The sequence below is a fragment of the Pedobacter sp. genome (assembly GCF_965249885.1).
GTDB lineage: Bacteria > Bacteroidota > Bacteroidia > Sphingobacteriales > Sphingobacteriaceae > Pedobacter.
Genome location: NZ_OZ252254.1, coordinates 1672472 through 1787814, shown reverse-complemented (window position 1 = coordinate 1787814; position 115343 = coordinate 1672472). Strand labels below are relative to the sequence as shown.

At 38.3% G+C, this 115343-nt stretch carries 108 protein-coding genes and 1 tRNA gene (2 of these 109 running past the window's edge); 63 read left to right on the top strand and 46 right to left on the bottom strand.

Features of this window, described 5'->3' with window-relative positions; genetic code table 11:
* The 4 genes from radA to ACY2A0_RS07580 all read right to left on the bottom strand — a co-directional run.
* Positions 1 to 197 carry the 5' portion of a DNA repair protein RadA gene (gene radA / locus ACY2A0_RS07595; RefSeq protein ID WP_461788958.1) on the bottom strand. The gene continues 1186 nt to the left of window position 1, outside the view, so only the first 197 of its 1383 coding nucleotides appear in the window; it begins with the start codon at positions 195 to 197; its stop codon lies beyond the left edge, outside the window.
* 339 nt (positions 198 to 536) lie between these two features.
* Positions 537 to 2084: an Rne/Rng family ribonuclease gene (locus ACY2A0_RS07590; protein ID WP_461788957.1), complete on the bottom strand. Its 1548-nt coding sequence runs from the start codon at positions 2082 to 2084 to the stop codon at positions 537 to 539.
* A gap of 247 nt (positions 2085 to 2331) precedes the next feature.
* The gene (locus ACY2A0_RS07585; RefSeq protein WP_461788956.1) at positions 2332 to 3180 is read right to left on the bottom strand and encodes a tetratricopeptide repeat protein; all 849 of its coding nucleotides are present in this window, start codon (positions 3178 to 3180) and stop codon (positions 2332 to 2334) included.
* A 12-nt stretch (positions 3181 to 3192) separates the two neighbouring features.
* The gene (locus tag ACY2A0_RS07580; protein ID WP_113638242.1) at positions 3193 to 3495 is read right to left on the bottom strand and encodes an HU family DNA-binding protein; all 303 of its coding nucleotides are present in this window, start codon (positions 3493 to 3495) and stop codon (positions 3193 to 3195) included.
* Positions 3496 to 3670: 175 nt separating this feature from the next.
* Between ACY2A0_RS07580 and mutY the strand changes: the two genes are divergently transcribed.
* Positions 3671 to 4717 carry an A/G-specific adenine glycosylase gene (gene mutY / locus ACY2A0_RS07575; protein ID WP_461788955.1) on the top strand — a complete coding sequence of 349 codons (1047 nt, stop codon included), beginning with the start codon at positions 3671 to 3673 and terminating at the stop codon, positions 4715 to 4717.
* A 13-nt stretch (positions 4718 to 4730) separates the two neighbouring features.
* Positions 4731 to 5159: a single-stranded DNA-binding protein gene (locus ACY2A0_RS07570; protein WP_461788954.1), complete on the top strand. Its 429-nt coding sequence runs from the start codon at positions 4731 to 4733 to the stop codon at positions 5157 to 5159.
* Positions 5160 to 5330: 171 nt separating this feature from the next.
* On the opposite strand, the gene glmS is transcribed toward ACY2A0_RS07570, so the two are convergent.
* From glmS to ACY2A0_RS07555, 3 genes are all read right to left on the bottom strand, one after another.
* Entirely contained in the window at positions 5331 to 7169 is a 1839-nt protein-coding gene (gene glmS / locus ACY2A0_RS07565; RefSeq protein WP_461788953.1) for a glutamine--fructose-6-phosphate transaminase (isomerizing), read from the bottom strand.
* A gap of 518 nt (positions 7170 to 7687) precedes the next feature.
* Positions 7688 to 9145, bottom strand: coding sequence for a DUF4270 family protein (locus ACY2A0_RS07560; RefSeq protein ID WP_461791312.1), 1458 nt, complete (start codon positions 9143 to 9145; stop codon positions 7688 to 7690).
* A 25-nt stretch (positions 9146 to 9170) separates the two neighbouring features.
* Positions 9171 to 9995 carry a glycogen/starch synthase gene (locus ACY2A0_RS07555; protein ID WP_461788951.1) on the bottom strand — a complete coding sequence of 275 codons (825 nt, stop codon included), beginning with the start codon at positions 9993 to 9995 and terminating at the stop codon, positions 9171 to 9173.
* 146 nt (positions 9996 to 10141) lie between these two features.
* Here ACY2A0_RS07555 and panC point away from each other — a divergent pair, with 146 nt between their 5' ends.
* On the top strand, positions 10142 to 10990 hold the full coding sequence (gene panC, locus ACY2A0_RS07550; RefSeq protein WP_461788950.1) for a pantoate--beta-alanine ligase: 849 nt from the start codon (positions 10142 to 10144) through the stop codon (positions 10988 to 10990).
* Positions 10991 to 11059: 69 nt separating this feature from the next.
* Positions 11060 to 11410, top strand: a complete 351-nt coding sequence (gene panD, locus ACY2A0_RS07545; protein ID WP_461788949.1) for an aspartate 1-decarboxylase — start codon at positions 11060 to 11062, stop codon at positions 11408 to 11410.
* A gap of 1304 nt (positions 11411 to 12714) precedes the next feature.
* Here the strand turns inward: panD and polA are convergent.
* A complete protein-coding gene (gene polA / locus ACY2A0_RS07540) occupies positions 12715 to 15516 on the bottom strand; it encodes a DNA polymerase I (protein ID WP_461788948.1) in 2802 nt (933 codons plus the stop codon).
* Between the two features lie 113 nt (positions 15517 to 15629).
* Positions 15630 to 16325, bottom strand: a complete 696-nt coding sequence (locus ACY2A0_RS07535; RefSeq protein ID WP_461788947.1) for a CPBP family glutamic-type intramembrane protease — start codon at positions 16323 to 16325, stop codon at positions 15630 to 15632.
* A 64-nt stretch (positions 16326 to 16389) separates the two neighbouring features.
* Between ACY2A0_RS07535 and ACY2A0_RS07530 the strand changes: the two genes are divergently transcribed.
* Complete coding sequence (locus tag ACY2A0_RS07530; RefSeq protein ID WP_461788946.1) at positions 16390 to 17067, top strand: hypothetical protein; 678 nt, start codon at positions 16390 to 16392, stop codon at positions 17065 to 17067.
* Positions 17068 to 17135: 68 nt separating this feature from the next.
* On the opposite strand, the gene ACY2A0_RS07525 is transcribed toward ACY2A0_RS07530, so the two are convergent.
* The 4 genes from ACY2A0_RS07525 to trmB all read right to left on the bottom strand — a co-directional run bounded on the left by ACY2A0_RS07525 (position 17136) and on the right by trmB (position 19078).
* Positions 17136 to 17447: a hypothetical protein gene (locus tag ACY2A0_RS07525; protein WP_461788945.1), complete on the bottom strand. Its 312-nt coding sequence runs from the start codon at positions 17445 to 17447 to the stop codon at positions 17136 to 17138.
* A gap of 177 nt (positions 17448 to 17624) precedes the next feature.
* Positions 17625 to 17966, bottom strand: a complete 342-nt coding sequence (locus ACY2A0_RS07520) for a carboxymuconolactone decarboxylase family protein (protein ID WP_461788944.1) — start codon at positions 17964 to 17966, stop codon at positions 17625 to 17627.
* A 56-nt stretch (positions 17967 to 18022) separates the two neighbouring features.
* The gene (locus ACY2A0_RS07515) at positions 18023 to 18349 is read right to left on the bottom strand and encodes an MGMT family protein (RefSeq protein WP_461788943.1); all 327 of its coding nucleotides are present in this window, start codon (positions 18347 to 18349) and stop codon (positions 18023 to 18025) included.
* Between the two features lie 78 nt (positions 18350 to 18427).
* Positions 18428 to 19078 (bottom strand): tRNA (guanosine(46)-N7)-methyltransferase TrmB, encoded by a 651-nt coding sequence (gene trmB, locus ACY2A0_RS07510; protein ID WP_461788942.1) that lies wholly within the window; start codon positions 19076 to 19078, stop codon positions 18428 to 18430.
* Positions 19079 to 19260: 182 nt separating this feature from the next.
* On the opposite strand from trmB, the gene ACY2A0_RS07505 reads away from it, so the two are divergent.
* The 10 genes from ACY2A0_RS07505 (at position 19261) to ACY2A0_RS07460 (ending at position 33922) form a co-directional block, all read left to right on the top strand.
* A complete protein-coding gene (locus tag ACY2A0_RS07505; RefSeq protein ID WP_461788941.1) occupies positions 19261 to 21582 on the top strand; it encodes a TonB-dependent receptor in 2322 nt (773 codons plus the stop codon).
* 7 nt (positions 21583 to 21589) lie between these two features.
* Positions 21590 to 22396: a DUF4249 domain-containing protein gene (locus ACY2A0_RS07500; protein WP_461788940.1), complete on the top strand. Its 807-nt coding sequence runs from the start codon at positions 21590 to 21592 to the stop codon at positions 22394 to 22396.
* Positions 22397 to 22461: 65 nt separating this feature from the next.
* Entirely contained in the window at positions 22462 to 23394 is a 933-nt protein-coding gene (locus ACY2A0_RS07495) for a LysR substrate-binding domain-containing protein (RefSeq protein WP_461788939.1), read from the top strand.
* A gap of 96 nt (positions 23395 to 23490) precedes the next feature.
* Entirely contained in the window at positions 23491 to 26412 is a 2922-nt protein-coding gene (locus ACY2A0_RS07490) for a ligand-binding sensor domain-containing protein (protein ID WP_461791311.1), read from the top strand.
* Positions 26409 to 27035: a response regulator transcription factor gene (locus ACY2A0_RS07485; protein ID WP_461788937.1), complete on the top strand. Its 627-nt coding sequence runs from the start codon at positions 26409 to 26411 to the stop codon at positions 27033 to 27035. Before ACY2A0_RS07490 ends, ACY2A0_RS07485 begins: the two co-directional genes overlap by 4 nt.
* Positions 27036 to 27230: 195 nt before the next feature.
* On the top strand, positions 27231 to 27587 hold the full coding sequence (locus ACY2A0_RS07480) for a hypothetical protein (protein ID WP_461788936.1): 357 nt from the start codon (positions 27231 to 27233) through the stop codon (positions 27585 to 27587).
* A gap of 1 nt (position 27588) precedes the next feature.
* Complete coding sequence (locus ACY2A0_RS07475) at positions 27589 to 28449, top strand: helix-turn-helix domain-containing protein (protein ID WP_461788935.1); 861 nt, start codon at positions 27589 to 27591, stop codon at positions 28447 to 28449.
* Positions 28450 to 28744: 295 nt separating this feature from the next.
* Positions 28745 to 31834, top strand: coding sequence for a SusC/RagA family TonB-linked outer membrane protein (locus ACY2A0_RS07470; RefSeq protein ID WP_461788934.1), 3090 nt, complete (start codon positions 28745 to 28747; stop codon positions 31832 to 31834).
* Positions 31835 to 31844: 10 nt separating this feature from the next.
* The gene (locus tag ACY2A0_RS07465) at positions 31845 to 33296 is read left to right on the top strand and encodes a RagB/SusD family nutrient uptake outer membrane protein (protein ID WP_461788933.1); all 1452 of its coding nucleotides are present in this window, start codon (positions 31845 to 31847) and stop codon (positions 33294 to 33296) included.
* Positions 33297 to 33451: 155 nt separating this feature from the next.
* Entirely contained in the window at positions 33452 to 33922 is a 471-nt protein-coding gene (locus tag ACY2A0_RS07460; RefSeq protein ID WP_461788932.1) for a Cif family virulence factor, read from the top strand.
* Here the strand turns inward: ACY2A0_RS07460 and ACY2A0_RS07455 are convergent.
* The 6 genes from ACY2A0_RS07455 to tnpA all read right to left on the bottom strand — a co-directional run bounded on the left by ACY2A0_RS07455 (position 33919) and on the right by tnpA (position 37713).
* Positions 33919 to 34293 (bottom strand): DUF2784 domain-containing protein, encoded by a 375-nt coding sequence (locus tag ACY2A0_RS07455; RefSeq protein WP_461788931.1) that lies wholly within the window; start codon positions 34291 to 34293, stop codon positions 33919 to 33921. The two genes, ACY2A0_RS07460 and ACY2A0_RS07455, sit on opposite strands and share 4 nt — an antisense overlap.
* Positions 34290 to 34739 (bottom strand): hypothetical protein, encoded by a 450-nt coding sequence (locus tag ACY2A0_RS07450; protein ID WP_461788930.1) that lies wholly within the window; start codon positions 34737 to 34739, stop codon positions 34290 to 34292. Before ACY2A0_RS07450 ends, ACY2A0_RS07455 begins: the two co-directional genes overlap by 4 nt.
* 182 nt (positions 34740 to 34921) lie before the next feature.
* The gene (locus tag ACY2A0_RS07445) at positions 34922 to 35908 is read right to left on the bottom strand and encodes a pyruvate dehydrogenase complex E1 component subunit beta (protein WP_461788929.1); all 987 of its coding nucleotides are present in this window, start codon (positions 35906 to 35908) and stop codon (positions 34922 to 34924) included.
* A 153-nt stretch (positions 35909 to 36061) separates the two neighbouring features.
* Entirely contained in the window at positions 36062 to 36418 is a 357-nt protein-coding gene (locus tag ACY2A0_RS07440; RefSeq protein WP_461788928.1) for a bleomycin resistance protein, read from the bottom strand.
* A 275-nt stretch (positions 36419 to 36693) separates the two neighbouring features.
* Positions 36694 to 37248 carry a GNAT family N-acetyltransferase gene (locus ACY2A0_RS07435; protein ID WP_461788927.1) on the bottom strand — a complete coding sequence of 185 codons (555 nt, stop codon included), beginning with the start codon at positions 37246 to 37248 and terminating at the stop codon, positions 36694 to 36696.
* Between the two features lie 21 nt (positions 37249 to 37269).
* Positions 37270 to 37713, bottom strand: a complete 444-nt coding sequence (tnpA, locus tag ACY2A0_RS07430; RefSeq protein ID WP_461788926.1) for an IS200/IS605 family transposase — start codon at positions 37711 to 37713, stop codon at positions 37270 to 37272.
* Between the two features lie 67 nt (positions 37714 to 37780).
* Between tnpA and ACY2A0_RS07425 the strand changes: the two genes are divergently transcribed.
* Positions 37781 to 37993: a hypothetical protein gene (locus ACY2A0_RS07425; RefSeq protein ID WP_461788925.1), complete on the top strand. Its 213-nt coding sequence runs from the start codon at positions 37781 to 37783 to the stop codon at positions 37991 to 37993.
* Between the two features lie 425 nt (positions 37994 to 38418).
* Here the strand turns inward: ACY2A0_RS07425 and ACY2A0_RS07420 are convergent, their stop codons facing one another.
* From ACY2A0_RS07420 to ACY2A0_RS07400, 5 genes are all read right to left on the bottom strand, one after another.
* Positions 38419 to 41256, bottom strand: coding sequence for a PD-(D/E)XK nuclease family protein (locus ACY2A0_RS07420; protein WP_461788924.1), 2838 nt, complete (start codon positions 41254 to 41256; stop codon positions 38419 to 38421).
* Positions 41257 to 41332: 76 nt separating this feature from the next.
* Positions 41333 to 44581: a UvrD-helicase domain-containing protein gene (locus ACY2A0_RS07415; RefSeq protein WP_461788923.1), complete on the bottom strand. Its 3249-nt coding sequence runs from the start codon at positions 44579 to 44581 to the stop codon at positions 41333 to 41335.
* 318 nt (positions 44582 to 44899) lie between these two features.
* A complete protein-coding gene (locus tag ACY2A0_RS07410; protein WP_461788922.1) occupies positions 44900 to 45370 on the bottom strand; it encodes a 6-pyruvoyl trahydropterin synthase family protein in 471 nt (156 codons plus the stop codon).
* Positions 45371 to 45442: 72 nt separating this feature from the next.
* Positions 45443 to 46249, bottom strand: coding sequence for a tRNA threonylcarbamoyladenosine dehydratase (locus tag ACY2A0_RS07405; protein ID WP_461788921.1), 807 nt, complete (start codon positions 46247 to 46249; stop codon positions 45443 to 45445).
* A gap of 60 nt (positions 46250 to 46309) precedes the next feature.
* The gene (locus tag ACY2A0_RS07400) at positions 46310 to 46966 is read right to left on the bottom strand and encodes a TatD family hydrolase (protein ID WP_461788920.1); all 657 of its coding nucleotides are present in this window, start codon (positions 46964 to 46966) and stop codon (positions 46310 to 46312) included.
* Between the two features lie 106 nt (positions 46967 to 47072).
* Between ACY2A0_RS07400 and ACY2A0_RS07395 the strand changes: the two genes are divergently transcribed.
* A complete protein-coding gene (locus tag ACY2A0_RS07395; protein ID WP_461788919.1) occupies positions 47073 to 47600 on the top strand; it encodes a thioredoxin family protein in 528 nt (175 codons plus the stop codon).
* Positions 47601 to 47603: 3 nt separating this feature from the next.
* On the opposite strand, the gene ACY2A0_RS07390 is transcribed toward ACY2A0_RS07395, so the two are convergent.
* Positions 47604 to 48284, bottom strand: a complete 681-nt coding sequence (locus ACY2A0_RS07390) for a hypothetical protein (RefSeq protein ID WP_461788918.1) — start codon at positions 48282 to 48284, stop codon at positions 47604 to 47606.
* A gap of 20 nt (positions 48285 to 48304) precedes the next feature.
* On the opposite strand from ACY2A0_RS07390, the gene ACY2A0_RS07385 reads away from it, so the two are divergent.
* From ACY2A0_RS07385 to ACY2A0_RS07365, 5 genes are all read left to right on the top strand, one after another.
* Positions 48305 to 48916 (top strand): DUF1543 domain-containing protein, encoded by a 612-nt coding sequence (locus tag ACY2A0_RS07385; RefSeq protein WP_461788917.1) that lies wholly within the window; start codon positions 48305 to 48307, stop codon positions 48914 to 48916.
* Between the two features lie 99 nt (positions 48917 to 49015).
* Positions 49016 to 50080 carry an NADPH dehydrogenase NamA gene (gene namA, locus ACY2A0_RS07380; RefSeq protein WP_461788916.1) on the top strand — a complete coding sequence of 355 codons (1065 nt, stop codon included), beginning with the start codon at positions 49016 to 49018 and terminating at the stop codon, positions 50078 to 50080.
* Between the two features lie 88 nt (positions 50081 to 50168).
* Positions 50169 to 50984: an OmpA family protein gene (locus ACY2A0_RS07375; RefSeq protein ID WP_461791310.1), complete on the top strand. Its 816-nt coding sequence runs from the start codon at positions 50169 to 50171 to the stop codon at positions 50982 to 50984.
* 160 nt (positions 50985 to 51144) lie between these two features.
* Entirely contained in the window at positions 51145 to 51450 is a 306-nt protein-coding gene (locus ACY2A0_RS07370) for a YbaB/EbfC family nucleoid-associated protein (protein ID WP_461788914.1), read from the top strand.
* A 37-nt stretch (positions 51451 to 51487) separates the two neighbouring features.
* On the top strand, positions 51488 to 52168 hold the full coding sequence (locus ACY2A0_RS07365; protein ID WP_461788913.1) for a metal-dependent hydrolase: 681 nt from the start codon (positions 51488 to 51490) through the stop codon (positions 52166 to 52168).
* A 54-nt stretch (positions 52169 to 52222) separates the two neighbouring features.
* Here the strand turns inward: ACY2A0_RS07365 and ACY2A0_RS07360 are convergent, their stop codons facing one another.
* Positions 52223 to 53101 (bottom strand): TonB family protein, encoded by an 879-nt coding sequence (locus ACY2A0_RS07360; protein WP_461788912.1) that lies wholly within the window; start codon positions 53099 to 53101, stop codon positions 52223 to 52225.
* Between the two features lie 206 nt (positions 53102 to 53307).
* Between ACY2A0_RS07360 and ACY2A0_RS07355 the strand changes: the two genes are divergently transcribed.
* Positions 53308 to 54447, top strand: a complete 1140-nt coding sequence (locus tag ACY2A0_RS07355; protein WP_461788911.1) for an acyl-CoA dehydrogenase — start codon at positions 53308 to 53310, stop codon at positions 54445 to 54447.
* A gap of 206 nt (positions 54448 to 54653) precedes the next feature.
* On the opposite strand, the gene ACY2A0_RS07350 is transcribed toward ACY2A0_RS07355, so the two are convergent.
* A complete protein-coding gene (locus ACY2A0_RS07350; RefSeq protein WP_461791047.1) occupies positions 54654 to 55001 on the bottom strand; it encodes a phage holin family protein in 348 nt (115 codons plus the stop codon).
* Positions 55002 to 55018: 17 nt separating this feature from the next.
* Between ACY2A0_RS07350 and ACY2A0_RS07345 the strand changes: the two genes are divergently transcribed.
* The 13 genes from ACY2A0_RS07345 to ACY2A0_RS07285 all read left to right on the top strand — a co-directional run bounded on the left by ACY2A0_RS07345 (position 55019) and on the right by ACY2A0_RS07285 (position 69280).
* A complete protein-coding gene (locus tag ACY2A0_RS07345) occupies positions 55019 to 55438 on the top strand; it encodes a hypothetical protein (protein ID WP_461788910.1) in 420 nt (139 codons plus the stop codon).
* 553 nt (positions 55439 to 55991) lie between these two features.
* Positions 55992 to 57209: a hypothetical protein gene (locus ACY2A0_RS07340; RefSeq protein WP_461788909.1), complete on the top strand. Its 1218-nt coding sequence runs from the start codon at positions 55992 to 55994 to the stop codon at positions 57207 to 57209.
* Between the two features lie 129 nt (positions 57210 to 57338).
* The gene (locus ACY2A0_RS07335) at positions 57339 to 57533 is read left to right on the top strand and encodes a hypothetical protein (RefSeq protein WP_461788908.1); all 195 of its coding nucleotides are present in this window, start codon (positions 57339 to 57341) and stop codon (positions 57531 to 57533) included.
* Entirely contained in the window at positions 57490 to 57999 is a 510-nt protein-coding gene (locus ACY2A0_RS07330) for a hypothetical protein (RefSeq protein WP_461788907.1), read from the top strand. Before ACY2A0_RS07335 ends, ACY2A0_RS07330 begins: the two co-directional genes overlap by 44 nt.
* Positions 58000 to 58108: 109 nt before the next feature.
* Positions 58109 to 59014 carry a hypothetical protein gene (locus ACY2A0_RS07325; RefSeq protein ID WP_461788906.1) on the top strand — a complete coding sequence of 302 codons (906 nt, stop codon included), beginning with the start codon at positions 58109 to 58111 and terminating at the stop codon, positions 59012 to 59014.
* 519 nt (positions 59015 to 59533) lie between these two features.
* Positions 59534 to 60781 (top strand): MFS transporter, encoded by a 1248-nt coding sequence (locus ACY2A0_RS07320; protein ID WP_461788905.1) that lies wholly within the window; start codon positions 59534 to 59536, stop codon positions 60779 to 60781.
* A 65-nt stretch (positions 60782 to 60846) separates the two neighbouring features.
* Positions 60847 to 61524: a hypothetical protein gene (locus tag ACY2A0_RS07315; protein ID WP_461788904.1), complete on the top strand. Its 678-nt coding sequence runs from the start codon at positions 60847 to 60849 to the stop codon at positions 61522 to 61524.
* Positions 61525 to 61638: 114 nt separating this feature from the next.
* A complete protein-coding gene (rimP, locus tag ACY2A0_RS07310) occupies positions 61639 to 62103 on the top strand; it encodes a ribosome assembly cofactor RimP (protein WP_461791046.1) in 465 nt (154 codons plus the stop codon).
* A gap of 1 nt (position 62104) precedes the next feature.
* Positions 62105 to 63340, top strand: a complete 1236-nt coding sequence (gene nusA, locus ACY2A0_RS07305) for a transcription termination factor NusA (protein ID WP_461791309.1) — start codon at positions 62105 to 62107, stop codon at positions 63338 to 63340.
* Positions 63341 to 63408: 68 nt separating this feature from the next.
* Positions 63409 to 66396, top strand: a complete 2988-nt coding sequence (gene infB / locus ACY2A0_RS07300) for a translation initiation factor IF-2 (RefSeq protein ID WP_461788902.1) — start codon at positions 63409 to 63411, stop codon at positions 66394 to 66396.
* 79 nt (positions 66397 to 66475) lie between these two features.
* A complete protein-coding gene (locus tag ACY2A0_RS07295; RefSeq protein WP_461788901.1) occupies positions 66476 to 67540 on the top strand; it encodes an acyltransferase family protein in 1065 nt (354 codons plus the stop codon).
* Entirely contained in the window at positions 67522 to 68478 is a 957-nt protein-coding gene (locus tag ACY2A0_RS07290) for a nucleotide-diphospho-sugar transferase (RefSeq protein WP_461788900.1), read from the top strand. The genes ACY2A0_RS07295 and ACY2A0_RS07290 overlap by 19 nt, the downstream gene beginning before the upstream one ends.
* A complete protein-coding gene (locus tag ACY2A0_RS07285; RefSeq protein ID WP_461788899.1) occupies positions 68468 to 69280 on the top strand; it encodes a class I SAM-dependent methyltransferase in 813 nt (270 codons plus the stop codon). The genes ACY2A0_RS07290 and ACY2A0_RS07285 overlap by 11 nt, the downstream gene beginning before the upstream one ends.
* Positions 69281 to 69297: 17 nt before the next feature.
* Here ACY2A0_RS07285 and ACY2A0_RS07280 read toward each other — a convergent pair whose 3' ends face one another.
* Genes ACY2A0_RS07280 through ACY2A0_RS07255 form a run of 6 tightly spaced genes read right to left on the bottom strand, consistent with a single transcriptional unit; the run spans position 69298 to position 76746 of the window.
* Entirely contained in the window at positions 69298 to 70383 is a 1086-nt protein-coding gene (locus ACY2A0_RS07280) for a glycosyltransferase family 4 protein (protein WP_461788898.1), read from the bottom strand.
* Between the two features lie 3 nt (positions 70384 to 70386).
* Entirely contained in the window at positions 70387 to 71202 is an 816-nt protein-coding gene (locus tag ACY2A0_RS07275; protein WP_461788897.1) for a glycosyltransferase family 2 protein, read from the bottom strand.
* A 5-nt stretch (positions 71203 to 71207) separates the two neighbouring features.
* Positions 71208 to 73241 (bottom strand): glycosyltransferase family 4 protein, encoded by a 2034-nt coding sequence (locus ACY2A0_RS07270; RefSeq protein ID WP_461788896.1) that lies wholly within the window; start codon positions 73239 to 73241, stop codon positions 71208 to 71210.
* Complete coding sequence (locus ACY2A0_RS07265) at positions 73238 to 73978, bottom strand: glycosyltransferase family 2 protein (RefSeq protein WP_461788895.1); 741 nt, start codon at positions 73976 to 73978, stop codon at positions 73238 to 73240. The genes ACY2A0_RS07270 and ACY2A0_RS07265 overlap by 4 nt, the downstream gene beginning before the upstream one ends.
* A complete protein-coding gene (locus tag ACY2A0_RS07260) occupies positions 73978 to 74910 on the bottom strand; it encodes a glycosyltransferase family protein (RefSeq protein WP_461788894.1) in 933 nt (310 codons plus the stop codon). Before ACY2A0_RS07260 ends, ACY2A0_RS07265 begins: the two co-directional genes overlap by 1 nt.
* A 3-nt stretch (positions 74911 to 74913) precedes the next feature.
* Positions 74914 to 76746 (bottom strand): ABC transporter ATP-binding protein, encoded by a 1833-nt coding sequence (locus ACY2A0_RS07255; RefSeq protein ID WP_461788893.1) that lies wholly within the window; start codon positions 76744 to 76746, stop codon positions 74914 to 74916.
* A gap of 111 nt (positions 76747 to 76857) precedes the next feature.
* Here ACY2A0_RS07255 and meaB point away from each other — a divergent pair, with 111 nt between their 5' ends.
* The 5 genes from meaB to recG all read left to right on the top strand — a co-directional run bounded on the left by meaB (position 76858) and on the right by recG (position 82880).
* Positions 76858 to 77769, top strand: coding sequence for a methylmalonyl Co-A mutase-associated GTPase MeaB (gene meaB, locus ACY2A0_RS07250; protein WP_461788892.1), 912 nt, complete (start codon positions 76858 to 76860; stop codon positions 77767 to 77769).
* Between the two features lie 257 nt (positions 77770 to 78026).
* On the top strand, positions 78027 to 79361 hold the full coding sequence (locus ACY2A0_RS07245) for an OmpA family protein (protein ID WP_461788891.1): 1335 nt from the start codon (positions 78027 to 78029) through the stop codon (positions 79359 to 79361).
* A 112-nt stretch (positions 79362 to 79473) separates the two neighbouring features.
* On the top strand, positions 79474 to 79854 hold the full coding sequence (locus tag ACY2A0_RS07240; RefSeq protein WP_461788890.1) for a RidA family protein: 381 nt from the start codon (positions 79474 to 79476) through the stop codon (positions 79852 to 79854).
* 6 nt (positions 79855 to 79860) lie between these two features.
* Positions 79861 to 80766: an EamA family transporter gene (locus ACY2A0_RS07235; RefSeq protein ID WP_461788889.1), complete on the top strand. Its 906-nt coding sequence runs from the start codon at positions 79861 to 79863 to the stop codon at positions 80764 to 80766.
* 5 nt (positions 80767 to 80771) lie between these two features.
* The gene (gene recG, locus ACY2A0_RS07230; RefSeq protein WP_461788888.1) at positions 80772 to 82880 is read left to right on the top strand and encodes an ATP-dependent DNA helicase RecG; all 2109 of its coding nucleotides are present in this window, start codon (positions 80772 to 80774) and stop codon (positions 82878 to 82880) included.
* Here recG and ACY2A0_RS07225 read toward each other — a convergent pair.
* The 6 genes from ACY2A0_RS07225 to ACY2A0_RS07200 all read right to left on the bottom strand — a co-directional run bounded on the left by ACY2A0_RS07225 (position 82858) and on the right by ACY2A0_RS07200 (position 88322).
* Positions 82858 to 83436: a transposase gene (locus ACY2A0_RS07225; protein WP_461788887.1), complete on the bottom strand. Its 579-nt coding sequence runs from the start codon at positions 83434 to 83436 to the stop codon at positions 82858 to 82860. The genes recG and ACY2A0_RS07225 overlap by 23 nt on opposite strands.
* Positions 83437 to 83503: 67 nt before the next feature.
* Positions 83504 to 84706, bottom strand: a complete 1203-nt coding sequence (locus ACY2A0_RS07220; RefSeq protein ID WP_461788886.1) for a DUF763 domain-containing protein — start codon at positions 84704 to 84706, stop codon at positions 83504 to 83506.
* Between the two features lie 342 nt (positions 84707 to 85048).
* Entirely contained in the window at positions 85049 to 86284 is a 1236-nt protein-coding gene (locus ACY2A0_RS07215; RefSeq protein WP_461791308.1) for a serine hydrolase domain-containing protein, read from the bottom strand.
* Between the two features lie 305 nt (positions 86285 to 86589).
* Positions 86590 to 87201, bottom strand: a complete 612-nt coding sequence (locus tag ACY2A0_RS07210) for a superoxide dismutase (RefSeq protein WP_461788884.1) — start codon at positions 87199 to 87201, stop codon at positions 86590 to 86592.
* Between the two features lie 80 nt (positions 87202 to 87281).
* Positions 87282 to 87761, bottom strand: a complete 480-nt coding sequence (locus tag ACY2A0_RS07205; protein ID WP_461788883.1) for a nucleoside deaminase — start codon at positions 87759 to 87761, stop codon at positions 87282 to 87284.
* A 225-nt stretch (positions 87762 to 87986) separates the two neighbouring features.
* On the bottom strand, positions 87987 to 88322 hold the full coding sequence (locus tag ACY2A0_RS07200; protein WP_461788882.1) for a tRNA-binding protein: 336 nt from the start codon (positions 88320 to 88322) through the stop codon (positions 87987 to 87989).
* A 162-nt stretch (positions 88323 to 88484) separates the two neighbouring features.
* Between ACY2A0_RS07200 and ACY2A0_RS07195 the strand changes: the two genes are divergently transcribed.
* The 5 genes from ACY2A0_RS07195 to ACY2A0_RS07175 all read left to right on the top strand — a co-directional run bounded on the left by ACY2A0_RS07195 (position 88485) and on the right by ACY2A0_RS07175 (position 92554).
* A complete protein-coding gene (locus ACY2A0_RS07195; RefSeq protein ID WP_461788881.1) occupies positions 88485 to 89669 on the top strand; it encodes a class I SAM-dependent rRNA methyltransferase in 1185 nt (394 codons plus the stop codon).
* A 53-nt stretch (positions 89670 to 89722) separates the two neighbouring features.
* Positions 89723 to 90622, top strand: a complete 900-nt coding sequence (locus ACY2A0_RS07190; RefSeq protein ID WP_461788880.1) for a bestrophin family protein — start codon at positions 89723 to 89725, stop codon at positions 90620 to 90622.
* 73 nt (positions 90623 to 90695) lie between these two features.
* On the top strand, positions 90696 to 91859 hold the full coding sequence (locus tag ACY2A0_RS07185; RefSeq protein ID WP_461788879.1) for a PQQ-dependent sugar dehydrogenase: 1164 nt from the start codon (positions 90696 to 90698) through the stop codon (positions 91857 to 91859).
* A 43-nt stretch (positions 91860 to 91902) separates the two neighbouring features.
* Positions 91903 to 92310, top strand: coding sequence for a c-type cytochrome (locus ACY2A0_RS07180; RefSeq protein WP_198659575.1), 408 nt, complete (start codon positions 91903 to 91905; stop codon positions 92308 to 92310).
* A 4-nt stretch (positions 92311 to 92314) separates the two neighbouring features.
* A complete protein-coding gene (locus ACY2A0_RS07175) occupies positions 92315 to 92554 on the top strand; it encodes a hypothetical protein (protein ID WP_113638317.1) in 240 nt (79 codons plus the stop codon).
* A 51-nt stretch (positions 92555 to 92605) separates the two neighbouring features.
* Here the strand turns inward: ACY2A0_RS07175 and ACY2A0_RS07170 are convergent, their stop codons facing one another.
* The 4 genes from ACY2A0_RS07170 to ACY2A0_RS07155 form a co-directional block, all read right to left on the bottom strand.
* A complete protein-coding gene (locus tag ACY2A0_RS07170; RefSeq protein ID WP_461788878.1) occupies positions 92606 to 94930 on the bottom strand; it encodes a S9 family peptidase in 2325 nt (774 codons plus the stop codon).
* A 174-nt stretch (positions 94931 to 95104) separates the two neighbouring features.
* Positions 95105 to 95191, bottom strand: a tRNA-Ser gene (locus tag ACY2A0_RS07165).
* A gap of 78 nt (positions 95192 to 95269) precedes the next feature.
* Positions 95270 to 96700: a pyruvate kinase gene (pyk, locus tag ACY2A0_RS07160; RefSeq protein ID WP_461788877.1), complete on the bottom strand. Its 1431-nt coding sequence runs from the start codon at positions 96698 to 96700 to the stop codon at positions 95270 to 95272.
* A gap of 126 nt (positions 96701 to 96826) precedes the next feature.
* Positions 96827 to 97246 carry an IPExxxVDY family protein gene (locus tag ACY2A0_RS07155; protein WP_461788876.1) on the bottom strand — a complete coding sequence of 140 codons (420 nt, stop codon included), beginning with the start codon at positions 97244 to 97246 and terminating at the stop codon, positions 96827 to 96829.
* Between the two features lie 152 nt (positions 97247 to 97398).
* On the opposite strand from ACY2A0_RS07155, the gene ACY2A0_RS07150 reads away from it, so the two are divergent.
* The 3 genes from ACY2A0_RS07150 to rnc all read left to right on the top strand — a co-directional run bounded on the left by ACY2A0_RS07150 (position 97399) and on the right by rnc (position 99731).
* Positions 97399 to 97635 (top strand): acyl carrier protein, encoded by a 237-nt coding sequence (locus ACY2A0_RS07150; protein ID WP_008508386.1) that lies wholly within the window; start codon positions 97399 to 97401, stop codon positions 97633 to 97635.
* Between the two features lie 28 nt (positions 97636 to 97663).
* Positions 97664 to 98917, top strand: a complete 1254-nt coding sequence (fabF, locus tag ACY2A0_RS07145) for a beta-ketoacyl-ACP synthase II (protein ID WP_461788875.1) — start codon at positions 97664 to 97666, stop codon at positions 98915 to 98917.
* An 85-nt stretch (positions 98918 to 99002) separates the two neighbouring features.
* Complete coding sequence (gene rnc / locus ACY2A0_RS07140; RefSeq protein WP_461788874.1) at positions 99003 to 99731, top strand: ribonuclease III; 729 nt, start codon at positions 99003 to 99005, stop codon at positions 99729 to 99731.
* Positions 99732 to 99798: 67 nt separating this feature from the next.
* Here rnc and ACY2A0_RS07135 read toward each other — a convergent pair whose 3' ends face one another.
* Positions 99799 to 100518, bottom strand: coding sequence for a hypothetical protein (locus ACY2A0_RS07135; protein WP_461788873.1), 720 nt, complete (start codon positions 100516 to 100518; stop codon positions 99799 to 99801).
* A gap of 70 nt (positions 100519 to 100588) precedes the next feature.
* On the opposite strand from ACY2A0_RS07135, the gene ACY2A0_RS07130 reads away from it, so the two are divergent.
* The 5 genes from ACY2A0_RS07130 (at position 100589) to nadD (ending at position 104776) form a co-directional block, all read left to right on the top strand.
* Complete coding sequence (locus ACY2A0_RS07130) at positions 100589 to 101326, top strand: lysophospholipid acyltransferase family protein (protein ID WP_461788872.1); 738 nt, start codon at positions 100589 to 100591, stop codon at positions 101324 to 101326.
* A 902-nt stretch (positions 101327 to 102228) separates the two neighbouring features.
* A complete protein-coding gene (locus ACY2A0_RS07125) occupies positions 102229 to 103092 on the top strand; it encodes a YicC/YloC family endoribonuclease (RefSeq protein ID WP_461791045.1) in 864 nt (287 codons plus the stop codon).
* Positions 103093 to 103152: 60 nt separating this feature from the next.
* On the top strand, positions 103153 to 103722 hold the full coding sequence (gene gmk, locus ACY2A0_RS07120) for a guanylate kinase (protein ID WP_461788871.1): 570 nt from the start codon (positions 103153 to 103155) through the stop codon (positions 103720 to 103722).
* 75 nt (positions 103723 to 103797) lie between these two features.
* Positions 103798 to 104166, top strand: a complete 369-nt coding sequence (locus ACY2A0_RS07115) for a four helix bundle protein (protein ID WP_461788870.1) — start codon at positions 103798 to 103800, stop codon at positions 104164 to 104166.
* 4 nt (positions 104167 to 104170) lie between these two features.
* The gene (gene nadD, locus ACY2A0_RS07110) at positions 104171 to 104776 is read left to right on the top strand and encodes a nicotinate (nicotinamide) nucleotide adenylyltransferase (RefSeq protein WP_461788869.1); all 606 of its coding nucleotides are present in this window, start codon (positions 104171 to 104173) and stop codon (positions 104774 to 104776) included.
* A 79-nt stretch (positions 104777 to 104855) separates the two neighbouring features.
* Here nadD and ACY2A0_RS07105 read toward each other — a convergent pair whose 3' ends face one another.
* Positions 104856 to 106505 carry a glutamine--tRNA ligase/YqeY domain fusion protein gene (locus ACY2A0_RS07105; protein ID WP_461788868.1) on the bottom strand — a complete coding sequence of 550 codons (1650 nt, stop codon included), beginning with the start codon at positions 106503 to 106505 and terminating at the stop codon, positions 104856 to 104858.
* 278 nt (positions 106506 to 106783) lie between these two features.
* Between ACY2A0_RS07105 and ACY2A0_RS07100 the strand changes: the two genes are divergently transcribed.
* The 9 genes from ACY2A0_RS07100 to ACY2A0_RS07060 all read left to right on the top strand — a co-directional run bounded on the left by ACY2A0_RS07100 (position 106784) and on the right by ACY2A0_RS07060 (position 115138).
* Complete coding sequence (locus ACY2A0_RS07100) at positions 106784 to 107191, top strand: cobalamin B12-binding domain-containing protein (RefSeq protein WP_461788867.1); 408 nt, start codon at positions 106784 to 106786, stop codon at positions 107189 to 107191.
* Between the two features lie 28 nt (positions 107192 to 107219).
* Positions 107220 to 108002, top strand: a complete 783-nt coding sequence (locus ACY2A0_RS07095; protein ID WP_461788866.1) for an enoyl-CoA hydratase/isomerase family protein — start codon at positions 107220 to 107222, stop codon at positions 108000 to 108002.
* 139 nt (positions 108003 to 108141) lie between these two features.
* Positions 108142 to 109572, top strand: coding sequence for a sigma-54-dependent transcriptional regulator (locus ACY2A0_RS07090; RefSeq protein ID WP_461788865.1), 1431 nt, complete (start codon positions 108142 to 108144; stop codon positions 109570 to 109572).
* Between the two features lie 117 nt (positions 109573 to 109689).
* Positions 109690 to 112014 carry a PAS domain-containing protein gene (locus ACY2A0_RS07085; RefSeq protein WP_461791307.1) on the top strand — a complete coding sequence of 775 codons (2325 nt, stop codon included), beginning with the start codon at positions 109690 to 109692 and terminating at the stop codon, positions 112012 to 112014.
* 2 nt (positions 112015 to 112016) lie between these two features.
* The gene (locus tag ACY2A0_RS07080; RefSeq protein WP_461788863.1) at positions 112017 to 112427 is read left to right on the top strand and encodes a response regulator; all 411 of its coding nucleotides are present in this window, start codon (positions 112017 to 112019) and stop codon (positions 112425 to 112427) included.
* 13 nt (positions 112428 to 112440) lie between these two features.
* Positions 112441 to 113883, top strand: coding sequence for a two-component system sensor histidine kinase NtrB (locus ACY2A0_RS07075; RefSeq protein WP_461788862.1), 1443 nt, complete (start codon positions 112441 to 112443; stop codon positions 113881 to 113883).
* 173 nt (positions 113884 to 114056) lie between these two features.
* Positions 114057 to 114323 carry a YtxH domain-containing protein gene (locus tag ACY2A0_RS07070; protein WP_461788861.1) on the top strand — a complete coding sequence of 89 codons (267 nt, stop codon included), beginning with the start codon at positions 114057 to 114059 and terminating at the stop codon, positions 114321 to 114323.
* A gap of 22 nt (positions 114324 to 114345) precedes the next feature.
* Positions 114346 to 114717 carry a phage holin family protein gene (locus ACY2A0_RS07065; protein ID WP_461788860.1) on the top strand — a complete coding sequence of 124 codons (372 nt, stop codon included), beginning with the start codon at positions 114346 to 114348 and terminating at the stop codon, positions 114715 to 114717.
* Positions 114707 to 115138, top strand: coding sequence for a hypothetical protein (locus ACY2A0_RS07060; RefSeq protein ID WP_461791306.1), 432 nt, complete (start codon positions 114707 to 114709; stop codon positions 115136 to 115138). Before ACY2A0_RS07065 ends, ACY2A0_RS07060 begins: the two co-directional genes overlap by 11 nt.
* Positions 115139 to 115144: 6 nt before the next feature.
* Here the strand turns inward: ACY2A0_RS07060 and ACY2A0_RS07055 are convergent, their stop codons facing one another.
* A protein-coding gene (locus ACY2A0_RS07055; RefSeq protein WP_461788858.1) for an SAM-dependent methyltransferase crosses the window boundary here: on the bottom strand, positions 115145 to 115343 show its end. 515 nt of this gene lie beyond the right edge of the window; 199 of the gene's 714 nt are visible here — the last part of the coding sequence; the start codon falls outside the window, past its right edge; its stop codon occupies positions 115145 to 115147.

Below are 115343 nucleotides of genomic sequence, written 5' to 3'. Positions count from 1 at the left end.
GCTAATTTGCTGGGCTTGTTTACCCTTTGTGAACCGCCAGTACTTGTTTTCCATACAGCAGCGTTACCAGCAGAAGGTTTTTCAATAATTTCTTCCACAAATGTGTTCCATTGTTGACAAGAAGGGCATTTGCCCAGCCATTTTGCTGATTCGTAGCCACAGCTTTGACAGAAATATGCTGATTTGATTTTAGCCAATTGATTTACGATTTTAGGTTTACGAATTTACTTTTAATAGCTTGTAAAAAATAGACGAGTTTAAAAAAACTAGATTTATTTGATGGCTTGAAAATGGGTTTTGATTTTTTAACCACATAGGAGCATTAGGTTTTGGCCCATACTTTCTAAATCACATAAGGCATGTAAGTTTTTAAGTGGCGGTGGGTTTTTCTTCTATGACCTTCTATTCCTTATATGGTTTTTGATTTTGAACAATGTAAAGTAAAATTTCTAGCCAGTTGGCGAAGCGATTTGGCTTTCTTAGCTTTAAACAAGAAAGTCCCGATTTGCATCGAGACTTTCTAACATCCTTTTAGTTTAAAGCTTAATTTCTTCGTCTTTGGCCGATAGAAAATGAAACTCGGTTAAATGGTATGAAGATACTTCCTTAACCTTTACCCATTGCCCAAATTTAAAGAACCATCTCCACTGAAGAGAAACCAATCCTTTTTTAATAAAGGCCGCTATGTAAGGGTGCACACACAGCGTAATATTTTTTTCGTTCTGCTCACGCAGGATATAAGTCATATTGCTTTCGATGTCATCCATCAATACAATACTAGCTTTAATTTCGCCAGTTCCATCGCAGGTAGGGCATTTTTCTACCGTTACAATGTTCATTTCTGGTCTTACCCTTTGACGAGTAATTTGTACCAAACCAAATTTGCTAGGAGGTAAAATCGTGTGTTTAGCTCTATCCAGAAGCATCAGCTCCCTTAAGTGGTCAAACAGTACTTTTCTGTTAGCCGGTTTGTGCATATCGATAAAATCAATCACCACAATACCGCCCATATCTCTAAGCCTTAGTTGGCGGGCAATTTCTTTAGCAGCTTCTTTATTTACTTGAAGCGCATTTTCTTCCTGGTTTTCTTTGCTAGCGGTTCTATTTCCACTATTTACGTCTATTACGTGCAAAGCCTCGGTGTGTTCTACCACTAAGTAGGCACCACCGGCCAAGTTTACGGTTTTTCCAAAACCGTTTTTAATTTGTTTTTCGACCCCAAAGTGGTCAAAAATCGGTTCTTTGTGCTTGTAATGTTTTACAATACGCTCCATTTCAGGAGAAATTTCGTGCACATAAGAACGAATATCTTCAAATAATGCTTGGTCGTTTACATATACATTAGCGAAATCGGTATTTAAAATATCGCGGATAAGCGTTGATGTCCTATCCATTTCGCCCCAAACACGCTTAGAGGGTTCTGTTTCAGGAAGCTTTTTCATAAAGCTTTCCCATTTTGATATAGAATCCAATAAGTCTTTTTGTAATTCGGCAACACCTTTTCCCTCAGAAACTGTTCTAATGATTACTCCAAAATTTTTAGGTTTAATACTTTCGATAATCTTTTTCAAACGATTACGTTCAGTATTACTTTTAATCTTTTTAGAGATAGATATGACATTAGAGAAAGGCACCAGTACAGTATATCTTCCGGCAATCGAAAGATCTGAACTTAACCTGGGACCTTTAGTGGAAATGGGTTCTTTGGCAATTTGTACTGGTACCAATAAATTTTTGCTGACTACTTCAGAGATTTTCCCTGCTTTGTTAATATCGGCTTCTAATTTAAAGTTGTCTAGTAAAGTGCCCTGTGTGCCGTTACGTCTAATCTTTGTTAGCTTTATTAAAGATTGAACTTGCGGACCTAAATCAAAGTAATGCAAAAATGCATCTTTCTCGTAGCCAACATCTACAAAAGCAGCGTTTAGACCAGGCATTATTTTTTTAATGCGGCCTAAATAAATATCGCCTACAGCGTAGTTATTGTTAACGTGTTCTTTGTGAAGCTCAACAAGTTGCTTGTCTTCTATTAAAGCTATGGTTACCCCCGTGGGAGTAGAATCTATTATTAATTCCTTTACCAAAGCTACAGATTTTAAGGCTTTTACACCTCATTAACACATGGACCAAAAAACAAAAGAAAAATCCAAAAGGAAACATCCCGATAGTTTCGGGACATTCACTTTTGGTTTTACACTAAAAAAATCAATTATTTTTTCTTGTGTCTATTTTTTCTTAAACGTTTTTTGCGTTTGTGGGTAGCCATTTTATGTCTTTTTCTTTTTTTACCGCTTGGCATAATTTTAAGTTTTAATGTTTTTACTAATTCTGTTATTTTTTTAACTCAGCTACCTTTTTATCAATGAAGTTTGATAAAGTAGGGTTAGCTGCAAGTTTTTTGCTTTGTAAATAAGCATTTACTGCATTTTCTTTTTTACCTAAACTTTCGTAAGCCGTAGCTAGGTAAAAGTAGGCATCGGGGGTTGCTTTGATTTTGTTGATGATATCTTCAAAACGAGTAACCGCCTTATCAAACTGACCAGATTTTATCGCAAATAAACCTAGGTTCATGTTGGCTTTAAAATTCTTAGGGTCTTGTTTTACTACATCTAATAGCATTGCAATACCTTGCATTGGCGCACCAAGGCCATTTACAATGGTAATTCCCATACCCGTTTTGGCATCTAGATTGGCAGAGTCAATGGCAATGGCTTTACCAAAGGCACCGTTGGCTTTTTGTAAAACGTCTGCTTTGATCAAACTATCTTGTGTGCTATCAAATGCTTTTAAAAAACGATCTCCAGCGTTTAGCCAGTTTACCAAGGTTGGCTGACCGCTTGCAGCTTCTTCCAAGTACAAAGCACTAGGAACTGGCTGTTCCAAATCATCCCATTTTTTGGCTAACACTTTGGCTTGATTCACTTTTTCCTCGCCGCTAGCTTTTTGGTAGGCTTTCTCTAAAACGTTGAATTCGTTTGCTGCTGCGTTGCTGATTAGATTTTTTGCAGTTGCCGATACCTCCGTTATGTTCAAACCATTTGTTTGTGGTTGCTCGGCAGGCATTGCTGCTTTATCCTCTTTAGGCTTTACTAAGCCTTTAATATCTTGGCTAAATAAAAAACCCACAAGCAAAACAATGCCTGCAATAATAGCGATTTGTATTGTGCGTGGGTTTTTCATTCGATTAAAATATTAAGCCTGTACTTTAGCTTTTTTCGAGCTGTTTTTTACTTTATCAACAAATACTTTTGCTGGTTTAAAGCTAGGAACAAAGTGCTCTGGGATAATAATTGCAGTATTTTTAGAGATATTTCTAGCAGTTTTTTGAGCTCTTTTTTTAACTACAAAACTGCCAAAACCTCTTACGTATACATTCTCACCAGCAATCATGTTGTTTTTGATTACTTTGAAAAATGCCTCCACTGTTTCTTGAACGTCAACTTTCTCAATCCCTGTCTTTGTTGAAATTTCAGCAATAATATCTGCCTTAGTCATATTTCTAAATTTAATTAATTATTGTGTGTTGTTTTTTAATTACATCTAATTTGGGGATGCAAAAGTATTGCTTTTTAATGAGATAGGAAAATAAAAGATGATTTATTTATATCGCTGACCATCATAGTATTGCAACTTTTATAGTTTTAGTCGCTTTTATTGTACTTTTGTTCCAATGTCGTTTCAACTGGAAATCGTAGCTTGGTACTTGAAAAATAGGCGAGACCTACCTTGGAGAAATACCACAGATCCCTACGTAATTTGGCTTTCGGAAATTATTTTACAGCAAACACGGGTAGAACAGGGCTTGCCCTATTTCAACCGGTTTTTAGCGCATTTTCCAGATGTAAGTTCGTTTGCAAGTGCTTCTGAAGAGCAGGTTTTGAAGTTATGGCAGGGTTTGGGATATTACTCTAGAGGTCGCAATATGCTGCATACGGCAAAGCTAGTGATGTCAACGTATGGAGGAAAATTTCCAACAAGCTATAGGGAATTGATTGATTTGAAAGGTATTGGCGCTTATACCGCAGCTGCGATATCGTCTTTTTCAAGTAACGAAAAACAAGCGGTAGTTGATGGTAACGTTTATCGGGTTTTGGCCAGGTATTTTGGCATTAGCCATCCCATCAATTCTAACATTGGGCAGAAAAAGTTTGCGCAATTAGCCGCTCACCTTATTGCCGATCAAGAACCTGCGGTTTACAACCAAGCTATTATGGAGTTTGGTGCCCTGCAATGTAAACCGAAATCCCCATTGTGCCATACCTGCCCGCTACGCTTGGATTGTCATGCTTATAAACATCAGCTTGTGGATCAACTTCCAGTTAAGTTAAAAAAGGTAAAAGTTAAAAAGCGGTACTTCAATTATTTTGTTGGTATAGACCAAAACCAAATTTTAACCAAGCAACGCACTGCAGGAGATGTTTGGCAGCACCTTTATGATTTCCCACTAATTGAAACTAATAACGAGTTAACAACCTCAAGCGCTGAATTTTCTGAACAAATTAAGTCGATTTTCGGTGCCGCCGTAAAAATAAGGCCTGTAGAGGCAAAAAAACACATTCTGACACACCAAATTATATATGTTCAATTTTTTGCAATAGATAATTATATTATTAACTTTAATGATTATGCCGAAATTAAATCGGTTGATATTGAAGTTTTTAAGCAGTTGCCGCACCCAAAAATTATAGGGGATTTTATTGAAAAACATATAGACTAATCAAATATTATTTATGTCAGGTATTAACAAAGTAATCTTAGTGGGCCACTTGGGAAAGGACCCAGAAGTTAGACATTTAGAAGGAGGAGTGACCGTAGCGAGTTTTCCATTAGCTACCTCTGAAACTTTTAACAAAGATGGAAAGCGTGTAGAGCAAACCGAGTGGCACAATATTGTGTTGTGGAGAGGTTTGGCGGAAGTAGCTTCTAAGTATTTGCAGAAAGGGAAACTCGTTTACATTGAAGGGAAATTGAGAACCCGTTCTTTTGAAGATAAAGAAAAAGTAAAAAAATATGTTACCGAAGTTGTAGCGGAGAACTTTACGATGTTGGGAAGGAAAAGTGACTTTGAACCCACCAATGGTAATGGCGCAACAATAGCTAATAAGATAGAAGACGATTTTTCTAGTGCGATCGACGAAAGTGGCGATTTGCCTTTTTAAGCTGAACTTAACCATAAAAAATAAGGCCGGGATTAATTCCCGGCCTTTTTATTTAACCGCTCGTTGCTTTAAAATTGAAGTGCTTATGTCGGGCACTTTGCTAAATCTACCTGTTGGCAAACATTAAAAACAGTTTAGCGGTTCAATTGCTTGCAACGAGAATACCTTAGTCTACTCTACGGTTACGGATTTTGCCAAGTTTCTTGGCTGGTCAACGTTACATCCTCTCATTACCGCAATATGATATGATAAAAGCTGCAATGGGATAGTCGTTAATAAAGGTAAAAATGCTTCGCTAGCGTCCGGAATTTCGATACAGTAGTCGGCCATTTTCTTCACCTCTGTATCTCCTTCAGTAACTATCGCAATCACTTGCCCTTTTCTGGCTTTTACCTCCTGTATATTGCTAATTACTTTTTCGTAAGATGAATTTTTGGTAGCAATGAAAATAACCGGCATTTCTTCGTCTATCAAAGCAATTGGTCCATGTTTCATTTCTGCTGCAGGATACCCCTCGGCGTGGATGTAGGAGATTTCCTTCAACTTTAGAGCCCCTTCTAAAGCTACTGGGAAACCGCTGCCCCTACCTAAAAACAAGCAGTTTCTAGCATCCTTGAACTTAGCGGAGATTTCTTGTATAATATCGTTCGATTGCAGCGCCGTTTGTATTTTGTCTGGAATACAGTCAAGCTCTGTGAGTAATTCAGTTAATTTAGAATTACTAAGGGTGCCTTTTTGCTGCGCCATGTAAAAGGCCATTAACGTAAGCACTGTAACTTGGGCGGTAAAGGCCTTGGTAGATGCCACGCCGATTTCTGGTCCGGCATGGGTATATACTCCCGCATGGGTGATACGTGGGATAGAAGCACCAACTACGTTGCAAATGCCAAAAATAGTAGCTCCTTTTTCTTTGGCCATTTCAATAGCGGCCATCGTATCCGCGGTTTCACCTGATTGGGAAATTGCAATGACTACATCTTTTTCAGTGATGATCGGGTTGCGGTACCTAAACTCCGATGCATACTCCACTTCCACCGGGATACGAGCATACTCTTCAATTAAATATTCGCCAACCAAACCAGCGTGCCACGAAGTACCGCAAGCTACTATAATAATTCTATCTATATTTTTAAGCTTATCAGCGAACTCTTTAATTCCGCCCAGCTGCACTTTGCCCTCTTCAGGATAGATGCGGCCACGCATACAATCGCGAATTGATCTCGGCTGTTCATAAATTTCTTTAAGCATGAAGTGTTCGTAACCGCCCTTTTCAAGCATTTCGAGCTTTAACTCAAGCTCTTGTATGTAAGGCGTTTGAACAACGTTATCTAATCGCTTAATTTCAAGCGCATCGCGTTTTAAATAAGCAATTTCGTTATCATTTAAATAAATTACGTTCTTGGTATACTCTACGATAGGTGTCGCATCTGAAGCAATGAAATATTCGCCTTGACCAACGCCAATAACCATTGGACTTCCCTTTCTTGCAGCGATAAGCTGATCAGGATTCTCCTCGTCCATAATTACTATAGCATAGGCGCCTGTTACCTCGTTTAACGCTAAGCGCACTGCCTCGGTTAAATCAACACTAGCATTTTGATAAATTTCCTCTATTAAATGGATTAGAACCTCTGTGTCTGTGTCACTATTAAATGAGTGCCCACGTGCAATAAGCTCTTCCTTAAGTGTGGCATAATTTTCTATAATACCATTGTGTATAATGCTCAGATTACCTTTTTGGGAGGTGTGAGGATGCGAGTTTCTATCGGAAGGCGCTCCATGTGTTGCCCAACGGGTATGCCCCATTCCAATTGTTCCGGATAGGTTTTTATTAACTGAAAAATCCTCTAGTTCTTTAACTTTTCCTGCTTTTTTATAAATATTGAGTTGATCGCTGCTTATTAGTGCAATTCCAGCACTATCATAGCCTCTATATTCAAGCCTTTTTAATCCTTTTAATACAATTGGCCATGCCTCTCTAAAGCCTATATAGCCTACTATTCCACACATAAATTAAGATATTTTTAAATAAAAATCGCCCTAAAGTATCTCTTTGCTATGATTAAATCAAACGTTTGCGCTGAATTTACGGCAGATTGTTTTTGAGTAAATGAAAAGTTTAATTTAGCGGATGTAACCTCTTGCGGAATTGTACAAGAAAGTGCGGTAATCAATTTATCCCGCTTACTTTTTATTTCTTTTAAATTGCTGTATATCAGTTGTCTTAGTTCTTACATATAAATGATATTCGATGTTAACACTTTAAAAATATGGCTATTTGCGGGTATCTAAAAAAACTGAAAAAAAATTAGAAAAATTAGAGGCGTTGGTGGTGAGGAGTATGTATGGTAATAGAAATCAGATAGTGGAAATGGCCCGCTGACTACAAGTGAATTTTGTAAATACGATGGTCTGGAAATTGTAAATTAGTGTTGGCTTATATCACACTCTTTTAACACATTTCCCTTTTCAAAGAAAAAGCCTTGGGACATTCCCAAGGCTTTTTTATATTTTGCCGCTTTAATTGCTTATTTAATTTTAGTGTAGTAAATGTTTAGCTTCACCAAATTTGCTCCTGCGGGCGCAGGTTTTTGGAAGCTTCCAATTACTGCACGTCCAGCAGTAGTTAAGCTTGTTGTCGCCAAAAAATAATTGGCATTTGTGGCGCTAGATGGCACTACACCAAGAAAGGTTCCGTAGTCTTCAGTTTTTCCATCTAATAAATCTTGGATGTACGCAGTAATTACAAAAATATACCTCTTTTTAACGGAGTCGAAGTAGCCTCCATAAACAGCACTGTTAGCCCGAGGATCTCCTGCGTAGGTATATCCGTCGCCAACATCATTATCGGGGATGTTTCGTCTTTGTCCTGCAATATCATTCTTGTAAAGCGCCAACCGTGGAGCCGCTCTGAACGGGGCCACATCAGTTCCAGAGCTTAAATCAATCACCAATTCCGCTTTATTTACCACCACTGCGCCAACTTCTTGTCTAAGTTTCTTTAGGTAAGGGAAACTCAGTTTATTTCTTAAGCCTGCAAGAGGCTGTAAGTAAGTAATGGTTGGTTGTGTGGTTTGTGCTCCCAACTGATTTTGAACTGCAGTGCTATAGTTGTGCGTTATACTTGCTGCGGCCGCACTACCTAAAGCAGTTGATATTGGGAAATTAACAGATACGGTATCGGTTAAAGTTGTTATAGTAGCGTTTTGTCTTCTAAAATACAATACCAATCCTGAGGTAGAAGTAGTAGGCGTTTGGGCCGCTAAATTAAAAAACATTATACCGCCATTGCCTAAATTAGCTTGCGTACCTGACTTAATTTGTACGTGTAATCCTTTAAATGCACTTTGGAAATAAGAGTTGTATTTCAATGAAGTGGCATCTAGATTTAGCACTTTGGAAGTGATAGCTGTTTTATCCAACTTTAATCGCAACTGTGGTTTAACAGTCATTACTGTATCTGGCGCACCGGTAAGTACGTCAGTAACTTTAAATGGTGTTTTTGGAAAAATCTTGCCCGAATAATTCGCTAAAATGGTATTATCGAAAGCGTAGCTTCTATTGCTTAGGTACGATGTTTCTTTTGATAGGTTATTAGTTAACTGGTGCACATCAATGCTGTAGTTTACAGTACTGTCACCATAAAATTCGCTATCAAAATTTAGCACTAAAATAGCCGAATCCAGCACGGCATTATTTCCGAAGCTAAAAGATTCATTTGGAATAGTTACTCCTAAAGCTAAACTAGATTCGGTTGTCCCTAAAGTAGGATCGTTAATAAAACCAAAAGGATATCTAGAAAGTGTATTTGTTGCAGCTACATCATCTCGTACCGTTCTTGACATTACGGTAGCGGTGTCTAATAAGCCGCCCTGCACACTGCTGCTAGGGTCAACTTCTAAACCGATGGTTGAGGTGCGCTCACAAGAAGCGAAAAGAAAAAGACTTATCAACAAGGTTAATAAGTCTATTTTGAAGAATCTCATATTTATACTTAAATAAAGCCTTTTACTATGCTATAGAAACCAATTCATCATTAGCAACTTCTTCATAAAACGTATAGAAGTTGTCGTAATTTTCGGTTAAGTTAAAGGCTAAAGTTGGCTTATTAGAATCTTTAACAAATTTTAACACGGCCTCGTCCACTTTTTCATCAGCAAAAACCACCGCATCAGAGTGGGTGATAGCGCCAATGTGCAAGCTGTTGCAATCTCCGGCGGCAAACGCTTCGGTATCGGCAGCAGTCATGTGGTTCATGATTGCTTTTTTATGGAATTCCGGATTCAATTTTTCATCGAAACAATTCTCATAAATCGAGTATACCACTTTTGCATTTTTAAAAGTTGGATCGTTCTTATAAGTGGTTTTAATATAAGCAGGCACCAAAGCTGTCATCCAGCCGTGGCAATGCACTACATCAGGTGACCAACCTAATTTTTTTACCGTTTCTAAAGCTCCCTTGCAGAAAAAGATCGTTCTTTCATCGTTATCTGCATAAAACTTGTTTTCTTTATCCCTGAACACATATTTCCTGTGGAAGTAATCTTCGTTATCCAAGAAATATACTTGCATACGAGCCGCTGGTATAGATGCCACTTTAATGATCAAAGGGTTGTCGTTATCATCAATGATGATGTTCATCCCTGATAATCGGATCACCTCGTGTAGCCTATTTCTTCTTTCGTTAATGTTGCCAAACTTAGGCATCAAGATGCGGATTTCGAATCCTTTTTCCTGCATAGCCTGAGGTAATTGGCGAGTAATTTCAGAAATTTTGGTAAGTTCGAGGAAAGGCGACATCTCGTGGGTAATAATCAGTAGCTTCGTTTTTGCCATCTCCATATATTATAAATTACAGTTAATTTAAAGATTATCAAGGGGCAAAGGTACGGAAAATATTAATATTTATCAAGATAATGCATTTGGGGCTTTGTAAGTATCGAATAATTACACAATTTAGCACCCTTAAATAAATTCAGATATTGAAAGTCATAGCCACTATAGCCGAGCTACAGCAGGCGCTGATGCCATTAAAGCAAAGCGGTGCCAAAATAGCATTGGTACCTACCATGGGTGCATTACATCAAGGTCACTTATCGCTTATTGCAGAAGCTCAAAAGCAAGCTGAAATTGTGGTTTGCAGTATTTTTGTAAATCCTACCCAGTTTACTGATCCTAAAGATTTGGAAAAATACCCCAGGCCTTTGGAACACGATATTAAAATGCTAACAGGGGCTGGTTGCAATTTTGTTTTTATGCCGTCTGTTAAAGAAATGTATCCAAACTATCCTACTCCTGAAAATTGGAAGATTGATTTGGGACCGGCAGAGTTTGTATTGGAAGGCGAATTTAGGAAGGGACATTACCAAGGTGTTACTCAAATTGTTTATAAGCTTTTTGATGCAGTAAAACCAGACGTTGCTTTTTTTGGCCAAAAAGATTTTCAGCAAGTGCTGATGATTAAAAATATGGTATCGGAGCTCAATTTAGCCGTGGAAATTGTTACTTGTCCTATCATTAGGGAAGCGGATGGACTGGCAATGAGCTCCAGAAATATCCACCTTAACAAAGCCGATAGGGAACATTCCTTGGCATTAAGTAAAGCGCTTTTTTTTATTGAGAAAAATTATGCTTCACAGCCTATTGACCAATTAATTGAGCAGGCAAAGGCGATGATCAATAGCGTTAAAGGGATAGAATTAGATTATTTGACTATTGCGAACGGAGATACGCTGTTGCCAATTGAAGAGAAAGCCGGTACAGGCACCGTGGCTTTAATAGCCGCCAAAGTTGGAGAAACCAGGTTGATTGACAACGTGATTATCAACTAGTTTGTCGGTTAATTGTAGCCTTATGCCTTTTACCTTTCCACCTTCAAGCTTAATTACTAACTTTGCCCCATGATTATCGAGATCTTAAAATCGAAAATACACCGCGTAAGGGTAACTCAGGCTGAATTGAACTACGTTGGTAGCATCACAATTGACGAAGATTTGATGGATGCTGCGCATATTATAGCCAATGAGAAAGTGCAAATTGTGAACAACAATAACGGTGAGCGCTTTGAAACCTATGTGATTAGGGGCGAAAGAGGAACCGGTACCGTTTGCCTAAATGGCGCAACTGCTCGTAAAGTACAGGTTGGTGATATATTGATCATCATGTCTTACGGTTCTTTACCTATTGAAGAAGCCAAAAAATACCAGCCTATTTTGGTGTTTCCTGATGATAACAATAGGTTGTTAAAATAATACGTCTAATAGTTAGCTGCTTAAACAACGGCTTTCTCGTAAGCTGTTTCTGATTTAATGAACCCAATTGTAAATTCGGATTTAAAATCCGGCGATAGTGCTTCGAGATTGCAAATCTCGAAGAGCGGGTGTTTTCTTTGAGTGCTTCGCGTTTCTCTGTGTGCTTTGCGATTTATTTTTATCGCAGAGGGAAAAAGAGTTTTGCGGAGAGCGCAAAGATATTCTTGGTTAAATTTTCAGTTTTCTTTGCGTTCTCTGTGTGCTTTGCGGTTTGTTTTTTTTAACGCAGAGGAAAAAGGAGTTTCGTAAAGAACGCAAAGATATTCTTGGTTAAATCCTCAGTTTTCTTTGCGTTCTCTGTATGCTTTGCGGTTTGTTTTTTTTAACGCAGAGGGAAAGAGAGTTTCGTAAGAACGCAAAGATATTCTTGATTAAATTTTCAGTTTTCTTTGCGTTCTCTGTGTGCTTTTCGGTTTAATTTTTAACGCAAAGGGAAAAGGAGTTTTGTGAAGAGCGCAAAGATATTCTTGGTTAAGTCTTCAGTTTTCTTCGAGTTCTCTGTATGCTTTGCGGTTTATTTTTTTGACGCAGAGGGAAAAGGAGTTTTGTGAAGAGCGCAAAGATATTCTTGGTTAAGTCTTCAGTTTTCTTCGAGTTCTCTGTATGCTTTGCGGTTTGTTTTTTTTAACGCAGGGGGAAAGAGAGTTTCGTAAGAGCGCAAAGTTGTTCTTGGTTAAATCTTCAGTTTTCTTTGCGTTTCTTTGAGTGCTTTGCGGTTTATTTTTTTAACGCAGAGGAAAAAGAGAGTTTTGCAGAGATCGCAAAGTTATTCTTGGTTAAATCTTGAGGTTTTCTTTGCGTTCCCTGAGTGCTTTGCAGTTTATTTTTTTAGCGCAGAGGAAAAAAGAGGTTTGCAGAGATCGCAAAGGTATTCTTGGTTAAATTTTCAGTTTTCTTTGCGTTCTCTGTGTGCTTTGCGGTTTAATTTTTAACGCAGAGGAAAAAAAAGTTTTGCAAAGAACGCAGAGGTTTCCCCATGTTTTAGAGCTTTGTCAAAGTTTGTGTATCGCAGGCAATTTTGTTAACTAAACCCGATTGAAGTGAAAATACTTTTGCTGCAGATTGCTTCTCCGAATTATCGGAGCAGGCTGTATCTTGCAATGACGAAAAAAAGCAAAAGATTGTAACGGAAAGCGGGACTGAAGTAGCAGATTACCACGGCAAGTGCTTTTCAAAACATAAAATTATGCTCCAAAATTTAAAAAATGCTCTGGTTCAGTACCACGGGATGTTAATAAATCTGCTTAGTGCGCTTCTAGCCAATTTATGCCCTCGCCAATTTCAATTTCTATAGGCACTTCTGTTTTGATAGCGGTTTTCATCCTATGGGTAATAATTTCCTTTACCTGTTCTTTTTCGTTTTTTATTACGTCAAAAACCAACTCATCATGCACCTGCATTGTCATTTTTGATTGCAATTTTTGCGCTGCCATATCTTTATGGATGTTAATCATTGCAATTTTGATCATATCCGCAGCGGAACCTTGGATAGGTGCGTTGATGGCATTTCGTTCTGCGTAGCCCCTAACCGTCATGTTGGCCGAATTGATATCCCTTAAATACCTGCGGCGTCCCATAATGGTTTCCACATAACCATTTTCACGGGCGAAATTCATGGTGTCGCTCATGTAGTTTTTGATGCCGGGATATTGAATGAAGTACTGGTCTATAATTTCTGCCGCTTCCTTACGTGGAATATTCAAGCTTTGTGACAAGCCAAATGCAGATTGGCCATAAATAATTCCAAAATTAACTGCCTTTGCATTTCTACGTTGGTTAGAAGTTACCTCGTCGATGCCCACTCCGTACACTTTGGCGGCGGTTGCGGTATGAATGTCAATCCCATTCAAAAAAGCATCCAACATATTGGCTTCCTTGCTTATTTCGGCGATAATTCTCAGCTCAATTTGCGAATAATCCGCAGAAAGCAGGATGTGGTCATCGTCACGGGCGATAAACGCTTTGCGTACCTCACGGCCCCTATCAGTTTTAATAGGGATATTTTGAAGGTTAGGATTGTTGGAGCTTAGCCTACCAGTAGCCGCTACTGCTTGGTTGTAGCTGGTATGCACCCTTCCAGTGCGTGGATTAACCAATAAAGGGAGTGCATCAACGTAAGTAGATTTCAGCTTTTGCATTTGGCGGAAATCTAGAATGTCTTGTACAATATCACTTTTTGTAGCTAGGGCGGTAAGCACATCTTCACCAGTTTGATACTGTCCGGTTTTCGTTTTCTTCGCTTTTGGGTCTAACTTTAAATGATCAAAAAGTACCTCGCCCAATTGCTTCGGTGAAGCTAAGTTAAACTTCAACCCCGCTTTATCATATACCGAAAGCTCAGCCTTTAAAATATCTTCTTGTAGTTGCGCAGAGTAATTGGCTAAAGTTTCAGCATCAATTCGAACCCCTTCTTTTTCCATATCGGCTAGCACGTAAATTAATGGGTTTTCAATCTCCAAAGCTAATTTACTTGCATTTCGTTCCGTTAACATGGGCTCGAATACGTTGGCTAATTGTAGTGTTACATCGGCATCTTCAGCGGCATAATCTACTACTTTTTCTACCGGAACATCCTTCATGTTCAATTGACCTTTGCCTTTTGGTCCGATGAGCTTGGTAATGGAAATTGGGGTGTAGCCCAGATAGTTTTCAGACAGTACGTCCATGCCGTGTCTGGTATCAGGATCAATTAAATAGTGCGCTAGCATGGTATCAAATAGCTCGCCTTTTAGGTCGATGCCGTACCATTTTAACACTAATAAATCGTACTTTATATTTTGCCCGATTTTTACGATGGTTTCATTTTCAAAAACAGGTCTAAATTCTTCTAATATTGCTAAAGTTTCTTCTCTATTTTCTGGCGTTGGAATGTAATATCCTTTACCTGGCTCAATGGAGAATGATAATCCTACCAGGTCGACCAAATTGGCATCTACCCCTGTGGTTTCGGTGTCGAAAGATATTTTTGGTTGTTTTAGTAAGAGTGCTACCAGTTCTGCCCTAGCCTCTGGCGTAGCCACCAATTGATAGTCGTGTGGAGTATTTTCGATGTTCTTCGCATCAATTGGTGTGTCAAAAAGCGAAGGTTGATTTTCGGGCTCTTTGATCGACACAGCAACGGAATTACCAAATAAATCTTGCTGTCCACCTTTACCTTCATTCACACTAAAGTTATCGCCAAAAACACGCTTTCCAATGGTTCTAAACTCCAGTTCCGCAAACAAAGGTTCAAGTAATTCTTTGCTAGGTTCTTCTAGCAATAGCTGTTGCTCGTTAAACTCAATAGGTACGTTTAAAATAATTGTAGCTAATTTTTTGGAGATTAATCCTTGCTCCACATGGTTTTCGATGTTTTCTTTTTGCTTTCCCTTGAGTTCATGCGTATGGGCAAAAATGTTTTCCATGCTGCCATATTGCTTAATTAAAGCTTTAGCAGTTTTTTCGCCAATACCCGGAATGCCAGGGATGTTATCTACGGCATCGCCCCAAAGGCCCAAAATATCTATTACTTGGTCAACTCTTTCAATTTCCCATTTGGCCAAAATTTCAGGGACACCCAAAATTTCCATATCATTACCCATACGGGCAGGTTTGTAGATGAAGATATTTTCCGACACAAGTTGTGCAAAATCCTTGTCGGGAGTCATGCAGTATACTTGAAAACCAGCCTTTTCTCCTTCTTTAGCCAAAGTTCCTATAATGTCGTCAGCTTCATAACCATCTTTGGTAATCACCGGGATGTTGAACCCTTCAATTAGCCTAAAAATGTATGGGATGGCTTTTGAGAGGTCTTCTGGCATTGCCTCGCGGTGTGCCTTGTAAGCTTCAAATTCAGTATGTCGTTCCGTGGGAGCATCAGTATCAAAAACTACCGCAATATGGCTAGGCTTTTCCTTTTTTAATACCTCTAATAGCGTATTGGTGAAGCCCATTACCGCTGAGGTATTAATACCTGTTGATGTAAAACGTGGGTTTTTGCTCAAGGCGAAATGCGCTCGGTAGATTAGCGCCATCCCATCTAAAAGGAAAAGTTTTTTATTGCTCATGTGCTATGTATTGAATAGTAAGCCAGTGTTTTGAATTAACTAGCAATATCAAAAGGTAAAGTTAACAATAGGCTTTAATAATTCGTTAGTCGGGGCGGTTTACTTTCGAAAAATTAATGTACTATCGCTAATATAGAAAAGCAAATAAAATTATAAAGGGCATGAAGTAAAATGGCGTAAATGAGACCATTTTTAATGCGAATGTATCCTAAACCTAATGCACCGAAAGCTTGCGAACCAATGTAAAATACAAAGCTCGGATCAGTTATAGAAAGGTCTTTGTAGTTGCTTAAATGTACCAAGCCAAATATTAGGGCAGTGAAATAAAAAAGGTAAGGATAAGCTTTTTTCCAGATCCTTATACTAAGAAAGCGATTTTTAGTTCTGATTGATGAAATTACGTTTGCTGCTGCGAGAAGAGCAATTGTTACGACCGCAAACTTTATCCAACTATTGCTTAAGTACGATACGATGATTATTGCTATGGAAAGGCTCACAAAATAAATTGTGCCGTTTATGTCTTTAAGGTGCCATCTAAATACTAATTCCTCAGAAATTGGGGCGAATATACATACGAAAATAAACGTCCCTATAATTCCATATTCATTCAAAAAGTTAGGGCCTTCGTACACATTTACCAAGTTAAAATGCGCAAAACAGGATAGAACACTCAAGAGTAAAATCGCAAAACAAAAATTTAGTAAAAGGATAGAAAAGAAATCTTTGACAAGCTCTTTACGATTGTGCGAAAATTTTAGAGGCTGCGGTTTTTTTAAAAATGAATAAAAAAGTTGAAGTGATTTTTTCATAGATATAGATGTTAATTAATGTTATGGTAGATAACAATGATACAGATTTTCCGTTAATTTGGGCATGAAAACTTTAAAGCTATTGGTTGTTTTTTGCTTGCTTGTAGTTGTTACTAAAGCTCAAGATGCAGTACTCATTAGTGAGGGAAATTTTGTTAGGGGCGAAATTAAAGGCACTAATTACGAATCTGTTTTTATACAAATTGAAGAGCAAGGTTTAAAGGAGTACAAAGCCAAGGATATACAATCGTTTTTATGGAACGGCGATACCTACGTGAGTAAACCTTTTATTGTTGGCAAAAAAGGGGTGATCAAGTTTTTTAAGTTGATAGAAAGCGGCAAAGTAAATTTGTATAGCGTTGGGGGTACCTCTGGTGTAGATGAACCAGTAACGCAACCACGACAAAAAGTAAGGCCAGCTTTTGGTGTTGGTATGGGAACTGGCGGAATGGGCGGCGTAGGAGGTGGTATTAGCATTAACTTAGGCGGCGGTCGTGGCGGTGTTGAACGCCCAGCGGGAGCTGCACCAAAACCTAAAGAGTTTTACTTTATCGAAAAGCCTGGAACAGGCCCAATGCAAGAAATTGCTGCAGATGGTTCGCGTACGGCAGCTACTAAAGCATTATTACTGCAAAAACTCACTGGCGATGAAGGTCTTACTGAAAGTATTAAAGCTACCGAAAGCTTTGATGATAAAGTGCTCATTGCCTTGGTGAAGTCATACAACGAGTCGGTAAAATAATGGCCTTTGTTAGCGTATGTAAAGTGTTAGCAGGGATTGAAATAAACCTGGATACTTAGCGCTGAGATTTATCTTGCGGTGGCTGTAATGTATTTTTTTACTCCAGTTAACCTCTGAATTCCGCTAAACTTAAATGCTTTTCCCAGCTCCATCTCCTTATTTAAATCTTTATCCCACACATGGATCACCGTATCACCAATGTGAATCCAAGTTAATTTTACGCCATCAAGTGTAGAGTTACTGATTTTAGTGATCGTACCAGAAATGCATTTTTTGTTAATGTTTGGACTATACTGATAGGTCAAGATATGTTTCTGCTGAGCCTTGACATTGGAAACAAGGCACAGCAAAAAACAGAAAGGTATTAAATATCTTTTCATAGGTTTGATAGTTGATGTATCTTGCCTATAAAATAATATGCCAAAGCTAATTATGGCCTAGTATTGAAAATTCTATAGCGTCATCTAATTTGATAGTAGATTAAGCAGGTCAAACTGAGGTTGTATTTCCACGGCGAGGGCTTTGAGTTAGTACACTAGCTCGTTCTAAGTACTTGACTACTTTTTCAAGTCGTCCCAAAATTCAACTGCCCTGCGGTAGTGCGGAATAACAATTGAACCGCCAACCAAATTAGCGATCATGAATACTTCATTCATCTCTTCGTCGCTTACACCCTCATTGAAACATTTTTCTAAATGATATTTGATGCAGTCGTCACATCTTAGTACCATTGACGCTACCAAACCTAACATTTCTTTTGTTTTTACGTTAAGCGCTCCTTCGGCATATGATGTGGTATCTAGTGCGAAAAACCGTTTGATATTGGTATTGGCGGTTTCCATTACCCGCTCGTTCATTTTTGATCTATAGCTGTTGAATTCTTCTACTAACTTTCCCATTTTTAAAATGATTAAATGACTAAATTTTGAATGATTGAATACAATATCATTGGACTTTACAATTCCTGCAACGGATCCCAAAAAACCTGCTTAAAGTTCTTCACTTTATCGTTTACCACCACAACACCTTCTTTTTCCAAAAGTTCTTGCATTAAAGTAGGCGGTGAAAAATGGAATCTGCCCGTTAGCAATCCGCTACTGTTAACTATACGGTGAGCCGGTACCTTTGAACTAGCTTGCCCAGCATAGGCCATGGCATGACCTACCATTCGCGATGAGTTGGCAACACCCAATGCCTTTGCAATGGCGCCGTAAGAAGTTACCCTACCCTTGGGCACTAACCTAGCTACTTCATAAACTTGTTCGTAAAAATTAGTATCCATTTGCCTCCCTTTCTGTCATCTTAAATTTATCGCAGTATTTTGATCAGCTACTGAAATAAATTTGGCATGCCGACATGCCTAACTAAACGAAAACTGAATATAGTTAATGTTTTTATCCTTTTTAAGATAGATGCGTTCGTAATGCGTTTTGATGGATAATACTTCGTCTGCCAAATCAGATTGGTATAAGTGATCGGTATCTTTATGTGTTACCAAACCAAGTTCCTGTACTTTTTCCTTGGTGTAGCTGTACAGTCCATCATTATCTGTTTTTAGGTTAATTTTTCCACCTTCACGCAACAAAGGCTTGTACTTGGCTAAGAAGTTAGGGGAAGTCAATCGTTTCTTTTCTCTACTGATTTGTGGCTGCGGATCAGCGAAAGTAATCCAGATTTCGTCAACTTCATCTTCTCCAAAATAATCCATCAAGTCTTCAATCTGAATGCGCAAGAAAGCCAAATTTTCAATATTTTCATCTACGCCTGTTCTGGCGCCACGCCAAATTCGGTTTCCTTTTAGATCAATCCCAATGAAATTTTTCTCCGGAAAAAGCTTGGCTAAACCAACCGAATATTCTCCTTTTCCGCAAGCTAGTTCTAGCACTACCGGATTGTTGTTTTTAAAATGCGCTATGGCCCACTTGCCCTTTAACGCTTTAGCTTCATCAAGTTCGTAAACGTTCGGAAAAGTCTTTATTTCCGCAAATTTTCTGAGTTTATCTTTGCCCACTGATATTGTTATAATGCACAAAAGTAAGATTAAAATATTAAACCTCTTCACCTCAAAACTTGGCGATCAGTTTTTTAATTAGGAACTTGTCCAAGAAATAAAAATTGAAGGCATAGGGGTGAAACATTTCTTGCTTGTCATACTCTAAAATAGGATTAATTTACAATGTAACTCAGACTTTGATGACCTCTAATTTCTTAAAGCTCTTTTTTATTTTTCTTAGCCTTTCTTGGTCTACCACTTTTGCACAACAAACATTTAAAATATCGGGTCAAATCAAATCTGCCGATGGGCCTCTCGAAGCGGCCAGTATACAAATTGTTGAAGCAAAGCAAGCCATAGCTACAGATAGTTTGGGTAATTACTTTATAACGCTTAAAGCTGGCAACTATACTTTTATGGTAAGCGCCGTTGGAATGGCTACTCAAAAGAAGCAAATAAAGGTAGCTCGTAATCAGGTTTTAAATTTTAGTTTAGAAGATAGCGCCAACAACTTGGATGAAGTGGTTATTTCAACTTCAAACGACACTAGAAGTTTGGCAAGCCCTCAAATGGGCGCAGAACGACTGACCATGAAGTCTATCAAAAATATTCCATTGATTTTTGGTGAGCGAGATGTGTTGAAGGCTATCCAGCTATTGCCCGGTATCAAATCTGCTGGAGAAGGTGGTGCGGGGATTTACGTGAGAGGTGGTTCTGCTGATCAAAACTTGGTGTTGATGGACGATGTGCCCGTTTATAACGCGGCGCATTTATTAGGGTTCTTTTCTACATTTAATCCAGATGCTGTGGAAGATATTACCGTGTATAAAACAGGTATGCCGTCTCAATATGGCGGTCGTTTATCTTCCGTACTGGATATAAAAATGCGGCAGGGCGATATGGAGAAACTATCGGCATCGGGAGGTATTGGCCTTATTTCGTCTAAATTGACTTTGGAAGGGCCTATAAATAAAGGCAAATCGTCCTTTTTGATCTCTGGACGTAGAACCTACGTTGACGCCTTACTAAAATTATCTCCAGACAGTACCATTAATCAAAACATACTTTATTTCTATGACCTTAACGGACGAGCCGATTTTCAGCTGGGCGCAAATGATAAACTTACCGTTACAGGCTACCTTGGGGCAGATAAACTAGGATTGGCCGAAACCTTTGGTATAACATGGGGAAATGCCATTGCAAGTGCGCAATGGAAACACATTTACACGTCCAAACTTACCTCAGCTACTACTGCCTCCTTTACACGTTACCAAAATAAAATAGAAGTAAATACTGGTATCGATAATGTAAGGATTTTTTCACAACTGAGAGATTGGGCACTTAAACAAAACTTCTTTTGGCAGGCATCTGATAAACATTTGGTGAAATTTGGATTTAATAGCATCTATCATCGGGTTACGCCTGGTGAGGTAACTTCCAAGGGACAGTCGAGTTTCAATGATCTTAATTATCAGGAGCGTTTTTCTTTCGAAAATTCGTTGTTTGCCTCAAGCGATTGGCAAGCAACAGAAAAGCTTAATTTAGCTTTGGGTTTGCGCTTAACAGGGTTTAGTATTTTGGGAGGAAGCGAGTATTTGACCGTGGATCCTGACGGGAATATTCTGAGTGCAACTGCCTATAAAAGAGGGGAGCTGGTGAAAACCTACCTTAACTTGGAGCCGAGATTAGCGTTAAGCTATTTGTTGGATGCAAAAAGTTCCTTAAAGGCATCTTACGTTAGAAATGTGCAGAATATGCACATGATTTCCAACTCCACTTCTAGCAGGCCAAGCGACAAGTGGCTGCCAAGCTCTTTAATGGTTAAGCCCGAAATTTCTGATCAGGTGGCATTTGGTTACTATCGGAACTTATTTGATAATGCTTTCGAATTGAATGTGGAGAGTTATTACAAAACCATGGACAATCAAATTGATTACAGAGACGGTGCAGAAACATTTAACTCGGATAACATCGAAACTCAAATTTTGTATGGTAAGGGTAGAGCGTACGGGCTGGAATTTCTATTTAAGAAAAAGAAAGGAGATTTTACGGGTTGGCTAAGTTACACGCTATCCAAAACTGAACGACAAATCGATGGAATCAATAGTGGAAGTTGGTACAATGCTCGCCAGGATCGTACACACGAATTAGCGTTAGTGGGTTCGTACCAGCTGAGCGAGAAATGGAATTTATCTGCATCATGGATTTACTATACTGGAGATGCCATTACTTTCCCTAGTGGAAAATACAATATGGATGGTCAGGTGTTTTTTTATTACACTGATAGAAATGCCTACCGCATGCCAGCTTATCATCGCTTAGATTTAGGCGCCAATCTGCAACTCAAAAAGCGCAAAAATTACAGCTCTGAACTGTCGTTTAGTTTGTATAACGCTTATGGCAGAAAAAATGCGTATTCAATTACTTTTAGAGAGGCGGAGAATGATCCTACAAAAACGGAAGTGGTACGCACTACTCTATTTCAGTTTTTGCCTTCAATTTCTTATAATTTTAAATTTTAAAATCGCCATGAATCAGTTTAGATATATCCTATTTGTTGTTACATGTTTAATTTGTTTTTCCTCTTGTGAGGAAGTAATAGATTTAAAGTTGGATACCGCTTCCGAAAAGTTTGTAGTAGAAGCGCAGCTTACCAACCAAGCGGGTGGAGCAAAAGTATTGATCAGTAAAACTAAAGGCTATTCAAGTGCTAATGAATTTGTTGGCATATCAGGAGCTACAGTTGACATAGAGGATCAACAAGGTATTGCCACGCGACTAAACGAGGGCAACACTAAAGGGGTTTACAATCATTTAACTTTTAGGGGTATACCAAATCAACGCTATAACTTGAAAATCGTAGTTAATGGACAAACCTTTACAGCAAGTTGTTTAATGCCAGCTATTGTTCCGCTTGAAGATGTATATCCTTACGAATTAAATTTGTTTGATGGGCCTAGGTTGTTTACCCAGGTTAAATACAACGATCCGGCGGGGGTTAAAAATTTCTACAGGTTTATCGAATATAAAAACGGCGTATACACCAAATCGATTATTGCCGCTAACGACGAATTTACAGATGGAAGAACTGTGAATCAAACCATATTTCCTTTTGAATTTACTGAAGAAAGTAAACTAAAAAAAGGTGACAAAATCAGATTGGAGTTTTTAACTATTGATGAACCTGTTTATAAATATTGGTTTAGCGTGGATAATGGAGCGCAGGGAGGCCCCAACAGTGCTGCACCAGCAAATCCGGTAAGCAATATCAAGGGCGGTGCAATAGGTTATTTTAGCGCACATACCATTCAAACTAGGGAATATACCGTTCAATAAATTTCATTTCAACTAGATATTGATTATATTTATAGCCTGTGTAACTTGTTATAAATTTTGATGATATGACCTTAGTTCAGTTGGAATATATTGTAGCCGTGGATACCTATAGAAGCTTTGTTAGTGCTGCGGAAAAATGTTTTGTAACGCAACCAACATTGAGTATGCAGATACAAAAGTTGGAAGAATTTTTAGGGGTAAAAATCTTTGATCGAAGTAAACAGCCCGTTACTCCTACTGAAATTGGCACTCAAATTATCGAACAAGCAAGGCTCATACTACAAGAAAGCAGCAAATTAAAGGAAATTATCAATGATCAGATACAAGAGGTTACTGGAGAGCTGAAAATTGGCATCATCCCAACCATTGCTCCGTATTTGTTGCCGCAGGTTATTGCTTCTATGTTAAGTAAATATCCCGAGTTGAAATTGATGATTTGGGAGTATACCACCGAAGATATTATTCACCATCTGAAAACAGGCGTTATCGACTGCGGCATTTTAGCAACCCCGTTGGTTGATGCTAATATCAGCGAACATCCCTTATATTATGAAAACTTTGTGGGTTATGTAAGCAAAAACAGCAAGTTATATAAAAAGAAAACCATTGATGCTGGAGATTTCGAAGAAGAAAATATTTGGTTGTTGAACGAAGGACATTGCATGCGTTCTCAAGTGCTTAATATTTGTCGCTCCACAAAAAATAATAAACTACAAGCACTTACTTATAACACAGGAAGTGTGGAAACACTCATTAGAATGGTTGACGTAAACGATGGCACAACGCTTTTACCGGAACTCTCCTTACACGACCTGAATAATAAGCAACTTAACAAAGTGAGGTACTTTAAATCGCCAGAGCCAGTACGTGAAATAAGCCTGGTAACTCATAAAAGTTTTGTGAAAAAGAAAATGTTGAAAGCGCTGCAAGATGAAATTTTAGCATTAATTCCCAAAGGGATGAAGAGCAGAAAGAAAAAAGATATTGTTGGGATATAAGTTGCTGTAATAATCCTTACAAAAAGCAATCTTATGCTTAATATCACCCGTTTCGGGTGATGTGCATAATGGCATTAATGTTTTATTTTGTATGGGATGCTAGCTAAACTGGAGTTTATATCCGTAAGGATTGTCTTTATCGCCATTTTCCTGTCCCCCAAATTCTTATGGGGACAAAATTATAATTTCACCAATTTCAATCTTAAAGAGGGACTTCCTCAATCTCAGGTTAGTGTGATTTTTCAGGCAAAAGATCATACCTTATGGCTTGGTAGTTTTGGTGGCGTCAGCAATTTCGATGGCCGCATCTTTAAGTCTTACAGCAAAGCGGACGGCCTATTATCCAACAATGTAAGTTCAATTACCGAAGATCAGCAGCAGCGCATTTGGGTTGGAAGCGAAAACGGAATCAATGTCATTGAAAATGGCAAGGTAAGGTCGGTACTTCTTGATAGGGACATTTATAGTATTCAGCACGCATCAGACGGCACAATGTGGGTGTTATCCGACAGGCACTTGTATCAACTATTAGGCAGCAGGTTAGTGCCAACAAAACTGCCCGAAAATGCAATTGTAACCACCTTAAATAAGGATAAACAGGGACGACTTTACGCTTATGTTAGAGGTGTTGGTTTATATGAGCTTGATAAAAAACAATGGAAATTATTCAAGGTTTTTCCTGCAAATTTAGCCAATGCTTACATTATAAAAGTCGTTTTTGATGCAAAGGATCGTAATATTTTCCACGTTGCCGCTTTGCGTAAAGGTATTTTTTTATATCAACATGATAAACTAAGTACGGTATTTAAAGATAGCACTATTGAAGCTTATTACGATATCACTAAAGATAACTATGGTAACATTTGGGTGGCTACGCAAAATGGCGCATACTTGGTTAATCCTAAGGGAGAAGTCACATTATTTGACGACGAGAATGGCCTGAAGGCAACAAGAGCAAATGCCGTTTTTAATGATAAAGAGGGCAATATTTGGGTGTCAAGCTTTGGCGATGGGATATTTAGGTACGATGGCGACGCCTTTATCAAATATAGCCGGTTTAACGGTCGCGACCTATCTTATCCCATAAGTGGTTTGGCGGTTGATGAAAAAAACCACCTTTGGATTTCTACATTCAACAAAGGACTATACCATTTCAACGGAACAAACCTCATTGGCCCCGAAAAAAGGTTTGCCGACAATAATATCTATTTCATTACTAAAGACATCGACGATCACATACTAGTTTCTATACAAAATCAAGGGTTGTGGAAACGTGAAGGTAATGACTTTGTTCAGGTGCCATTTACCTCAGGCTTAAATATTAGCACTCTGGTGCCCGATCAAAAAGGAAATCTATACTTGGGGGAAATAAACGCGGTAACTTACCTAGGCGCCGATAAGATTGAAAAAATTACAGGTTTCAGGGGATGGGTATCCTGTTTATTCGCTTTAGGAAAGGATAGCGTTCTGTTAGGTACGTCTTCAGGAGCATATCTGATAAAAAACCAACAGCTAGAAGCTAAATTTAACATTCCAGCATTAACTAATGCTTATGTTTTAGGGATTTTAAAACATCGAGATAAAATACTGTTTGCTACTTTGGGAGATGGCTTAATCGTTTATGATTTAAAAAGGGATAAAGCAGTTCGGTATCATACGGCACAAGGTTTAAACTCTAACGATATCTATAGTTTAGTGTTGGATCAAAACCAAATATTATGGTTGGGTACTGGCAGAGGGATCAATAAACTGAGGCTGGATGTCAAAACTGGTAGTTATCAAGTTATCCCAAGTAAAACGCCGATAATAGAGTGCAATCAAAATGCCGCTATTCCGTTTAATGGGAACATATTGCTTGGCTCTACCACCGGAGTTATATTAGGTAAAACGGCATTCTCGGTTCAAAAAACCCAGCCTCCCTATATATCACTCCAAAAAATTGACGTTTACGATAAATCAAGAAAAAGTGGTGATACGTCCATCGGGCTTGCCACAGCAAATCCGAAACAAATTTTATTAAGACACACCCAAAGTCGTATTGCCATTAGTTTTCGAGGGATATCATTATCCAATCCGCAATCTGTGGTTTATCATTATTGCTTGGTTGGTGTAGATAGAGATTTTGGAAAAGCGGTTAAAGCACAGGAGGCAGAATATTCCGCTTTATCTCCCGGGGAATATGTTTTTAAAGTTTACGCCGAGGTCAACGGCTTAAAATCTGAAACGAAAGAACTTCGTTTTGTTATCACGCCTCCTTTTTATGTTACCATCTGGTTTAGGTTGTTAGTGGCCGTGCTTTTATTATTGCTAGGCTGGGGGTTAATTTTTTGGATGCTCAAAAGGAGAGAATTTCAGAGAAGACAGAGGCTGAAAATTAAAATGGAGGAGCAGGCCAAAATCAGAAAGCAGACTGCCGAAGATTTTCATGATGACATTGGCAACAAACTAACGCGAATTAATGTGTTATCTGAAATTTTAGATAAAAAACTAGCGCCCAACTCCGAGCAAAAAGAATTGGTTAGGTTAATTAAGGAAAATGCAGGCTTGCTTTATACAGGAACCAAGGATGTGCTATGGGCGTTGGATCCGCAAAGCGATAATTTTTATGCAATAATGCAGCGTATAAGAGATTTTGGCATTGATTTATTTCAGAACACATCGGTTAGTTTCGGTATGGATGTATTGCCTGAGAGCTTCCAGAATTGGCAAATGAGCATGGAACAAAATCGCAATTTGACCTTAATTTTTAAAGAAGTTTTAACCAATGCGCTAAAACATGCTAATGCTACTAAGGTGTTCGTTAGTTTATTTGAAGAAGAGCCAGGGGTGGTGCAAGTTGAAGTTGCAGATAATGGAGATGGTTTCAATCATCAAGCAGCAACCAATGGAAATGGGCTTAAGAACATCAAAAACCGCGTAAATCGTATTCATGCAAAATTGGCAGTTTTTACTAATCCCGGGGGCGGCACACAAATAGTAATCTCTGGAATTAAACCTTTAAGATATAAACGGAAATGAACCACAAATTGAGGATTATAATTATTGAAGATGATGATGTATTGAGATTGGGCTACCAACAATTATTGCTGGATATTGAAAATTTCTCTATTGTAAATACTTACGCTTCCTTTGATTTAGCAAAACCACAATTGAAAACAGATGCACCGCAGGTTGTGCTGTTAGACATTAACATGCCCGGCACCAGTGGTATAGCAGCGATACCGGAAATTAAAAAGATTTTACCTCATTGTCATATAATCATTCTTACGGTGTTTGATTCGCCTGAGGTAGTTTTTGAAGCGCTTAACATGGGCGCTGATGGTTACTTGACCAAAGACTCCAGTTCAGAGAAAATTGTAGAAGCAGTTAAAGATGTTTGTGGCGGTGGCGGTGTAATGAGCATCAATATCGCAAGAATTGTGATGAACTCTTTTCAAAAAAACCTCAATACACCCCTAACCAAAAGGGAAACGGAAATTTTAAAACGCATTGCGGCAGGGCAAACGAAAATACAAATTGCTACAGAGTTGTTTATTGATGAGAACACGGTAAGAAGCCACGTTAAAAATATCTATATCAAGCTAGATGTTAACTCAAAATCAGAAGCAATTAAGGCTGCTAAAAATAAGCGGTTTATTTAAGGGAGATTGGATAGTTAATTCAAAAGATCTGATCTACTTAATTTGAAGGTTAACTATCCCAGTAAATTCAGACAAAAAACCCATCTATATAAAACCATTTTCTATCGTGTAAAAGTATGCTAAAATCACCCTTTTGGGGTGATAAGACGAGCTATTTGTGTGGCTAATTTTATATCACACAAATTGAACGCAGATATGATTGATCTTATAACAAGTGATTTGCAGCTAAGCACCAATAATTTAAAACAGGCTTTGGCGCTTTTTAAACAGACTTTAAAGTTGGAGGTTGATTTAACTGATGATGGTGCTGCTATTGTGAATTTAGGAGCTGAAACCGTTTTGCACCTAAAGCAGGAAGAAAATACTGAACAAACCGATAAAGTCCATCTTGTAACGGCCGATTGTATTGCGATTTATTGCCTGCTTAAGTCGAAAGGAATTGTGTTTAAGCAATTACCAAGTTACAACGATAATGGAATGAATGCAGAATTTTTCGATAACCATGGGAAGCTGTTCCTTTTGTTAGAGCCAAGAAACTATAACAATCAGTAACATGAGGTACGTAAAAGAGCTTAGTAATAGAAACAAAATTGTTAGCGAAAACACCTGTAAATCATTTTACAAACCTGCAGATGGCGACTATTACACCATTAAATTTGTGCTTTCCGGAGTAGAAAAATGCATCGTTAACAAGCGTGAAATCAGCATATTTCCAGATAGCTTTGCCATGTTGAATGTGGGGACGGTTTATAACAGTCTTATCGATTCCATTACACCGGTAAATACCATTTCTTTATCATTCGATGCTGATTTCGTGACCGATTTCAATAACGCACATCAATTGAGCCACCATTGTCTATTAAATGGTAAAACCGATAATTCTCCATCATTTATTGAAACGCTATATCCTTTTACTGGAGATATTCAGTACACTGTGATGCATTTAAAACACCAGTTAGATAAGGGTGTAGATAATGAAATGCTAATGAACGAATACCTCTATCATTGCTTACTTAACTATTACGGTGTTTATCAAAAAGAGGTAGTGCACAAATTAAGTAAACTGAGCTTTACCAAAACGAAAACTAAAGAGGAAATCTTAAAGCGTTTAGCCATTGCTAAAGATTATATCAATAGCAATTACGACAAAAATGTACTGTTGGAAGATATCTCCGCTTGCTGCTGTCTATCGGTAAATCACCTATTGCGTACATTTAAAGAAGCATACGGAATTAGCCCTTACCAATATTTGATACAGCTGAGAATCAATAGGGCCAAGCATCTGTTAAAATCAACCAATTATCCGCTAAGTGAAATAGTTTGTTTAATCGGATTTGAAAATACCAGTTCATTCATTAGACTGTTTAAACAGATGGTGAAAATGACTCCAGCTAAATTTAGAAAGGAACAATAGGGTAAAGATCTTAAGTAAAAAAGGTGTTTTGCGCATACTTTTAGCGGTGCGGTTCGTATACCTTTGAAATAGGTAAAACGGACAAATTTTGTAGAAGGATTTAGCCGTTAGTTAATAATTAATTAAAAAAGCAAATGCCAGGATTGGATTTGCTTTTTTGTTTTTAGCACCCTCAGCATTAAAAAAGGTGGTTTTCGCACATTTTGTGGAATTCGCTTCGCATTACTTTGTGCTAAACGACGTGGCGGCTTCTGTTGCCAAGTCAAAGTCTTATTAATTAACTAACCATTAAATTATGAAACAAAAATTACTATTAGTAGTGATTGCCGTTTTGTCTTATTTTGCAGCGTATTCGCAAAATAGAACAATAACGGGTAAAGTTGTAGATGCGGCCGATGGCCTACCCTTACCGGGAGTATCTATCAAGGCAAAGGGAAGCTCCCAATTTGCACAAACCACCAATCAAGGTACTTTTACAATCTCGGTGCCTTCTGGCGTACAAAGTTTAGTTTTTAGCTTTGTAGGTTATACCGAACAAGAAGTTAGGGTTGCCGATAACATGAGTGTTAGGTTATCGTCGGCTAGTAATGATTTAAGTGAGGTTGTAGTAGTGGCATACGGTACAGTAAAGAAAGAAAACTTCACTGGTTCGGCCTCCGTAGTAAAATCGGATGTTTTGGAAAACAGACCAATTACTTCTTTCGAAAAAGCATTACAGGGTACTGCTTCGGGTGTTCAGGTAACTAGCGTGTCTGGCCAGCCTGGTGCAACTTCAACAGTGCGTATCCGCGGTGTTGGTTCTTTCACAGCTTCAAGCAGCCCGCTTTATGTGGTAGATGGTATTGCAGTAACTAGTGGCGATTTAAGCTCTGTTGCTACCACTTCTGATGTGCTATCATCATTAAACCCTAACAACATTGAATCGGTAACGGTATTAAAAGATGCTGCTGCTGCAGCGATTTATGGTTCTAGGGCAGCAAACGGTGTAGTGTTAATCACAACCAAGCAAGGTAAAGCCGGTCAAACCAGATTAAATTTGAGTACATATACCGGTTTATCTCACCAAGCTGTAGAGAAGCACGAAGTGATGAACGCCACCCAATACTACAAGACTTTTTGGGATGTATATTATGCACAACGACTTACTGCGGGATCTGCTCCAGCGCAAGCGGCAACAGAAGCTAACGCACTTACCAACAGTAAATTAGTTTTCAATCCATACAACGTAGCTAATCCTTATGGTGCAAATGGAGTGTTAAACAATGGTGCATCATTGTTGTACGATACCGACTGGCGTGACGAAGTATTGCGTAGAGGTGTTACTCAAAATATCGATTTATCAGCGAGTGGCGGTAGCGAGAAAAACAAGTTTTATATTTCTGGCGGATACTTTAAACAAAAAGGTATCGTAATCGCATCTGATTTTAATCGCTATTCAGGCAAGTTTAACTGGAGCTCTGATGTAAACAGCTTTTTGAAAATTGGTATCAATAATACTTTAGCTTATACACAGCAAAATACTCCAGCGGGAAGTACTGGATCGGCAAATCCAATTAACTTTGCTGATAAAACAGCTAACATTTATCCTTTATATCGTAGAGATGCCAACGGCAATTTGATTTACGACGCTAAAGGAAATCCCGACTATAACTACACAAATCCGGTAACTCCCGATTTTAACCCAGTAGGTTTGTCGAAATTGAACGAGTACAATACCAAAACCGCTAGGGTAATCACTAATCCTTATGCTGAGGTTAAGTTTTTAAATAATTTTACTGCAAAAACTTCGGTAGCTGCTGATTATATCAATAACCGTGAGCGACAGTTTTATAACATGGAACATGGTGATGGTGTAAGTGTAAAAGGCAGAGGTTATAGACATACTAGAGAAGATATCACGGTAACATTTGTAAACACGCTGAACTATGCTAAGAACTTCGGTCAGCACAACTTAAATGTATTAGTTGGTCAGGAAGCTTTTAGAAACAAGCAAGACTATATTTACACTCAAGCTACAGGATTTGCTTTCCCTGGCACTAACGAATTGATTTCTGCATCAACACCAAATACTTCAACTTCAAGCTTCACAGAAAAACGTTTTGCTTCTTATTTCTCTCGTTTGGAATACAACTTCGATAGCAAATATTATGTATCTGGTAGTTTAAGAAGAGATGGTTCATCGGTATTTGGAACTAATAACAAATACGGAACATTCTATTCTTTCGGTGGTGCTTGGCGTATCGGAAGAGAGAAATTCTTGTCTGATGTAAATTGGATCAACGAATTGAAATTGAGAGCGAGTTATGGTACAGCTGGTAATGATGCCATCGACAGATATGCCGCCCAAGGTTTATACAGTTTAGGAAGAAACTACGAAGGACAATCAGGAATTGTTTATACACAATTAGCCAATCCAAATCTACGTTGGGAGCAAAGTAAATCTACCGATGTGAGTTTAGAATTTAGCTTGTTTAAAGGCAGATTTGGCGGTGAGGTTTCTTACTATAAGAGAGGTTCAAATGGAATTTTATTCGGTCGCCAATTGACTCGCTTAACTGGTTTTGACGATCTTACTACGAACCTTGCTTCAATGGACAACTATGGTGTTGAGGTAATGTTAAACGGTACGCCGGTAAAAAATTCAAACTTCACTTGGGACGTTTCTTTGAACATTACTTCTAACAACAATAAAATCAATCAAATGACGCAAAACGAAGTGATTGATGGAACTAAGCGTTGGAAAGTTGGCGGCGATCGTTATCAGTGGTATTTGAGAGAATACGCAGGTGTTGATCCCGCAGATGGACGCCCAATGTGGTACAAAGATGATGCAAGCGGCAGAATCACTACTAAAGATTGGTCAACAGCTACTCGTTATGATGGTTTAGGATCATCTCTTCCTAAATTCACGGGAGGTCTTAACAATAACTTCAGGTACAAAGATTTTGATATGAGCATTTTAACTTACTTCTCTTTAGGAGGTAAAATATACGATGGTTTGTACCAAATGATTATGCACAGCGGTAGCCAAGTAGGTACCCAACTATCAACGGATATGGATAGAAGCTGGAAAAAGGAAGGAGATATTACTGACGTGCCGAGGTTCGTAATTAACAATACTGATTTGGGTAATAATGAGTCATCGAGGTTCTTGTACGATGGATCTTATCTGCGTGTTAAAAATGTTAGCTTGGGATACACGGTAAAAAATAGCTGGTTGCAATCGCTTAAACTTCAAAACGTGAGGTTGTATGTTTCGGCAGAAAACATTTTGACTTTCGCTAAGCATAAAGGAATGGATCCAGAGGTAGCCATTACTGGACTAGCAAATTTCGATGTGCCAAATATTAAAACTTACACTTTTGGCCTTAACGTTGGATTTTAATTGACAAAAGATGAAACAGATAAATAAAATAAAAAATATAGCTTTTGCACTACTGGTATTAACAGGAGCAACAGCATGTAAGAAAGAGTTTTTGGAGGTAAGTCCTACAGCGCAAATTAATGCCAAAGACGCATTCTCTTCGCCTGCAAAAATTCAGGCCGCCATGACTGGTATTTATGATTTGACTACTTTTTCTGGTTACACCAATAACATGATTTTGAGTGCCGATGTAAAAGGTAACGATGTAATGATTGTAAGTGGTGCGGCTAATTATAACCGGTTTGTAGCACAGTATCAGTTTACAGAAACGGTAAATAGTAGCGATGTTTATACTTGGTGGCAATATAGCTATAAAGTGATTTCTAACGCCAACCAGTTTGTGGAGTATATTCCTACGGCGCCAATTCCCGATGCGTTAAAAACGGAGTATTTGGCTGAGGCTAGAGCGTTAAGGGCCATCACTTATTTTTGGTTGATTCGCTGGTTTTCTCAGCCTTATAGCGTAAATCCAAATGCGTTAGGTGTGCCAATTTTAAGAAAGCCACTCGGACCAGATGATGTTTCGCCGGATAGGGGTACAGTAAAACAGGTTTATGATTTTATCATTGAGGACCTGAAGTTTGCGGAAGCGAATTTACCAGCTCGTAGTAATGTTTACAGAGTGAGTCCAGCTGCAATTCAAGGCTATTTGGCTCGTGTTTACTTAAATATGGAAAACTGGCCAGAAGCAAGTAGATACGCGAAATTGGCCAGAGCAACACGTCCTTTGAGTTCGGCAGCTGCTTTGTTAACGGGCTTCAACAACCCAACTTCCGAGTGGATTTACGCCATCAACGTTCGTACGGATGACAACCAAGGATTTTTAATGGTATCGTCTTTTTATGATCCTTACGATGTTGGTTATTCTAGTTTCAGGGTAACTGATAATTTCTTTGATTCGTTTGCAGCAAATGATGAGCGTAAAAAGCAATTTTTAGTAAAGAGCAGTCCAACTGCAGCGGCCAGTACGGGTGCCTATCGCAGAAGGGGTGAAGGCTGGTTGATCAATAAGTTCGATTTTACAACTACCAACGCTAACAATCAAGTGTTAATGCGTTCATCTGAAATGTATTTGATCGAAGCGGAGGCAGAAGCTCGTCAAGGAGTAGCTAACGAGCCAGCGGCAAAAGCAGCGTTATTGGCAATACAGCAACGTGCTGGCGTGGCAACTGTTGTATCAGCAAATACTGGTAATGCCCTTATTGAAGAAATTTTGACCGAAAGAAATAAGGAGCTATTTGGTGAGGGACATAAGTTTTTCGACTTGTTGCGCACCAAAAAAGGCGTAGATAGAACAGGGTCAACAGTACATTGGAGAATTGTGAACTTCGCATCGGGAGCAAACAGATTGGTGTCTCCACTTCCTCAAACTGAGTTGGATGCCAACCCTGTGTTAAAACCACAGCAAAATCCAGGTTACTAACACCTTCCATATTATAAGCTTTAAGAGGCTGTCTCAAGATATTTGAGATAGCCTCTTTTTTTATTTCTAATAAATCTGGTAATCAATACTATAGGTGTTTTTTGCATATCGTTTATTAAAGATTTGACCGAGATTTAGGCTAATAAACATACAAAATGATGAAACAGAAAATTCTAGCGGTGCTGATACTAGGTGTCACCATCGTAAACACACTTAAAGCGAATGACAAACCAGGCGCCAATACCTATCAAAGTGTAGTGAAAGCTTATATGCAGAGTTATCTCAGTAATGATTATAAGAAGTTTAAAAGCCTGCTCAGCGATGATGCTCTTTTCTCATTTAACAGAGATGTAAGAGTGGTTAAGCATGATGCTGCGGCCATTATTGCCGAAATGAAGAAGAATGGCGGAACTGTACAGCAAAGCTGTGAAATTAGCTCAAAAGTGTTGACTGCAACAGAGGGTTTGGTAATGGCCGAAGTGAATGTAAATTACAAAGGCTTCGACGGAAAGCACAAAAACTATTTGGTATTGGAGCGTGATAAAAATGGCGATTGGAAGATTACCAATATCTATCGGCTTTTTGTTAACGGTTCGGACGATAAGGCCGAGAAGGTTATCGTTTAAAAGCTTATTCCCTTTCGAAAGAAGTTTAACTTAATTGAACAAATGATAGCAATTAAGAATGTTCCAAGGGTGATAACGTCAACCGTTGTATCGGGAATGCTTGATCCAGTAATATTATCTAATTGATATTTCACAAACGAATTGGGCAAGTTAGTTTCGCCCAATTTGCTTTTGATTTGCCACTGCCAATCGGTAACTGGGCAATAGCCTATGCCATACCAAATACCTAAAAAAAGCCAACAAAATAGCGTAGTGCCAACAATGTATAAATGTAGCCTCCGTGTTTTTGGCCAAATCCAAAGCAAAAGGTTGGCACCAATAATGACGAGGTGTATGAAAGTGAAAGTATAATCTAAAAGCCGTAGGCTCACAGCTGTCCAGCCTTTACAGATTTTAATCCCTCAATGCCTACAATCTTTTCTTCTTCTTCTCCCTTTTTAGCTTTTTTCTTCTTTTTAGGATCGATACCTGCTAAACGCTCTTCTACCACTTTGTCATATTCAATCACTTGCTCAGGTTTTAATACCGCTTTGATGCTTTTGTTGGTTTCGTTATTTAAACGATAAAGCTTAGTTACTTCTTCATCATTATAACCTGTAGCCTGTTGTTTTTTCATCAGGGTTACCTGCTCTTTAGCTAAATTATAAGCATAGTTATAAATTACGCTTTTTTGGGTTGAGCTTAATTTTAATCTGGTTTCAAGCTCATCTACATTTTTTTTAGCCAATTCTTCTGGAGTAGGCATTTTGTTCGCTTGTGCTAAAGCTACCGTTGCCATTATTGTAAGTAGGAAAAGAGCAGATAAAAACTTTTTCATTATAAATCACTTTAAAAACCGCAATTTAATAAAATTTAAGGCAAGTGAAAAATATAGTGTCTTTTAGAACGTGTGGCCAATTAAGTTTTGCGATAACAGGAAATTAATGACACAAAAAAATCCCGCTCTTTAAATGAACGGGATTATATCGAAACGCCATTTTACTGACGCGTGAGTATTTCTTATTTGTTAACGTACATCACTTCTTTAACCGCTTTAACAACTTTTTCAGCGTTTGGTAAGCTGGCAGCAATTAAAGTAGGTGCATATGGAAGTGGAACATCAGCACAAGTAACGCGAATTACAGGAGCGTCTAAATGGTCAAATGCGTTTTTCTGTACGTTAAATGCAATTTCTGAAGAGATAGACGCTAAAGGCCAAGCCTCCTCAACTACAACTAAACGGTTTGTTTTCTTAACAGAGTTGATGATTGTAGCATAATCAATTGGACGTACTGTACGTAGATCGATTACCTCAGCGTTGATGCCTTCTTTTGTAAGCTCCTCAATAGCTGGGTTAACCACACGAGTTAACATTTTACCAAAAGTAACGATGGTTACATCAGTACCTTCTTTTACTACGTGAGCTTTTCCAAGTTCTAAGTAATATTCTTCAGCGGGAACATCTCCTTTATCGCCATACATTACTTCCGATTCCATGAAAATTACTGGATCTGGATCTAAGATAGCTTGTTTAAGTAAACCTTTTGCATCATAAGGCGTCGCTGGAACTACCACTTTCAAACCTGGGCAGTTGGCATACCAGTTTTCAAAGTTTTGTGAGTGCTGAGCTGCTAATTGACCAGCGTTACCGGTTGGGCCACGGAAAACAATTGGAACTGAAAATTGACCGCCACTCATTGATAGCATTTTAGCAGCTGAGTTGATGATTTGGTCAATAGCCACCAACGAGAAGTTGAACGTCATGAACTCGATGATTGGTTTTAAACCGTTCATTGCTGCTCCAATTCCGATACCTGCAAAACCAAGCTCGGCAATTGGCGTATCGATAATGCGTTTGTCGCCAAACTCATCTAACATACCCTGACTAACCTTATAGGCTCCGTTATATTGCGCAACCTCTTCGCCCATCATGAAAATGTTCTCATCTTTGCGCATTTCTTCGCTCAATGCTTCGCGTAATGCTTCTCTGAATTGGATTTCTCTCATTGTTTTGTTGAAAATTAACGTCGCAAATATAATTATTAGTTTATTGCTTTGCAAAGGTTCAAAAAGCTCGTAATTGTAATATTATATTTCGCTTTTTAGCAGTAGAAAATGTTTTAAATGAGTGCTTTTGCCAAATGAAAATCTGAAATATGCTTAGCTGCGTTTCGAGATGTCTTCCCCAAAATGGATAATGTTGCCATTATTGTCTAAAATAGAAAATTGGCGCATGCCCCAAGGTTTGCTTTCTAGTTTTCCATTTGGATGAATCAGATTTTTCGCCTGATATTCGGAATAGAGTAAGTCAACCTCAGTGACATTTACATAGCAGCCCGTATTTTTAGGAACATCTTCGTCGCTGGTTGGCCACAAGTGAATTTGAATAGCATCTCTGCTGAAAATAAGGTAGCCGTCCCAATTATTGTGGAATGTGAAACCCATTTCTTGGGTATAAAATTGTATGGTCTCCTCAGCATTTAGCGAAGCGAGGATGGGTACTGCAGTTTGTAACATATTATAAATTTTCTAAGTCTTCTAGGTCCTTGGCTCGTCAAGCAGACCTTTGTTAATATTGTTATTTCTTGAAGAAGCGGAAAAAGCAGTTTTTGTCTAGTTGCGGAAGATCTTGCTCTGGGTAATTGAAAACTATGCTATTCAAGTAATTTGTAATTTTTAAGCGTTCTTGCCATATAAGCGCTTTATAAAATTCAGCATGAGATTTTGCCGCCTGTTCTACTGTTTGAGGTTTAAAAGCTGTGCTGTCTAAACGATACACACAATATAACGCTTTATTGTATACGATTTTTAATGTAATATTCAGAGTCTAAGTCCTCTCCCTGAAAGCTCATCTCTTTTTGTACAAGCCGGTCAAACAGATAGTTGTTTCTCAGTAGAATTTTTCTAGAGTTTTCATTTCTAGGGTCAATTTTCGCTTCTATGGTTTGCAGGTTGATCTGTGCAAAGCCGAACTTCTCTACTTCCAAAATAGCTTCGGGTACGTACCCTTTTCCCCAATAGCTAGGATGTAACATATAGCCTATTTCGGCCTTGTTTTGTTCAGGGTAGAAATTTACAAAGCCCATAATTCCAAATATCTCTGATGGATCAATTGCGTTCGTAATTGCCCAGTTGATAGATTTGCCTTCGTTAATGCCATCCGTAAGCATTTTTACCACTACAAGCGCATCGTCCAAAGTTTTAGCTCTTGGTCTTGGAATATACTGCATGGCTTCTTCATTACCCCTAATTCGCGTTACTGATTTAGCATCAGTTGGCATTACTTGCCGTAGAAGCAAACGTTCAGTTTTTAATTCTGGGAATGGATGGAAGTTTAAATTCAGCATGATGCAATTTAGGATTTTAGTTCAGTTTTTATGCTCTCCGACAGTTTGAAATCCATATCTTGTTGTAAACTCATTCCATTCATTTTCAAAAGATTTCTTGGCATGATGCTGCTCTTGATTTTTAATGTAGGCAATGACCTTTGGCACAATTGATTCGCTTACGGAAATGGCAAAATAGTCATCCTGCCACATGAAATGCTGCTTTGTAAGTTGGTTTTTGTTGATCCAAAAGGCGGATTCTCCTTTAATAAGCTGTGCAATTTTGGCAATGGTTTGGTCTCTTCCTAACACAATTAGGCAATGCATATGGTCTGTGTAGCCATTAATTGATTGAAGGTAAATAGATTTTTCTTTGCAGTTTTGGATAATGTGTTTCTGGATTTTGTATCTAATATCTTTAGATAGCAAAGGAATCCTGTGCTTGGTCGCAAATACGAGATGCACCCAAATTCTGGTGTATGACATAGTTTTTCATTTGGTGTAACCAAGATAGCAAAATGTTATTAATCATCAGCGATTTAACCGCAAAAATTTGGCTAAAGCCTTTTTTAATTCATCATTCCCCCCGTCAACTGAAGCCGACGGCAATGAAAATCTAATCATTCAATTTATTGCTATGTGCTCAGTGTGGAGAGAATATCCAGAAGAATATTATTTATTGCTGTTGGCTTCAGCTAATGGATCTAAATCAAATCTATCAATTCATTTGGCGCTGGCTTTGTTCAAAGAAATATCTCAAAAATAGATTTATTCATTGCTGTGTTGGCTTCAGCTAATGGATCTAAATCAAATCTACCAATTCATTTGGCGCTGGCTTTGCTCAAAGAAATATCTCAAAAAATAGATCTATTCATTGCTGTTGGCTTCAGCTAATGGATCTAAATCAAATCTACCAATTCATTTGGCGCTGGCTTTGCTCAAAGAAAATCTCGAAGAATAGATCTATTCATTGCTGTTGGCTTCAGCCAGTGGATCTAAATCAAATCTACCAATTCATTTGGCGCTGGCTTTGCTCAAAGAAATACCTCGAAGAATAGATCTATTCATTGCTGTTGGCTCAATTGCTAACAAAAATTGAATCATCCAATTTATTGCTATGTGCTAAGCAATATCTAAAAAAATGGATCTATTCATTGCTGTTGGCTTCAGCCAACAGACACAAATATTATGCTAGGCATTAAATAAAGTTTTGTAAATAGAATAGGTATAATTATCTGGTTGCTGACTAGCTCTAAAAGGTACATTGAGATCAAAAAGCTCAGCTACCTTGGCCTGCAGCTCCGATAAAAACAAAGGCTTCACTTCCGCCAAGTACGCTTCCGATAGTGTAGATTTTCTGGAGCGAAAATATACGTTCCCATCGCTCATCGTTTTTACCACAAATAGGTTGGGTTCCACGCCAGTTCTTCCGGATTGCCTTTCGTAAGCGTAAGTATAAATCAAGGTCTGTATCAACGCTTTGTTGATGTTTTTTCCATCGGTATTAAAAAGCTTGTCGATGTCAGAAAAAGTTAGCTTGTCGCTGCCCGTTTTATAGTCCACAATACGAACCACCCCATTGCGTTCATCTACACGGTCAATAAATCCAAAAAGCTTCACCTGTTCTTTTTTTCCATTCAATTCAAACTCCAGTTCTGTGCTAATTTTCTCTTCCAAACTTAAGATAGTAAATGGCGCATCAGCTTCATCTCTGTTTAAAATGATATCTGTATAGGCTTCAACAATAGACAAAATAACCTTTTGCATTCCCGAGTATTCCAGTGTACTCTCTTCTTTATTAGTCATTACGAAGTTAAATGCCTTGCTGATAAGGTCTTTAATTCCTTTTCGTTTCAACTTGATGATTTCAGTCGTAACTTCCTTGTTGATCTCGGTTTTGTAGAAGTACTCCATCGTTTTGTGCAATATCGACCCAATTTGATTGGCTTCAATTACTGCGGTTACCTCTTCCGGCTCCTTAATTTCAGCGATATATCGGAAAAAGAAATCAATTGGATTTGAAATATACATGGTAAGTGCCGAAGGGGATAAAACCCGCTCGCCACTTAAGTACCGTTGCAATGCCTTTTGTACGTCTGGGTAGGTTTTGTCAACAAGAAATTCTTCTTTAGCTTCAGTGGCAATTGACAAATCTAAATTTTTATAGTTGAATTCAAATGGGCTTTCGTATTCCAATTGTCTTAATATTCTGCTAACTTCACCTGAGTTGCTTTCGTCGGTTAGGCTGTTATAGACAAAATTGATATTATAAGCTCGTTGTAATAGACGATATACCATGTACGATGAAATGGCATCAAGGTTTTCCAACACTGGCAGCCCATAAGCTCTTCGAATATTATCTGGGATAAAACTATTTCCAATGGAGGTTTTTGGGATGATACCCTCATTAAATCCTAAAAATATCACGTTGTCGAAATTCAAATTTCGGCTCTCCAATAAACCCATTAGCTGAACTCCTTTTAGGGGATCGCCGCTTAACGGAACCGACACGCCCTGCAAAGATTTCTGTATGAGCTGTACTACAAAGTGAAACTCTTCTTTTGCTAAAAATCCCTTCAAGGTATCATTAAGCCTGGTGAGCTCTTCAATGGTTTTCACGAATAAATCAGCATCAATTTTTTTGAGTGATTTTTGGGTAGAAAGGCGTGAAAGCAAGTACCTCATCACTTTTAGGAGTTCGTTCACCAGGCCGTCGGGTTCATTTACTTTATCATAAAACAACTCGAAAATACCACCTTGTTTTCTTAATCGAGCTAAATCAATGCTGATCACATTGTCTTTAAGTAGCGCTTCCTGAATGTTGGTTTTTAGTTTAGTGGTAAGTCCGGTTAGCGGATGTGTCACGAAAGCTTCTAAAGTTTGGTAACTAACCGCATCATTATCTCTAAGCTCAAGCTGCGTAGTAAGCCATAAATCGGCCAAACCGAAAACCGTTGAGCTAGCTAGGGCAAAACCCATTGTAACATTTACCTCAATATCTTCCGTAATGGTTTGCAACGCTGGCATTAGCAAACTTTCATCCGCTAGGATTACGGCGGTGGTTCCTATCTCCTCGGTATTATCGTCTTTTGTAATAATTTGATTTAAGATTTTCGCTTGGGCACATTGTCCTTGCACTTTGTAAACATTTACCGCATGCTTTTCAGAAATAAAGCTATTATGGTGATGTTCAAACACATTTTTTAGTCCAAGTTGATTTAGATTCTTACGTAAAAACAATCCAGCTTCTTGTAATTCATCTTTTAAATAATAATCGTCGGTGTCAAAGTAAAAAAGCGCTTTATCCGCCTCTTGCAGTTGTGTAAAAACCTTCGCTTCAGCACGAGTTAATGCATTGAAGCCTACAAATACAATCTTTCCTTTGTCAAAGTTTTTGATGAAATCTAGATTGGCTAAATCTGTATTTGCCAAGTGGCGATATACCTGCCCGTTGGTAATATAGTTTTTTGAGCGCAGCTCTTCATGAAATTGATGGTAGAGTTGCGGCATCCTACGCCACATTTTAATGAATAGTTCTTGCTGTTTCTTATGCTTTCCTTGGCTGTACGACTGCCAAAACTGCGCTAAAAAATCATATTGTTCTTTAGAAAGATAATCGAACTCCAAGTTGATTTGCGCTATGTCTTCCATTTCTTTGTAAAGCTGGTCGGCATTAACCAAATCATTGTCAATCTGCGCAAAATCGCTGAGAATTATCTTCGCCAATGGGAAAAACTGACTGCTTTTCATTGCAGGTAAACCTTCCTTAGCCAACAGCTCGTTGTATATTTTTAGCAGCGTAAAAAACTGCAAATAAAAATCGGCAACCCTTTCTTTTAAGCTGCCCGAAAAAAACTCTTGTATGGTATATATCGCTGGACTAAAAAAAGGCTTTTTTATAATGTCCGCCAAGTATTTTCTTAAGTAGGTAGCAGGGCGGTTATTGTTAAAAACGATAGCGCAATGCTGTAAATCGTCGCCAAATTTGGCAATTAAATCTTGGGCAACTTCTTTTAAAAACGGGGTCATAACTTATCTCTCCTGTCATTCTGAGCATAGCGAAGAATCTATCTTTCCTTTATCATCCGAATAACGAAAATGTATATTAAATTTCTTTCAATTCTTGCGTTACTGCATAAAACAAATAACATTCTACTTTAGAAAAGCCCATTTGTGTTAACAAGCTTTTATAGTTCAAAATTTGCTCAATGTGTTGGTCTGTTTGTTCAAGCGTAAACTTATAATCAATAATCGCCACACCATTACGATGCATCACAATTCTATCCGGTCGGTGCAATTTGCCGCTGGCATCTACAATGTTTTTTTCTATAATGTTATCGGTAGATTCCGCTAGCAAAGCTTTCAACTCCGGATGATTGAGCACCTCCATCACACTCTGCTTTATTTCATCAAGTTCACTTTCGGCAATGCTCCCATTGGTCAGCATTTCAAACAAACAATCATCCACTTCAGCTTGAGTAGTGGCATTAGCTAAAACTTCATGCTTAATAGATCCCAAGCGCCCCGATTGCTCAATGTTAAGCGCATGTTGCAGGTGGCGTTCTTGTGGAGCCACATACAATGCCGATAATCGATTGGTAGTAGGGTAGGCGTCCAATTCAAATCGGTTGTTTTCCAATGGTTTAGTTGCTTCTATCACATCGTCAACAAGCTCATATCTATTGCTGGCACTAAAGCCATCTTCATCTGCAGGATTTAATGCCGTAACTACTTGAGCCAACGCATCTCCTACGGAAGTGATTACGGCGGCGTCTTTCTTTTCCATTACCGAGAGGTAAAGGTAATCCTTAGCCCTAGTGGTAGCAACATACAACATGTTAAGCGCATCCAAATTGCTATCCAAAACTTCCTTATAGTAAGCCTTAGCAATAGTGGAATTGCTCAGTTCTTCTGCAAATTTTAATGGGATGCCGCCCAGTTCTTTGTACACGGTATCAGCTGCAGAAACCCAAAAAATGGAGTTGGCTTTTGTTTTTAATTCCCAGTTACAAAAAGGAACAAACACTGCCCTAAACGCCAATCCTTTTGATTTGTGAATGGTAATTACCTGCACTGCATCAGCTTCATCGGGCGATGGAAGTGATTTTTTTACACCATCTTCATCCCACCACGAAAGGAAATTAACGATACCTTTTTCGCCTAAACGTGTTGCATTAGCAATTAAATCTCTAAATGCTAGCAGGTAAGGAATGTGTTGCTTTTTATCGGCAATGCCATAGGCATCAATTAGATTTTCCACCAATTCAACCAAAGGCAGCTGCATCCAGTTTTGCCAATTTTCGCAGAGCGATTTTGGCAATAAATCAGAGAGGCTGCTCAATGATTTTCCTGTTAAGCCTATATAGGCGCTTGGTTTAGTCTCCTTTTGATGTAAACGATGAAATAGCGCAATACAATTAGCTTTGTAGAGCGCAGTTTGAGTATCAATACCTACTAAAACTTTTAAGCTATTGATGATCAGTTGCACTGCACTATTGTTTGCTACCATTAGTGCTTCACCAGATAAAACCGGAATGTTTTGCTCCATTAACCTGGTAACGCATAGCATTGCTTCGAAATTTGATCGAACCAAAATGGCGATATCTTTTGCTTGATAGGAATTTTCAGTTTTTAGCAGTTTAATTTCGTTGATTACATCTTGCAATGCAATTTCTTTATAAACCGTTTCGGTGAATCTTTCAATATCTTCTGGCGCATCTGCTTTGCCGAAACGTTTTACTTTGATGGTCCCGCCTTGTTTGGTAAAGGGCGATGATTTTTGTTCAGCATTGCCATAAACTGAGGTAACAATGTCGCTGAAGCCGTTTTCGTCCCACCACTCTAATAATTCGTCCGATTTCTCAGTAACATTAACGTTGAGTTGATTTTGCACCAGCAGTGGCAATGATCGATAGAGGTAGTTGTTAAATTTTATAATGTTTTCAGTACTTCGATAGTTTTCTGCCAAGTTATCGTTGAGCACGTGATGTGCACCTATTTCTTTTTCGGCCTGTTGGTGCAGGATATTCCAATCGCCATTGCGCCACCGATAAATGGATTGTTTGGTGTCGCCCACAATTAAGTTATCGATATGCTTTTGACTTGGCGAAGCCATTGCATTGGATAAGATGGAACGAAAGCTTTTCCATTGGTTTACCGAGGTGTCTTGAAATTCATCAAACAAAAAGTTTCGATATTTATTTCCTACTTTTTCCCAAATGAAAGATGGATTTTCGCCGGCATCATCTGTAATTCCCGTGATCAATTTTTGTGCATCGCTGATGAGCAGATTGTCGTTTTCATTACGGTAATCGCTTAGTAGCACCGCAACTTCCTGCATCAGGCGCAAATAGTACAGGTTTTTATTAAAAGCTACAGACAGACTGTAGTTGGCCAGATTTTCTGAATGAAAGGATTTGATCCCTTTCAGTTTCGTATTTAATTCATCGTAAAACGAAGGTAGTTCAACGCCTTTTTGGAACCATTCGTTAGGCTCGTCAATAAATTTGAAAATTGCATCTAGTTTGGAGAAATCACCTTTTGAAAGATGCTGTAATTTAAGCAGTCCATTTCTGGATTTTCCTTTGAGCTGATCAGCCGTAATGTGGTGGTTCTCGAAACTTTGCCATGCTGCGGCGCCTAGTTCCTTCAATCTATCCTGAAAATGGTTGATTTGAGCTTTGGTAATACCGATGTAGTTTTTGAAGAGTTCATCTAAACTTTCTAGGCCCAAAGCATTTATCGCCGTTTCAAAAATCTCGTAGCTATCTTTGAAAACTTCGTTAATTAAGTTACTAAGTTCAGTTTTATAGTTCCAGCTTTTGTTCTCCCCAATGCGTTCTAAAGCCAAATCTATAATCCACTGTAGCAGTTGCTGGTTGTCATTTAAGCTATCGTCCAGTTTTTGTACCAGTTCATCCTTCACCTTGTCGTAGTTCATTTCCAAGGTATAATCGGCGTTTAGGCCCAGTTCAAAAGCAAAGCCACGAATCACTTTTTGTACAAACCCGTCGATAGTGCTTACGGCAAACCTGCTATAGTCGTGCAGAATTTTCCGGTAAACCTTATCGGCTTTTAGCTTTAGTTCTTCTGCATTCAAATCGGGGTGTGCAGCAAGTACAATTTTACGGTAGTCTTCAATTTTTTTGGAAGAGTCGCCAGTAGCAAAACCTTTTAAAACCTCAAGTATTCGGGTTTTCATTTCCTCCGTGGCTTTGTTGGTAAATGTTACCGCCAATATCTCTCGATACTTGTTTTCGCCACTAAAAAGCAAACTTAAATAATGCGCAGCCAAACTAAAGGTTTTACCTGAGCCCGCCGATGCTTGTAATATTTTAAGAGGTTTTACCGCCATTTTAAGTTGTTATGTTGAAGACACCGTCTTTTCTCCGTTCAGATGAAGAGCGTATTGGCTGTGCAATTCTCCTTTCTTAAAAAGGTAGTCGAACACCGGGGCGTTTATAAGCACACTCCATAGTTTTCGATAGTAAATGCCCTAATCCAATCGACACAAAATCCATATTTTTACGCACATCTACAACTCTTATTCAATAAACTTTTAATCCTAGAGAAGTTAGGGATGTTTCTCTTAGCTCATCTTAAACTTCATCGAATCGTGGCGCAATCTCTGAGAAAGTTGATTGCAAAATGTGGAATAACAAGCGAATAAATACTATTGGAAAGCCTTCGGCTGATCTTCCTTTTGCCACTCGGCCCAGGAGTTGGGCGTTTCATATAAGCGTACGGCCTGTAAAGTGGAGCCAATTTCGTCAATTATGTGCTGCAGCGTAAACCTGATCTGCATTAATAAATTTTCGCAGGTTGGCTGAAATGAAACAAAGTGCACTTTTTCGGAAATGGCATAACAGCCAGCTCGTAACGAGGCTGGAACGGCTTCGTTGAGTACCAAGGCATGATCATATTTGTTGATGATATGTTCAGTTACAATTTTATGGAGAAGCCCAAAGTCAATTAACATACCACATTTGGAGTTTTGCGGATCTTGATTTGCGTAGCCTCCAACTGTTACCTGCAGGCGGTAAGTGTGCCCATGGATGTTCTTACAAGGTCCGTCGTAATTAAAAAGCGCATGGGCCATGTCAAATTTAAACTCTTTGGTAACTCTGATAAACTGATTTTGCATTGGACTAAGTTAGATTGTGCCAAAGCAGTTGAAAATGATTTCTGTCAGTTTTAAAAGTTATTTAGCGCAAAACTATTTATCCTTATTTTGATCTTTCTTTTTTGATTTAGCAATTGCCTTTTTGCTGATGCGCTCCGGACGTTTTTCTATATCTACTTTGTAACCCAATAAATCTCTTATTACAACTGAGGCACACACACCACCAAAAGCAGCTGGCAAATAGGAAATGGTTCCATAAGCCGACCTTTTAAAGTTTGATCCATCTGTCATAATTAACGATTCTTTCATCACTTCTTCGATAGAAAACACGGCTTTAATGGTGCTTGCATTACCCAATTTTTTCAAGCGTTTGCGAACATACTGTGCAAAAACGCATTGGTAAGTATCAGTTAAATAAGTGGTGCGTAATTTAGTTGGGTCTAGCTTGCCACCCGCTCCCATTGAGCTTACGATAGGCAGGTTAAACTGTAAGGCAGTAGATAACAAAGTAACTTTTGGGGTTATACTGTCGATACAATCCATCACATAGTCAAACTTAGTAGCTAGGATTTCCCTGCATTTTTGTGGTGTTAAAAAATCTTCTACTACATGCAGCTTTAATTCCGGATTAATGGCTAGCAAACGCTCCTGCATAATTTGGGCTTTGCTAACGCCATGGTTGGTAGCTAAAGCGGGAAGCTGTCGGTTTCTATTGCTGGGATCAACAACATCTCCGTCTACGATAGTCATTTCTCCAACGCCGCTACGACAAATAAATTCGGCGGCAAAAGAGCCAACACCACCTAATCCCACAACCAAAACATGCTTTTGCTGCAACAAATCAATCCCGTCGTTTCCTACCAATAGCGCAGAACGCGATAACCAAGCTAAATCAGACATCTTTAAAAGTAAAAGTTAATACTAAAGTGGATTTCAACGGTCTAAACCACGAACAAGCCGTTATAAACCAATGTTTTTCCAGTTGGCAAAAATAACATCTTTCAATTCATCTACTGTTATTTTCTTCAATTCGGCTACTTTGGCATAAATGACTTCAATATCAGTCTGCGCATCATCCGTTTCTAGAAAAAAAGGTGCGTCCAGTTGCGTTAAAGTGTTCACCAACCCTTCGGATGTTAAAACCGCTGCACCAAATGACAAGTAAAAACCTTGATTTATCAGTTGCAATGCAAGTTCTTTCTTTTTAGCGAAACCGTGAATAATAAGCGGAACACTGGGATTAATCGTCTTTTTTAATGCGATTAGTTCATCAAAAGCTCTAACGCAATGGATAATCACAGGCTTTTTTAGGTCCTCGGCCAAATGTAGTTGTGCTTCTAGTAACTGGATTTGGTTTGTAATAGGTTCCCCCCGTAGTTTATCCAAACCGCACTCTCCAATCAATTTCACATTGTCTTGCTTAGCAAGCACTTTAAGGTAATTCATGCTTTTTGCAAGTTCAGTAAGTTTACCGTACCAAGGGTGAATCCCAATAGAAATAGGCTTTGTTTTGGGCATGGCTAAAAAAGTACTTTCACTCAAAGAAAGGCTTTGTATAGCAACAACTCCTGGCTCTTGTTTGGTTTGGTGGGTATGAATATTTAAAAACAAACTCATTCATGCAAAGATAATAAAAGCAGCAGTTTAAAAATTTACTCTACAAAAACAGTAGACATTGGTTTTGTGGCTATATTTGCCTCATTAATTTTGATGACTTATAAAGATGAATAAGAAACTGTTGATTTTTTTACTATCGATAAGCTTCGGTTTAGCAAGTAGCCAGGCACAAGAAAAAGCCGTTACGAGTAAAAACACGGAGGAAGCGCAGCCCGTGAAAATTTATAACCCATCGGCAAATGCTCAAGCTGATATTGATGCAGCTGTGGCAAAGGCAAAAAAGGAAAGTAAGCATGTGTTTGTGCAGGTTGGAGGAAATTGGTGTATTTGGTGCTTACGATTTCATCAGTTAGTTAATGATACGCCTGAATTGAAGCAGTATTTAGGGGACAATTTCGAGACTGTTTTGGTGAACTACAGTCCGGAAAACAAAAATGAAGCGGTATTGAAAAAGCTAAAAAATCCAGGTCGGTTTGGCTTTCCTGTTTTCGTAATTTTAGATGGTAACGGCGAAGTTATCCATATCCAAAACTCGGCTTACTTAGAGCAAGGTAAAGGGCATAGCGCCAAACTAATTACGGATTTCCTTAAAAATTGGACCTATACTGCGGTCAATCCAATTGCAAGTAAATAAGTGTTATTTAGATGGCGCCACTTGCGTTGATTGTTGCGTAAGGTAAATATATTGGAACATGCAGTAGGTAGCAATAGCGCCGAAACTATGCCATAAAAAATGTGTTCCAATGCTTAGCCAAGCCCACCTATCCACAACTCTAAAAGTTAGTGCCAATACAAATGCCAACAACGCAAAGCCAACCCATTTGGCTGCTTGCCATTTGGTATATATAAGGTAGCTAAGTAAGGGGAGTAAAACAATTAAAGCCAGCAGCGCATAGTTAACGTTGATAAACAGATGTTCATTGTTTCCCGTAAAGTAGCTTCTCAAGCTCAACTGCAACGCAAAATATCCCAAAATTATAACCAAAGCGTAATACCACTTCGTGCGCTTCACTAAAAAATATATCCCCGCCGAAACACAAAGAAGCATAATTGGCAGCCAATCCATCATAATGAAAATAGGCCATTGCCTAAACGAGTGATAAATTGTTCCGCCAATGCCTCCAACGTAAAGTAACGCCAAGCAATAAGTTAAAAAAACATGTTGCTTAAAATTCCCTTTGATTTTTACGGTCCAAAAAATGGCAATCAGTAAAAATAATACCGCAGTAACGGCATTAAAAGGTTCAGGAAATAGGTGCTCCATGTTGGTTTCTGTATAGTGCATTCCACCGTCTGGAGGCATTAAATTAGTAGGCATAGGATTTTTATTCGTAAAACATGGAATTAGTTTTTTTGTTTTCACGTAAGTTAGCTATAAAATTAAAAACAGAGAAAGCAGTAATGAGTCATAAACTATACATGGTTTTGTTGGGCTGTAAACCCAAGGGGCGCCATACAGAGCAACATGATATTTTCTTCGGTATTGCCAAAGAATTAAAAGAACTGATCCCAGCGATTAAAGCATTTTGGCCCGAAGCAAAAGGTAAAATCCACCTAGATGCTTACAGAAATGTGACCGTTGTAGATGGACATAAAGTTGAGGTGCTGGAAGCTACAGAGGAGTTAACGTCAGTTTCACCGAAACGCTTATTTTTCATGAATCTCGGCGGGTACCAAAAAAATGTTTTCGATGAGTTGCATCACAAAATGGTTATTGTAGCAGAAAACAAAGCTGAAGCCACTAAAAAAGCTAAGGAAAGCCAATTCTACAAGCAATTCTTCAGTGCGCATATTGATGATAAATATGGAGTTGACGTGGATGATGTATTTGATATTGAAGAGGCATTGCCAAAAGAAATGAAATCGAAATACCGATTGAATTTTACGCCTGAAGCCGATTTGGTTAGCGATGAAATCGTGTTGGGCTATTTTCCAATCGCGAAGCTTTAATTTAAAGTTTTACAGTTAGTCGGCTCAGCGTCATGTTTATTTTACAGCGCTCACAAAGCGTAATGATATCAGTTAATTTGTATTAAAAATAGTCAAGTGATGTCGTTATTATATACTCCCATTAACATAAAGAACTTAAGTTTAAAGAACAGGATTGTAGTTTCCCCAATGTGCCAATATTCATCCATAGATGGTTTTGCCAATAATTGGCATTTGGTCCATTTAGGTAGCAGGGCCGTGGGCGGGGCTGGCCTAATCATTACCGAAGCAGCCGCAGTTTCTCCAGAAGGAAGAATTTCTATCGCTGACTTGGGCATTTGGAAAGACGAACATATGCCTAAGTTGAAAGAAATTGTAGATTTCGTACATCAAAACAGCGCCTTGATAGGAGTCCAATTGGCGCATGCTGGTCGTAAAGCTAGCTTCGATATTCCCTGGGAAAGCCCATCGCAGTTAACAGAAGAAAACGGCGGTTGGCAACCGGTGGCACCTTCGGCTATACCATTTAATCCAAAAGATAAAATTCCTTTAGCTTTAAATGCCGCTGGTATAGCGAAAGTGATTGCTGACTTTACGGGGGCCGCAAAGAGAGCTTTGTCAGTTGGTTTTGATGTGATAGAGATTCACGCTGCACATGGCTATCTCATTCACCAGTTTTTATCTCCGTTAAGTAATCAGCGTGATGACGAATACGGAGGGTCTTTTGAAAATAGAGTCCGAATCTTAGTGGAAATCATTAAAGCTGTGAAGCAAGTGTGGCCCGCGGATAAGGCCTTGTTTGTGCGTATTTCTGGTACGGATTGGGTGCAAGGTGGTTGGGACAAGGAGTCGTCTATCCAACTAGCAGAGTTACTGAAAAACCTTGGTGTTGATCTGATTGATACTTCAACTGGAGGTTTGGCCAGAGAGCAACAAATTCCTGTAGCCCCTAATTACCAAGTGGAATTTGCTGCGGAAATAAAAAAGCAGGCTCATATCTTAACCGGCGCTGTGGGACTAATAACTGATGCCCAACAAGCCGAAGACATCCTGCAGCGTGGAGAAGCAGATCTGATTTTCATGGCAAGAGAGTTGCTGAGAAACCCTTATTTCCCGCTTTTGGCAGCGGCCGAACTAGATGCTGAAACGCCTTGGCCATCGGCATATTTACGAGCAAAACCTTAATACTCGGCAAAGGAGTAAGTTAATTTGGGCGCTTTTTTTGTATAGAACTAAGTTTTTCTATCTTTATGTGGCCAAATGTTGTACATCTATGCTAAATAAGGGTTGCATATTAATACTCTTTTGTATCCTTCTCTCCGCAAGAGTTGTCTTTTCGCAGACGCAAAAGATTACCAGTTTCTTTTTTGAAACGGACTTGAGCGTGTTGGACGAAAGACAGAAGGAAGCATTTAGACAGTTTGCAAGTGAATTAGACACCAAAGATATTACCTCTATTTCCATATTCGGCTATTGCGATGACCGAGGCAGAAAGGGTTATAATGACACCCTATCTGTCAAGCGTGCCAACTATATCAAAATGCTTTTGGAAGAACTGTCGATCAATACCGATAAGGTGAAATTATTGACCGGTAATGGCAAAGTAAATTTGGCCAATCCACAAAATGTGATAGAGCAACGTGCTTATAACAGAAGAGTGGATTTGGTAATTGGTTACACATTAAAGACGTTCAATAATGGCGACAATATCTTGTCGGATACATTAAAAGTTGGCGACAAAATAGTACTCGAAAATATCCTTTTTGAAAATAGCCGATCTGTACTGCTTCAGGAATCAATACCCGTACTCGAACGAATCACCAAAATTATCAAAGAGAAAAAGCAATATAACATTGCTATTTTAGGACACATTTGTTGCAACCCTCCTGGGCGAGATGTGAAAGATTTTGAAACTGGAGAGTATAACTTATCTCAAGCAAGAGCAAAAATCATTTACGATTATCTCATTTATAAAGGTGTTGAAGCTAAAAGATTGAGCTATAAAGGGATGATGGCAAACTTCCCTTTGGGAAAAGGCGAAAAAGCAGATAGACGTGTAGAGCTTCAAATTACGGGGATTAACAAGTAGGAGGCATTTGTAGTACGCAACTCGTAGATGCTGTTGTAATCTTTCTGTTAAATTTGTTGGCTTCCAAAACCTTTCAATACACTTCCAGTTATTTCTTCAATGCAAGAGTTTGCTAATTGGCATTTTTAATTTTTACTTTTGATTTTTAAAATTTTACAACATGTTCGACAAATTAATGGCGGCGCAAGGCAAAGCCGAAGAAATTAAGAAAAGATTAGATAGTGTTTCCGTTTTTGGCGAAGTGGAGGGCGGTGCAATAAAGGTAACAGCTACAGCTAACAAAGCCATTACAAGTATCACCATTTCAGATGATTTTTATGAGCAGGCTGATAAAGAAGAGCTCGAAGAATTATTGCAAGCGGCGGTAAATAAGGCATTGGCGCAAGCTGACCAAGTAAGCGCAACAGAAATGCAATCAGCAGCTAAGGATATGCTTGGCGGCTTTGGCGGATTATTTGGTGGCTAAGTAACGTATTAAGTGATAGACTAATAAAATCTAGAAAATGAAATATACTTATTTTGGACAATCATGTTTCTTGCTAGAAACAGCAACCGTAAAACTGCTATTCGATCCTTTTATTAAAGGAAATCCATTAGCAAAGGATATTGACGTTGACAAAATTGAAGCTGATTATATTTTGGTAAGTCACGGCCACGGCGACCACGTTGCTGATTTGGTAGATATTGCAAAAAGAACTGGCGCTAAGGTAATTTGTATGCCCGAAATTGCTGCCTGGTTGCAAAAACAAGGCGTTACTAATATCCACGACATGAACATTGGAAAATTCAAATTCGACTTTGGTTCAGTGAGGATGGTAACAGCAACACATTCAAGCAGCTTGCCAGATGGCTCTTACGGTGGTAATCCAGCGGGTTTTGTTTTGGAGCTCGATGGTAAACAGATTTATTTTGCCGGCGATACGGGCTTAACACTTGATATGAAGCTTTTAGCTGAGCTTTATCAGTTGGAATATGCCATTATGCCTATCGGTGGAAATTATACGATGGATGCTGAGGATGCTACAATTGCTGCCGATTACGTAAACTGCCATAAAGTTATCGGCGTGCACTATGATTCTTTTCCTGTAATTGCTATTGATAAATATACCGCTACGGAAATTTTTAAAAGAGCACAAAAACAATTGCTGCTGCCTGAAATAGGAGAAACAATTGAACTTGTATAGCACTAACGAAATTAGGCTGTCTCGAAAATGTAGTTTTTAAGACAGCCTAATATTTTATCGTTTAAGTGAAAACTTTATTGGAATGTTGTATTTAACGTTCACCTCTTCACCAAACATTTTGCCAGGAATCCAATTCCTCGACATCGAAAGCACCCTTACTGCCTCGTCTCCCAATTCTCCATTTGGTGCCGAAATTATTTCAACATCTTCAACGCTGCCATCTTTTTTTACTGTAAAACGTAACGTAACAGTGCCCTCTATCCTATTGCTATAGGATGAACGAGGATATTGTATTTTAGTGCCTAGAAAGCGATAAAATTCATTTATACCTCCTTCATAGCTTGGTGGCGCAAATAGGTCTTCGTACTTGGCAGGTTCGCCATTTTTATGGAAGTAATTGGATTTTTCTTTTTTACCATAAACATCGTAGTTTTCCTCTCCGGCTAATTTTCCATCAAGATAAAACAGTTTCCATAAACCAATTTTGCGGCCATTTTCGTAGCTCCCTTGCTGCTTAATTTGTTGGCTATCCCAATATTCCGAAAAATGGCCGTCTAATTTTCCGTAGAAGAAATTTTCAGACTTTTTAAGGGAACCATCTTTAATGTAGGTAAGCCATTCTCCGTTTTTATAGCCTTTATCATACATTCCCTTTTCGCTGATTTTACCAGCGGTATAGCGGATGTATTCCCCTTTTCGTACCAATAGCTTTGAATCTTCAAAACTGATCAGTTCTTGTGCCACATTCTTCTTGTCGTAAAAAGTGACTTGGTAAAATTCGCCCGTTTTTTTAACTACGGGAATCCATCTAGATCGAACAGGATCTTTAGTATACATTGGGCTGCTATAAACTAGCGTAGTGTCTTGTTTTGCGTTTTGGCAAAATGCGATTTTCGTGCCGGCTAATAATAAAATAAAAGCAAATTTTTTCATGATTTAAATAGCGCTAATTTGAAGTGTTTAGTTTGAATAATACTTGTGTAATAATTAGAGTTAAAAGTATCGGATTTTCCATAAAGTAAAGAAACTTATTGTTTTCTAACTAACGGGCTCAATTCATTTTGATACAAATTTGTTATGTTTGCATAGTATTGTTTTAAAAATATTATCTTTGGTGTAACCAAAAATAACCCTGAATTATGCATTTCGAATTAAGCGAAGAACAGCAAATGATTAGGCAAGCAGCCAGAGATTTTGCCCAAACCGAATTAAAACCAGGTGTAATAGAACGAGATGAACACCAAAAATTCCCTGCCGAACAAGTAAAAAAACTTGGCGAACTAGGCTTCCTTGGAATGATGGTGGATCCAAAATATAATGGAGGTGGAATGGATACTGTTTCCTACGTGTTGGTAATGGAGGAGCTTTCTAAAGTGGATGCCTCTGCCTCTGTTGTGGTTTCAGTAAATAACTCATTGGTTTGCTATGGTTTAGAAGCCTACGGTTCAGAAGAACAAAAAGAAAAATATTTGAAGCCACTGGCAGCTGGCGAAAAAATTGGGGCATTCTGTCTATCAGAACCTGAAGCTGGCTCAGATGCTACTTCGCAACAAACTACCGCTGAAGATAAAGGTGATTATTACCTGCTGAATGGTACTAAAAACTGGATTACCAATGGCGGTACAGCCAGTACCTACTTAGTAATTGCACAAACGCATAAAGAACTTAAGCATAAGGGTATTAATGTATTTATTGTAGAAAAAGGTACGCCAGGATTTACAATTGGCCCAAAAGAAAACAAGCTTGGAATTAGGGGCTCAGATACGCATTCATTAATGTTTAATGATGTTAAAGTGCCTAAAGAAAATCGTATTGGAGATGATGGGTTTGGATTTAAGTTTGCGATGAAAACTTTAGAGGGCGGACGTATCGGGATCGCTGCACAAGCGTTGGGCATAGCATCGGGAGCATATGAGTTAGCGCTTGCCTATGCGAAGGAGCGGAAAGCTTTCGGCAAACCCATTGCAGATCATCAAGCTATTGCGTTTAAATTAGCTGATATGGCTACACAAATTGAAGCTGCCAGATTATTGGTACATAAGGCGGCTTGGTTAAAAGATCAAGGTTTGCCATACACTTTGGAAGGATCTATGGCGAAGCTCTTTGCAAGTAAAGTAGCCATGGATGTTACTGTGGAGGCTGTTCAAATACATGGTGGCTATGGCTTTGTTAAAGAATACCACGTAGAACGATTAATGCGTGATGCCAAAATTACCCAGATTTACGAAGGGACTTCAGAGATACAGAAACTGGTAATTAGTAGAAGTATTTTGGGATAAATATTAAATCACCTTAGTCGCCAAGAGTTAACATAATTGAACTCAGGTGCCTAAGGTGTTTTAAAAAAAATGTTCCTGCAAAAAGCTTTTGGGGCGAATTTTTAGCATCTTATCCCTTTGTACAGTTAACCTAATTCAAGTCAGGTGCCCAAGGTGTTTCAAAAAAATTGCCACCACGAAAGTCTATCTTACATCCCAAAAGCTCATCACGACTTCTCTACCCCAAAAGCAGCATCCAAAATTACTTTGATAACGGTTACCACAATAGCTAATACCGCCGCTGATAAAAATCCAGAGGTGTTAAATCCGCTCATCCAGCTATCTACCAGTAAGATCATTAGCACAGAGATAATGAACGAAACCAATCCTAGTGTTAAAAAATTGAGCGGAAAAGTAAAAATCCTCAATATCAGCCCAATTGTTGAGTTAACTACAGCAATTAAGATTGCGGCCAGCAAGGCGCTGCCATAACCGTCGACACTTACACCTGGAACTAAGAAAGCGCCTAGCATCACGGCTAAGCCCATCAACAAAACTTCTAAAATTATTTTAATCATTGTAACTTAGTTAAATGTTTAACAAAATAACATTTTTACTTTGTTGTTGTTTACTTTTCAGCGCTTGTTTTTCGAAAAGTGATTCGGCCATCAATATTAATTTTTCATCTGATAGCAGCAAAATAGTAATTAGCGGCGTTGAGGAAGCTAATCTATATCAACTTAAAAACAAATTAGATAACGACAGCTTAAGCCATAAGTTAGTTAGTGTAACGGCGCTTGCCGAGGATGCGTCCGGCACAGATGAACTTGTGCAAGGTAAGTTAACAGTAGAAAAAAACCTTGTTTACTTTTCGCCAGAGCAGACCTTCAAGAAAGGTTATTCTTATGCTGTGAGTACAGTTTTAAATGCTAGCTTTGCTACTAAGGCAGATATCTTGAAATCTGATGTAGGGCATAGCGTTAAACCTCAGGAAAAAATATTGGAGAGATAGGCGGCTGCTTGTTAATAGCCAAGCAAGTAATCTCAAATAGAAAGAAGACGGAAAGCAGCCAATTTTATAGTTAAAAGGTGTACGAAATATCCCCTAACTTTCAAAATTAATATTAATTTTGAAAGGCTCTTTACATGCTCTCTGTCCTCTCGTTCGTTTTAGCATTCCTATTTTTTAAGAGTTGTAAAAAAAAATTATGAAGAAGATCCTCCAAAGGTTTATTGTGAGCCATTTGCTCATAGTTGCCAGTAATTACGCAAGAAGTTAATTTTAGTTGCCATGCCATTGGAGCCAATTGTTAGTTTAGATACGTTTTGGGCATATATTTTAAGCATAGCCCTTTATTTAAACAAAATATAATGAAATGTAAAAAATACATCTAAGGTAAATTCTCGTAAGAATTATTTGATGATGGTCATGATCGACTAACAATTTAAAGAGGTAAAGAAGTGATTTTTGAAATGGAAATAACTGTACTGCTTTATAAAAGAGCATTAGTGAATTAACTGCAGCTAAATAATAGAAAATACAAACAATGTTAGAAAATTAAAATATGATAAAGTTTAAAACCGTAATTTTAACCTCTTTAGCTTTAAGTGTGGGAGGGGTATCGCTAGCGCAAACAAATACCTTTCCTAATATAGGGAAAGTCGGCATTGGAACTGCTAGTCCTACAGAACAAGTTTCAATTTTTGGCACTATTAATTCATTGCCAGGTGTAATCTCGTTAGAGTCGTCTAGAAATGATGCCGTTAATGTTGAGGTTGGCGCAATTAAGGTCAAGAATGATAATGTAGAAGTGGCGAGGATAGGAGTGCTAAGATCTGGGGGAACTCACAGTGGGATGATAAATTTTAATGTGAAAGAGTACAATTCTACTTTGGTTGAGGCAATGCGGATATCTGACAATGGGAATGTGGGCATTGGTACCACTACGCCGGGCTACTTATTACATCTGAGAAGACAACAGCCAACGATGAATTTTGAAAAGGCTGGAGTTTTAAATTGGGTAGTCGGAAATGTTTCTGGCAATGATTTCTATATCCGAGCAGATAATGCTGCATCTTCACCTTTTATGATAGAATCCGGGACTGGCAACGTAGGAGTTGGTACATCAAGCCCTAAGGAAAAGCTGGAGGTGCTAGGTCAGGTAAATAGTTACAATGTTGGGATTGGGCAACGAGACATAGGTACGAGCACAAAGAATTTTGCAAATTTTAGTTCCAATAGTCATGGCTCGGTGTTAATTTCTTCTAATTTATATGTAAGCGGCAACGATGACTTAAAGACTGCCAAAGAGCACCCTTCGCTCTCTGGTGCTGCAATATTAATTCCCGGAAATGGACGTGTTAACCAAGGAGGGATTTATTTTTTTACAAGCACTCCTGCGCCGGTAATAGTAGATCAAGGCTTTACCGCGAATCCGGCTATGGCTCTAACGGCTTCAGGGGATTTGGGTATTGGTACATCAAGCCCTAAGGAAAAACTCTCTGTAAACGGTAAAATAAGAGCCAAAGAAGTTAAGGTAGAAGTCGCTAATTGGCCAGATTATGTATTTGAAGATAGTTACAGACCGAAAACACCATCTGAAATAGAAAGCTTCGTTAAGTTAAATAAACACCTTCCCGACGTTCCATCGGCCAAGCAGGTAGAGGCCAATGGAATTGAACTTGGGGAAATGAATAAGGTATTATTAAAAAAAATAGAAGAGCTTACTTTATTACTAATTGAGCAGAATAAAAGAATTGAAAAGTTAGAGAAAAATAAGTAAAATGAAAAAAATCTTACTAAACATATCGCTTATTACTGCATATGTAATTTGCCACGGTCAACAAAGCGAAATTAATTTTGTTCATCAGGATGTCAATTTTTCTGCAGCCCAAGAACTAGCTTGAACCCAATGTCCATAAAAATGTGGGATAATTACTACAATGGCGGGCCAACTGCCATTGGTACTGTGCTAGAGTTTTACGGTCTAGCTGGACACTCAACGGGGCAGTTGTATTTTGGAGGCTGTGATAACTCTAGGATGCGATATCGAGATGCTTCATATGCAGAAAATATCTGGTCGAGTTGGCCTAGATTCGAAGAATGATTTGGAGTCTAGTGAGCGCTTAATGCTAACCGGTAATGGGAACCACTTCATCAGCCAAGGAAACCTCGGATTGGGCACGATTACGCCAGCTTATTTATTACATCTCAAGCAATCACAGCCAACAATAAATTTTGAAAAAGCTGGTGTTTTGAATTGTACCATTGGCAGCCTTTCAGGTAACGATTTTCACATTAGGGCTGATAATGGTACTCAAAATCCATTCGTTATTGCATCTGGTACTAGCAACGTGGGCATCGGCACCACAACCCTTGCCGAAAAACTGACGATCAATGGTAAAATAAGAACAAAAGAAGTTAAGATAGAAGTCGCAAATTGGCCAGATTATGTATTTGAGGATGAATACAAGCCTAAAACGATATTTGAAATAGAAGATTTATCAAGGCAAACAAACATCTTCCAGGGGTTCCGTCAGCCAAAGATGAAGAAGCGAATGGAGTGGAATTAGGCGAGATAAATAAGATTTTATTGAAAAAAATTGAGCAGCTTACTTTATATATCATAGACTTAAAAAAAAGAAAACCAAAAGATTAAAAAGAAACTAAAATTAAAATAAAATGAGATTTCGCTTACTTTCAGCATTAAGCTTGCTATTTATAAATGTACAAATCTTTGCGCAAACATCTACTCTATTTAATGTCGGCGGAGATATCGAAAAATTTTATCCAGTAGTATTTTTAGATGCCGATTGGGTTATCGATAAGCCTACAGAAATCATTATAGGTAGATCAGATGTGCACCGAAATTCTAGTTGGCGTGGTGCATTAATAGCTAAATTTGTTTATCACACGACTAATTGGGGACATGGAGCCTCTTTTATTGATGCAGATATAAAAAGTAGTGTACAACCTTTTGTAGGAGGGTGGGTAGATGCTACCGGCGAAAATGGGGAGAGTAAAATAATTATATGGCTGAGAGGAGGGAATACAACCTACAGGCTAAATTCTCCATCAACAGTAAGCTACCAAGTAAATGATGGAATTCAGTTCCCTCTACCTTATAACGAAACAAACGGTACTCCAAGAATGTCTAAGACAACAATTGATGATTATGTACAAGCTAATTTGACCATTATTTCCAGCGCTATGTCGATGCGATCGAATTTGTATGTTATTGGCAATGTTGGAATTGGTACCACAACCCCTGCTGAAAAACTCTCTGTAAACGGTAAAATAAGAGCCAAAGAAGTTAAGGTAGAAGTCGCTAATTGGCCAGATTATGTATTTGAAGATAGTTACAGACCGAAAACACTATCTGAAATAGAAAGCTTCATTAAGTTAAATAAACACCTTCCCGACGTTCCATCGGCCAAGCAGGTAGAGGCCAATGGAATTGAACTTGGGGAAATGAATAAGGTATTATTAAAAAAAATAGAAGAGCTTACTTTATTACTAATTGAGCAGAATAGGAAAAATGAGCAACAGGATAAACTAATTGAGCAGCTATTAAAAAAAAGTAATTAAACCTAGGTGTTTTTAACCTCGCTAAACTAATTCCGTAAATTAGCATGGTCTCTTTAAATAAACCTTAAACGTGTACAGTTCAATCGCTCATGTGATTGAACTTTTGTTATTCCTTTCTAAGCGCTTGTTTTTCGGGAAACGATTCCAGCTTTGATGTTGATTTTTAGACAGATAGTAGTAAAGTTGTAATCGTTTGCATAGATGAAGACAACCTATACCAATTGAGGAAGAATCTGGATAAGTTAGTCTCTCGTCTAAGTTTGTAATTTTGATGGAAATTGCGGCAAATGCTTCTGCGGCTGATCAACTACTGGCTGGAAAACTTGTCGTACACGGGATCTAGTCTTTTGTGAACCACAACAACATTTAATCAAAGGACGAAATTATTGGGTAAGCAATGTTTTAAATGCTAGCTTTGCTACTAAGGCAGATATCTTGAAATCTGATGTAGGGCATAGCGTTAAACCTCAGGAAAAAATATTGGAGAGATAGGCGGCTGCATAATAATTTAACCAAACGATGAATCAAGAATCTACGGCTAGTTTTTCTGGCTATCAAAAGCTTGTGATCTTTCTGCTAGCAATAACGCAGTTTACAGTAATTTTAGATTTTATGGTGATGTCGCCATTGGGCGATATGTTGATGAAATCTTTAAGTTTAACACCAACCGATTTTGGTATTACTGTATCAGCTTACGCCTTTAGCGCAGGTACTTCTGGCTTGCTAACAGCTGGCTTTGCCGATAAATTTGACAGGAAAAAGCTGCTGCTTTTCTTCTATATTGGTTTTATTTTGGGCACAGCCTGTTGCGGCTTGGCTCACACCTATAGCCAGTTGGTAGCAGCACGTATTGTAACTGGTCTATTTGGCGGGGTAATCAGCTCTATCTCTATGGCCATTATCACTGATTTATTTAGCTTGCAACAGCGTGGTAGAGTGATGGGATTTACACAAATGGGCTTTGGCGCTAGCCAAGTTTTGGGCGTTCCTATAGGTCTTTATTTAGCCAACATTTGGGGCTGGGAAGCTCCCTTTTGGTTGGTGGTGGCTATTGCTTTGGTTATTGCAGCTTTAATTATGACCAAGTTAAAACCTATCAATCAGCACCTACTCATACAAAGAGAAAAAACCGCAGTAGCCCATCTGTGGCATACAGTCAAGTTGAAAAAACACCGCATAGGTTTCACTTCTACGGCACTTTTATCTATCGGTGGCTTCATGATGATGCCTTTCGGAAGTGCATTTGCCATAAACAATCTGGGTATTACAGAAAGTCAGTTGCCGCTGCTATTTATGATTTCAGGATTAAGTTCTCTAGTGATATTGCCTTTGATTGGTAAATTGAGCGACAAGATAAGTAAGTTTAAAATATTTGCCGTGGCCTCGGTTTGGATGATGTTGATGTGTGTGATTTATACTAATCTTTCGATAACGCCATTTCTACTGGTGGTCTTACTTAATATTTTAATGATGATGGGAATTATGAGTAGAATGATTCCTTCTCAAGCATTAACTAGTGCAATCCCTGAACCGCAAGATCGAGGAGCTTTTATGAGTATCAACTCTTCTTTACAACAAATAGCGGGAGGAGTTGCGGCTGCGGTATCTGGATTGATTGTATCTCAGTCTGGTAAAGGGCAGCCCTTACAACATTACGATCTTGTTGCTTATGTAATCGTAATCATTACTATGGTGAGTATTTTTTTAATGTGGCGGGTGAGTAAACTCGTGTTGGCGAAAGAGAAAACAGCTTTGAGCCAAGCCTGAGCAGTATAACGTCAAAGAAAAATTTATAATTAATTCATATTTAAAACCATCTAAATTATTATCAAATGAAAAAGCTATTTTTAGCATTACTAGTAGCAGCTACAATACATGTAAATGCTCAGGAAAAGGTTGCTAACAAAGCCACAACTAGTTCTCAAAAATTCCGTTTTGCATTAAATGGAGGCTTTAGTAGGCTGCTTGCAAAAACCTCGACCAGTCTGTCGCCGCAAAATAAGGCATACGTTGACCAACTGAAATCAGGAGTTAACTTTGGGGTTGATGCTGGTTATTTCGTTGCAAAAGATTGGGGGCTCGGGTTAAAATTTAACCAATTCCGCAGTTCACACACTGGATTGTTGTACGATGCAAATAATTTTGCTGTCAGTGCGTCTACAGATTTGGTAAATACCTTTTTTGGGCCGAGCTTTTCTACTAAGTATGACAGTCAGAATAACAAACATATGCTCATGCTAAGTGCAGCAATTGGCTACATGCATTATTGGAGCCATAACGGTTTCATCAAAACTACCGGCGGAACAGTAGGTTCGGCTTTGGATTTCGGATATGATTACCGCGTCACTAAAAATTTTGCGTTGGGAGCGCAGTTATCATTTGTGGGTGGCGCATTAAGCAAGCTTACTCAAACCAATGGAAGCATGTCTGTTACTTCCGAGTTAGAAGACAACAAAAAGGAAAGTATGGCTCGCTTAGATATTTCAATTGGCGCACGTTTCAATTTCTAAAACACTAATGCTCAGCTTGATTTTTTAAATTAAAATAATTTTGTATCTTTGCAGAGCAAAACAAGAAGAGAGGGGACGAGTGTCCCCTCTTTTTATTTAGCAAAATTTTATACCATGCAAGTAGAAAAGCGAGTTAGCGACTTAGTGAACGAGAAAATTGCAGATAGACCCGATCTGTTTTTGGTTGATGTAAAAATGCTGCCTAACAATAAGTTGATCATTCATGTAGATGGAGATCAGGGGATTAGCATACAGGATTGTGTAGCTATCAGTAGGCATGTGGGCTTTCATCTAGAAGAAGAGAATGCAATTGATACCGCATACAACTTAGAGGTTTCTTCTCCAGGTGTTGGAGAGCCACTTAAGCTGAATAGACAATACGTTAAAAATGTAGGCAGGGAATTGGCGGTAAAGTTGCAAAGTGGTGATAAAAAAGAGGGCAAGCTGATAGAGGTAACTGAAGATGCTATCATCATTGAAGAGCAAGTAAAAGAAAAAGGAAAAAAAGTGCAACTGGTTAACAATCAAATTGCATTAAACGATATTATAGAAACAAAGGTTTTAATTTCATTTAAATAGAATGAACAATATTAATTTAATCGATTCTTTTCAGGAGTTTAAAGACTTCAAGAACATCGACCGCCCTACGGTAATTAGTGTGTTGGAAGAGGTGTTTCGCAGTATGTTGCGTAAAAAATACGGAACAGATGAAAACTGCGACGTAATTGTGAATCCAGATAACGGAGATTTGGAGATCTGGAGAACCAGAAAGGTAATAGAAGATGGTTTCTCGGAAGATGATGATTTGGAAATCGAATTAGCTGAAGTGCATCAATATGACCCAGAGTTAGAGGTTGGTGATGATTACATCGAGCAAATTACCTTGGAAAGCTTTGGCCGTAGAGCAATTTTAGCTGCTCGCCAAACATTGGTTTCTAAAGTTTTAGAGTTAGAGAAAGACGAAATCTTCAAAAAATATAAAGATAGAGTAGGTGAAATTGTAACTGGAGAGGTTTACCAAGTTTGGAAAAAGGAAACTTTGGTGTTAGATGATGAAGGTAATGAGCTGTTGATGCCTAAAACTGAGCAAATTCCTGCGGATTATTTCAAAAAAGGAGATGCAGTTAAAGCGGTAATCTCTAAAGTAGACATGGTAAATGCTACACCTAAAATTATCATTTCAAGGGTAGCTCCAGAATTTTTGCAGCGCTTATTTGAACTAGAAGTTCCTGAAATTTTCGATGGCTTAATCACCATCAAGAAAATTGTACGTGAACCTGGTGAGCGTGCTAAAGTGGCTGTAGAATCTTATGATGACAGAATTGACCCAGTAGGAGCATGTGTAGGTATGAAAGGTTCTCGTATCCACGGCATCGTAAGAGAGTTGAAAAATGAAAATATAGATGTAATCAACTTTACTAACAATATTTCGTTATATATACAACGTGCTTTAAGTCCGGCAAAAATCACTTCTATTAAATTAGATGATGAAACTAAACATGCTTCGGTATACTTAAAACCTGATCAAGTATCATTAGCTATTGGTCGTGGTGGGCACAATATTAAGTTGGCTGGTAAATTAACTGGCTACGAAATTGATGTTTATCGTGAAGCTGATGAAGAAGATGAGGATGTGGATTTAGAAGAATTCTCAGACGAAATCGATAGCTGGATTATTGATGAATTGAAAGCTATTGGTTTGGATACAGCTAAAAGTGTACTGGCTTTATCAATAGATGAATTGGTTAAACGCACCGATTTAGAAGAAGAAACCATTAAAGAGGTAGTCGCTATTCTGCAATCAGAATTCGAATAAGCATCGGATACTTGAATTAATAAGAATAAACGTTACTTTTGTATAATTAGAAAAAAACAGGATAATCAATGTCAGACGACAAAACCATAATGTTATTAAAAGCAGCAAAGGAGCTTAACATAGGAATTGCTACCGCGGTAGAGTTTCTTGGTAAGAAAGGCTATGCTGTGGATAATAAGCCTAATACAAAACTTTCTGGTGAGATGTATAATGTCTTGCTGAGAGAGTTTCAGGGAGATAAAATAGTTAAAGAGGAGGCTAACCAAATAGTTATTGGCAAAATTCGTCGTGATGAACCTGAAGTTACTATAGAAAAAGCCCCTGAACCTGCAAAGAAAAATCAGGACTTTGAAAATGAAGGTGTTTTAATCAAAAACCTTCACCAGTTTACTCCTCCTGCGGAGAAACCCGCTGTTGAAAAACCAGCGGCAGAGGTTCCAAAACCAGTTGAGGCTAAGCCAGAAGCAGAAGCAGAAGCTAAACCTGCGCAAAATGCAGAAGAGTCTTCGCTGCCTGGTGTTAAAGTGGTTGGTAAAATCGACCTTAATGATTTAAACCCTAAAAATAAGGCACCTAAAAAAGAGGAAGCTCCAGCACCTACTGTTGTTGAGAAACCAGCTGCTGAAAAGCCGGTAGAAGCACCGAAGCCTGTTGAGCAACCGGTCGTTAAGGCTCCTGAGCCTGTTAAAGCTCCGGAAATTGTCAAGGAAGAAAAACCAGCTGCGCCAGCTCCAGTTCAGCCAAAGCAAGAACCTGCCAAGCCTCAGGAACCTGCTCAAGACGAGGTAATCAAAGCTCGTTCGGTAAGGTTGTCTGGTCCAAATATCATTGGGAAAATTGAGTTGCCTACTACACCTGATAGGAGAAACCAACCCGTAGCTTCATCTAGCGATAGCGAAGCTGCTAAACGTAAGCGTAAACGTAAGAAAACTCCGGGAGCGCCTGGTTCAGGTCCTAATCAAGGTCAAGGTGGCCAACAAGGCAATAACCAACAAGGTGGTGGTCAACGACCTCCGTTCCAAGGTGGCCAAGGAAATCGTCCTGGTGGACAAGGCGGCTACCAAGGCAATAGAAACAACAATCGCCCAGGTTATCAAGGCAATAGAAATAATGCTGCTGGAAATACTCCTAAAGAAGAGCCATCAGAGAAAGAAATACAAGATCAAATTAAGGCAACACTAGCCCGTTTAAGTGGTGCTGGTAAGTCTGGTAAATTTGCTCAACGTGCTAAATTACGCCGTCAAAAACGTGATGATGTTGCGCTTTCAGCTGAAGAAGCAGCTTTAGAAGAAGAATTGCAATCAAAGGTGTTGAAGGTAACAGAGTTTGTTACTGCTAACGAATTAGCGAACATGATTGATGTACCAGTGACCAAAATTATTGGAACTTGTATGAGTTTGGGCATGTTCGTGTCAATCAATCAACGTTTAGATGCTGAAACATTAACCATCGTTGCCGATGAATTTGGTTACGAAGTACAATTCGTTAAACCAGATGAAGAAGAAGATATCAATATTGAAGAGGAAGATGCAGAAGAAGATTTAGTTCCACGTGTACCAGTAGTTACGATTATGGGTCACGTAGATCATGGTAAAACTTCTTTGCTGGATTATATTCGTAAGGCAAACGTGGTGGCTGGTGAGGCCGGTGGTATTACACAGCACATTGGTGCATATAAAGTAACCACTAGCGCAGGAAAAGACATTACCTTCCTAGATACCCCAGGTCACGAGGCCTTTACGGCAATGCGTGCCCGTGGTGCCAAGGTAGCTGATATTGCAATCATTGTTGTGGCTGCGGATGATGCAGTGATGCCGCAAACTAAAGAAGCGATCAACCATGCTCAAGCAGCAGGCGTACCTCTTGTGTTTGCATTCACTAAAATTGATAAACCAGGAGCAAACTCTGATAGAATTCGTGAGCAATTATCTGTGATGAATATCTTGGTTGAAGATTGGGGCGGTAAATACCAGTCGCAAGAAATATCAGGTAAGAGCGGTTTAAACGTAGACTTGCTTTTGGATAAGGTATTGTTAGAAGCGGAGTTGTTAGAACTTAAGGCTAACCCTAAAAAACGTGCTACAGGTACCGTTATTGAAGCTACGCTGGATAAAGGTCGTGGTATTGTTACTACGGTTTTAGTACAAGGCGGTACGTTAAAAGTTGGAGATCCAATTTTGGCTGGAAGTTACAGCGGAAGGGTGAAAGCCTTATTTAACGAACGTGGTGCTAAAGTGAACGAAGCAGGCCCGTCTGTACCGGTTCAGGTACTGGGTATGTCTGGCGCACCAACAGCAGGCGATAGATTTAACGCACTTGAAAGCGAAACCGAAGCTAGAGAAATTGCAAATAAACGTTTGCAGTTGATGCGTGAGCAAGGATTGCGTACACAAAAACATATTACCCTAGCGGAGATTGGTCGTCGTTTAGCGATTGGTAACTTCAAGGAACTGAACTTGATCATCAAAGGTGACGTGGATGGTTCTATCGAGGCATTAGCGGATTCATTACTGAAATTATCTACTCCTGAAATTCAAATTAACGTAATTAGCAAAGCAGTAGGTCAAATTTCTGAAAGCGATGTATTGTTAGCTTCGGCTTCTGATGCAATCATTGTAGGTTTCCAAGTTCGTCCATCAACGGGTGCTCGTAAATTGGCGGAGCAAGAGCAAATTGATATTCGCTTGTACTCTATCATTTACGATGCAATCAACGAAATTAAAACGGCGATGGAAGGCATGTTGGCTCCAGAATTTGAAGAGAAAATTGTGGCTAACGTTGAAATTAGAGAGACATTCAAAATCTCTAAAGTGGGAACTATCGCAGGATGTATGGTGTTGGATGGTAAAATCTCTAGAAATAGCAAAATCCGTATCGTACGTGATGGTGTGGTAATTTACACTGGCGAATTAGCTTCGTTGAAACGTTTCAAAGATGATGTTAAAGAGGTTTCTAAAGGCTACGAATGTGGTTTGAATATCCAAAACTTTAATAACATTGAAGTAGGTGATATCGTTGAAGCTTATGAACAAGTAGAGATCAAACGTAAATTGTAATATCAATTATACAGTTAAATATTGTTAAAGGCGTTTCGAAGTCAAATCGGAACGCTTTTTTTGTGGCAATATAAGATATATGGAAGAAGTTGCTTTAACTAAGGAGAAGAAGAATTTCGATTTTGTAGACACCATCAGGTGTATTGCGATGATCGGCATAGTTTTCGAACATGCCGTTTACAACGGAAGTGATATTTTTCAATTATACTCAATAAAACACATTATTTATATCGGGCTTTTACAGCTTTCCAAATTTGGTACTATTGCCTTTTTTGTATTAGCTGGGTTTTTATTGGGAAGCAAATTCTTCTCCTATTCATCATGGGAATACTTTAAAAGGAGATTGTCGACAGTATTTGTGCCTTGGTTAATTTGGTCGATTATTTTCATTCTCGCCTTATTAATGCAGAAATATATTGTGCTTAAAGATAAATTTGTTTTAGGCGATCTACTGTGGGAAAACATAAAATTGACTTACCTATACACCAATTATTGGTTTATTATCAATTTTATGTTTTGTATCGGTTTATTGCTGATTTTTAAACGATATCTATACCAATGGTGGCTGGGGCTGCTGCTATTTTTGGCATCCCTAGTTTATAGTGTTAACGTCTACTTCGAATGGTTTATACCCTCACATACCATAGCAATTTTCGGCTTTGTATTCTTTTTATGGTTGGGTGCAATGCTAAATAAAAAGTGGGATTTAGTAGAGGCGAAAATCAAAAAAACGCCGTATATAGTATTGATCGTACTATTTTTAGCTTCGTTTATTCTATCAGTGCTAGATACGGTAAATCTGATTGAGCACGATAGTGTCGATCCGTACAATACGTTAAGGATCAGCAATGTCATTTACTCTTTGGCAACAATCTTTCTGTTTTTCAAGATTAAAAATTTTAAATTCATTAAATACCTGAAACCGAGGGAAACAACTTTTGGTGTTTATCTTATCCATTATATCATTCTCGTTATTCTGCTTCCGGAGTTGTTAAGACCATTAAAACTGCCAGCGATACAAGAAATGACCATAGTAGGTTTAATTTTCTACGTTTTATGTAGATTCGTGCTAGTATATGGAATCACTATGTTTTTAATTTGGAGCATCAACAAATCTAGGTATAGATGGATTATAGGGAGGTAGAATTAAATATGTTAAAATACGATAAAGACATACCGATCCTTTTTATAGTTTTCAATAGGCCAACTACTACCAAGCTTGTATTTGAGGCAATCAGAAAAGCAGCCCCTAAACGCTTGTATGTGGCTGCCGACGGTGCTAGAAACGAACAGGAATTGGAGCGTGTGCTGCAAGTACGAGCCATCATTGAGCAGATAGACTGGCCGTGTGAAGTGAGAACTAAATTCAGTGCTACCAACCTAGGTTGTAAAATGTCTGTTAGCAGTGGCATCACCTGGTTTTTTGATAACGAGCCTATGGGTATTGTGTTGGAAGATGATTGCCTACCTTCGAAAAGTTTTTTCGGCTTTTGCAGTTTAATGTTAGAGAAATACAAAGACGATGATCGAATAAGCCATATCGGCGGTGCAAACTTTCAGGATGGAATAAAACGAGGAGACTCAAGCTATTATTTTTCGAGATTAACACACGTTTGGGGTTGGGCTGGTTGGCGACGAGTTTGGAGAAAGTATGATGCTGAATTAGCAAACTTTGATTATTCAGAAGCTGCTGGTTTACTTAAAAATGATCCCTCATTTGCCGATTTCTCTAATGTTTGGTTAGAAAATTTGCAGAAGGTTAAAAATCAACAAATAGATACCTGGGATTATCAGTATGCTTTCTTAAATATTAAACAAAACAGCCTCAGCATCATTCCTAATCTGAATTTGGTTAAAAACATTGGTTTTGGCGAAGGAGCTACGAACACCACCGGAAGTCACGCACTTGATGTTGGGCAAACTTTCGAGCTTACGGACATTGTGCATCCATCTGAAATAGTCGCTAGTGTGGAGGCAGATCTATACACACAACGTAAGGAATTTTCGTATCTTCCGAAAAAAAAATCCATACTTTCTAGGGCATGGAAAACCATAAAAAACGCTTTAAAAAATGAAAAGTAAAATTACCGGAGGGGCTACAGAAAAGATTTTTTCGGCAACTATTCTCAATAAGCACCAAGTTGATTACTATAAGTGCTTGGAAACTGGTTTTATCCAAACAGAGGAACCTTATTGGCTTGAAGAAGCCTATTCTTCGGCGATTACTAAATTGGATGTTGGCCTAGTTTACCGCAATGAAGATTTACGAGGTCATGTAGTTCCAATGTTGAGTAAATACTTTAACGCAGAGGGCTTGTTTTTGGATTATGCTGGCGGTTATGGTTTATTTACTAGAATGATGCGTGATAAAGGATTCAATTTTTATCATACAGATGCCTACTGTAAAAATATTTTTGCGGAATATTTTGACCTCGATGATCTTCCTAAAGGTCAAAAGTTTGAGCTACTTACTGCCTTCGAAGTTTTTGAGCACTTGCCAAATCCGCTTGAAGAGATTGAAAAGATGAGCAGCTTAGCCGATAATATACTTTTTAGCACAGTGCTGGTTCCACAGTCGCCGCTTAACTCCGTAAATGATTGGTGGTATTTTATCCCTGAAACGGGTCAGCATGTAGCTATGTTTACGGTGCAGGCGCTGGAATATTTGGCTAACAAATTGGGCTATCGTTTTTATACTAATGGAGATAATCTTCATTTATTCACCAAATCGGCATTGGCATCAAATCCTTTCCAAAAAAATAAAGAGCCGTTTTTAGTACGTAAGGCAAGAAAAATCCTTAAAAAATTTAATGCGAAAAATGTTCCAGAAAAGGAGACGCTTTTGATGAAGGATTGGGAATATATTAAAACCAAACTGTCTTAATCGGCCTTGTATCAGTACTAAAAGCTATGATAAAGGCTTAGGGTTTTATTTACGCATTCCTGTATAGGGAATTTCAATAAGCGCTGCTTAGCTGCCAAACTCATTTTTTCGTTATTTGTTTGGTTGTTAAGAATGCTGTCAAGAGATGTTATAAGTGACTCAAGGTTGTTATCTTCAAAATAAGATGCAGCATCTCCGGCTATTTCCTTAAAGCAGGCATTGTCATTCAATAATACCTGACAATTATTTTTAAAAGCTTCCAGTATTGGAAATCCAAATCCCTCATAACTGGACGGGTAGACGAAGCATTTGGAGTTTTTGTACAGCGTATTAAGTTGCGGATCTGTTGGGTTGAGGTGAATCACCTTATCACTTATTTTTTTTCGGTGTAAATATTCTGAATCTCCGTATGATAAACTTCCGCCACCGGCTAAAACCAAAAATAAATCTGGATATGTTTTTGATAAACTGGAAAATGCATCTACCAACAGATAAAAGTTCTTGTACGACCATCGACCACCTACGTATAGGATATATTCCTTTGGCAGCCCGCTTACCTCATCATACTGAGGAGTGTCCAGTTCAATACCATGGTGTATGACCTCTATTTTCGCTTCCGGAATACTTGTGAATTTTAAAATGTCAGCTTTCGTATTTTCCGATATTGCTATTAGTTTATCCGCCTTTTCCATCACCAAACGTTTATGATATGGCGTAGGATCATCTGCAGGGAACAAATGCGGCAAAGCTTCATAGGTCATATCATGTACCGTAGCTACCGTGGGCTTTTTAATTAAGGGTAAATAATAAGGATCAAAATAGGTTGGATGCAGAATGTCGAAATTACTTTTCTGAATTACTTTTTTGGAATAAGATCTATTTCTCTTTGCGATCTTTTTTTGGGTATTGAACAAGAATTTTAACTTTCCAATGGGCGATGAGATATCTTCTGGTGCTAAATAGATGTTTTCACTGTAAAGCGTGGAAAGTAGATAGCTATCATTTTCTTGATTTTTGATGCCGTCTATCAAATATTTAAAATAGCGAGATATTCCTCCAGCTTTTTGTGTAGTAAATATTTGATGGTCAAAACATATTTTCATGATCTATCTTGATTTTAGTGGCCACAACAGTTTTAACAGCCCTTTAATTAAAGTCCAGCTTAACTTATCGTTGTTTTTCAAAAACAGTAATTTCTTTAAATATTTGTCATTGTAATCGTTAAGTAGCTGATAATCGCTTTGAAAGTTACTGAAAAATTTATTGATAGTGTGAGCACGTTCCTTGTTCATGGCCGGATGGTTCGCTGTGTTGGAAGACAGGCCAGACCCATCGTAATTGCAAACGACTAAATTAAGATGCTGGTAGCTGGCATCATGGCGGTATATGGCCAGGATAAAAAACTCCCAGTCAGAAACGATTTTATAGGTTTCGTTGTACAAGCCAACTTTATCAAACAATTTATTGCTGATGAAGCTCGCCTGATGAGAGATGTTAAAGTTATAGAAATAGCTGAAGTTAAGTTGGTGAGGGAAATTCACCTCTTTTTTAACGCCATTTGGTTCTTCGTAAATAATATCTCCGTAGTAGATGTCGTAGTCAAACTGCATTAATTTATGCGCCTCACTAAGTGTAGTAGCGTGATGTAATCGGTCTCCGGCATTTAAAAATAGCAAATATTCGCCTGTAGCTTTTTTTATCCCCTTATTCATGGCGTGATAAATTCCATTATCGGGTTCGCTTACCCAATAGGATATTTTATCATCAAATTTTTGCAGCAGCTCAGTACTCCCATCAGTACTTCCACCGTCAATTACAATAAACTCTACGTCGATAAAGGTTTGCTCAATAACGCTAATGATCGTTTTTTCGAGCCCAATTTTATCATTGAAATTTACTGTAATGATTGAAAATTTATTCATATTACTTAGCTTGGGAACAGGATGTTTTTCAAGTTTTCGGTTACTGAGGCTGGAGAATATTTGTCAATTACCGCTAAGGAATTTTCATGTAGCTGCAACCATAAACTTTGATTACTGTAAAGTTCAATAATTTTTTTTGCAAATGTGGAAGCGTCATTCGCCACCATACAATCTATGCCATCAGTTAAGTGCATGCCTTCCACTCCTATTTCTGTAGATACAATGGGCAAACCAAATTCCAAACTTTGTCCAATTTTTCCTTTCATACCGGCTCCAAAACGTAAAGGAGCAACAAAAATGCGGGAGGTTAAAAAATAATCAGCTACTTCTTCTAAATACCCAGGCACTATTACTTTTTCCGAAGCTAGGCTTAATACATCAGCATTAGGGTTGCTTCCAAGCAGAAATAATTTTATCTCAGGATAGCTTTGCCAAACCATAGGCATAATTTCTTTTACCATCCAAACGGCGGCATCTATGTTCGGTTGGTGAAGGTAACTTCCAATAAATAACAACCCATTTCGCTCGCTAAAGGCCGGGCTGTTTAAATGCGCTGCAGTTGGATGTACATTTGGAACGGTATAAACTTCTTCAATGCCAAGTTGCTGAAGTATTTCCTTTTCAACATCGGTAACCGTAACGGTGTAGTCCGCTGAATTGGCAATGCTAAGCTCACGGCGTTTAAGCTTTTCAATATTTTCGTCAATTACTAGCGCAACATCACTATTTAATTTTTTTGCTCTTTCTTCTCTAATAAAGTGTAAATCAACCGTATCGTAAACCCATTTTATCGCACTGTTTTGCTGCTTGATATAGGCGCCGTAAATTTCATTCATATCGGGGCGAGATATCCAGGCAAAATCAATATCGGCAAGGTGTTTACGCAGTTGTGTGAATTGTTTCTCCCGATGGTAACGGCCCTCGAAAACTCTCACGCCTGCGTTGATTAAATTGTTTACATATTTCGATGAACTTACTGCTTCATGCGCCAAAAAATAAACTTCAAGATGCAATGATTTGAATAATTTCATAAGTTCAAACAATCGTCTCGAACCGGAATCTTTATCCGGCGTTGGATAAACCGCATCAATTATTAATATTGATTTTTTTCTGACTTCTTGCTTAACGTCATTTGTGTCACCCGTTTTGGTGCATTCAATTTTCGATAACTCATCCCGGAAAGTCAAAAACTCCATCAAAGGATGGTAAACTATCTTTTTCTTGAGGTTTGCCGACAAAGTTGAGCTAAGTATTGCTAATGAAGCTTCCCATTGATACCAAATTGAAGCGATATCCTCGATCTGGAAAAAATCACTAGTATTTAACAGCAAATTTTCTACCGCTGCATCTACTTCTGTTACGTAATTTAAATCAAAATCGTTTGGATTTGAAAATAAGCCATTATAGTGAAGCGTTTTATTTTTACACTCAGCACCTGCAGACTTAACTAAACCATTGCTTGCGAAAATAAGTTTAGAAGTCACCAAATAACCACGTTCTGCATGTATCAAACCATGAGCTAAACAATCCGATGTAGGCAAATGATCGGCATTCATTAAAAATAAATGTTCTGCAGCAATTAGGGAAGCTAGTATTTCTTTATTGGCATTGTTAGGGAGTATTTGCTTCGTATTTTCTGCTAATCTTTCTTCGATTTCTGTAATGATGATGACTTCAAATGGAGTGGATTTGATGTGTTGTGCTATGGTAGAAAGGCAATTAATTAGCTGCAACTTTGAAGAACCCACACCATTTATGATAATCGAAATTAATGGTGCTGCTTCATTCTTAGTCTCTATTTGTTGGATTAATGGCTGAAATGACGGTTTTATTTCGGTCCAAGAAAGCGATATCTTTGAGTTTTCATCAGCTCCGCCTAAAAATTGATAAGCTAAAAGAAGCGCCCACTTTTTAAAAAGAACGGCTACTAACTTTGCCGACCACTTTTTATTGTTCCTGAAATAAAGTGTTGCCGCTAAGTAGCTCTGCGTTCTAATTTCTGCCCCTAGCTTAACTCTTAGTCTTCGTATTTTTTTCATTTTCTACCACCTCTTAATAAGTCTCTAAATTTTATAAACAATCCCCTAGCGTAGTAAAATGTAAGTGCATCAAGAGGTAAAATAGCATTTAAAATCCGATTTCGATCTATTAAAAAAGCTTGGTCATCCTGATTTCCAGATGAGCCCCTGTCATTAAATTTGGATACAATGACATCAACATATCTGAATTGAAAGTTAGATTTGAAATAGAGTTGGATGTTGAGATAATAGTCAGCCCAAAGCTTATACTTTGTGTCGTAATTGAAAATGGTAAAAACTTGTTTAGGATAAAAAACGGTTTGATGGTTGAAATTATGTTTGGCAAGTTTATATCTATTCATTTCGCCAAATCTCACTTTTTTACGGTGGATGTAAAAGGCGTTTCCATAAACGATTTGATTGTCCTTGATATCGTTTTTGTCAAAGATATCTGTTAACACATTATTGTTGTTAAAAACATCATCGGAACCTAAGAAAAACAGCCAATCTCCACTGCAATGCGCTATCGCCTTATTCATTGCATCATAAATTCCGTTATCTTTTTCTGTTATGAGTTTTATTTGATTCCCATAACTCTTTAGGATTTCAGTAGTGCCATCAGTAGATAAGTTATCGATTACTACTAGCTCTTTCGCTAAGTACGTTTGATTCAAAACGCTCTCGACTACATTTTTAATCGTATTAACCGCATTAAAAACGGGAATGATGATACTAATTTTAGCAGCTGAACATGCCATTATTTTTTTAAGAGTTTTTTTAGAAAAGATTTTTTTTTGGTGTAAGCCCATTTGAAATGCTCAAATCTTTCCACTCCTGCATCGATCATCTCCTTTTGATAAATCTTGTAAATAGGCCTCACATCGGGATTGGTTTCAAAAGTGTATCTGTAATGTCTCGAAATCGCATCTTCCCTGAAGTTGTAGGAACTAAAATGGTAAAAAACCAACTCGTTCTCGTTATTCACTTTAAAGCCTGCGTTATCTTCGCTTAATGTCCTTTCGTGTAAGTTCCAGGGGCCCATGTTGCAACCCTTATTCGCTAAAACTTTCGTTTCTTGCTGATGAAATAAAGGAATGTAGTTCATCCAAAGCTGATCAACAAAAAAACCATATTTTGGGTTGTTGAAGCCCATTTTTAAACAGCGATCTTCCCACCAGTCTAATGTAGCATCAGCGGCGGTGGATTTTTTAAGTCCCAAATAACCAAGGTTGTAAAGTCCATGTCTTAAAAAGAGGTTCTCGTTAGGAGAGCCCGGACCCCAGGAGATTGGACTAAAAACGTGTGGAGTGAGCAATATCGAGGCATCTGTAAAATTTGAATCAAGGCTTTCTAAGGAAGAAAAAAGTCTAATATCTGGATCCAGATAGTGAATGATTTGAGCATTAAACTTAGCGAATAAATACTTAAAGCAACTCGCTTTAATAGCGGTATTTAGCTCTACCACGTCAAATTTTTTAATAAGATCGTCACAGTCTATTGGCAACTGCTTCCAATTAATAAAATTGATTTCCGTGATGGAATGATAGTCTATTTCCGCATTTTCTTCATCTGCTAAAAAAAGATAAAACTGATAATCAGGAGCAAAATTTTTAATTGATTTTGCAAGTACCCTAGCCTGTGCAAGATAATTGTTTGTGCAAACGGTAAACGCTATTTTTACTAAATTCATCACCTAATCATTAAAAGTTTGCATCTCAATTAAGCGATAGTAAAGGCCCTTTTTAGCCAATAGTTCGGTGTGCGAACCTTTCTCCACAATTTCTCCCTTGTCAATAACTGCAATTTCGTCTGCATGTTGTATGGTGCTTAGTCTGTGTGCAATAACAATAGAAGTACGGTTTTGCATCAAGTTGTTCAAGGCTTCTTGCACCAATTTTTCGGATTCTGTATCCAATGCAGAAGTAGCCTCATCCAGCAACATGATAGGCGGGTTTGCCAACACTGCCCTTGCAATACACACTCTTTGGCGTTGGCCTCCAGATAATTTGTTGCCACGATCACCTACATTAGTTTGATAGCCGTTTTCCGTGTTAACAATAAATTCATGGGCATTGGCAATTTTTGCTGCGTTAATAACTTCCTCTTCAGTTGCATCAGGTTTGCCAAAGGCGATATTGTTAAAAATGGTATCATTAAATAAAAACGATTCCTGATTAACGATACCCATTTGAGCTCTAATACTTTCCACGGTTAAATCTTTATAATTATGACCGTCAATCGTCAAACTACCTTCTTTAGGATCGTGAAAACGAGGTATCAAGTCCATTAAGGTACTTTTCCCGCCTCCCGATGGGCCTACCAGCGCAACCGTTTTGCCTTTATTTATCTTTAAGTTGATGTTTTTCAAGATCTGTTTATCGCCGTAAGCAAAACTTACATTTTCCAAAACCAACGACTCGTTAAAATTATCAAGTGTTTTTGCATCAGCTTTATTGGTCAGCTCAGCTTTCGTATCAATCAATTCCAATACCCTTTCTCCAGCCGCAATACCAGAGTGGATACCACTAAATGAATCTGTAAGTGCCTTAGCTGGGCGCATTACTTGTGAGAAAATAGCGATGTAGGCAATGAAATCTGCTGGGGCTAACGCATTTTCTTCATTATGTAGAATTAATGTACCGCCGTACCAAACAATAACTGCCACCATCAACACGCCAAGAAATTCTGAAACCGGCGAGCCAAGTTGTTGCCTCCGGACCATTTTTCTATTAAGGTTGGAGTAAAAGATATTTTCTTGGTTGAATTTTTCTTTGACCCTCTCTGAAGAATTGAAGGCCTTAATAATTTTGATGCCACTTAATGCTTCGTCCAAAAAGCCAATCATTTTGGCAAAAGATTCATGGGCTTCTTTAGCTTGTTGCTTTAATCTTTTTACAATTTTGCTGATGATAAATCCAGAAATTGGAATGACCAAAAGGGAGAAAAGGGTTAGCTTGGCAGAAATGGTAAGCAGCATAACGATGTAAACAATAAGCGTTACCGGTTCTTTAAATATCACTTGAAGGGTGTTAGTAACGGTAAACTGTACCACCTGTACATCCGATGCTACTTTTGATATGATGTCTCCCTTTCTTTCATTGTTGAAAAAGCCAACATGTAAATTCATCACGTTGTTAAATACCGAACGTCTAAAATTTAATAGCGTGTGTACTCTTAAATCTTCCATTATGCGCTGCGCAAAATATTTGAAAATATTTGAAAGTAGCACCGAAATAACGATTACAAGACATACATAGGCAAGTGTTTTTTCTGCTCCAACTGTGTTAATAGATTCGTTTACAAAGCTTCTGAACTTACCCAATATATCGAATGTAGAAAGCTCTTTGACCTGCTGGGTATCAGTGCCTTCAGGTTTGGTGGTTTTTAAAAGCGTTTCGAATAAGGGCGACAAAAGTGCCAAGTTAAGCGTCCCAAATATAATTGTAAGCATTGCTGCTATGGCATAGGGAATTGCAAATTTTTCAATTGGCTTTGCGAAAGATAGTAGTCTAAAATATATTTTCATTCAAAATGTACAAAGGCAACAAAGTTACGTAATTTAAATAATCTTGTATCATCTGCAGCTCTTAACTGCCTGTATTTGTTATAAGTGATAAAATGTGTTTTCTTTGTTACTATGATTGAGCCCGAAGTGGATATCGAACAATGGATTGAAAAAATTGCAAATGGCGACATACGTACTTTAGCCAGAGCATTAACTTTGGTCGAAAATGACATATCTCCGTCACATCAGCTGCTCAAAAAAATCAACATTAATAGTGCTACGCCAATTATAGGAATTACAGGTCCTCCAGGTGCAGGCAAAAGTACTTTGGTAAATGCACTAACCGACGAACTTTTTAAACGTCATCTTAAGGTGGCCATATTAGCGGTTGATCCTACTTCACCGTTTAATTACGGTTCTCTTCTCGGCGACCGCATCCGAATGTCGAAGCACTTTAACAACCCAAATGTTTACATCCGCTCTGTAGCCACAAGAGGTTCGCTCGGCGGCATCTCTGGCAAAACAATAGAAATGCTTGATGTACTTAAGGCGGCTGATTTCGATCTCATTATAGTAGAAACGGTTGGTGTTGGCCAATCTGAGGTGGAAATTGCAGGTTTAGCAGATAAAACCATATTGGTATTGGTACCCGAAGCCGGAGATGAAATTCAGCATATCAAATCAGGATTAATGGAAATAGCGCAGGCGTTTGTAGTCAATAAAGCAGATCGCGATGGGGCAGATGGCTTTGCCAATAAGCTACAAAAAATGTTGCGAGACCAGCATCACAAAACACCTATCTTTAAAACTATTGCCGATAAGAATGTTGGTATTGAAGATTTGTGCGATTGGATTTTAAAGAGAGAAAAATTTGCAAATGATAAAAAGATCCACTTAATAGCTCAAAAAGCTTACAAGTTACTTGAAGTTAAAAGAATGAAAGGTATTGACAAGGTTAAGTTGATGTCATTAGTTGCTGAACATGAAAGTAAGGGAAACTTCAACATTTATTCATTTATTGACGAAGTTGAAGGCCATTTGTAATAACCTGTACCTTTTTTAGTACTAGACAGATTTTTTAAACAAGACCACTAAAAAAATAAAGGGCTACTATTTTTAATATTTTGCTTTAAATTCACTGTGTATCAATATAAAAGTGCGGTTTTTTATTGTTTTTGTTAGTAAGTTGCATGTTTGGAACAGAGTTTGTGTATCGTTTTGAGATTATAAAAATTTGTTTAATTTTGTCTTACAAAAAATTATACAATAAAATATTTTGTTTAACCTTTAAAAAGAAAATTATGAATTATTCTACTTTAAAAAAGGGCGTTGCAGCTTCTTTAGTAGCATTAGTAGGAGTTACGTCTCTTGCTAGCGCACAAGATGCTCCAGCAACTAGCTCGTCTGCCAAGGTATTTGGTGGTAGAGCGCAGTACAGAACCTGGTCTATAGGTGTTAATGCAGGTGTTTTAGCTCCTGTTGTTGTAACTGGCGGTGCAAATGATTACTCTAACTGGGATGTTAACTTAGGTTACGGTATCTCTTTGCGTAAACAATTAGGTCATGCTTTCGGATTAGAAGCTAACGTTTTCCGCGGAAAAGTTTCTGGTAACAATGAGAAAGTTGGTGCTCCAAACAACATGTTCGAAACTGAGCTTCAATATGCTGCTGACATCAGAGGTGTTGTTAACGTAGCAACTGTTGATTTCTTACGTCGCGAAAATTCAGTTAACTTCTTCGTAACAGCTGGTTACGGTTTAGCTGCTTATAACCCAATTGTTACTGCTTCAAACGGTACAGTAACTAACTGGAAAACTATCAAAGAAGCTAGAGGTATCAACGATTCTTACGTAAAACAAGCTTATATCCCTGTAGGTGCTGGTATCAAATTTAAAGTTTCTGATCGTGTATCTTTCAACTTAGCTTACACAATGAACTTTGTTGATGGTGATAACTTTGACGGAACTTATGCTAAGTTACCTTCTAACGATAAGTTTTCTTACACTTCAGCTGGTTTAGAATTCTCATTAGGTTCTAAATCTAAACCGAACTTGGATTGGGTTAACCCATTAGCAATGATGTATGATGAATTGAAAGATCCTTCATTACGTCAAGAAGTTGAAGCTTTGAAAAACCGTGTTGCTAACGTAGAAAAATCTGTTGAAGATTTGAAAAAAGATAGCGATGGTGATGGTGTTGCTGATATGTTTGACAAAGAGCCTAATTCAGCTCCAGGTGCTGTAGTTGATGGTTCAGGTCGTACAATCAAATTCCCTGAGCAAACTACAACTGCTGCTCCTTCAAGCGTAACTGGTTTCGAAACTATCCAGTTTGAATTCAACAGTTCAGTATTGAAAACAGAATCATACCCTACTTTAGATAAATTATCTTCTATCTTGCGTGAAAACGGTGGTAAAGTGACTGTAGCTGGTCACGCTTCAAGCGAAGGTACTGCTGCATACAATATGAAGTTATCTAAAGACAGAGCTAACTCAGTAAAAACTTACTTAGTAAATTCAGGTGTTAACGCTAGCAGCGTAGCTGTTAAAGGTTACGGTGAAACTAGACCAATCGCTTCTAACGATACAGAAGAAGGTCGTATTCAAAACCGTCGCGTTGAAACTTCTAGAAACTAATTTTTTCTAGTTAAGATATAAAAGAGTCCCGATTTTTATCGGGACTCTTTTTTTATGCCTAATTTTACACCTCGAACTATAAATTTATAAGTGTTATCATATATAACTAATCATGAAGAAAATCATCATTTCAACAAATGCTCCCGCTCCAATAGGGCCTTATAGCCAAGCAGTAATTGCCAATGGCTTTTTATTCGCTTCAGGTCAAATTGCAATTAATCCAGAAAATAACGAGCTTAACAATGCAACGTTAGACGAAGAAACCCATCAGGTAATGCGTAATATAAAAGCGCTATTATTGGAAGCAGAATATGGTTTCGAGCATATTATTAAAACCACGATTTTTTTATCGGATATGTCATTATTTGCAGCAGTAAATGAAATTTATGGCTCTTACTTTGAAAGTGATTTCCCTGCTAGAGAAACCGTAGCTGTTAAAGGTTTGCCTAAGGGTGTTAATGTAGAGATTTCTGTAACTGCATATAAAGGCTAGTCGTTGGTGTCAAGTGATAAAACAAAGTACCTAGCCTCAGGTGTATTTGCTGCCGTAATCTGGGGGTTTTTTGCCATCCCTTTGCGCAATCTTCAAGGCTATCCATCTGAGCAGATTTTATATTACCGGATTTTTACATCGTTGCTGGTAATCTGGCTGGCTATCTTTTTATTTAGAAGAAAGGAATTGCTGGCAGATATCAGTTATTTTAAGCAAATTGATGGATTAAAACGTAGGCAGCTGATATATCAGATTGTTGGAGCTACCGTTTTACTGGTGCTCAATTGGTACACTTTTATTTATGCTATCAATAATGTAAGTATCAAGTCGGGTGCGTTTGCTTACATGGTTTGCCCATTAATTACTGCTTTTGGCGGGTTCATCATTTTAAAGGAACACCTGTACAAAATACAAATTGCGGCGCTTGTACTGGCTACTGTAAGTATACTTATGCTTGCAACCGGCTCGTTGCTAGAAGTTACTTGGTCGGTGGTAATTGCAGCATTGTATGCCTTTTACTTAATTATACAAAGAAAAATGCAGGGACTAGATAAGCTAAACGTCCTAGCGGTGCAAATTACCATTGCTGTATTGCTAATGCTGCCCTTCTTCGTTTATCAGCATACTGGCTTGCCTTTAGAAAGCACTTTCTGGTTAAATATTGTGCTTATTGCAGTACTCTTTACCGTTTTTCCTCTATTTTTAAGTCTTTTTGCCTTGGTTGGTATACCCTCTTCAACTTTAGGGATTATCATTTATATTAATCCAATTATTGCTTTTGCTGTAGCAATTATTTATTTTAAAGAAAAGATTGACCCGCACCAGTTAACGGCGTATGCCTTGCTGTTGTTTGCTGTTTTTCTATTTAATTGGAACCTTATTAAGGGTATGCTCACGTTTAAAAGAATTTAAAAGCTTTGTACGCATCTAACTTAGAAACTCCTTTGGCCTATTTAAAGGGTGTTGGCCCTAAGCGTGCTGAGTTGCTGCAAAAGGAACTAGGTTGCTTTACCTGTGAACAGCTTTTACATTATTATCCATTTCGATACATCGATAGAACCCGGTTTTACAAAATCGCTGAGCTTAATCCTGATATGCCGTTGGTGCAAATAGTAGGTAAGGTGATGAGTAGGGAAATTGTTGGTGAAAAGCAAAAAAGACGAATTGTAGTTAGGTTTCAGGATGATACCGGCATCATGGAGCTAGTGTGGTTTCAGGGTTTAAAATGGGTGGAGGATAATATCTTCACTGGAAATTATTATATCGCCTTTGGCAAGCCAACCTTTTTTAACAATGGTTTTAGCATATCGCATCCTGATTTAGAAACTTACCCAAGAAAAAACGCTGGAATTACAGGAAACATTACACTGCAGCCCATCTATCATTCTACAGAAAAATTAAAGAAGAATTTTTTAGATAGCAAAGGGATCCAAAAGTTGGTTCAACAGATTGTAGAACAATTTGCAAGAGAAGTTAGGGAAACCTTGCCGCAATATGTATTGGATAAGTATAAATTGATAAGCAAGAAAGATGCACTAATCCATATCCATTTTCCTGCTGATGCAAAGTCGCTGCAACAAGCAGAACGCCGACTTAAGTTTGAAGAGCTGTTTTTCATTCAGCTACAACTGTTACATAATAAGCATTTAAGAAGTTTAAAGTTCAAAGGAGCATTGTTTAGCAATGTAGGCGATCGCGTTAATAGGTTTTATAATGAAATCATCCCTTTCGATTTAACCAATGCGCAAAAGCGGGTAGTTAAGGAAATTAGGATTGATACGCAGCGTGGAGCTCAGATGAACCGTTTAGTGCAAGGCGATGTTGGTAGTGGCAAAACCGTGGTAGCATTAATGAGTATGCTGCTTGCTAATGATAATGGTTGTCAGGCCTGTATGATGGCGCCTACGGAAATTCTAGCACGTCAACACTATGAATCATTGGTTGGGATGTTAAAGGGCGAGTTGGTGAATGTGGCTATTCTTACTGGAAGTACCACTAAGAAACAACGCACAGTTTTACACCAGCAGTTGGAAAGTGGGGAGATTGATATTTTGGTTGGTACCCACGCATTAATTGAAGATAAAGTGCAATTCAAGAACTTAGGTTTGGTAGTGATTGATGAGCAACATCGCTTTGGTGTGGAGCAGAGAGCAAAGCTGTGGCGCAAAAATGTAGTTCCGCCACATGTTTTGGTGATGACAGCTACACCTATTCCGCGTACGTTGGCGATGACTTTGTATGGAGATTTAGATGTTTCCGTTATTGATGAACTACCAGCAGGAAGAAAACCGATACAGACGCTCCATTTCGTTGAAAGTAGACGTATGCGCATGTTCGGGATGATGAAGGAAGAGATTGCGAAAGGTCGTCAGGTCTATATCGTTTATCCATTAATTAAAGAAAGCGAGAAATTGGATTTGCTGCATTTGGAAGCCGGCATTGAACAGTTGAGCTATCAATTCCCAAGGCCGCAATATCAAATCAGTATTGTTCATGGGAAACTTAGTAATGCAGATAAGCAGTTTGAGATGCAGCAATTCATCGACGGCAAAACACAAATTATGGTAGCCACTACGGTGATTGAGGTGGGTGTTAATGTGCCTAATGCTTCGGTGATGGTGATCGAAAACGCAGAGCGATTTGGTTTATCCCAATTGCATCAATTACGTGGGCGAGTTGGCCGTGGCGCTGAGCAATCGTTTTGTATCTTAATGTCGAAGGACAAGCTCAATCCTACGTCTAAAAAGAGAATTGATACGATGGTTCGCACCAATAACGGTTTTGAAATTTCGGAAATTGATTTGGAGTTGCGTGGCCCTGGAGACATTACTGGCACTATGCAAAGTGGTACTGTAGAACTTAAAGTTGCAGATTTAGCAAAAGATCAAGTGATTTTACAAGAAGCACGAAATACTGTAATTGAACTTCTCGATAAAGATCCAAATGTTCAACTTCCTGAAAATATTTTGCTAAGAAATTACCTTGCTAAAAAGCATACGGGAATTAGTTTCGATAAGATTTCCTAGTGCTCATTTGTAGACTTACGAAAGTTTTCAAAACTTCGTAAGTCTCAATAATTTTGTGGGAATTAACAAATCTTTTTAATCCTCCAAACCATTCAAGTACATCTTCTCTTTTTAATAAGGAGCTCTGATGTAATTGCACATATGCCGAATAGGACGAAAATTTATACTCTTCTAATTTATCCGTTAGTTTTGAAACGACTGGATTTTGATGAATGTAAGTTATAATTCTTGTGAAGTACGCATCAGACTCTATTTCGGAGATTTTATAGCGCCCTTGAAACAAACTTCCAACCCTATCGTATTTTTTGTTGATAGCTTTTGCAGAGGAAATAAAGAATTTCTTAATCCCATTTTCGAAAGCTGATAAATCATTAATTCGTATAAAGAAATGAAAATGATTTGGCATTAAACAATATGCAAATACATCAATATTAGGTATTAAATATTTTTTAAACTTGCTTAAAAAGAATAGATAATTCTCGTCGTCAAGAAAGATTTTTTGCTTATTGTTTCCTCGATTATGGATGTGATAATATTTTCCTTCTTCTTTTTTCATAGGTGATATGAATTTAAGAAAATATTCAGACTTACGAAGTTTTTAAAACTTCGTAAGTCTAAGTGGCTTAACCAAACAAATCTAACTGATTATCCGGTTTTTTTGCCTTTCCAAATACCGTCCTACCTCCGTATTTCCACGAATCTGCTCTTTCCTTTTCAATCAATTCATTAAAGTTTCCATTTGGAATAAAATCTTTTTCTGCCCTTGCAGCAATTTGATGAAGAGATTTGATAGCCTGTGCTTTATCGGTATTACCAATTTTTGATTTTTGAATGGCATCATTCAAGGTGTTGATGGTTTCATCGTATACATTTACCGGAACCGGAAATGGATGTCCATCTTTGCCTCCATTTGCGAAGGAAAAGCGGGCTGGATCCTTAAACCGCGAAGGAGCACCATAAATTACTTCGCTAACCAAAGCTAATGACTGTAACGTACGGGGTCCTAGGCCTTCTAACAACAGCAATTCATCAAAATTGGAAATATTATTGTTTTGGGCTAACCATAATACCGATCCGAGTCTCTTTAAGTCAACGTCTTTTGCTCGTACATCATGGTGTTTTGGCATCACCAATTTGCTAATCTCCGCCAACATTTTTTGCGGAGGTTCAGCCATTATCTCCAGCATCGAAGCTTTAATCGGCTGCGCTTTTTTATCCGTTAAATTTAGGATTTTACCTTGGTTTTGGCCATAAATGAACGTGTGTGGTGCGTCAGTAAATGATTGTACATTTGACGAATGCCAATGGTATCTACGAGCAGTTGAGCTAATATCACTCATGCCTTGCTGTACTACTGTCCACTCACCTTCAGTGCTTACAATAAAATTATGTTGGTATAATTGAAAACCGTCCTGTATAGCTGTATTATCAACCTTTGCAGATAGCTTACTGCTTCGCACTAAATTGTCGGCATCTAGGCCATGTTGCAGTGCAAACTTATTCAGTTCGGCTGGTGTTTCTCTTGAAAATTTACCTTTACCACCGCAAACATATAAACCAAAGCTAGCTGCATTAGGATTGATCGCTTTTTTCAAAGCAGCCATTACAGAAGTGGTAATGCCAGAGGAATGCCAATCCATGCCCATTACTGCACCGAGGCTTTGAAACCAAAAAGGACTGCTCATTCTGCTTAAGAAGTCTTTTTTGCCTTTGTTGGCTAAGATTTGCTCAGTGATGGCCAAACCCAATTTTGCCATCCGCTCGGCAAGCCAAGGCGGAACGGCGCCGTAATGTAAAGGTAAATCAGCTAGACCTGTTCTTTTCATTTGCTAACAAATTTAGCAAAATTTAAGGAATTAATGCATTAAGATTTTGAAAGTTTCAGCAGAGAGTAATGATTTTGCAAAGAAACCTGACTGATTTGCAAAGGATTTTGTTTATAGCCCCTACAGCAGTGATATCCTTTTTATAGCATCATTTCGAACTCAGGGAGAAATCTCCAAGTTAATCGCGTCTATATAACAGATTTCTCTCTAAGTTCGAAATGACGGCAACAGCACACAAAAAGATTAAACGGATTCCGAGTATCGGAACAGGTCGGGTGGGAAAATAGTAACATAGAAGTACATTGTTTTGCGCTTCTAATTAACACAATTAACTATTTAAAATTAATCCTCGTCGCTGCCCGGAGCAGAACCACTACCTGTGTAAGCACCTTTGCGGATAATAGGCATCTTTAAATGCTTGTACAAATCGTCTAAATGGAGTAAGCTGCCATTGGTTAGGTTACCTAAGAAAATTACCACAATATCTTTGTCCAAATCTCTCACATAAATGTGTCGGAAACCATGCCACCAGCCTGTATGATAAACCACCTTATCCATTCCTTTGCCATCAAACATGCGCCAGCCATAGCCGTAATTGAAGTGACCATTAACAGGTTTGTTCCTGCCTTTATAAGCTGAATCTAAAGATGAGTTTTTGAGCAGCCTCTCGTTACGAAGGTATTTGTCATACAGCACTAAATCATGTATTGTGCTATAGATTCCTTTATCGCCAACTGGCCCATCTAAAAAGTTTTGTACCACAGAGTAGCGGAAACTATTGCGATCATGTCCTACTACGTCTACCGGAATTTTTTCATACTCCGCTTTCGAATATACGTGTGTATGTTTCATCCCTGCAGGTTTAAAAACGTGCTCCATCATGTATTGCGAATAACGCATGCCGCTCACTTTTTCGACAATAGCACCTAACACCATATAGTTAGAATTGTTGTAGTGAAACACTCTGTCAGGTTGTGTGTATGGATTAGGTTTTTTCTCGGCAATCACATCCATTACTTCTTGGTTGGTAATGCCTTTTTTCATGTTGCGTTTTTCCTTGCGCCAAATGTCGTCAATGAAATATACGTAATTCATCATTCCGCTACGATGTGGTAATAGTAGTCTTACCGTAATGCCATCGTAAGGGAAATTTGGAAAGAATTTTTTAACGTTATCGTCGAGGCTAAGCTTGCCCGCTTCCACCAATTGCATAATGGCAGTACCAGTAAAAGTTTTAGTGATAGACGCTAGTTCAAACTCTGAATTGATTTTTAAGCTATCGCGATGCAGATAGTCGGCCCAACCTTTAGCGCCCTGGTAAATAATTTTGCCTTTTTTGGCCACTAAAACATTGCCATTGAAATTAAATTTCTTATGCAGGTTATTTACAAAATCGGCAATCCATTTATCTTCTTTGTTTTTATCGTAAAGTAATAAAATACTGTCGGCCTTATCATCTTCGGGTTTTCTTAGCTTTTTATTTTCTGCAACTTTTTTCTCTTTTTCTTCTTTGCTTGTGCAAGCTGTTAGGGTACAAAAGGAGAGGGCTATAGCTGTAACTAGTATATTAAATTTCATTGATGTGTAGCAAGTGTTAAAAGCTGGAAAATTAAGCATTCTTAAAAACTTAACGATAAAAGAGTTTTAAACATTGTTGTTCTGAACCATTAATTGGATTTAGATAATTGTGCTAATGATTTTATGGCGCTATCTATATTGTAATTCATTTATTCGGGTTGATAAGTATCTAGGTCATCAGATTGGGAAAAGGTTATCTGTGCCATCGATAAACTAAAAAGCCCCAACTTTTGGTTGGGGCTTTGTGCCTTTGCAGGCTATTTTTCTTCTCCGAAGAATCGAATTATTTAACCCAGTGTATAGGCTTAAACTTTTGCTTTTTTGTAACGCTCTGCAACTGCATCCCAATTAACTACATTCCAAATTGCAGCTAAATAATCAGGACGTTTGTTTTGATATTTTAAGTAGTAAGCGTGCTCCCAAACATCGATACCAAAAATAGGCGTGCCTTTTTGCTCAGCAATATCCATTAATGGATTATCTTGGTTTGGTGTAGATGAAACAAACAATTTGCCATCAGCACCTACCGAAAGCCAAGCCCAACCTGAACCGAAACGAGTTGCACCTGCCTCTTGAATTTTAGTTTTGAAATCAGCAAAAGAACCGAAAGCTTCGTTAATTGCTTTTGCTAAATCTCCGGTTGGCTCGCCACCTTTGTTAGGTCCTAAAACAGTCCAAAATAAAGTGTGGTTAAAGTGCCCACCGCCATTGTTGCGTACAGCTGCAGGAAACTTCGAAATGTTTTTGATGATATCCTCGATGCTGCTATTAGCTTCAGGTTTGCCTTCTAAAGCTTTGTTTAAATTGGTAACATAAGCTTGGTGATGTTTGCCATGGTGAATTTCCATGGTTGCTTTATCGATATGTGGTTCTAATGCGTCGGTTGCGTATGCTAACGCTGGTAATTCAAAAGCCATAATAATATGTATTTTAAGGTTATTTAAATGTTATCTCTACAAATATAATAGAGATACGTTAAGTTTTATTCAATTGTTTGTCAACTTTGTTTTCGCTTATTGATAAAAAATGTGGACATCAAACTACGGCATTCTTCGGCCAAAACTCCTCCTTTTAACAACGTTTTAGGGTGTAAAAGGTTTTGATTGATCTTGGTAAAACCTCGTTTTTCTTCTTTGGCACCATACACCACCCTGCTAATTTGAGTCCAGTAACTTGCGCCTGCGCACATTACACAAGGCTCAATAGTTACGTAAAGCGTACAATCTTTCAAATACTTACCACCTAGCGTTTGTGCCGCTGCAGTAAAAGCTTGCATTTCAGCGTGTGCTGTAACATCGTTCAACTGTTCGGTAAGGTTGTAGCCCCTACCAATGATTTTTCCCTTACAAACTACCACTGCCCCGATAGGAATTTCCTGTGCATCATAAGCTTTTTTAGCTTCGTTTAAAGCCAAACGCATAAAATGCTCATCTTCTTGTTGCGGGTTAGTACTTGCTTCGAAATTATAGAAAGACATTTGATTTACGATTTTAGATTTACGAATTACGATTGAGGTTGATCATCGGGCTTGTGGACTTTAAACTTTCTGACATTTGATTTACGATTTTAGATTTACGAATTACGATTGAGGTTGATCATCGGGCTTGTGGACTTTAAACTTTCTGACATTTGATTTACGATTTTAGATTTACGAATTACGATTGAGGTTAATCATGGGATTTGCGGGCTTTAAACTTTCTGACTAAATCAACTTACTGCCGTTTGGCACTTTGCGTTCTACAGTGCTTAATACAATATCGCCATTTTCGTCGGCAAAGCCTGTTACCAGAAATTCGCTCATGAACTTGCCAATCTGTTTTTTAGGAAAGTTTACCACGCCAACAATCTGTCTCCCAATTAAATCTTCAATGGTATAATGTTTGGTGATTTGAGCACTGCTCATCTTTATTCCAAAATCTCCAAAATCCACCTTCACTTTATAAGCTGGTTTTCTAGCTTCTGGATATTCAAAAGCTTCAATGATTGTTCCAACTCTAAGTTCCACCTTTTCAAAATCGTTCCATGTGATCTCTTCCATTCCGTAAAAATAATATTAAACCACCAAGACACGAAGCGCACAAGGTTTATTTAAAGAAGTATTTATAAATTATCTTTTTTAATGCTCTTTGTATCGATAAACTAGTTTCCGTAACTAACTACTGATTCCTAACAACTGACCACTTTTACATATCTTTGCAAAATGGTAGAAATCAAGCTAAAAAAAGGTAAAGAAAAAGCGGTTTATCAGCGTCATCCTTGGATATTTTCTGGTGCATTGGATAAGGTAAAAGGAAAACCTGCAAATGGAGAGGTGGTACGTGTGATAGATGCAAACGGAGAATTTTTAGCTTATGGATATTACAACGATCAGTCGAGAGTGGCGGTTAGGTTGATAGAATGGAGTGAGGAAGCTACAATTGATGCAGATTGGTACGAAAGTAAAATTAAAACTGCGATTGCTGGTCGTGCTAATTTATTGAGTGAAAACACTACCGCTTGTAGGTTAATTTTTAGTGAAGCCGATTTTTTGCCTGGCTTAATTGTAGATAAGTATGCTGATTTCCTTTCGGTGCAAATTTTAAGCTCCGGAATTGAAAAAGCGAAGGAAGTAATCATTTCGGCTCTTGTAAAGTTGCTGCAGCCCAAAGGTATTTTTGATAGAAGCGATGCTACTGCTCGTACACATGAAGGCATCACGGCCGAGAATGGCTTGCTTTGGGGAGAAAATCCAGAGGAGTTTATCGAGGTGAAAGAGAACGGCATTAAGTACCATATCAACATTGCTGAGGGCCAAAAATCTGGATTCTACTGCGACCAACGTGATAACCGGAAAATCTTGGCTTCTTACACTAAGAATAAAAAAGTGCTCGACTGCTTTAGCTATAGTGGCGGATTTAGCTTAAATGCTTTGGCTGAGGGCGCATCCCAAGTAACATCAGTAGATAGCTCTGCTTTAGCTATTGAAACCCTAAAACAGAACATTGCATTGAATCAATTTGATGCGAGCAAACATACTGCCATCCAAAGTGATGTAAATAAACAACTACGTCAATTTAACGATGAGCAGCATAAATTTGATGTGGTGGTGTTAGATCCACCAAAATATGCGCCTTCTCGCTCTGCGTTGGATAGAGCTGCCCGTGCCTACAAAGACTTGAACCGTCGTGGTTTGATGCTGTTAGAAAGCGGAGGCTTATTAGCTACTTTTTCTTGCTCAGGTGCGGTCGATATCGAAACCTTTAAGCAAATTATCGCTTGGGCGGCTTTGGATGCTGGCAAGGAAGTGCAAATCATCAAACAGTTTTGCCAGCCGGAAGATCATCCCGTAAGGCTTTCTTTTCCAGAAGGTGAATATTTAAAAGGCTTGTTGGTGCGTGTAGTATAAGCAAAACAATTTCTGTAAATTGGTGTTGAACAAACCAACAAACAGAAACACCGATGCTTCTTATCAATAATATTCGGCTGAGTAGAATAGTACGTAATACTTGGCAGGTAGATTTAATTATGATTGCTTCCTGTATGGGAGCTTATTTCATTCGCGAGTACCTAATTGCACACCATTTCTCTATCCCAACCATTATTCCAACGGTTTTAGGAACTGCAATTGCTTTTTTTATAGGTTTTAACAATAACCAAGCTTACGATAGATGGTGGGAAGCAAGAAAAGTTTGGGGAGGCTTGGTTAACGATTCTCGGTCTTTTGCAAGGAGTTTGCTAAGTTATGTGCCGCAAAGCGAAGCAAATGATGTAATTGTGAAACGGATGATCCGCAGGCATATCGCATTTTTGTATGTACTTAAGGGCGCTTTAAGGGGCGTTGCTGATACCAATTATCCTAAGTATTTGGACGATGCGGAATGGAAATATATAGATAAACAAAGCAATAAGCACAATGCAATTTTGCACAAACAATCGGATGATTTAGAACTGCTCTCAAAAACTAATCAGGTTGATGGTTTTAGGTTCATCCAAATTAATGAAATGTTGGTGCGTTTTAGCGATGAGATGGGTATGAGCGAACGAATTAAAAACACGGTATTCCCAACTACCTACAGCTACCTCACTAAGGTTTTCATTTGGCTTTTTGTGGTAAGTTTTACCTTGGTAATTAGTCAGGAAATGGGTGTATGGTCAATTTTTATGGGCTGGATGATCGGCTTCGTGTTTGTATCGACCCAAATTAACGGAATGAATTTGGTTGATCCGTTTGAAAACAACGTAGCTGGCATTCCGCTAAATCAAATTACCAGAACCATCGAAATTAATTTGTTGCAGATGATGGGAGAAGAAGAAATACCGGCACCCGTTACACCAATTAACGATGAGTACGTATTGTAGTTATTAGGTTTGTAATGCGCTATTTACACTATATTTTTGAGCCTTATTAATATCTTTAGGAAAAATTCCCTTTATGAAATTTGGAACCTCAATACAGCAGTCAATAAAGTTTTTATTCGGTTTTGCGCTAATGGCATGCGCTGCGGTACTATTTAGCAGCAGCTCTTCGGAAAAGCCCAATTTAGATGACAGTAAGTTTAAAACAGAAACCATTGTTACGGGCTTAAACATGCCTTGGTCTATGGCTTTTTTGCCTGATGGTAGGGCTTTAGTTACTGAAAGAACTGGAAAATTGCGCATCGTTAAAGGAGGACAGCTAGATCCAAAAGAAATTGCTGGTATTCCTAAGGTTTATTTCCGCGGACAAGGCGGTTTGCTTGATGTGGTGTTGCATCCTAATTATAAGGAAAACGGATGGATCTACATCAGTTATTCATCACCTAAAAAAGAAGGGGAAGCTGGAGAAGATGGTGGCGCAAATACCGCTTTAATGCGTGCCAAATTGAATGGATATGAATTGACAAATATTGAGCATTTATACAAAGCTAGCCCTAATGTAAAGGGCGGTGTACACTTCGGTGGAAAAATATTATTCGATAAAAAAGGGTATGTGTTTTTGACTTTGGGCGAAAGAGGTCAAAAAGAAAATGCCCAAAATTTGGGCAAAGCGCAAGGTAAAATGGTGCGATTGCATGAAGATGGCAAAATTCCTACGGATAACCCTTTTGTGAAAACTAAAGATGCTTTGCCGGAGATTTGGAGCTATGGTCATCGTAACCCGCAGGGCTTGGTGATGCATCCAAAAAATGGCACCATTTGGGAACATGAGCATGGCCCGCAAGGAGGCGACGAGCTAAATATTGTTGAAAAAGGTAAAAATTATGGTTGGCCGTTAATTACTTATGGCATCGATTACGATAATTCAATTATATCGGATAAAACCGAAGCACCAGGAATGGAACAGCCTGTAATTTACTGGAAACCATCAATTGCGCCTTGCGGAATGACTTTTGTTACCAGTACGAAGTTTAAAGATTGGAATGGCGATTTGTTGGTGGGTTCTCTTAAATTCCAAAATATTGAGCATTTGGTAGTTAAGGATAACAAGGTAGTGAAGAAGGAAGTTGTTTTCGAAAAAATAGGAAGGGTAAGAGATTTAAAAGAAGGCCCGGATGGCAATATCTATGTTGTGATAGAAAGCAATGGTTCGATTGTTAAAATCAGCCCTAAATCGTAAAGGTTTATAAGCAGGCATTTCAACGTGCTGTTAAATATTCGGAATGATGAAAATAGTATTAAGCTTAGGTTGTGCCTCATTATATGCACTTGTGTTTTTTTCTGCTCCGCAGGATGAACTAGGCAAGAGCGTACAAAGGGGGAAGGCGCTTTATGAGGAAAGTTGCATTACCTGCCACTTAGCCAATGGCGAAGGACTGAAAGGAACATTTCCTCCCTTAGCAAAAGCAGATTTTTTAATAAAGTATCCTGAAAAAGCAATACATGCTATAAAGTTTGGGATGCGAGGTGCAGTAAAGGTAAACGGTGTTGATTATAACAATGCAATGCCGCCATCTGGCTTTGCTGATGATGAAATTGCGGATGTAATGAATTATATCAGAAATTCTTTCGGCAATAAAAATTTAACCTTAGTTACCGAAAAGCAGGTAGCTGAAATTAAAGAGAAGTAAGCCAATGCCAGAAATACTGCTGCTGTGTTTTTTGATGATCCCTCAATTAGTAGCAGGAATTTATGCCCGAAGCATTGGAAAAAGCTTTTGGTTCTGGTTTTTTATCTCTTTCCTCATACCAATTATTTCCTTGATCATTCTTTTGTTGATAGACAAGAAAAGCGCCAAAGGCGATGAACAAAAATCAACGTATGAATTGGCGGATCATGTGAAAGCCAAACGAAAGCTAGATGATAATTCTTGAATCTTTTAAGACTTACGAAGTTTTTAAACTTCGTAAGTCTGTAGCAGTACATTATTGATTTTGAATGGTACCTCTTAAGTTAAACTCTTTTGGAGGTTCTGCTCCTTGTAAGTGCTTTACAAAGTAATCCCATCTGCGGCGCATCATGTACGGATTGTTAGCTCCAAAGCCGTGGCTGCTATGAGGAAATAGTACTAAATCATAATCTTTGTTGGCTTTGTTTAACGCATCAATTACTAAATAAACATTGTAGGGCGGCACGTTATTGTCCATCATGCCGTGTGCTAACATTAATTTTCCTTTAAGGTTTTTAGCGTGGGTTTGGTTGGCTTGTGCGGCATAGTCCGAGTTTTCTGCCAAACCATTGTATCGCTCTCCCCAATCATCCTCGTAGTTTCTATTGTCATGATTACCTGCCTGCGACACACCTACTTTGAAAAAATCAGGATATTTGAACAAAGCAGCAGCAGTAGCAAAACCGCCTCCCGAATGTCCCCAAATCCCTACTTTATCAATATCGATTGGATATTTCTCTGCCAGCTGTTTAATTCCGGTAATTTGATCAGGCAAGGTGTTTTCGCCCATGTTTCCGTAGTTCATATCGTGGTAACTTTTTGAACGCATTGGGTTGCTAGTTCCTTCGATTAACACCACGATGAAGCCAAGTTCAGCAAGCGCTTGATGATCGCCTCTGGTAGCCGCAAACGACCAGCTACCGACACTTCCGCCCTGCGGCCCTGGATAAATATAGTCTACAACAGGATATTTTTTGCCCGCTTCCATTTGAGTTGGTGTAAATACCAATCCGTAAATATCAGTTTTGCCATCAGCAGCAACTAGTTTCACCACATCAGGCGCTTTCCAACCTTTGGCAGTCAGTTTACTTACATCAACCCTGCCAAGCTCGTCAATTAGCTTCCCTTTAATATCACGTAAAACCGTAACTGTAGGTACATTAGGTTGCGAGTAAGCATCTACAACATAATTAAAATCGGGCGAGAAGCTTACTTGATGGTTGCCCTCCTCTGGTGTAAGCAAGGTGAGGCCTTTTCCGTCAAAATTAATTTGGTACAGGTAAGAAAAATACGGGTTTCCCTTTTCCTTGCCATAACCTGTGAAATACAGCTTTCTATTTTTCTCATCAACTTTAATTAGTCTGCCTACTAACCAATTTCCTTTGGTGATCTGATTTTTAAGCTTGCCAGTTTTGGCATCGTATAGGTACAAATGACCCCAGTTATCTCGTTCCGAGTACCACAAAATTTCGTTGGTTTTTGGAAGATATCTCCAGTTGATGGAATTTACGCCTGATTCGAAATGTGTCTTCACCGTTTCAGTAAAGATTTCTCTAACGGCTCCTGTGGTTGCATTGGCCAGTTGTAATTTAGAAATTTTATGATCACGAGAAGTGGATAAAAAAGCAAACTCGGTTCCATCCGGATTCCAATCAATATCAGCTAGCTGGCCACCGTCAACAATATCATCACTTAACGAACTGCGGTGGTCGTCCAAAGGAATTTGCAAGCTTACCACCTTTGCATTTTCCACGTCAATTACCACTCTGCGTAATTTGGCCACCTCTTTATCACCTGGCAAAGGGTATTTCCAGGCTTTTAATGTTGGCGCACCTACATTGGTAGTTACAAGGTACATATCGTTAAGGTGACGCTGATCTTGCTGATAAGTAGCTACTTTTTTTGAATCTGGCGACCAACGAACAATTGCTCTATCACTGGTTTTCCAGCCTGCATTGTCGGTAGCATAGCCGTAATCTTTCACGCCATCAAAGGTAAGCTGCGTTTCTTTTTTCGAAGCCAAATCCTTTAACCATAAGTTCCAATCTTTAATGTAAACAGCTTTCTTGCCATCGGGCGATACCGATTCTGCAAAACCGCCCATCCTGTTCATTGCACCACCACGGCCTGCAGATCCCCTGCCTGCTGCAGATTTGCTCTCCGTTAGCGTGTTGGTACTCACATTGAAATTCCAAAGTTGACCATCGGCCATAAATTGGAACGATTGCTCATCATCAGCAAAATTGACGGTTTGGAAAGGTAAGGCATAAGGCTCGTATTTTTTCCCAGTTGCTTGGTTAAGTGCATCAGCTAGCTTTTGATGGTCAAACGCTGCTACTTTACTTTTTTTAGCTGGATCAACCAATAAAAATTCTTTGCCGTTTTTAGTGTTAGCTAAGTATCTGAAGCGCTCACCCGAAGTCCAGTTGGGGTATACCGCCGTGCCGCCTACTAAAGGTTCAATGTTATAGCTTAAAAATTGCTCTGCCCTTTCATAGTCCTTAGCAGTAAGTATTTTGTTTTGAGCTTTCAAAGTAAATACTGTTAAAATAGTACTGATGGTTAATAGTTGTTTTTTCATTTTCGGAACGAAATAATGAACTAAATTAAAATCACGAAGTGATTTACAGTACAAAGTATTAATAATGATACAGAATTTAAATTAAAACTGATTTGTTTTGCGTTTGGCTTGAGTTGCCAAAAAAAACTTTTACCAAAGTCGATTATTTTATAAGGTATTTTGCAACAAAGGTTGCGGAGAGGGAGGGATTCGAACCCTCGATACCCTTGCGAGTATACAAACTTTCCAGGCTTGCTCATTCGACCACTCTGACACCTCTCCGATATCTGGGCAAAATTAAAATTTTAAACCCAACAGAAAAGCCTCAACCGCAAAGCTGAGGCTTTCCAAATCATATTTTTACTCTATTACAGTAACTTTTACCGTATTAGTTCTGCTTCTTTTAACTAATGGTACTGATGCTGTGTTGATCACTACATCACCTTTTTTCACTAATTTTTTCTTTTTCAATAAATCATTAACTTCTTCAATGGTTTTGTCAGTACTCTCAAATTTATCGTAAAAGAAACCTCTAACACCCCAAACCAAGCTTAACGTATTCAACAAACTTTCGTTGCTGGTAAAAGTAAATATTGGGGCAAAAGGACGGTGACTAGCGACTTCAAAGGCTGTGTATCCACTTGAAGTCATTGTAACAATACCTACTGCGTCTGTTTGCTTAGCTAAAAAGCAAGCCGAGTCGCATACCGCATCACCTAAGAAACCATCAGATTTGGGCTTCAAAAATTTTTCTGAGTGGAACGGATAGTTATTTTCTTCAATATTATTGATGATTTTCTGCATGGTTTCAATCACGATCAAAGGAAACTCGCCTACTGATGTTTCTCCGCTCAACATTACCGCATCAGCACCATCAAGTACAGAATTGGCAACGTCGTTAACTTCCGCTCGTGTAGGTCGCGGCGTAGTGATCATGCTTTCCAACATCTGTGTAGCAATAATTACCGGTTTAGAAGCTGCTCTGCATTTGTTAACAATCATCTTTTGCAACAAAGGCACTTCTTCCATTGGCATTTCCACACCTAAATCTCCACGAGCAACCATTACCGCATCAGTTACTGCAATAATTTCATCAATGTTGGCAATTGCTTCTGGCTTTTCGATTTTGGCTACTACCCTAGCAGTTTTGCCTTTTTCTTTGATAATGTCCTTTAACTCTACAATGTCAGCTGCGTTACGTACAAACGAAAGACCAATCCACTCAACATCGCTTTCTAATACAAAATCAAGGTTTTTTCGATCTTCCACGGTTAATGAAGGAATGGAAACCTTTGTGTTTGGCAAGTTAACGCCTTTTCTAGAAGTAAGGATACCACCATGCACTACTTCGCAAACTACCTCGTCTTTATAATTAGTTTCCAGCACACGCATTTGCAGCTTGCCATCATCTAAAAGGATAATTTCACCAGCTTTTACATCTTGAGGGAAATTTTCGTAAGTAATGTAAATACGTTCTTCATTACCTATACATTCTTGAGTAGTGATAATGGTTCTGTTGCCGTTTACAAGGTTAATTCCACCATCTTTAACCATGCCAATCCTAATTTTAGGCCCTTGCAAATCGGCTAAAATACCAACATTGTATTTATGTTTTTTATTGATATCTCTAATGGTGTCGATTACGGCTTGGTGATCAGCTTGCGAGCCGTGAGAAAAGTTCAATCTGCAAACATCTAAACCTGCATTAAACATACTGTATAAAACATCTGGTTTAGCTGATGCTGGGCCCAAAGTGGCCACAATTTTGGTTCTTGAATGAAAAGGTTTCATTAATTATTTTGTTATTGCCGCTCGAAACAAGTGCCATCTAGCCAGCTTGATCCAGCGCTGTTATACTATTTCAGTTTGATTTGATAATTCAAATATAGTGTATTTACTACACTAACAATATAAAAATTACATTACCAAGTTTTCCTTTGATTTTAATTTCTTTACATCTATTTGTGCAGCTACCTGAATATCAGGTATTTTGTTCAAGTTGCTGATGATAAAATTGAGGTCTTCTTTGTCGATAAATTGGTGTATAATCATAAAAAAATCAACCTTGTTCATCTCCGGAACTAAAAAGCCTTCGCTATTCCTGTTACTCACCAAAAAATATTCTCGCTCACCTTCCTCCACAAAAAAATAATATTTAGAAAAAGAAACCGGAGGCTCGTCGGTATTAAAATAAACTTCGTGATCGTCAATTTTACAAAACTCAAAATTAAGATTGGTGTTTATCTTATGGCACAAAACATAGTCTTTAAGCGATGCTGTAATGGCTATTAGGACGAAATCTAGATCAAGCGACAGTTTTAAATAAGTTTTGTTCAAAATGCATTTTTTTGTTAGAATTACGAAATTATAAAACTAATTTTACTTTGGGTTTTAAACCTTTAAAATTGATAGAGAAATAAAAACATTTGAAAAGTGTGAGAATTTATTTTTCTTTGCACAGAATTATTTAACCATTAAATTATAAAATTATGTCTGATATTGCTTCAAGAGTAAAGGCTATTATCGTAGAAAAACTAGGTGTTGACGAAAGCGAAGTTACGCCAGAGGCTTCATTCACAAACGACTTAGGTGCTGATTCATTAGACACTGTAGAGCTAATCATGGAATTTGAAAAAGAATTTAATGTAGCTATTCCTGATGATCAAGCTGAAACTATCGGTACTGTAGGTCAAGCAATTGCTTATTTAGAAAAAAACGTTAAGTAGAAATACTTTTTCTGTACAATACTTATAAATGGGATTAAAAAGAGTAGTAGTTACTGGGTTGGGTGCGCTCACTCCAATTGGAAATAGTGTTCCCGAATTTTGGGAGGCTTTAACAAATGGTGTGAGCGGCGCTGCGCCTATCAAAAGTTTCAATACTGAAAAATTCAAAACGAAGTTTGCTTGCGAAGTGAAAAACTTTAATCCGGAAGATTATCTGGATAAAAAGGAAGCTCGCAAGTTGGATCCGTTTGTGCAGTACGCACTTGTTGCCACTGAAGAGGCGGTTAAAGATGGAGGATACGATTTCTCTACACTTGACACCAACCGAATTGGCGTAATTTGGGGCGCTGGAATTGGAGGTTTAAAAACTTTCTTAGACGAGGTTACCAACTTCGCCAAAGGAGATGGTACGCCTAGGTATAACCCATTCTTTATCCCTAAAATGATTATTGATATTGCTCCAGGGCATATCTCAATGAAGTATGGATTGCGTGGGCCAAACTTCGCAACCGTTTCTGCTTGTGCTTCTTCAACCAATGCGATGATTGATGCATTCAATTACATTCGCTTGGGCATGGCTGATATCATTATTAGCGGTGGTTCGGAAGCAATTATCAACGAAGCGGGTATGGGTGGTTTTAACGCAATGCATGCTTTATCTACTCGTAATGATGATCCGGCAACTGCCTCTCGTCCTTTCGATAAAGATCGTGATGGTTTTGTAGCCGGAGAAGGTGCTGGTACTATTATTTTGGAAGAGTTGGAGCACGCGAAAGCTCGTGGTGCTAAAATTTATGCTGAAATTGTAGGTGGCGGTATGAGCGCAGATGCGCACCATATCACTGCTCCACATCCAGAAGGTTTAGGTGCAAAAATGGTAATGACCAAAGCATTGGCTGATGCTGGCTTGGAAACTAACCAAATTGATTATATCAACGTACACGGTACTTCTACGCCACTAGGCGATGTGCAAGAGGCCAAAGCAATTGTTGATTTATTTGGTGAAGATGCTTACAAGCTGAACATTAGCTCTACAAAATCCATGACAGGCCACTTATTGGGTGCTGCTGGAGCTGTAGAAGCATTGGCAACTATTTTGGCAATCAATACTAATACGGTGCCTCCAACCATCAATCACTTTACAGATGATCCTGAATTTGATCCTAAGTTGAATTTTACTTTCAATAAGGCGCAAAAACGTGAGGTTAGAGCTGCTATTAGTAACACTTTTGGCTTTGGTGGTCATAATGCTTCGGTTGTTTTCAAAAAATACGAAGATTAACCAAAAAAAATTATGGCATAAGGGCAATTGTATGGTATATTTATGCAAATGCTTTTGTTGTAATTAAATTTTGTGTTGCTAGTTGATGTCTTTGTTCAGCATTTATAAACTTTATTTTTCGCCTAACAAGCAGTTTGTTAAAAAACTGAAGAATGTGCTTGGTTTTGTGCCAGGTAACCTTGCGCTGTACAAAATGGCATTCAGGCATCGGTCTGTTGCTAAGTTGTTGAAAAATGGTAGTCGTAGTAGCAATGAAAGATTAGAGTTTTTAGGTGATGCGATATTAGGTGCTGTAGTTGCCGAGCTGCTATTTAAAAGTTATCCCTACAAAGAGGAAGGCTTTTTAACTGAGATGCGCTCCAAAATTGTAAATAGGGCAAATTTAAATCAGTTGGCACGTAAAATGGGTTTTGATGAGCTCATTATCTTTGATCAAAAGACGGTCAATTTCCAATCTAAACATCATTCTATGTATGGTGATGCCTTTGAGGCATTAATTGGCGCCATTTATTTGGACAAAGGCTATAACTTCACCAAAAATCTTATCCTGAAACGTATTATTAAACCATACGTTGATATCCATCATTTAGAAATTACCGAAACCAATTTCAAGAGCCGCCTAATTGAGTGGTGCCAACGTCAAGGTAAAGATATTTCATTCGACGTAATTGAAAATGGCGAAGGTGAAAGCGCTAAGTTATTTACAGTTAAGGTAGTTATTGATAGCGAAAGCTACGGCGTTGGAAGAGATTATAACAAAAAGAATGCTGAGAAATTAGCAGCTGAAAAAGCCTGCGAAGCATTGTCTATTTAATGTGATAATGAGTTGATATGATGATGAGCTAATTATCTAATCAACCAAAAAACAGGAATCTACACAACTAATTACTTTTAGCTTTTCCAGCGGTATCACTATACTTTTTGTAGGAATCGTTGATCCACTTGATGCCATCATATACATTCCAATTTTTTGCTTGATCATAAGTTGGCCTGTAATTCACTAAAAAATCTTCTAGTTCTTTTCCGCTTAAACCAGTTTGTTGATTGATTAACGTTTTGTTGTAATATTGATCAACGTGGCTATCTTGCATTTCGTTTTGATACATGGTGTTGAATCTGCGAGCCTGTTTTGGAGTACGGCCAAATAGTTCATAAAATGCCGTAAGCGGAGAAAAAATGAATGAAAGTAACGGCGGTTTACCTCCATAAAAAGATCCCTTGTTTCGAAAGTCTTTCTTTACTTCGTTAAGCGCTTGTTTTTTTGTTTGTCCGGTAACTACTACTTCGTTTAGCATGGTGCCTTTGTTAAGATATAGCACCAAGTCTTTTGTGTCTCTAATTACAACCTGTAAGTCGCTGAAGTTGCGTTTTGTCACCGATAGCGTATCGCCGATAGTAGCTTTAATGGTGAAAAGTCCAATATCGTTACTGCCTGCCGAAAAGCCTGTTCGTTTATTTTTCACTTCGGCTAAGGCAATGCGCAGGGTAGTTCCTTTTTCAAAAAGCACACCGGTAACCGTAAAATTCTGCTGTGCATATAGTGTACTGGCACTAAGCAACAAAAAAGCAAAACAGAATAGGTATTTGAGCTTGTAAAACATAGCAATGCTAGTATTTATTTGTAAACTTAACAAATGTTTCGATTTTTGGTGAGTTAAAAAAGGTTAAACCATGCGAAAGGTGTTGTCCAGCTTGTATCTTTTATACGCCTCAATCATATTTATTGCGTTGATGTTAATGGCTTTGCCTTTCGTATTGCTGTTCTCGGCAACATTACCTTTAGCTACTGGAAAGCGCACAATTTTAGTTGTGTTGCGAATTTGGGCCGGCTTGTTTAGCATTTTCAGCGGTTTTTGGGTAACTACCCGAAATCGTTCCAAGGTTGACACTTCAAAATCACATATTTATGTTGGAAACCACGGCTCTTATTTAGATGCGGTGGCAGTTTGTATAAGCTTACCGCAGTATTTTAGCGCTTTGGGAAAAGTAGAAATTACTAAGGTTCCGATATTTGGATTAATCTATAGACGTATTGTAGTGTTAATTGATAGGAGCAGTAAGGAAAGTAGGGAGGAATCCGTGGCTGCTTTAAAGACGGATATTGCCAATGGGCAGTCGGTCCTGATTTTTGCTGAAGGAACGATGAACCAAACTGAAAAGCCACTTGCCGATTTCTATGATGGAGCATTTCGCATAGCGATTGAAACACAAACGCCTATCATACCTTTCGTGATGATTAACAATAGAACGCTGCTGCCTAGGAAAACCCCACTTTTGGCTAGGCCGGGTTTAATCACTACCATTTTATTGCCCGAAGTTTCGGTAAGTGGTTTAAGTATGGAGGATGTGCCTGCGTTGAAAAAGAAGGTTTATGATTTGATGGAGGAAGCGATAAAGAGTTGCCGATAACTTTGTCAATCTTACCGGCATCATGTTGATTAAGATTGACAAAGTTTGTGCAATGAGGTAAACGTCAGATTAGCAGTGAAAATTGCTGAACAGCTTTTTCACTAATCAACGCGATGTTTGGATTTTTTATAATCAAGAGGGTTATGTTTGAGTTTAAATATGTAGTTAACTTGAGTTTGGGTTAAGGACTTTTACAACTCTAGAAAAATTTATATTAAACGTGTTCTTTTAGCTCGCCGCCGCTGGGCTCTTACATTTTTCATACTTTGTTTATTTTTTTGGTATTCAAGCTTTCGCTACGCTCAGGTTTGGCCGCAAAAAGTAACAAAAACTCTCGGTTGCTTATTTATTCAGCCTCATTTTTTGTTTTCAATTGTTTTCATGCTTGCTTCGCAGGTTTCTTTCAAAGAAAGAGCTTTGGCTTATTGGTGCAACCCGAATACCGAAAAGCGCTCTTTAACACCATTAAAACAAAATAAAACTTGTTAAAAAATAAGAGACCGAAAATTAGCTGAACGAAGATTTGAAGCGCTATCGCTAGCAAATAGCATAATTCTTTTATTCCGAACTCACGTTAGTTAAGAAATATTTAAAAGCTGATGCTGACCTGTAGCGTAGCGAAAAGCTGCGAAGTAAAACAAATTAAGCATGACGAACCGTCCATATATCGTCACCCTGAATTTATTTCAGGGTCAGTTAGCAGGACTAAGGCCCCGAACTAAGTTTGTTAAACCTGATGGCAATGGCAGCCCCGAGGAACGAGGGCTATAATGGACAGCAGGGCTATCGCAACCGAAGAATTACTGACATATGTTTTCAATTAATTAGGCTATATTCAAAACCTTACGGCTTACACGTTCTAGCTCAAATCCTTTTTACTATCTTTGCACATGATAAAATCAATGACCGGCTTTGGCTTGGCATCCACCGATCACGAAAGTGTGAAGTTTTCTGTCGAGATCAAGTCGCTAAACTCGAAGTTTTTAGAGTTGGGTTTGAAAATCCCTAAAGCTTTTTCGGATAAAGAACTTTACCTGCGCAACTTGTGCAATAAGGAAATTGAACGAGGCAAGGTGAGTATCGCGATTACTGTTGAACGCAGTGAAGAGACACAGAAAGGGGCTTCTATCAATGAAATTCTTTTAAAGAAATACTATAATCAGCTGATTGAGGTTAATAAAAGCTTAGGGGCTAACATTGATAACCTTTTGCCTACGGTATTGAATTTGCCAGAAGTAATTACTTATACCGAAGAGGAAGCTAGTGAAAGCGAGTGGAAGGTTTTAGAAAGTACGTTTGCAAAAGCCTTGAAAAATTTCAATCAGTTTAGGATTGATGAGGGTGCAATCTTAAAAGCTGATTTAGAGCTACGCATAAAAAATATTATGGCCTTTTTTGATGATGTCGCTAAGCTGGCACCACTTAGAATTCCGAATATCAAGAACAGATTGACGCAATTTTTGGAAGATACAGTGGGAAAAGTGAACTATGACCAAAATAGATTTGAGCAAGAGCTAATTTATTACATTGATAAATTGGACATCACCGAAGAGCAAACCCGCTTAAAAAGTCACTGTGATTATTTTGTTGAAACTTTGAAAGATAAGGACGCCAACGGTAAAAAACTTGGATTTATTTCACAGGAAATAGGCAGAGAAATTAATACGATGGGTTCCAAAGCTAATGATGCGCAAATACAGCAGTTGGTGGTGGGAATGAAAGAAGAGTTAGAAAAAATTAAAGAACAGTTACTTAATGTGTTGTAAAATTGGAGGGTTGAAATGTTGCAACGTTTCAACTTTTCAGCGTTATAACCTTTCAACAATATGAAACAAGGCAAACTCATTATATTTTCGGCTCCATCTGGAGCTGGTAAAACTACCATTGTAAAGCACCTTTTAAGTAAGTTTGATAACTTAAGTTTTTCAATTTCGGCCACCACACGAGATTTGAGGGGAACCGAGGTTGATGGCAAAGATTATTACTTTATTTCTACCGAGGAGTTTTTACATAAGGTTTCCAAGCACCAGTTTGTGGAGTTTGAAGAGGTGTATAGCGGTACATTTTACGGTACTTTACGCTCAGAGATACAACGTATTTGGGATGAAGGCAAGCATGTAATTTTTGATATTGATGTAGAGGGAGGACTGCGCTTAAAACGTAAGTTTGAAAAAGATGCATTGGCGATTTTTGTGCAGCCACCATCGTTAGAGGTTTTAAAAACCCGTTTGGCAGGTAGAGGTACAGATAGCGAAGAAAAATTACAAGAGCGTTATGCAAAGGCAGAAAAGGAATTAGGCTACGCCGATAAATTTGATGTGATACTTGAAAATTTTGATTTAGATACTGCTTGTGCCGAAGCCGAGCAGCTAGTAGGGGAATTTTTAAGAAGTTAACAGTTCTCAATTTACAGTTTTCAGTTGCCTAAAGAACGCCTGTAGAAAGTTTCATATCTATCTAAATAGAAACATATGAGCGATTTTAATGATTTATTGGTTTACAAAAAATCATTTGAGCTATCCATGCTGGTTTTTGAAATAACGAAGTCATTTCCTAGAGAAGAAATGTATTCACTCACGGACCAAATCAGAAGGTCTTCCCGCTCTACGAATATCTGTATTGTAGAAGCTTATAGAAAACGCAGATATCCCGCACACTTTATCAGCAAGTTATCTGATAGTGATATGGAAAACAGTGAAACAAAAGGATGGCTGAAGTTTGCACTAGATTGTAGGTATTTAAATGAAGAAAATTATTTAAAATTGGTTAGTTTAAGCGATGAAATTGGAAAACTGCTTAACCACATGATGAATAGTCCAGAAAAATACGGAGCAAAGTAATTTTATGCAGCATAAACTGAAAACTGAAAACCGAAAACTGCAAACAGGTCTCTTTTTCGGTTCATTTAACCCTATTCACATTGGTCATTTAATTATTGCTAATTATATGGCTAGCTATACCGATTTAAAGGAGGTTTGGTTTGTGGTATCACCGCATAATCCGTTGAAGCAAAAAAGTGGATTGGCAGACATGTATGATCGTTTGGAAATGGTGCGTTTAGCTACCGAAAATGCACCGCACCTACAAGTAAGCGACATTGAGTTTAAACTTCCTCAGCCGTCATACACCATTGATACATTGACTTATTTGAAGGAGAAACATCCTAATAAGAAATTTGCGTTGATAATGGGTGCTGATAACTTGGCTTCCTTTAAGAAGTGGAAAAATTACGAAGTTTTGCTGGAGCAACATCAATTATTTGTGTACCCAAGACCGGGAGTTGATTTGACAGAATGGGCGAACCACCCGTCGGTAGTAATCACACAAACACCTCAAATGGAAATTTCCTCTACTTTTATCCGCAATGCGATAAAGGAACAAAAAAGCATCCAGTTTTTAGTGCCGGATGCTGTTATAGATTTTATGGATAAGAAAAGCCTTTATCGTTGATTTACGATTTTAGATTGACGAATTACGATTGTGTTAGTTGCCTAAATCTAAAATCGTAATTCGTCAATCGTAAATCCCCTTATCCTTTCCAGCTATCTTTTAAAGAAACTACTCTATTAAATACCGGTTGATCTGCAGTTGAATCTTTATCTAAGCAGAAATAGCCTTTTCTGATAAATTGGTAGCCAGTGCCTAAAGTAGCTTGAGCCAATGCAGGTTCAATATAAACGTTTTGCAATACCTCTTTGCTGTTAGGGTTCAGGTAATCTTTAAAGTCGCCTTCCTCTGCATCTGGTGATACTACGCTAAATAAACGATCGTACAAACGAACCTCGGCAGTTTTTGCATGTTTAGTACTCACCCAATGGATGGTGCCTTTCACATTAATTCCGCTGGTATCATTACCGCTTTTCGATTCAGGGATATAAGTACAGTGAATTTCCGTAACATTACCATTTTCGTCCTTCACAAAAGTGTCGCATTTAACAATGTAAGCAAACTTTAAACGTACCATTGCTCCTGGCGCCAAGCGGAACCATTTTTTTGCAGGCTCTTCCATGAAATCCTCACGTTCAATCCAAAGTTCATTGCTGAAAGGAATTTCTCTGGTTCCACCTTTATCCTCTGCTTCAGGGTTGTTTTCTCCAATTAGGATCTCGCCATCACCCTCGTAATTCGTGATAACAAGTTTAATAGGATCTAAAACCGCCATTGCCCGAGTCGCTTTCTTATTCAAATCTTCACGGATACAAAACTCCAGCAAACTAAGCTCTATTAAGTTCTCACGTTTTGCGATGCCAATGCGCTCACAAAACTCACGAATGCTCTCTGGGGTATAACCTCTTCTGCGCAAACCACTAATTGTTGGCATTCGAGGGTCGTCCCAGCCAGAAACAAGTCCTTCATTTACCAATTGCAACAACTTACGCTTACTCATTACCGTGTAGGTAAGGTTTAAACGAGCGAACTCATACTGTTTAGAAGGGAAAATGCCCAGTTGAGCAATAAACCAGTCGTATAATTCGCGATGCGAAACATATTCCAACGTACAAATAGAGTGCGTAATATGTTCAATACTATCACTTTGTCCGTGGGCAAAATCATACATCGGATAAATGCACCAAGCATCACCAGTGCGGTGGTGGTGTGCATGTTTGATACGGTAAATGATTGGGTCACGCATCAACATGTTTGGACTGGCCATATCAATTTTAGCTCTTAAAATGCAAGCTCCATCTGCAAACTCACCAGCTTTCATTTTAGCAAAAAGCTCCAGGTTTTCGGCAATACTTCTGTCTCTGTACTCGCTTGCTACACCTGGTTCGGTAGGCGTGCCTTTTTGAGCTGCAATTTCATCAGCTGTGCTATGGTCTACATAAGCAAGGCCTTTTTCTATTAACTGGACAGCATAGCCGTGTAAAGTATCGAAATAATCGGAAGCATACAGTTCGTTTTTCCACTGGAAGCCTAACCATTGAATATCTTCTTGCTGACTGTTAACATACTCTGTTTTTTCAGTTACCGGATTCGTATCATCGAACCTCAAATTGGTATAGCCGCCATATTTTTGGGTTAACCCAAAGTTTAAGCAGATCGCTTTAGCATGTCCAATATGCAAATAACCATTAGGTTCCGGTGGAAAACGTGTTACTAATGTTTCATACTTTCCACTTTTTAAATCATTCTCTATAATTTCTTCTATAAAGTTTAATGATTTTTCCTCGCTCATATATTAATTCAAAAGTTAAAATTCAAAAATAAAACATTGGCAAAACGCAAAAAGAAGACTTGTTCTTAAGATGTTATGATGATAATGTTCGACTTTCAAAGTTAACCAAATTTAGGGTAATTTAAAGTGCAATAGACGATACAGGACAGAATAAAGCAGGAAGGACAAACATATTTGCTGCAAACTTAAAGCAACGCCAAAAAACTAAACATCCAACGAACCAAACAACTATTTTACTACTTTTACAGTTATCAAGGTTTCCAAATATGAACAAAGTAATGAAAAGGCCTATCAGGGTGCTTGTAGCCAAAGTAGGTTTAGATGGTCATGACAGAGGGGCGAAAGTGATTGCCACATCACTTCGGGATGCTGGAATGGAAGTGATTTACACTGGGCTAAGGCAAACGCCAGAGATGGTAGTGAATACGGCCTTACAGGAAGATGTAGATGCTATCGGTATCTCTATTTTATCAGGTGCTCACATGACTGTTTTTCCAAAGGTAATGGAGCTTATGAAGCAAAAGGAGCTTACCGATGTTTTGGTTACCGGTGGCGGAATTATTCCAGAAGCAGACATCAAAAAACTGCAAGAAATTGGCGTAGGAGAGCTTTTTCCACCCGGTACAGCCATGAAAGACATTGTCAGCTATATCGAAGAATGGGTGGCTGAAAACAGAAACTTTTAAATACTAGCATCATAATAAACTTATTGTCATGAATTATCAGCAAATCATAGCCGAAATCAGGGAAAACGTATTATATATTACCATCAATCGTCCGCAAAAGTTGAATGCACTCAACAAAGAAGTGCTTGCCGAACTTGCTCACGTGATTGCAAATGCACAAACAAATAACGATGTTAAGGTCATTTTGCTTACAGGAGCAGGTGAAAAGGCATTTGTAGCTGGCGCAGATATCTCTGAATTTCAAAATTATACGTTGTCAGAAGGTCGGCAACTTGCATACGATGGCCACGCGAACGTTTTCAATGCTATTGAACAATCAGTTAAACCTATAATTGCGGCAATTAATGGTTTCGCTTTAGGTGGCGGTTTGGAACTAGCCATGGCCTGTCACATTAGGATTGCGAGTGAAAATGCCAAGTTAGGTCTACCAGAAGTTACTTTGGGGTTAATTCCTGGCTACGGCGGCACACAACGCTTGGCGCAGTTGGTAGGTAAAGGTATCGCATTTGAAATGATTTTTACCGCTGATATGATTACCGCTCAAAAAGCAGAGCAAATAGGACTGGTTAATTATGTTGTAGCACAGGATTCGCTTATAGCAAAAGCTGAAGAAATCATTGCTAAAATTAAACAACGAGCTCCCTTGGCATTGGCGAGTGCAGTTAGAGCAATAAATGCTGGTTTTGATAACGAGGTTAATGGCTACGAAATAGAGATAGATGAGTTTGGTAAGTGTTTCGATACCAGTGATTTTAAAGAGGGCAGTAGCGCATTTTTAGAAAAAAGAAAAGCTAATTTTGAAGGCAAGTAGTCCTTAAAATCATTCTCATACTAAAACTAAGCGGCTTTTTCGCCGGATCCATTGAAAACGTGGAAAAATTTTCCCAATTTCTTTTTTTTCTTTGTATTTTAGCTTTTTAGATATCTGCCAACTATATTAACTACACTCTATGAAAAAAATTCTAATTGTTGATGATGAGATAAATATCGGTCTACTACTTTCGAAATTTCTAACCAGAAATTCATTCGATGTTACTAGCGCTACTTCTGGTAACTCGGCGATGGACTACCTAAGTAAAGAGCATTATGATTTAGTACTCTGCGACTATCGTTTAGAAGATACCGATGGTAAGGAAATGCTTGTTAAAATTAAGGAAAGCTATCCAAAAACTGGAGTAATCATCATCACGGGGTATTCGGACATCAAATTAGCGGTGGAATTGATCAAGCTTGGTGCTTATGATTACATCACTAAGCCGCTTTATCCAGATGAAATTTTGAATACCATCAACAAAGCGATTGAAACCCAAATTGCCTTAAATAAGGCTGTTCCTGAGGTTGAAAATCCAATGGTTCAAGATAAAGCAAAAGTTAGCAAAAGCACATATGGGCTGGCCGACGAATTTGTAATAGGTCAAAGTAGTGCCTCCAAAGAGTTGATGAAACAAATTTTATTGGTAGCACCTACATCTTATAGCGTAATTTTACTGGGCGATAGCGGTACCGGCAAAGAATCGGTTGCTAAAGCGATTCATTTAAATAGTCCTCGTAAAGATAAACCATTTGTAGCAATGGACTGTGGTTCTTTAACCAAAGAATTAGCTGGTAGCGAGTTTTTTGGTCACGAAAAAGGGTCTTTCACAGGAGCACTTTATACTAAAATTGGACACTTTGAAATGGCCAACGGTGGTACCTTATTTTTAGATGAGGTGGGTAACCTTTCTTATGATATTCAAGCCGCTTTGCTTAGAACAGTACAGGAAAGAAAAATTAAGCGTATTGGAAGCACCAAGGAAATAGATTTAGATGTAAGGATTATCGTGGCTACTAACGAGAACCTGCAGGATGCTATCATGAAAGGTAAGTTTAGGGAAGACTTGTACCATCGTTTCAACGAGTTCTCGATCAATTTGCCTCCGGTAAGCCAACGCGGAAGGGATATTCTTTCTTTTGCGGAAACCTTTTTGCAGCTGGCTAATCAGGAACTAAACAAAAATATTAAAGGGTTTTCTTCAGAAGTAGTAGACTGCTTTTTAACCTATAACTGGCCAGGTAACGTGAGAGAGCTGAAAAATGTGGTTAGACGTGCTACCCTGTTAACGGAAACCGAGGAAATCCAAATTAAGGCACTCCCTTTAGAGATTTCTAATTATGCTAAACTGCCAGCTTTTCATCAATCAGCTATAATGTCAAGTACGGCAGATACAGATAGCAAAAAACCAAGAGATTTGAAAAACGCGGCTCTTGAAGCCGAATATGAAGCGATACTTAAAGTGTTAAGAGAAGTTAACTTTAATAAAACAAAGGCCGCAAAAATTTTAAACATCGACAGAAAAACACTTTACAATAAAATGAAAGCAATAGATCTAGACAATAGATAAGTGTTTAATGTATTTAAAAAGTCAGGCTCGTCTCGGTTTAAAAACCGCTATAACATATCTAAAAGGATATTGTGGATAGTGATGCTGCTATGCATTGCTCCACTGCTATCCGTCCTTTTGAGTTTGATTTTTGGAGACAATTCTGAAAAAATCCTCCTTCTTAATGTAAAACCTAACTTCTATACCGGTATTTGGACCACATTTGGTATTGCCGCAGCATTGTTTACAGGCTTGCTCGCTGCAATTGATTATACCATTCGAAAAGAATTGACCATCACCTTATTTGGAATAACGCTTTTCATATCGGCCCTGCTAGATAGTTATTATCTACTCATTCTCAATGAAAACGTGAGCATAGCACAATTATCTGGGCCATTATATTTCATTTGGTGGATTAACAGAACATTTTACTCGCTCACTTTGCTTATAGGAACGTTTTTCTACCTTAAAATAAAGCATCGAAATCTTCGTACGCCAGAACAAAAGCGTAAAATTATTTGGTGGACTGGGGTCATCTGTGTGTTAGCAGGATTAGGGTGTGTATTTCTTATTGCAAACACAAACACCATTCTGCAGCACAAGCTAGTATTTGATCAAATGGTGCAAGTTGACCTTTTTTCATTTTTACCTTTGGTTTTTTTGTTTGTATGGGCAGCTTTTTATCTGCCTAGATTTATGCTTCGTTTTCATAGCGTATTCTCTAAGCTGCTATCTTTAAGTATTGCGCCACTTTTTTTGGCGCAACTTTTTATGGCGCTAAGTACAAATGCATTCGATACGTATTTTAATGCCGCCCATTATCTTCGTTTTATCAGTTACTTGGTTCCATTGGCTGGTATAATTTTAAATTATATCGCAACAGTTAGGAATGAACAAAAAATTATTACCAAACTGGATGTTGAGGTGAAAGAGAAGCAGGCGCTTACCGCCAGTTTACTCGAAAGAGAAGCTTTATTGGCAAATGCCGAAAAAATATCTAAGTTGGGCAGCTGGGAACTTAATATTAAAACCAATGCCTACAAATGGTCTGATGAACTTTACCGTATTTATGGCTTTGCCGAGAGTAATTTCCAGCCAACATACGCTATCGCAGATAAGGTAGTGGCACCAGATTACAGGCAAAAGCTGAACAAAGAACTTGCAAGTGCCGTTAAAAATCGATCAACCTTTGCAATTGAGCATCAAATTGTACAGCCCAATGGTTTAAAGCGTTATGTGCTTAATCAGGGCTACTTTGCGCATAAGGATAATAAATTGGTAGGTACTGTTCAAGATATTACAGAGCTAAAAGAAGCGATAATAAAATTAAGAAATAACGAAACGCTTTTGCGAGAAGGTGAAGCGGTATCTCACAACGGAAGCTGGGAATGGCACAGTAACAATGAATACATGCTATGGTCCGATGAGATGTTTAACATTCATGGTTATTTGCCACACTCAACAGTGGTTACTCCAAACACTTACTTCGGGTTTGTACATCCCGAGGATAGGAAATCACTTCGGGATATTTGTTTGCGAGCCAATAATGAAGAGTCGTCCTTTAATGCAAATTACCGTATTGCTAGGCCAAACGGCGAAATTAGATACGTATCTACCACAGCTAGACGCAGGCGTGACGAAGAGGGAAAAGGTTATGCTTATTTAGGGAATACCCAAGATGTTACGCAGTTAAAGGAAACGCAAAGGATGTTGGAAGAGAAGATCAATGAATTGAATATTTCCAACAAAGATTTAGAACAGTTTGCCTATGTAGCTTCACATGACTTGCAGGAGCCGCTAAGAAAAATCAGAGCTTTTGGCGATAGGTTAAAAAGCCGTTTTGAAGAACAGATAGCCGACGAAGGAAAGGATTATATCGATAGGATGCAAAACGCTGCCGAACGCATGCAAATACTGATAGACGATTTGCTTGCTTTTTCCAAGGTTAGCAGAGAAACGAAAGAATTTCAGAGCGTTGAATTAAGTGAGGTACTCAACAAAGTTATCCGCGATTTAGATTATACCATTGAAAACGCCAATGCTCAGCTAATTGTAACCGTTAGCGAAACAGTTGACGGTATTGCTTCCCAGCTGGCGCAAGTGTTCCAAAACATTATCAGCAATTCCTTAAAGTTTGTAAAGCCCAACGTACAGCCCATTATCCATGTCTCTTCGCAAACAATGCTTGGATCGGCAATACCGACATCCGGACTTACGCCAACTGTTCCATACTGCGTAATTAAAATAACGGATAACGGTATCGGATTCGATGAAAGTTACGCAGGAAAAATATTCGATCTATTTCAGCGTCTTCATACTCGTACTGAGTATAAAGGGACGGGAATTGGGTTGGCCATCTGCAAAAAAATAATTGATAATCATTCTGGACAAATATTTGCCAAAAGTAAGGAAGGAGAAGGCGCCTCGTTTTTCATCGTTTTACCACTTAAAACACGCCCATAGTTATGAGTGCCACATTATACCCAATAATTTTAGTAGCTGAAGATGATCCGGATGATGCATTAATGCTTAAAGATGCCTTTTTAGAAATCAACCAGAAAGACATCACCTTTTTGACTAATGGCAAGCTACTGATTGAGCATATCGAAAAGCTATTGACTAATAATCAGTTCCCGAGTTTGATCGTGGTTGATTTGAATATGCCCGTACTCGACGGCAGAGGAGTGATAGTAGCATTGAAAAAAAGTGAAAAGACGAGAAAAATCCCCTTGGTAGTGCTTTCAACTTCCAAAAATAAAGATGATATTGACTCAGCAATTGCATTAGGGGCAAATGAAGTTTTTACAAAGCCGGCTTCATTTAAAGATTTAGTAAGTATTACAAACAACATTACAACTAAGTGGCTTACCACTTAACCAATATAAAAGTATGAACAAGGTAAAGGTTTTATTGATAGACGATGACGAGGACGATTATATCATCACTCGGGATATTTTTAGCCGTATTGCTGTTGCCGATAGATATGAATTGACATGGGCAGATACCTTTGAAAAGGGTATTAACGCAGTTTTAAAACATCAGTATGATATTTACTTAGTAGATTATAGATTAGGCAAACATACTGGCGTTGACTTAGTTAATGAAGCAGTTTTATCGGGTGTTAAAGAACCTATCATTATATTAACTGGAAAAGGGGATTATAAAATAGATGAAGAGGCCATGAATGTTGGCGCTGCAGACTACTTAATTAAAGATAGGATTGACCCAGATACACTTGATAGGAGTTTACGTTACGCCCTTAAGCAAAGCGAAACTTTAAAAGCTTTGAAAGAAAGTGAAAATAAGTTTAAAATCATTTTCGATAAAGCCAAAGATCCGATTCTCATTTCTGACTATACCGGTAAAATACACGATATTAATAAGGCTGGATTGGAGTTTTTCGGCTACCATATCAAAGAAATGATGTCGCTTAATGATAGATCGTTATTTTTTACACAAGAAGATAGGGAAAACTTTATACAGGAGCTCGAAACTAAAGGAGCTGTTAGCGATTTCGAATGCCAAATGGTATCCAGTAAAGGCGAAGTTTATTTTTGCAGCCTGTCGTCTTTTTTACAGATAGATCCAAATAATATGGTAGAAATTTATCATACCATAATTCATAATCTAACGCATCGTAAGCATCAGGAAACGAAATTTATACACGAAAGTAAGTTTTCTATTTCTGAACATATCGCCAAAGGATTCGCAGAGGAAATTAGAAACCCACTTTCCACCATTAACCTCGTACTTTACGATCTGAGTACAGATGAGGCCTTGGCTTACAACGAATCGTTGCAGCAAAACTTAGAAGTGATTAAAGGCAATGTGGATGAAATTAATCAGCTTACCAAGAATTTTATTGCCAGTACTGAAAATAAGCCAATTTCTGCACAAAAGGTCAATATCAATCAGTTAATTGAAGAAGCACTTACAGAGATTAGTGATTTGGTTTTAGGACATAGAATCAATTTGGAAAAACATCTGCTACCTTCTGATGTCTATCTATCGTTGGATACCAAGCAAATTAAAAAGGCCATTGTCAACTTGTTGAAAAATGCTGTTGAAGGAATGCAGACATATCCTAAAGTACTAAGCGTAAGTTCCATTAATGATAGTGGCTATTATTCTATTTTCATTGAAGATAATGGCGTTGGTATTAATCCAGAGCTGAGTCATCAAATTTTTGAGCCTTTTTTTACAACAAAGAAAGATGCAGAAGGGCTTGGACTTACAGATGCCGAGCGTACTATTTTAGCACATCAAGGAACGCTTACTTTTAAGCCGCAACAAGTAGGCAGTCTTTTTGTGATTAGTTTGCCTATTAATTAGCGTCTAAGGTAAAGTGGAACAATCTTTGACCTCATTTTGCGCAAAGGTCATTTAACTTTATATTAGATCGTAAGGCTCTAAAAAGCAAAAAAGTAAAAACAATTGCTTTTGTAGGCAGTTTAATTATTAGAGGCCAGAATAAAATTCATTTTTTAACATAAAACTATAAAGCAATGAGTGATAATTCAAAAGTAGTAGTTGCCTTGTTGGCAGGCTTAGCTGCAGGTGCAGCATTGGGTATTTTATTTGCACCGGATAAAGGTAGCGATACAAGGGATAAACTAGGTCAATCATTAAAAGACTTTGGTGATTCAATTAAAGACAGAGCTGCTGATGAAATCAACAACTTAAGCAGCTTGAAGGACAAAGTGGTTAACTCTATTAAGGGCAAACTGCGTGATGTGGAACAAGAATATTCAGATGAAGTAGAACACGTATAATCCAAGCTATACCTGAACGATAATGGAAGATAAAAAAGAAAAAAATATTGAAGAGCTAGTTGCCGATGCGAAGAGTTATATAGATTCAAGGATAGATTATATTCACCTAAAATCAGTAGAAAAAGGGTCAAAACTCGCTGCGGATTTAGTTACTAATACGGTAGTGGTGGTGTGCTTTTTACTTGCATTTTTACTTGGTACGGCAACCTTGGCCTTGTACTTATCAGAAGTATTAGGAAGTATGGTGGCGGGCTTTGGTTGTGTTGCCGTTATTTACTTATTTGTCGCCATTATCGTTCTTTTAACCAAGGATAACTTCATCGAGAAAATATTAGTGAACATATTTATTAGGAAATACTTTAATAAAATAGCAGATAAAGACGATGAGGAATAAGGATATAAAATCTTTGGATGAATTGAAGCTGGAACTGAAGCAGCTTAAAAGTGAGTATTTACTAAAAGAGACATTGCTTAAAGAAGACGTAAGATCCTATGTTAAGCAATTTTCACCAATGAAATTAATTACCGACTTTTTTAGTCCTAAAAGTTTACTCAAACTGGATGAAAAAACTAATTTAAGTGGAAGCATTATGTCGCTGATACTGCCAATGTTTCTTAATAAAACAGTTTTCAGGGGTTCTGGCTTTTTAACCAAAAGTGTTGCAGCGCTTGTTTCTGGTAAGCTAGGTAAATCACTTGATGCAGAAAGTATCACTGGTATAGTAGGTAAAATCAAGTCTTTGTTCGGTTCTAAAAAGAAAAAAGATGTAGATTTTGCAGACTATGGGATTCCTCCCGATAGTGAAACTTATTAGTCTATCTTAGCTATTTCTATAAATCAAAAATACGGTTGGCTTTTTATGAAGGTCAACCTTTTCTTTTTTCCAGTCACCTACGCTTAATGTTTTAATGTATTCATCCTCGGCATTGATATTACATGCGATACACAACAATGTGCTTGGCTGGCAATTTTTAAGTACTTCTTCTAATAGCTGATTATTTCTAAAAGGCGTTTCCATA

Coding starts and splice junctions, on each gene's coding strand:
- ACY2A0_RS07585 (WP_461788956.1), bottom strand. CDS start 3,180: ATGAAAAACCCACGCACAATACAAATCGCTATTATTGCAGGCATTGTT.
- ACY2A0_RS07580 (WP_113638242.1), bottom strand. CDS start 3,495: ATGACTAAGGCAGATATTATTGCTGAAATTTCAACAAAGACAGGGATT.
- mutY (WP_461788955.1), top strand. CDS start 3,671: ATGTCGTTTCAACTGGAAATCGTAGCTTGGTACTTGAAAAATAGGCGA.
- ACY2A0_RS07570 (WP_461788954.1), top strand. CDS start 4,731: ATGTCAGGTATTAACAAAGTAATCTTAGTGGGCCACTTGGGAAAGGAC.
- glmS (WP_461788953.1), bottom strand. CDS start 7,169: ATGTGTGGAATAGTAGGCTATATAGGCTTTAGAGAGGCATGGCCAATT.
- ACY2A0_RS07560 (WP_461791312.1), bottom strand. CDS start 9,145: ATGAGATTCTTCAAAATAGACTTATTAACCTTGTTGATAAGTCTTTTT.
- ACY2A0_RS07555 (WP_461788951.1), bottom strand. CDS start 9,995: ATGGCAAAAACGAAGCTACTGATTATTACCCACGAGATGTCGCCTTTC.
- panD (WP_461788949.1), top strand. CDS start 11,060: ATGATTATCGAGATCTTAAAATCGAAAATACACCGCGTAAGGGTAACT.
- polA (WP_461788948.1), bottom strand. CDS start 15,516: ATGAGCAATAAAAAACTTTTCCTTTTAGATGGGATGGCGCTAATCTAC.
- ACY2A0_RS07535 (WP_461788947.1), bottom strand. CDS start 16,325: ATGAAAAAATCACTTCAACTTTTTTATTCATTTTTAAAAAAACCGCAG.
- ACY2A0_RS07530 (WP_461788946.1), top strand. CDS start 16,390: ATGAAAACTTTAAAGCTATTGGTTGTTTTTTGCTTGCTTGTAGTTGTT.
- ACY2A0_RS07525 (WP_461788945.1), bottom strand. CDS start 17,447: ATGAAAAGATATTTAATACCTTTCTGTTTTTTGCTGTGCCTTGTTTCC.
- ACY2A0_RS07520 (WP_461788944.1), bottom strand. CDS start 17,966: ATGGGAAAGTTAGTAGAAGAATTCAACAGCTATAGATCAAAAATGAAC.
- ACY2A0_RS07515 (WP_461788943.1), bottom strand. CDS start 18,349: ATGGATACTAATTTTTACGAACAAGTTTATGAAGTAGCTAGGTTAGTG.
- ACY2A0_RS07505 (WP_461788941.1), top strand. CDS start 19,261: ATGACCTCTAATTTCTTAAAGCTCTTTTTTATTTTTCTTAGCCTTTCT.
- ACY2A0_RS07500 (WP_461788940.1), top strand. CDS start 21,590: ATGAATCAGTTTAGATATATCCTATTTGTTGTTACATGTTTAATTTGT.
- ACY2A0_RS07495 (WP_461788939.1), top strand. CDS start 22,462: ATGACCTTAGTTCAGTTGGAATATATTGTAGCCGTGGATACCTATAGA.
- ACY2A0_RS07490 (WP_461791311.1), top strand. CDS start 23,491: ATGCTAGCTAAACTGGAGTTTATATCCGTAAGGATTGTCTTTATCGCC.
- ACY2A0_RS07485 (WP_461788937.1), top strand. CDS start 26,409: ATGAACCACAAATTGAGGATTATAATTATTGAAGATGATGATGTATTG.
- ACY2A0_RS07480 (WP_461788936.1), top strand. CDS start 27,231: ATGATTGATCTTATAACAAGTGATTTGCAGCTAAGCACCAATAATTTA.
- ACY2A0_RS07475 (WP_461788935.1), top strand. CDS start 27,589: ATGAGGTACGTAAAAGAGCTTAGTAATAGAAACAAAATTGTTAGCGAA.
- ACY2A0_RS07470 (WP_461788934.1), top strand. CDS start 28,745: ATGAAACAAAAATTACTATTAGTAGTGATTGCCGTTTTGTCTTATTTT.
- ACY2A0_RS07465 (WP_461788933.1), top strand. CDS start 31,845: ATGAAACAGATAAATAAAATAAAAAATATAGCTTTTGCACTACTGGTA.
- ACY2A0_RS07460 (WP_461788932.1), top strand. CDS start 33,452: ATGATGAAACAGAAAATTCTAGCGGTGCTGATACTAGGTGTCACCATC.
- ACY2A0_RS07450 (WP_461788930.1), bottom strand. CDS start 34,739: ATGAAAAAGTTTTTATCTGCTCTTTTCCTACTTACAATAATGGCAACG.
- ACY2A0_RS07445 (WP_461788929.1), bottom strand. CDS start 35,908: ATGAGAGAAATCCAATTCAGAGAAGCATTACGCGAAGCATTGAGCGAA.
- ACY2A0_RS07440 (WP_461788928.1), bottom strand. CDS start 36,418: ATGTTACAAACTGCAGTACCCATCCTCGCTTCGCTAAATGCTGAGGAG.
- ACY2A0_RS07435 (WP_461788927.1), bottom strand. CDS start 37,248: ATGCTGAATTTAAACTTCCATCCATTCCCAGAATTAAAAACTGAACGT.
- tnpA (WP_461788926.1), bottom strand. CDS start 37,713: ATGTCATACACCAGAATTTGGGTGCATCTCGTATTTGCGACCAAGCAC.
- ACY2A0_RS07420 (WP_461788924.1), bottom strand. CDS start 41,256: ATGACCCCGTTTTTAAAAGAAGTTGCCCAAGATTTAATTGCCAAATTT.
- ACY2A0_RS07415 (WP_461788923.1), bottom strand. CDS start 44,581: ATGGCGGTAAAACCTCTTAAAATATTACAAGCATCGGCGGGCTCAGGT.
- ACY2A0_RS07410 (WP_461788922.1), bottom strand. CDS start 45,370: ATGCAAAATCAGTTTATCAGAGTTACCAAAGAGTTTAAATTTGACATG.
- ACY2A0_RS07405 (WP_461788921.1), bottom strand. CDS start 46,249: ATGTCTGATTTAGCTTGGTTATCGCGTTCTGCGCTATTGGTAGGAAAC.
- ACY2A0_RS07400 (WP_461788920.1), bottom strand. CDS start 46,966: ATGAGTTTGTTTTTAAATATTCATACCCACCAAACCAAACAAGAGCCA.
- ACY2A0_RS07395 (WP_461788919.1), top strand. CDS start 47,073: ATGAATAAGAAACTGTTGATTTTTTTACTATCGATAAGCTTCGGTTTA.
- ACY2A0_RS07390 (WP_461788918.1), bottom strand. CDS start 48,284: ATGCCTACTAATTTAATGCCTCCAGACGGTGGAATGCACTATACAGAA.
- ACY2A0_RS07385 (WP_461788917.1), top strand. CDS start 48,305: ATGGAATTAGTTTTTTTGTTTTCACGTAAGTTAGCTATAAAATTAAAA.
- namA (WP_461788916.1), top strand. CDS start 49,016: ATGTCGTTATTATATACTCCCATTAACATAAAGAACTTAAGTTTAAAG.
- ACY2A0_RS07375 (WP_461791310.1), top strand. CDS start 50,169: ATGCTAAATAAGGGTTGCATATTAATACTCTTTTGTATCCTTCTCTCC.
- ACY2A0_RS07370 (WP_461788914.1), top strand. CDS start 51,145: ATGTTCGACAAATTAATGGCGGCGCAAGGCAAAGCCGAAGAAATTAAG.
- ACY2A0_RS07365 (WP_461788913.1), top strand. CDS start 51,488: ATGAAATATACTTATTTTGGACAATCATGTTTCTTGCTAGAAACAGCA.
- ACY2A0_RS07360 (WP_461788912.1), bottom strand. CDS start 53,101: ATGAAAAAATTTGCTTTTATTTTATTATTAGCCGGCACGAAAATCGCA.
- ACY2A0_RS07355 (WP_461788911.1), top strand. CDS start 53,308: ATGCATTTCGAATTAAGCGAAGAACAGCAAATGATTAGGCAAGCAGCC.
- ACY2A0_RS07345 (WP_461788910.1), top strand. CDS start 55,019: ATGTTTAACAAAATAACATTTTTACTTTGTTGTTGTTTACTTTTCAGC.
- ACY2A0_RS07340 (WP_461788909.1), top strand. CDS start 55,992: ATGATAAAGTTTAAAACCGTAATTTTAACCTCTTTAGCTTTAAGTGTG.
- ACY2A0_RS07335 (WP_461788908.1), top strand. CDS start 57,339: ATGTCCATAAAAATGTGGGATAATTACTACAATGGCGGGCCAACTGCC.
- ACY2A0_RS07330 (WP_461788907.1), top strand. CDS start 57,490: ATGCAGAAAATATCTGGTCGAGTTGGCCTAGATTCGAAGAATGATTTG.
- ACY2A0_RS07325 (WP_461788906.1), top strand. CDS start 58,109: ATGAGATTTCGCTTACTTTCAGCATTAAGCTTGCTATTTATAAATGTA.
- ACY2A0_RS07320 (WP_461788905.1), top strand. CDS start 59,534: ATGAATCAAGAATCTACGGCTAGTTTTTCTGGCTATCAAAAGCTTGTG.
- ACY2A0_RS07315 (WP_461788904.1), top strand. CDS start 60,847: ATGAAAAAGCTATTTTTAGCATTACTAGTAGCAGCTACAATACATGTA.
- rimP (WP_461791046.1), top strand. CDS start 61,639: ATGCAAGTAGAAAAGCGAGTTAGCGACTTAGTGAACGAGAAAATTGCA.
- nusA (WP_461791309.1), top strand. CDS start 62,105: ATGAACAATATTAATTTAATCGATTCTTTTCAGGAGTTTAAAGACTTC.
- infB (WP_461788902.1), top strand. CDS start 63,409: ATGTCAGACGACAAAACCATAATGTTATTAAAAGCAGCAAAGGAGCTT.
- ACY2A0_RS07295 (WP_461788901.1), top strand. CDS start 66,476: ATGGAAGAAGTTGCTTTAACTAAGGAGAAGAAGAATTTCGATTTTGTA.
- ACY2A0_RS07290 (WP_461788900.1), top strand. CDS start 67,522: ATGGATTATAGGGAGGTAGAATTAAATATGTTAAAATACGATAAAGAC.
- ACY2A0_RS07285 (WP_461788899.1), top strand. CDS start 68,468: ATGAAAAGTAAAATTACCGGAGGGGCTACAGAAAAGATTTTTTCGGCA.
- ACY2A0_RS07280 (WP_461788898.1), bottom strand. CDS start 70,383: ATGAAAATATGTTTTGACCATCAAATATTTACTACACAAAAAGCTGGA.
- ACY2A0_RS07275 (WP_461788897.1), bottom strand. CDS start 71,202: ATGAATAAATTTTCAATCATTACAGTAAATTTCAATGATAAAATTGGG.
- ACY2A0_RS07270 (WP_461788896.1), bottom strand. CDS start 73,241: ATGAAAAAAATACGAAGACTAAGAGTTAAGCTAGGGGCAGAAATTAGA.
- ACY2A0_RS07265 (WP_461788895.1), bottom strand. CDS start 73,978: ATGGCATGTTCAGCTGCTAAAATTAGTATCATCATTCCCGTTTTTAAT.
- ACY2A0_RS07260 (WP_461788894.1), bottom strand. CDS start 74,910: ATGAATTTAGTAAAAATAGCGTTTACCGTTTGCACAAACAATTATCTT.
- ACY2A0_RS07255 (WP_461788893.1), bottom strand. CDS start 76,746: ATGAAAATATATTTTAGACTACTATCTTTCGCAAAGCCAATTGAAAAA.
- meaB (WP_461788892.1), top strand. CDS start 76,858: ATGATTGAGCCCGAAGTGGATATCGAACAATGGATTGAAAAAATTGCA.
- ACY2A0_RS07245 (WP_461788891.1), top strand. CDS start 78,027: ATGAATTATTCTACTTTAAAAAAGGGCGTTGCAGCTTCTTTAGTAGCA.
- ACY2A0_RS07240 (WP_461788890.1), top strand. CDS start 79,474: ATGAAGAAAATCATCATTTCAACAAATGCTCCCGCTCCAATAGGGCCT.
- ACY2A0_RS07225 (WP_461788887.1), bottom strand. CDS start 83,436: ATGAAAAAAGAAGAAGGAAAATATTATCACATCCATAATCGAGGAAAC.
- ACY2A0_RS07220 (WP_461788886.1), bottom strand. CDS start 84,706: ATGAAAAGAACAGGTCTAGCTGATTTACCTTTACATTACGGCGCCGTT.
- ACY2A0_RS07215 (WP_461791308.1), bottom strand. CDS start 86,284: ATGAAATTTAATATACTAGTTACAGCTATAGCCCTCTCCTTTTGTACC.
- ACY2A0_RS07210 (WP_461788884.1), bottom strand. CDS start 87,201: ATGGCTTTTGAATTACCAGCGTTAGCATACGCAACCGACGCATTAGAA.
- ACY2A0_RS07205 (WP_461788883.1), bottom strand. CDS start 87,761: ATGTCTTTCTATAATTTCGAAGCAAGTACTAACCCGCAACAAGAAGAT.
- ACY2A0_RS07200 (WP_461788882.1), bottom strand. CDS start 88,322: ATGGAAGAGATCACATGGAACGATTTTGAAAAGGTGGAACTTAGAGTT.
- ACY2A0_RS07195 (WP_461788881.1), top strand. CDS start 88,485: ATGGTAGAAATCAAGCTAAAAAAAGGTAAAGAAAAAGCGGTTTATCAG.
- ACY2A0_RS07190 (WP_461788880.1), top strand. CDS start 89,723: ATGCTTCTTATCAATAATATTCGGCTGAGTAGAATAGTACGTAATACT.
- ACY2A0_RS07185 (WP_461788879.1), top strand. CDS start 90,696: ATGAAATTTGGAACCTCAATACAGCAGTCAATAAAGTTTTTATTCGGT.
- ACY2A0_RS07180 (WP_198659575.1), top strand. CDS start 91,903: ATGATGAAAATAGTATTAAGCTTAGGTTGTGCCTCATTATATGCACTT.
- ACY2A0_RS07175 (WP_113638317.1), top strand. CDS start 92,315: ATGCCAGAAATACTGCTGCTGTGTTTTTTGATGATCCCTCAATTAGTA.
- ACY2A0_RS07170 (WP_461788878.1), bottom strand. CDS start 94,930: ATGAAAAAACAACTATTAACCATCAGTACTATTTTAACAGTATTTACT.
- pyk (WP_461788877.1), bottom strand. CDS start 96,700: ATGAAACCTTTTCATTCAAGAACCAAAATTGTGGCCACTTTGGGCCCA.
- ACY2A0_RS07150 (WP_008508386.1), top strand. CDS start 97,399: ATGTCTGATATTGCTTCAAGAGTAAAGGCTATTATCGTAGAAAAACTA.
- fabF (WP_461788875.1), top strand. CDS start 97,664: ATGGGATTAAAAAGAGTAGTAGTTACTGGGTTGGGTGCGCTCACTCCA.
- rnc (WP_461788874.1), top strand. CDS start 99,003: ATGTCTTTGTTCAGCATTTATAAACTTTATTTTTCGCCTAACAAGCAG.
- ACY2A0_RS07135 (WP_461788873.1), bottom strand. CDS start 100,518: ATGTTTTACAAGCTCAAATACCTATTCTGTTTTGCTTTTTTGTTGCTT.
- ACY2A0_RS07130 (WP_461788872.1), top strand. CDS start 100,589: ATGCGAAAGGTGTTGTCCAGCTTGTATCTTTTATACGCCTCAATCATA.
- ACY2A0_RS07125 (WP_461791045.1), top strand. CDS start 102,229: ATGACCGGCTTTGGCTTGGCATCCACCGATCACGAAAGTGTGAAGTTT.
- gmk (WP_461788871.1), top strand. CDS start 103,153: ATGAAACAAGGCAAACTCATTATATTTTCGGCTCCATCTGGAGCTGGT.
- ACY2A0_RS07115 (WP_461788870.1), top strand. CDS start 103,798: ATGAGCGATTTTAATGATTTATTGGTTTACAAAAAATCATTTGAGCTA.
- nadD (WP_461788869.1), top strand. CDS start 104,171: ATGCAGCATAAACTGAAAACTGAAAACCGAAAACTGCAAACAGGTCTC.
- ACY2A0_RS07105 (WP_461788868.1), bottom strand. CDS start 106,505: ATGAGCGAGGAAAAATCATTAAACTTTATAGAAGAAATTATAGAGAAT.
- ACY2A0_RS07100 (WP_461788867.1), top strand. CDS start 106,784: ATGAAAAGGCCTATCAGGGTGCTTGTAGCCAAAGTAGGTTTAGATGGT.
- ACY2A0_RS07095 (WP_461788866.1), top strand. CDS start 107,220: ATGAATTATCAGCAAATCATAGCCGAAATCAGGGAAAACGTATTATAT.
- ACY2A0_RS07090 (WP_461788865.1), top strand. CDS start 108,142: ATGAAAAAAATTCTAATTGTTGATGATGAGATAAATATCGGTCTACTA.
- ACY2A0_RS07080 (WP_461788863.1), top strand. CDS start 112,017: ATGAGTGCCACATTATACCCAATAATTTTAGTAGCTGAAGATGATCCG.
- ACY2A0_RS07075 (WP_461788862.1), top strand. CDS start 112,441: ATGAACAAGGTAAAGGTTTTATTGATAGACGATGACGAGGACGATTAT.
- ACY2A0_RS07070 (WP_461788861.1), top strand. CDS start 114,057: ATGAGTGATAATTCAAAAGTAGTAGTTGCCTTGTTGGCAGGCTTAGCT.
- ACY2A0_RS07065 (WP_461788860.1), top strand. CDS start 114,346: ATGGAAGATAAAAAAGAAAAAAATATTGAAGAGCTAGTTGCCGATGCG.
- ACY2A0_RS07060 (WP_461791306.1), top strand. CDS start 114,707: ATGAGGAATAAGGATATAAAATCTTTGGATGAATTGAAGCTGGAACTG.